Below are 115,343 nucleotides of genomic sequence, written 5' to 3'. Positions count from 1 at the left end.
ATCACGGCAATGCGCTTCTTGCCGTTGCGGTCATCTCCCGCGACGCGCTCGATCGAACTCAGATACGCCGACGAATGAATCACGTTATGCGGGCCGAGCGACGCGAACGGCTCCGGCACGCGCGCCGTGCCGCCGACGCCGATCGAAAGCGCGGTCGTCACGCGCCGCCATTCGCTGCCGTCTTCATCGCGCGAGACGACGCGCAGCGCGTTGACATCGCCGTTGCTATCGATCACCGGCTCGATCGCCGCGACGCTCTGCCCGTAATGCACGCGATCGTCGAATGCCTGCGCGACCCAGCTCAGATAGTCGTGAAACTCGACGCGCGTCGGATAGAAGTTCTTCAGGTTCACGAATTCGTTCAGCCGGCCGCGCTCGAACAGATAGTTGATGAACGTGAAGCGGCTCGTCGGATCGCGTTGCGTGACGAGATCCTTCAGAAAGGAAATCTGCATGCGGCAATCGTCGAGCAGCATGTCGCGATGCCAGCCGAACGCCGCCTGCCGTTCGATATAGCATTGCTTCAAATGCGATGACCCGCCCGCTTCGGCAAGCCGCACGGCCAGCGACAGATTCGACGGCCCGAAGCCGACGCCGATCAGATCGAATACGGTTTCTTTCTTCATTTCCCTGTGTCTCACGAATGTCATTGGTCGATGCTGAGCGACACGCGACGCGCGAGCGTCGCGGCAAGGCCCGCGCAATGCGGCGTGGCGAAAACGTCCTGAATGGCGATGTCGAAGCCCGCCCGGCGCGCCGCATCGACGAAGCGCACGACGGCGAACGAGGTCGCGCCTGCTGCGAACAGATCGTCGTGCGGCGTGACGGTCTGGCCGTCGAACAGTTCGCGCCAGATATCGGCGAGTGCGCGGGCTTCGCTCGTGTCCTCATCGCGTGCGATCGATACGGATGCGTGTCCGGCATGCGCGAACGCGACTTCGATTGCGCCGAATGCATCGTGCGGCGCGTGCGCGAATCGTTCGATGGTCGCGAGATAACGCTTCGCGAGAGCATCGACGAACGCGCCATCGACACGTTCGTTCGCGTATGAAAACGCGCAACTCACGCGGCCGTCCGGATACTCGGTGACGTCCAGTTCGAGATCGAACACCACGCGATGACGCACATCGTCGAAGCCTTCGATGGCAAGGCCCGCCCAATCGCGCGCGGCCATCGCGGCGGGGCGAAGGTAGTTGAACATCACCTGAAAGAGCGGATTGCCCGCGCCGGGCCGCTGCGCATTCGCCGCGGCGACGACCTCGGCGAATGGCACGTCGGCGTGCGCATAGGCGGCGAGCGCGGCGTCGCGCACGCTGGCAAGCAAGCTCGCGGGCGTTTCGCCGCCGGCGATGCGCGTGCGCACGACGACCGCGTTGATGAAGAGCCCGAGTGCGTCGCGCGCGGCGTCGCCGGTCGATTCGCGTGTCGATGCGAGCACGCCCACAGGCTGATCGGTCGCGCCCGTCAAACCGTGCAGCGCGGCGTTCAATGCCGCGTGCAGCAGCATCGGCAGCGTGGCGTGGCATTCCATCGCGAGCGCGCGGGCGCGGGCGACAAGCGCATCGTCGAGATCGAACGCGATACGGCTCGCGAACCATTGCGGATCGTCCACACGGCCCGCGGCGGGCGCGGGCAAGGCGATCGCGGGCAATTCGCGCAGCGCATCGCGCCAGAACGCGAGCCGCGCGCCCGTTGGGGACGACGGCAGCACGAGTGCATGCGAGGCCCGCTCCGACACCGACGCGCCCTTTTGCAAGGCCACGTAAGTCGCGCGGATATCGTCGAGCCACAGATCGATCGATGTCCCGTCCGACACGATGTGATGCACGACGAGCGACAACACGTGATCGTCGTCGGCAATGCGCAGCAAACGCGCGCGCCACAGTTGTTTCGCGGCGGCGAGATCGAACGGCGTGAGCGCGTCTTCATCCGTCATACGCTTCGCTTCGTCGATACGGCCCGCCAGATCGATCGCCGGCAACTCGAAGCGCCACATCGGTGCGATGCGCTGGCCGGGCAATGCGCCCTCGCGTTCCACCAGTTGCGTGCGCAACGCCGGATGACGCGCGGCGGCTTGGGCAAGCGCCTCGCGCAGCGCATCGGCATCGAGCGGGCCGCGCATGCGCACCGCGACCGGAATGTTGTAGGCGGCGCTTTGCGGCTGCGCGCGCCACAGGAACCACAGACCGAGTTGCGCCGCGGAGAGCGGCCATACGCCGTTTTCATCGGGCGCGAATGCGGTTTGCACGGCATCCGCCGCGCCTTCGCACACGCTCGCCTGCAACACGCGCTTCGCATACTGCGACAACACGGGCGTCTCGAACAACGCGCGCACCGGCACATCGCGCGCGAGCATCTCCGCAATGCGTGTCACGACGCGCACCGCCGCAAGCGAATGCCCGCCCAGTTCGAAGAAATGATCCGCGCGCCCGACGCGCTCGGCATTCAGCACCTCGCGCCATATCTTCGCGAGTGCGGCTTCCACGCCCGCCGCCGGCGCTTCATAGATGCGCTCCTTTTTCGGCGGCTCGGGCAACACAGCGCGATCGACCTTGCTGTTCGCGTTGCGCGGCAACGCATCGAGCACGACGATATGCGCCGGGACCATGTAATCGGGCAGCGTGCGGCGCAAGTGCGCGTCGAGTTCGGCGGCATCCGCGGCACGGCCCAGCGCGGCGCGTTCGCGCGCATCCGCTTTCAGTTCGACATAGGCGACGAGCGCCGCCTGCGCGCCCTTGCCCCGGACCACGGCGCATGCTTCGCGAACGTCGTCGTGCGCGGCGAGTTGCGCCTCGATCTCGCCGAGTTCGATCCGCAAGCCGCGCAGCTTCACCTGATGATCGACGCGGCCGATGAAATCGAACACGCCATCGGCGCGGCGGCGCACGAGATCGCCCGTGCGATAGAGCCGCGCGCCCGGTGCGCCGTAGGGGTCGGGCACGAAGCGTTCGGCGGTCAGCGCGGGCCGGTCCAGATAGCCGCGCGCGACACCCACGCCTTCGCCGCCGAGATACAGCTCGCCGATCACGCCGACCGGGAGCCGATGCAAACGCTCGTCGAGCACATGCGCCGTGCGTGCGCCGACGAGCGTGCCGATCGGCAAATACGCGCAATCCGCGAGCTTCGCGGGGTCGTCGCCGGGATTGAACATCCACAGCATCGGCGTGATGACGGTTTCCGTCGGACCATAACCATTGACGATGCGTGCATTCGGAAACGCGCGGCGCATCAGCGCGAAGGCTTCGCGAGAGGTCGCTTCGCCGCCGACCGTAATCGACTTCAACGTGGGCGGCGCACCGTGCACGAGCGCCCATTCCGCGAGCTGCGTCGCGCAGCCGGGCGGCACGTAGGTCATCGTCACGCCTTCCTTGTTCATCAGCTTGCAGGTGAGCGCGGGCGGCCACAGCGTATCGGCCGTGATCGCGACGGCCGCGCCGCAGATGTACTGCGAGAACCAGCCCTCGTGCGCGCCGTCGAAGTTGACGGACTGGAACAGCATGAAGGTGTCGTTCTGCGTCGCGCCGTAGCGTTCGGCGATGGCCACGCAGTGCCGCGCGAACGAACCGTGATCGACGATCACGCCCTTCGGCTTGCCCGTCGATCCCGATGTATAGATCGCATAGGCCGCCTGTTCGGGCGCGACCTCGGGCAACGCAATGCGCGACGTTTCATCGTCGGCGTAGAGGGCTTCGTCGTCGAGCAGCAGAATGCGCGCGTTCGCGGGAACGGGCAGCGCCTCCAGGCTCGCGCGTTCGGACACGATGTGCTCGATGTGCGCGTCGTCGAGAATCTGCGCGAGACGTTCGCGCGGATGGCTCGGATCGAGCGGCACGAACGCTCCTCCGGACTTCAGCGCGCCGATCAGGCCGACGAGCAGATCGACCGAGCGCCCGAGCGCGACGCCCACGCGCGTCTCCGCGCGCACGCCCGCATCGACGAGCCGTTGCGCGATACGTGCCGCGCGCGCATCGACTTCGCCGCGCGTGAAGGCGCGCGCCATGTCCGCGACGCCGCGCGCATCGGGCTTTGCATGCGCATGACGCGCAATGCGTTCCTGCACGGAGACGAACGCTTCCACGTTTGCGGGCGCGTTGCGATTCCACGCGTCGAGTTGCGCGCGTTCGTCGTGCGGCAGCCATTGCAGATCGCCGACGCGCGTGTCCGGCGCATCGAGCGCAGTGCGCAACAGTTCGACGAAGCGCCGCGCGAGCCGCTCGATGGCGTCGGCATCGAAGAGATCGAGCGCATAGATGAACGCGGCGGCCAGCGTGCCGTCCGCGCGCTCTTCGAAGTTCGCGGTGAGATCGAACTTGGCGAACGGCGCGCCCGAGGGCAGTTCGGTCGCGCGCACATCGGCGAAGGCGGGCAGCGCGCGCCGCGCACCGTAAGCGGCCATCACCTGAAACAGCGGATGATGACTCGCGCTGCGCGCGACGCCGAGCGCTTCCACGACCTGCTCGAAGGGCACGTCCTGATGCGATTGCGCATCGACGAGCGCGCCTTGCGCCGCATCGACGAGGGCCGCGAACGGCTGCGCCGGTTCGACACGCGCCGCGAGCGTCAGGGTGTTGACGAAAAAGCCGATGAGCCCCGCCGTCTCCGCGCGCTCGCGATTCGCGGCGGGCACGCCGATCTGGATATGCGCTTCGCCGGAGGCCCGCGCGAAAAGCGCATCGAGCGCCGCGAGCAGCACGGCGAACGGCGTTGCGCGGCGCGCGTTGGCGAACGAACGCAAGCGCGCGGCGAGCGCGGCATCGAGCGCGAAGACATGACGCGCGCCGCGTGCGCTGCGCTCGCCGGGACGCGCCGCCGCGCCGGGCAGCATCAACACGTCGCGCGACGGATCGAGCCGCGAGCGCCAGAAATCGAGCTGACGGTCGCGCTCGCCCGCGTCGAGCCAGCGGCGCTGCCAGAGCGCGTAATCGGCGTACTGGATCGGCAACGGCGCGACCGAGACCGCCTCGCCCCGCGCATAGGCGCGATAGAACGAGGCCAGCTCGGCCAGCGCGATATCGGCGGACCAGCCATCGGACACGATGTGATGCGTCGTCAGCGAGAGCCAGTGCGTGTTCGCGTCGAGCTTCACCAGATGCGCGCGCACGAGCGGCGCATGCGCGAGATCGAAGGGGCGCGATTCGTCGGCGAGCGCAAGCGCAGCGGCGCGCGTCTCACGTTGCTCGACAGGCACGTGCGTGAGATCCACCGCTTGCCACGGACAGCGCATCGGCGCATGCACCGTTTGCAGCACGCCGTCCGCGCTTTCGGCGAAGGTCGTGCGCAGCGCTTCGTGGCGCGCGATCAATGCATCGCACGAAAGACGCAGCGCGTTCGCATCGAGCGCGCCGTCGAGCCGCAGCCGCTCGGTGATGTGATAGGCGGCGGGCTCGTCGATCATGCGCGCGTGCAGCCACAGACGCGTCTGCGCGAACGATGCGGCCACGCTCGTTTCGCATGCGTCGCCTCGCGCGCGCGGCGGAATCGGCAGCATGCGAAAGTCGATGCCCGCGTCCGCGAGCCGCGCGACGAACACCTTGCGCTGCGCATCGGGCAACTGCGCGAAGCGCGTCGCGAGCGAAAGCAGATCGGGTTGGGTGATGCTCATTGGGTCTCCAGTTCACCGAGCAGGGCGTCGATGGCGCTCGCCGCGTCATGCGCGCCGCCTGCGGCGTTGCGTTGAGTCAGCGCCGCATCGATCGCGGCGGCGCAGCGCGCGAGCGTGCGTTCGTCGAAGAGCGTGCGCAGCGGCAGCGTGAGCGACCAGTGCAGATTGGCTTGCGCGTTCGCCTGCGTCGCGAGCAGCGAATGGCCGCCGAGCGCGAAGAAATCATCCTCGCGTCCGATGCTTTCCGTGCCTTCGATAGGCAGCACGCGCTGCCAGATCGCGGCCAGCTCGCGTTCGGTCTGCGTACGCAGCGGCTCGACAGTGCGCTGCGTGCGTGCGGGCGCGGGCAGCGCGTTGCGGTCGCACTTGCCGTTCGGCGTCACGGGCAGCGCATCGAGCGCGATCACATGGGCGGGCGTCATATACGCGGGCAGTTGCGCACGCAGCGAATTGAGCACCGCGGTCTCGTCGAACGATGCGGGCGTGGCGCACGCGACGTAGCCGATCAACTGCTCGTCGCGCACGATCACGACGGCATCGCGCACGTTCGGCTCGGCGCGCAGGAGCGCTTCGATTTCGCCCGGCTCGATGCGCTGTCCGCGCAGCTTCACTTGCGTATCGATGCGCCCGAGATAATCGAGCGCGCCGTCATCTCGCCGGCGCGCGAGATCGCCCGTGCGATAAAGACGCGCGCCCGCGACGAACGGATCGGGCACGAAGCGCTCGGCCGTCAGCGCCGCGCGTCCGAGATAGCCGCGCGCAAGGCCCGCGCCACCGAGATACAGCTCGCCGATTGCGCCTTCAGGAACCGCATGCATGGCCGCATCGAGCACATGCAATTGAAGGTTCGCGATCGGATGACCGATGGGCACCGAAGGCGCATCGATATCGCTTGCGCCGCACGTCCAGTGCGAGACGTCGATAGCCGCTTCGGTCGGACCATAGAGGTTATAGAGGCGCGCATTGGGCAAGAGCCTTGCGACGCGCGCGACGAGTTCCGGCGCCAGCGCCTCGCCGCTTGCGACGATGCGTTCGATGCTCGTGCAGCGCGCCGCTTCACCGAACTCGTCGAGATGCGCGACGAACGCCGCGAGCATCGACGGCACGAAATGCAGTGTGCTCACGCGATGCGCTTCGATAGCCGCGACAAGACGCGCCGGATCGCGATGATCGCCGGGCGCGGCGATGGCGAGCGTGGCGCCCGTCGCGAGCGGCCACACGAACTCCCACACGGACACATCGAAGCCGAACGGCGTCTTGTGAAGCACGACATCGTCATGCTTCAACCGATACGCGTCCTGCATCCACGCGATGCGGTTCGCGAGCGCGCCGTGCGTGTTGCCCGCGCCTTTCGGCTTGCCCGTCGAACCCGACGTATAGATGAGATACGCGAGATGCGTATCGGTGACGTCGATGGGCGATTCGAGCGACGCATCGTTCTGCATGAGCGCGCCGATATCGACGACGCGCGCGTGCGCCGCCGCTGCTTCGACCCGCTCGCGCAAGTGCGCTTGCGTCAGCACGACGGCGGGCTTCGCATCGTCGAGCAGGTAGGCGATGCGGTCCGCCGGATAATCCGGATCGATCGGCAGATACGCCGCGCCCGCCTTCAACACGCCGAAGAGCGCCACGACCATGTCGAACGAACGCTCGACGCACAACGCGACCGCCGTGTCCGGCGCGACGCCCGACGCGACGAGCGCCGCCGCGACGCGATCCGCGTGCGCGTTCAGTTCGGCATACGACATGCGATGCAACGCGCCATCGGCAGCGGCCATTTCGAGCGCGATCGCATCCGGCGCGCGCTCTGCCATGCGTTCGAATTGCCGATGCAGCGGCGCGCTTTGCGCATCGCTCCATGTCTGCGCCGTCGCATTGAACCGCGCGTGTTCGGCGGCGAGGGAGATCGCGCCGAGCGGTGCGTCCGCGTCGGCGGCGAACGTATCGAGGCAGGCCGACAACGCGCGATGCAAGGCGATCACACGCGATTCGTCGAGACGCGCGGCGTCGTAGCCGTAATCGATGACGATCGACTCGCCCGCCTCGATGACGAGCGTCAGCGCGAAATCGGTCGCTTCGATATTGCGCAGATCGCGCATCTTCAGCGCGCGCGCATCGCCCCCCGCCCAGGCTTCGTCGACGGGATAGTTCTCGAACACAACGAGCGTATCGAACAACGATCCGCCGCCCTGTCCCGCCCAGCGCTGAATCTCCGCGAGCGGCGTATGCGCGTGTTCGTGGGCCGCGGCGTTATCGGCCTGCAAGTCGCGCAGCCACGCATTCGCCGCACGGTGCGGCAGCGGCGCGGTGATGACCGGAACGGTGTTGATGAAGAGACCGAGCACGCTGTCGATATCGGTCAGCGCGTCGGGACGGCCCGCGACCGTCGCGCCGAACGCGACGCTCGTGCGATGCGTCATGCGCTGCAATGCGAGCGCCCACGCGCCTTGCACGAGCGTGTTGAGCGTCACGCGCAGACGGCGCGCGGTGTCGGCGTAGCGCGTGGCCGTCGCGGCATCGAACGTGCCGCGCCATGCGCGATGATCGTCGAGCGAGGGTGTAGCGCTGGCCTCGCGCTGCGCGATGCGTGTCGGTTCGTCCAGACGTGCGAGCCGTTCGAGCCAGAACGCTTCGTCCGCCTGCGCGTCGCGCGTGGAGAGCCACGCGATGAAGTCGCGATAGCGCGCCTTGACCGCATGCGTGGCGAACGGTTGCGCGCGCGGCGGTTCGATGTAATCGCGCAGCACGTCCGCGAACATGCGCGCGGTGCTCCAGCCATCGAGCAGCAGATGATGCCGCGTCCACACGATGCGCCATTCGTCGCCGCTCAGGCGAATCAGCGTGACGCGCATCAGCGGCGGCGAGGCGAGATCGAAGCCGCGCGCGCGGTCTTGCGCGAGCCATGTTTCGAACGACGACGCCGCGTCGGCGCGCTCGCGCCAGTCCAGTACGTCGAACGGCATGCGCGCCTGGCGTTGCACGATCTGCATCGGCGCGGCCTCGTCGTGCGTGAAGCCGGTACGCAGAATATCGTGACGCGGCTCCGCTGCCTCGAACGCCGCGCGCAGGCGTTGCACGTCGGGCGAGACGAGCGTTGCGACGAGCTGGTTCACGTAGGTCGATTGCTCGGGCGCGAGCAGCGAATGGAACAGAATGCCGTGCTGCATCGGCGACAGCGGATAGATATCGGTGACGCTGCGCAGATCGGCCGGCAGGCGATCGAGCGCCGCTTGCGTCAGGCCGCCGTCACGCGCGAGCGGGAAGTCGCCCGGCGTCGCGCCCGCGCCCCTTTGCGCGACGCGTTCAGCGCAAGCGGCGACGATATCGGCGAGCGCTTTTTCGAAGCGTTGCGCGAGGCCGTCGATCGTCGCACGCTCGAATTGCGTCGAGCCATACACCCAATGCAGCCTGAGCGTGCGCTCGCCGCGGTCGTCGATATACGCGTGAATCGCGAGCGCATTGCCAAGCGGCCCCGCCGGATCACGCTCGCAGCCCGCGCCGCCGAAACGCGGCGTGAAGGCCGCATCGCGCGCGTCGTGCGACTCGAACTGGCCGAGATAATTGAACGTCACGCACGGGCGCGGCAATGCTTCGAGCGCGGCGCGGGTCGCATCGTCGCCATAATGACGCAGCACGCCGAAGCCGAGGCCTTTATGCGGCACCGCGCGCAACGTATCCTTCGTTGCCGCAAGCGTGGCCACGGGCGATGCCTCGGCGCGCACGCATACCGGATAGTGGCTCGTCAGCCAGCCGAGCGTGCGGCTCGCGTCGATATCGTCGAAGAGCGCTTCGCGACCATGTCCTTCCAGCTCGATCCGGCACGTCTCGCCGATCGCATGCGCGAGCGCCGCGATCAACACCTCGACCGTCTGCGTGCGATACGCGATGTTCGCATCGGCGAGCGCGGCGCGGGTGAGCGTGGCATCGATCGTCTGTTCGATCACAACGGCGTCGGCATTCATCGCCTTCGCGTGCGGATGATCGACGCGCAAACCGTCGGGCAACGATGCCGTCGAAGCCCAGTACTTCGCCTCGCCGGCAAACGGCGAGTGCGGATCGCGCGCCGCCTTCGCAAGACGCGCGGCCCATTGCGCGGCTGTCGCGCCGGTGCGCGTGAGGCTCGCGATGCCGCGCGTTTGCGCCGCGCGATAGGCGCTTTGCAGATCGTCGAGCAGGATGCGCCACGACACGCCATCCACGATCAGATGATGGATCGCGAGGTAGAGCTTCGTGCGCCCGTCCGGCAGCGATGCCGCGAGCGCGCAGGCAAGCGGCCCGCGCGAAAGATCGAGCGTGCGCTGGATCGCGTCGAACTGCGCGAGCGCATCGGCATCGTCGTTCGCGGTGACGGCGGCGAGCGGCAACGCATCGAATGCCTTCGATGAAACCACCCTGCGCCCGTTCTCGAAGCGCTGCCTGAAGATCTCGTGATGCGTGAGCAGCGCATCGAACGCGCGCGCGAACGCGTCGAGATCGAACGAGGCATGCGCATCGAACTCGATCGACTGGTTCCAGTGGCCGCGCTGCGGAATGTCGAGCGCGAAGAAGCGCAGTTGCGCGGGCGTCAGCGTGTCCGCGGCTTCGTTGGTCGTCGGCGCGGGTGCCTTTGCATCGATCGGTTTGACCACCTGTGCGAGTTGCGCGACGGTCGCGTTATCGAAGATCTGCTTGGGCGTCGCACGCAAGCCGCGTTTGCGCAGACGCGCGATGACTTGCAGCACGAGAATGGAATCGCCGCCGAGTTCGAAGAAGTTATCGTCGCGGCCAATCTGCTTCGCCTTCAGGACGTCCATCCACACCGAAGCGATCGCCGCTTCGGTCTCGCCTTGCGGCGCATCGCCCGATGCAGTGGCTTCGGCCGGCTTCATCGCGATCTCGCGCAGCGCGGCGCGGTCGATCTTGCCGTTGGCCGTCACCGGAAGCGCGTCGAGCACGAGGATCGATGCGGGCATCATGTAGTCGGGCAAGCGCGCGGCGAGCGCATCGCGCAGCACGGCTTCGTCCTTGACGGAGCCTGTCGCGAACGTCGCGAGTTGCAGTCTGCCGTCACGCTCGACGGGCAATGTTTCCGCTTGCGTCACGCCTTCGATCGCACGCAGCGCCGCGCTCACTTCGCCCGGCTCGACGCGATAGCCGCGAATCTTCACCTGATCGTCGAGACGGCCGAGAAACGCGATGTGGCCATCCGCGAGAAGACGCACGCGGTCGCCGGTGCGATAAAGCCGCTCGCCATGTGCGAACGGATGCGGCACGAAGCGTTCCGCCGTCGCGGCCGCGCGTCCGAGATAGCCGCGCGCCACGCCCGGCCCGCCCAGATACAGCTCGCCGATGCCGCCCGGCGGCACACGCGCGCCAAGCGCATCGAATACGTAAGCGCATGCGTTCGGCAATGGACGTCCGATCGGCACGCCCTGCGCATGGCGCTCAACGCCCGCGAATGCGCTCGCCTCGCAGGCGATCGCGCCGACCGTCGCTTCCGTCGGCCCATAGTGATTGATCACGCGGCACGCGGGCTTCAGCGCCTTCACGCGATCGACGAGCCCCCACGGCAGCGTTTCGCCGCCCGTGACGAGCGCATGCGAAGGCAGCACGTCGGCGCTCTGTTGCGCTTCGAGCAAGGCATGCAGATGGCTCGGCACGATCTTCAGGACGCCCACTTCGCGCGCGCGCATTTCGGCGGCGAAAAGATCGGGGTCGAAAGCGCAGCGGGCGGGCAGCAGATGCAGGGTGCGGCCGGAGCACAATGCGCCGAAGAGCGTCGTGTGACCGAGATCGGCGGCGACGGTGGAGACCATTGCCATCGATGCGCCGGGCGCGAAAGCGAGTTCGTCGAGCATGCCCTGCACGTAGTCGGCCAGCGCGCGATGCGGCACGGCCACGCCCTTGGGCGCACCCGTCGAGCCGGATGTGAAGATGACGTAAGCCGTTTGCTCCGGCGCGGGCTGCACGCGTGGCATCGCCGCGTTGGCGAGCGATGTATCGTGCGCGAGCGTATCGGTATCGAGCAACAGCGCGTTGCCGAGCGATCGCGGCGCGTTGCCGTCCGCCGTTGCGACGAGCGCGAGACGCGCGCCGCATGCTTCGATAGCCGCATCGAGCCGCGCTTGCGGCATCGACGGATCGAGCGGCGCGGCATATGCGCCCGCTTTCATCGCGCCGATCAACGCGACGACGAAGCGCGCGGAACGCTCGATGCATACCGCGACCGCATGTTCCGCCCGCGCGCCACGGTGACGCAACGCAAGCGCGATGCGGTTCGATGCATCGTCGAGTTCGGCGAAGGTCATCTGCGTCGACGCGTCCGCGAGTGCGATGCGATGCGGCGTCGCGCTCGCATGCTGCGCGATCAGCGCGAGGATATCGCTGGCCTCGACGCTCAGCGCGCGGCCTTGCCGCTCCGCATCCGGCGTCGTGCAATCGAGCGATGCGATCGCACGCGACGGATCGCGCACCGCATCCACGACGAGCGCCGCGAAGCTCGCGAGCCAAGCCTGCGCGGTCGTTTCATCGATGCAGTCGAGCGCGTGCGCCGCGACGAGTTCGATGCCGCGCGCATCGTCGGTGAAGTCGAGCGCGAAATCGAAGCGCGCGGCGAGGTCGGGACCGGGCGTTGCGATCGCGGTCGCGTTCGGCAGCGTAGCGTTCAGTTGCGCATCGAACTGCTGCGCGAACTTCACGCGCAGCCATGCATCGCCTCGTGCGACAGGCGGTTTCACCGCGTCGAGCACGCGCTCGAAGGGCACGTCCTGATGCGCGAATGCGTCGAGCGCATGACGGCGCACGTCATCGATCAATGCGGAGAACGTGCGGCGCGAATCCACGCGCGCACGCAACGCCAGCGTATTCAGGCACAAGCCGATGAGGCCCGCCGTCTCCGGCCGCTGCCGATGCGCCACGGGCGCCGCGACGACGAAATCGTTTGCTCCGGTGAGCCGGTGAAGCCACGCGTGGAACGCGGCGAGCAGCACGACGAACGCCGACGTGTGCGTCTCCCGCGCGAGTTCACGCAACGCGTTCGATATATCCGCGGACAAACGCAGCGACACGCGTGCGCCGCGATGATCGCGCGTGGCGGGACGTGCGCGGTCGCAAGGCAGCGCGAGCGGTTCGGGCGCGGCATCGAGCGCTTTACGCCAGTACGAAAGCTGGCGCTCGCCCTCTTCACTCGCGACCACATCGCGCTGCCATTGCGCGTAATCCGCGTACTGAACCGGCAGCGCGGGCAATGCGGGTTCATCGCCTTGCACATAGGCGCTATACGCTTTTGCAAGCTCGTCGAAGACGATGCGCGAACTGTAGCCGTCGGTAATCGCGTGATGAGCCGTGAGCATCAGGCGATGCGAGTCCTCGTCGAACGTGACGAGCGTCGCGCGCAATAAGGGGCCGCTGGACAGATCGAACGCTTCGCTCGCATGCGCTTCGGCGGATATGTCGGGGCTTGCTTGTTCGATCGTCACCGGCAGCGACGCATGAATGCGCTGCATGACGATGCCGTCGTCATTCTCGACGAGCGTCGTGCGCCATGCCTCGTGGCGCTCGATCAGATGATCGAGCGCGCGTTGCAGTACACGGACGTCGAGCTTGCCGTTGATATTCCAGTGGCCCGCGATGTGATACGCCGAGCCCGCGTCTCTCGTCTGCGCAAGCGCCCAGAAGCGTTGCTGCGCGAACGAAGCGGGCCTGTCGATGAAACGCGCGTTCGCCGTGCGGGCGCCTCGCACGATCGGCACGCCGTCTGCTTCCCGCTCGCTCGCATCGATCGAAGCGGCAAGCCTCTCCAGCGTGGGATCGTCGAAAATCGCATCGAGCCGCAGATTCGCGCGCCATTCGATACGGATGGCGGCCTGCAACTGCATTGCCGCGAGCGAATCGCCGCCGCGCGCGAAAAAGCGATCGGCCCGGCCGACAGGCGCGGCATCGTCGAGAATGCGCTGCCAGATCTGCGCGAGACGGCGCTCGGTATCGGTCTCCGGCGCAACGATGTCGCGTGCAGTCGATGCTGACGCGGCCTGTGCCTTCAACGCATCGCGGTCGAGCTTGCCGTTGAGCGTATAAGGCAAGCGCGCGAGCCGCACGAATCGATGCGGCTGCCACGCCGCGGGCAAGTGTTCCGCGAGATAGCTTTTCAGCGCGGCATCGGTCGCACTTTCGTGAGCGAGCACGAAACACGCGGTGAGTTGCGTGCGGCCATTCGCCGATTCGGCGAGCACGGCGGCATCGCGAATCGATGGATGCGCGCGCAGGCATGCCGCGATTTCCGCGGGCTCCACGCGCACGCCGCGAACCTGCACCTGATCGTCGATGCGGCCAAGATAATCGTAGGCGCCGTCGGCACGTTGGCGCGCGAGATCGCCCGTGCGATAGATGCGCGCGCCCGGCGCGCCCGATGCGTCCGGCACGAAACGCTCGGCGGTCAGGGCGGCGCGGCCGTGATAGCCGCGCGCGATGCACGCGCCGCCGAGCAGCAATTCGCCTTCGTCGATGCGCGCGACACGCTCACCGATCACGCTTCCGATAGGCAGCGCCGCGTAAGCATCGGCATCGCCGAGATCGGGTGTGACATGCGGCTCGACCGGCCACAGCATCGGCGAAATCACGGCTTCGGTCGGACCATAGCCGTTGATGAGACGCTGCGCGGCAAAGACGCGCCGCACGCGAGCGAACGCTTCGCGCGACAGCGCCTCGCCGCCGAACGCGAGCACGCGCAGCGATGCGGGCACGCCCTTGCGTTCGGCGACGGCCGCGAATTCACGCAGATAGGCGGGCGGAAACGCGGCCACGTTCACGCGCTCGCGTTCGATCAGCGCGTGCGCCGCATCGGGCGCGAACGGCGGCGGCGCGGTGATGACGATGCGCGCGCCCACCGCGAGCGGCGCGAGCCAGCATTCGTGCGCGGCATCGAAATTGACCGATGCGAAGTGCAGCAGGCTATCGCCTTCGCCGATGCCGAGCGCCTGCGCGAGCGCATCGCAATGCGCCGCGAGCGGACCATGCTCGACCACGACGGCTTTCGGCGTGCCGGTCGATCCCGACGTATAGATCATGTACGCGGCCGCGCGTGGATGCACGGGCGTGTCAGCATCAAGCGCGGGGGCATCGGCGCGGTCGTCCTGCACGTCGAAGCAGCGGGCGAAACGCGCGCGCATCGCCTCGCCGGCGCGTTCATCGACGATACCGTGCACGAGGCCCGCGTCCTTCGCGATCCAGTCGAGACGCGCGGCGGGATGATGCGGATCGAGCGGCACGAACACGCCGCCCGCCTTCAGCACGGCGAGGAGCGCGACGAACAGTTCGCAGGAACGCTCGACGCACACGCCCACGCGCACTTCAGCGCTCACGCCCGACGCGCGCAGCCGCGCCGCGAGACGGGACGCGCGGGCATCGAGTTCGCCGCGCGAAAGACGCGCGTCGTCGTGGGCATTGAACGCGAGCGCGGGCGCATCGGGTTGAATGCGTGCGAGCGCTTGAATACGAAGATGAAGCGCGGTCGGGAAACTCGTCATCGGCATGAATTCCTTGGGTTCTGTCCGCATCGGCAATTGCTGCGGCATGAACGGGGCGCCGCTCAAAATGCGGCTTCACTCGGGATGACGAATCGCGCGAAAGAATTTTTACCGCGCTGTTTTTATGCGCTCCATCTGCTAAAGATTCGCCGCGCTGAAACGTCTCTATGTAGAGGCGCATTCCAGCGCCGCCTTTCTTACTTCAGCGATGCCTTGCCAATGACCGCCATACACGAGCCTTCAAGTTCTTCCGCGACGCAAAAGCCCGCCGCGCGCCTGATCCTCGCGCTGCTCAAGCGCTCGCGCGGCGCATTCGGGGTCGCGCTCGTCGCGTGCGTGCTGAACGGCATCGCGAGCGTGATGCTCGTCGCGACGCTCAATCGCGCGCTATCGACGACCGCATCCGCCGATGCCTCGCTCGCATGGCGCTTTGCGCTGTGCGCGGTGGTTGCGCTGATTACGCGCGTGATCTCGGGCGTGCTCTTCGCGCGGCTCTCGCAGGACACGATGGCGCAATTGCGCGAGCATGTCGCGCGGCGCGTCGCGGCAGCCGAATTGCGCGATGTCGAGCGCATCGGCGCGGCGCCCGTGCAATCCGTTCTGACCGACGACGCCACCAATGTATCGATGCTGTTCTTCGCGCTGCCGAACATCGTCATGCACGGCTCGATCGTGTTCGGGTGCCTCGGCTATCTCGCGTGGCTCTCGTGGCCGGTGTGCCTGCTCGCGCTCGCGGCGATCATCACGGGCTCGCTCGGCTATCACCTGGGCGACAGGCGCGCAATCGCGTCGCTCGAAGCCGCTGGGCAATCGCAGGACAAGCTCTTCGGCTATCTCGGTTCGCTCTTCGCGGGCGCGAAGGAACTGAAGCTGCATCGCGCGCGCTCGCAGCAGTTCGTCGACGGGCAACTCGGCGCGGCGATCGGTGAAGTGCGCGATCATCGCCGGCGCGCGTTCAGCGCGTATGCGGTCGGCGTCGGCTGGATCATCTTTCTGTTCTATGGCTTTCTTGGCGCGGCGGCGTTCTGGCCATCGCTCGGCGTGCGCGCCGATGCCGCCGCGACCGCGGGCTATGTCGTCGTGTTTCTCTTCATGCTCGTGCCGCTCGACGGCCTGCTCAACAACATTCCGACGCTGAACGCAGCGCGCGTGTCGCTCGGACGCATCGAGAAGGTAATGGCGGAATTCGGCAGCGTGCGCGTGCAGGCCGCGCCGGTTTCATCGGCGAACGACGCGGCCTTCGAAACGCTCAGCATGCGCGGCGTCACGCATTCGTATTTTCATGAGCGCGACGAGCGCATGTTCCGTATCGGCCCCGTGGATCTGACGTTCAGGCCGGGCGAGCTCGTGTTCATCGTCGGCGGCAACGGCAGCGGCAAGACCACGCTCGCCAAGGTGCTGACGGGCCTCTACGAGCCGGAGTCCGGCGTGATCGAAGTCGATGGCAAGCCGGTCGCCGAACACACGCGCGCGGCGTATCGCGAGCGCTTCACGGCGGTGTTCAACGATTTCCATCTGTTCGATGCGCTGCTCGGCATCGTCGATCCGAACGATGCGTCGCGCGCGGCGGCGGATGCGCGCGCCAATGCGCTCGTCGCCAGGCTCGCGCTGGATCACAAGGTGAAGGTGATCGACGGCGCGTTCTCGACGCGCTCGCTTTCCACAGGGCAGCGCAAGCGGCTGGCGCTCGTCGTCGCTTATCTGGAAGACCGCCCGCTTTACCTCTTCGACGAATGGGCGGCGGACCAGGACCCGGCGTTCAAGGCGGTGTTTTACGAGCAATTGCTGCCGGAGTTGCGCGCGCGCGGCAAGACGGTGATCGTCGTGACGCACGACGACCGGTACTTCCCGATCGCGGATCGCGTGCTCAAGCTGGAAAACGGCATGGTGGTGAACGAGACGCGCGGCGGCGGCGTGCGGGCCGCGGCCGTGGATGAGGTGCCACAAGGAAACGGCACGGAGGGTTAAGCGAACACGAAAAGGGCCGCGCGAAGCGGCCCTTCTTGCATGCGCGACGTCCAGCAGCGGATCAGGTCACCGGCGCCGGATTGAACAGCACGAGCGCGTTATGCAGCTTGAGCGCCTCGGCCTTCGTCTGCTTCCTGCCGCTCGCGACATCGAGCATCAGCCGGAACAGCTCCCAGCCCACATCGGCGATCGTCGCCTCGCCCGTCGCGATGGTGCCCGCGTTCACGTCCATGAGATCGTGCCAGCGGCGCGCCAGATCGGAGCGCGTCGCGACCTTGAGCACCGGCACTTCGGCGAGGCTGTACGGCGTGCCGCGCCCCGTCGTGAAGACATGCAGGTTGATGCCCGCCGCCAGTTGCAGCGTGCCGCAGATGAAATCGCTCGCGGGCGTCGACGCGTAGATCAGGCCCTTCTGCTTCACCTTCTCGCCCGGCGACAGCACGCCGGAAATCGCCGAACTGCCCGATTTGACGATGGAACCCATCGCCTTCTCGACGATGTTCGACAGCCCGCCCTTCTTGTTGCCCGGCGTCGTGTTGGCGCTGCGGTCCGCGCCGCCGCGCTTCAGATAGTCGTCGTACCACTGCATTTCGCGGATGATCGCCTGCGCCACTTCGCCGTTCGCCGCGCGCGCCGTCAGTTGCGCGACGCCATCGCGCACTTCGGTGACTTCCGAGAACATCACGGTCGCGCCCGCGCGCACCAGCAGATCGGTCGCAAAGCCGACGGCCGGATTCGCCGTCAGGCCGGAAAACGCATCGCTGCCGCCGCACTGCACGCCGACGACCAGATCCGCCGCCGGACACGTTTCGCGGCGGCGATTGTTCAGGCGCTTCAGATGCGTGTCGGCCATGCGCATGATCGACTCGATCATCGAGGCGAAGCCGACATGCGCCTCGTCCTGCAGCACGACCGTGCCGCCGTTGTCGTCGTGCGTGTTGTCGCCGATATCCGCGACGTCTTCGATTTGCGCCGACGCCGCCGCGATCGGAATCGTGCCCGGCGGCATCAGGCGCTCGGGCTGAAGCTTTTCGCAGCCAAGCGACACCATCATCACTTCGCCGCCGAAGTTCGGGTTCAGCGCGATGTTGCGCACGGTGCGGATCGGCACCATCGCATCGGGCGCGTCGATGGCGACGCCGCAGCCGTAGGTATGGCCGAGGCTCACGACATCGTCGACGTTCGGATACTGCGGCAGCAGTTCCGTCTTGATGCGCGTGACCGCGTGCTGCACGACGTCCGCGACGCACTGCACGGTCGTCGTGATCGCGAGGATGTTGCGCGTGCCGACGGAGCCGTCCGCGTTGCGATAGCCCTCGAACGTGAAGCCTTCCAGCGGCGATTCGTCCGGCGCCTTGATCGTCGCCATCGGCAGATCGTGCAGTTCGGGCGAAGCCGGCATGCGGGTGACATGCTCGTTGATCCAGCTTCCCTTCGGCAGCGCTTTCGTCGCATAGCCGATCACCACGTTGTAGCGCATCACCGCGTCGCCTTCCGCGAGATCCTTCAGCGCGACCTTGTGGCCCTGCGGCACGCGCTCGCGCAGCACGAGGCCGTCGGCGAACGTGGCGCCTTCGCCAAGACCGCCGTCGTTCACGACGATCGCGACGTTGTCGTCCGGATGGACACGGATATAGAGGGGAGACTGATTCATTCTGACGAATCCTTGAGCAAACACACCGCGCGGCTGCGGCTGGAGTTATGTCATCCTACAACATAGACGGTCACAATTGGTTAGTATTTACCCGGATTCATTGATTTCAAAGCGTTAAATAGGTTGTCCGACGACGGTCTATGTTGTACGATGACTTACGAGATCGGCCATCGCCGGTCGCCGAACATCGAGACTTCATCACCATGACGACACCGCAAGAACTGAAGCAAATCGTTTCCGAAGGCCTGCTTTCCTTCCCCGTGACGGATTTCGACAGCCAGGGCAACTTCCGCGCGGACACGTACGCCGAGCGCCTCGAATGGCTGGCTCCGTACGGTGCTTCAGCGCTGTTCGTCGCGGGCGGCACGGGCGAGTTCTTCTCGCTGACGCAACCCGAATATTCGCAGATCGTGAAGACGGCCACCGAAGTGTGCCGCGGCAAGGTGCCGATTCTCGCGGGCGCGGGCGGCCCGACGCGCACGGCGATCGCCTTCGCGCAGGAAGCCGAACGCCAGGGCGCGCAAGGCGTGCTGCTCATGCCGCATTATCTGACGGAAGCCTCGCAGGACGGCATCCGCAATCACGCGGAAGAAGTGTGCAAGGCCGTGCCGAACATGGGCGTCATCATCTATAACCGCGCGAACTCGAAGCTCAACGCCGACATGCTGGAACAGCTCGCGGAAAGCTGCCCGAACCTGATCGGCTTCAAGGACGGCGTCGGCGAAATCGAGAACATGGTGACGATCCGCCGCCGTCTCGGCGATCGCTTCTCGTACCTCGGCGGCCTGCCGACGGCGGAAGTCTATGCCGCCGCCTACAAGGCGCTGGGCGTGCCGGTGTATTCGTCGGCGGTGTTCAACTTCATTCCGAAGACGGCGATGGAGTTCTACCGCGCGATCGCCGCGGAAGATCACGCGACCACGGGCCGCCTGATCGACGAATTCTTCCTGCCGTACCTGAAGATCCGCAACCGCAAGGCCGGTTATGCCGTGTCGATCGTCAAGGCGGGCGCGAAGCTCGTCGGCCACGACGCGGGCCCGGTGCGCGCGCCGCTGACGGATCTGACCGGCGAAGAAATGGAACAGCTCGACGCGCTCATCAAGAAGCTCGGCGCGCAGTAAGCGTCACCAGCCGGAGACACGGGAAGCGCTTTGTGGCGCTTCCCGCACAAAGGGCCGCCACATGCGGCCCTTGATGTATCGAGAGTCAAGGAGAAAGGCCATGTCGATGAGCCGCGCCGCGAATCCCGCGGAGGTCATGAAGCGCACGCGCGTGCGCTATCTCATTCTGTTGCTGATCTTCGTGATCACGACGTTCAACTACGCGGACCGCGCGACCTTGTCCGTGACCGGCTCCGCAATGCGCGCCGAATTCGGTTTCGACGCGATCCGCATGGGTTACATCTTCTCGGCGTTCAGCTGGGCGTATGTGCTCTCGCAAGTGCCCGCGGGCTGGCTGCTCGACCGCTTCGGCGCGCGGCGCGTGTATGCGGCGAGCATTTTCCTGTGGTCGCTCTTCACGCTGCTGCAAAGCTCGATCGGCCTGCTCGGCAGCGCGGCGACCGCGGTGACGGCGCTCTTCGTGCTGCGTTTCGCGATGGGCGCGGCCGAAGCGCCGGCGTTTCCGGCCAACGCGAAAGTCGTCGCAAGCTGGTTCCCGACGCAGGAGCGCGGCACGGCATCGGCGATCTTCAACTCGGCGCAGTATTTCGCTGCGGTCGTCTTCACGCCGTTGATGGCGTGGCTCACACATGCGTTCGGCTGGCATCACGTGTATATCGTGATGGGCGTCGCGGGTCTCGCGCTCGCGCTCACGTGGCTTTCCGTGATGAAGAATCCGGTGGACCATCCGCGCGTGAACAAGCAGGAACTCGACCATATCGAGGAAGGCGGCGGCCTCGTGCGCGGGCATCAGCGCGCGGGAACGGGCGCGCGTGCGAAGTCGAACACGGTCGGCTGGCCGGTCGTGAAGCAACTGCTGACCAACCGCATGCTGCTCGGCGTGTATCTCGCGCAATACTGCATCAACGTGCTCACGTACTTCTTCCTGACGTGGTTCCCGATCTATCTCGTGCAGGCGCGTCACATGACGATCCTGCAGGCGGGATTCGTCGCGTCGCTGCCCGCGATCTGCGGCTTCACGGGCGGCGTGCTCGGCGGCGTGATTTCCGATGGCCTGATCCGCCGCGGCAAGTCGCTGACCTTCGCACGCAAGCTGCCGATCGTCGGCGGCATGCTGCTCTCGTCGTGCATCATCGGCTGCAACTATGTCGATACAGACTGGGTCGTGGTCGCGCTGATGTCGCTCGCGTTCTTCGGCAAAGGTATCGGCGCATTGGGCTGGGCCGTGGTCGCGGATACGTCGCCGAAGGAAGCCATCGGGCTGTCCGGCTCGATCTTCAACATGTTCGGCAACGTGGCGGGCATCGTGACGCCGATCGTGATCGGCTATCTCGTCGCGCAGTCGGGCTCGTTCAACGGCGCGCTGGCGTTCGTCGGCATCAACGCGCTGATCACGGTGTTCAGCTATCTCGTGATCGTGAAGGACATCAAGCGCGTGGAACTGCGGCCGGTCTGAGCGCCGCATTTTCTCTGATCGAAGAGGCAACCTTTGCGGGTTGCCTTTTTGTCTTTTTGGCTTTAGCTCGCGCGAATCACGTCGATGCGCAGCGTCTCGCCGCCATGGGCGATGTCGAGCAGGCGATCCACGTTCGGATGCGCGCCCGGCCGGTTGTGGGCATCGGCGGTATGTTCGGCGAACACGGCAAGACCATGCGCGGCGGCTTTGGCGTCGAGCGTGCCGAACGCCTGCTGCAGATATTGATAGACCGCGAGCGAGCCTTGCTTGCCCGGCTTGTTCTCGATGCTCGCGACGACTTCGCCTTTGCCATCGACCAAATCGATGCGCTCGATGCCGTCGATGGCAGGCATCTGGGCCAGGTTGTCCTTGAATACGTCGTTCGGCTGGATCACGGAAAGCTCCATGTTATGAGTGATGATTCGGCGCGCCGTATCTTAGCCGATAGCGGGAAGATCATTCGTCGAACGCTCATATCGATAGCGCTCGATATTATTTGGCGCGCCGCGCGCGGACCTCTAGCATCGGGGCTCTTTCCACTGCCGAAGTCCGCATCATGAAGCTCTCCACGCCAATCAAATCCGCCCTGCTTTCCATGCTGCTCGCATGCGGTGCCGCCAGCATGCTGCCCGCCAATGCCGCCGACAAGACGGTTCGGGTCGGCATCATGTCGGGCGAAGACGAAGACGTATGGCGCGCGGTCGCGGCGAACGCGGCGAAGCACGGCATCACGGTCAAGGTCACGACGTTCGCGGACTACACGCAGCCCAACGAAGCGCTCGCGCAACACGATCTCGACGCCAATTCGTTCCAGCACAAGCCCTATCTCGACGCGCAGATTCAGGCGCGCCATTACGACATCGTGCCTGTCGGCTACACGTATGTGCAGCCTATCGGCCTGTACTCGCGCAAGGTGAAATCCGTGGCGGATCTGCCGCAGAACGCGGCCATCGGCGTGCCGAACGATCCGAGCAACGAAGGCCGCGCGCTCCTGCTGCTTCAGGCGAACGGCATCATCAAGCTGCGCGACAACGTCGGCCTCTTGCCGACCGCGCGCGATATCGCGAGCAACCCGAAGCACGTGCAGATCAAGGAGCTCGATGCGGGTATCGTCGGGCGCGCGATCGGCGATCTCGACGCGGCCGTGGTCAACACCGACTGGGCGATCAAGGCGGGCATCAAGATTCCGCAGGAACGCATTGCGCAGGAGAAGGTGCCGGGCAATCCGTATCGCAATTTCATTGCCGTGAATGCGAAGGATGCGCAGGCGCCATGGGTGAAGACGCTGGTCGAAAGCTATCAGCAGGCGAATGTCGCCTCGGCGATTCTGACCGTTTATCACGGCGCGACATTGCCCGCATGGGAAGGCGCGCCGCAGATCGCTTCAGGCAAATAGGCTCGCTCAGCACGGCACGATCGCGTTCGCGAGCGCGATCGTGCCGCCTTCGACGACGCGCGCCGTGATGCCGCCGAAACCGCGCACCGCGTTATAGCCGCCCACGCCGAAGGTCTCTTCCATGCGCGAGCAGGGATGACACTCGCCGCTCGCTTCGAGCAGAGCATCGCCGATGCGAAAACGCCGGTCTTTCAGCGCGTTCAGATTGATGCCCGACGTGACGATATTGCGGCGCAGACCGCCGGGCGATACCTCGTCGAGCCCGAGATGGCTTGCGATCGCGCGCAGGCTTTCCGCCTGGATCAACGTGACCTGCCTGCTGCCGTCCTTGCGGCTGTAGTGATCGCCGTCGAGTCCCTCGCCCGCCAAAGCCAGCGCCGATTCGACCACTTGCAGCGGCGCGCGCCGCGACACGCGCAAGCCGATCCAGATGACACGGCCCGGCTTGACCGGCGCATTCATGAGGCGTGCAAGCGGAGAATCGGGATTGAGCGGCATGGCGTCTCAAAGGCTATGCAAGCTCGCCCGCGACGATGAGCAATTCGCGCTTCGAAGCCTGCAAAGCGAACTGCTTCGCTTCCTGATACGCGGGGTCTTCGTAACACGCGACCGCCGCTTCGTGAGACGGAAACTCGACGACGAGCACGCGCTGCGCTTCGCGTGCCTCTCTCAGCACGGAAGACGCATCGACGGTCTTGAGCTTCGCCTGATACTGTTGCGCAATCGGCGCCCATAACGCGCCGTATGTCTTCTGTGCCTCCTGATCCGTGACGCTGGTGCCGAGAATGATCCAATAGCCTTTCATGCGATGTGCTCCGGAAAGAGATCGTCGAGTCGCTTCGCGCAAGATAAAGGGTTCCGCGATGCATGGCAACTCGCCATCGACAATACAACGCCCGCCAATATCATCGATCACGAAACGTGATGAAGCGGGCCGATTCTTCGCGTCGGGCTAAGGTCGCTCGATGAAGCCTATCGGACGAGAAATCCATACGTCAGCGGATCGCGCTCGTCTACGATCCAGTTGGCGAAGCCGCACACATAGGCATTGCCTTCGACTTCGGGAATCACCGCCTCGAAGTCGCCGACCGTCGTCTCGCCGAGCACGCGTCCCTTGAACACCGTGCCGATGATCGATTCGTTCACGAGCGTCTCGCCCTTGCGCAGTTCGCCGCGCAAGTAAAGCTGCGCGACGCGCCCGCCGGTGCCCGAGCCGGTCGGCGAGCGATCCACTTCCCGGTCGGCGAACACGCAGCAGTTCGCCTGCGTGGACCCTTCATGCCGCGGCGCGCCGGCAATGATGGTGCCGTAGATGTGGTTGATCTCCGGAATGTCGGGATGCTCGACCGGATACGCCTTGTTGGCGGCTTCCTTGACCTCGGCGCCAAAACGAATGAGCGCTTCGACGGACGACTCGCGAATTTCCAGACCGTGCGGTGCGCCATCCGTATAGAAGTAAAACGCGCCGCCGAACGCAATGTCGCCTTTCACCGTGCCGAAGGAAGGCGTTTCGACGGCGACATCCCGCTTCCAGATGAACGACGGCACGTTGACGAAGCGCACGTTGCCCGCATGCTCGCCGTCCCATTGCACGAACGCTTCGATGAAGCCGCACGGCGCATCGATGCCGATGCGCGTCTCGGGAATCTGCCGCTGAACCCAGCCCAGTTCGACCGCGGCGGTGGACAGCGCGATCACGCCGTGGCCGCAGTGATCGCTATACCCTTCGTTGTGAAGGAAGATGATGCCGAAGTCCGCGCCCGGCGTGACCGGCTCGGTGAGATAGCCGCCGTACATATCGGCGTGGCCGCGCGGCTCGAACATCAACGCTTTGCGGATCTCGTCGGCGTTCTCCTTGAGCCATGCGCGGCGCTTCACGATCGTGTCGCCCGGCAAACGCGGAAGCCCGCTCGTCACGATGCGAAACGCCTCGCCTCCGGTATGGACTTCGACGGTCGAAATGGTGCGTGAAATTTTCATTGCGAATTCCGTGGTTGCGGGGCAGATAGCATCGACCCTAAACGAGCTGGCGCTATGAAGTCAATCGGCGATCGGTTCGAGCAGCCGCCCTTCTTCTTTCATGACGACGAGGTCCGCCACCGCGAGCCGCATCTTGGCCCAGTCCGACGCTTGATTCTTGGCTCTTCAGCCTGTGTCATGGCGCCGCTATCGTATGTGACATGCAACGCGGAGAACACGCATGGACACATCGATTACCTACCGGCATCTCGACACGCCCGACGACTGGACGCGCGCCTTCGACGTCATGAAGGAGCTGCGCCCGCACCTCACGGACGCGAACGCGTTCTGCGCGCAGATGCGCCGTCAACGCGAAGAAAGTTATCGTCTGCTCGCGGCCTGCGACGAAGACGGCGCGATTCTCGGCCTCGCCGGCTATCGCACGCAAACGAATACGCTGTACGGACGTTTCGTGTATGTCGACGATCTCGTCGTCACGTCGCGGCTGCAGCGCGGGGGGATCGGCGCGGGCCTGCTCGACCGCGTGCGCGAGATCGCGCGCCATTCGCGCTGCGCACATTTCGTGCTCGACACCGGCCTGCACATGGCGCTTGCGCAGCGCTTCTACTATCGCAACGGCCTGCTCGCGAAAGGCATGCATTTCGTCGAACCCCTCGCTCAGCACGGGGAGAACGCGTCATGAAAGTGCTCTTCGTCAACGCCAGCCCGCACGGCGAGAACAGCCACGGTTATCGGCTCGCGCGCGAGATGCTCGGTACTCTGAAGAAGAGCGCGCGCGCGGAAACCGTCGAACGCGATCTCGCCGCCATGCCGCTGCCGCCGCTCACGCAGGACTATGCGCGCGCGGTCATCTCGCGCGAACCGGATACGCGCGCGTTCGACGTATCCGAGCAATTGATCCGCGAGATCGAAACCACCGATGCGCTCATCATCAACACGCCGATGCATAACTTCACCGTGCCCGCCGCGTTGAAGCTATGGATCGACTACGTGCTGCGAATTCATCGCACGTTCGCGGCGACGCCCGAAGGCAAGGTCGGCCTGATGCGCGACCGGCCCACGTTCGTGATCGTCGGCTCGGGCGGTTTCCATTGCGGCGAGAACGCGCGCCAGCGGGATTTCCTCACGCCGTATCTGCGTTATGCGCTCGGTTCAATCGGCTTGCACAGCCTGCATTTTCTGCTGCTGCAAGGGCTGATTCGCGGCGACGATGCGGCGGCGGAAGCGCTGGAGGCCGCGCGCGGCGAGATCGCGCGTCACGCATTGTTCGCATCGGACGCCCTCGCGATCTAGCCGTCGTACGCGCGCCGGAGCATGCGCGAAAGACGCGCGGCTTCGTCGGCATCGGCGACGTTCGCGAAGCCGACGACGATGCCGCGCAACGTGTGCCGCGCGCGCGCATTCAGATACCACGCCGATAGCGCGAGCACCGCGAGTCCTGCTTCGCGTGCGCGCGCGGCCATCGCCATGTCGTCGACAGGCCCGTTGCGCCCCGCCCGGAAGATCGCGACGAGATGCATGCCGCCGGTCGGCAGGTCGATGCTCACTCTGTCGCCGAACGCCTTTCTGATTGCATCAGCGAGCAGCATGCGCCGCTCGGCATAGAGCGCGCGCATGCGCTTCAGATGCCGCGCGAAATGCCCTTGCGCGATGAAGTCCGCCACCGCCGCCTGATAGAGATGCGGGGAACCCGCGTTCATGTTCTTCGTGAGCTGATCGAAGCGCGTGGCGGCCCGCTCCGGCGCGACCACGTAGGAAAGCCGCAGGCCCGGAAACAGCACTTTGCTGAAGGTGCCGCAATAGATCACGCGATCGTCGCGGTCGAGGCTCTTCAGCGCGGGCAGCGGCCGGCCCACGTACCGGAACTCGCTGTCGTAATCGTCTTCGACGATCCAGCTTCCCGCGCGGCTTGCCCAGTCGAGCAGCTTCATGCGCCGCGCGAGCGACAGCGTGACGCCGAGCGGACTCTGATGCGAAGGCGTGACGAACGCGAAACGCGCGTCGTGGCAGAGCGCGATGCCCGCATCGACGTCGAGCCCTTCGTGATCGACAGGGACCGGCGCGAGGTGCATGGCCGCATCGGCGAGAAAGTTACGCGCGAGCAGATAGCCCGGCTCTTCGAACCACGCGCGATCCTCCGGCTTCGCGAGACTGCGCAAGATGAGTTCGAGCGACGCGCGATAGCCGTTCGTCACGAAGACCTGCTCCGGCACGCACTCGACGCCGCGCGACAGGCCGAGATACGTCGCGATGCGCTCCCTCAGCGGGCGATAGCCGGATGGATCGGGATACGTGAGCGTCGCGACGTCGCCGCTTTTCGCGCGGGCCGCAACCAGCCGGCTCCAGACCTTGCGCGGAAAGGCATCGAGCGCGGGCAATCCGGGCCGCAATGGCTTCGCATCGTTGCCGATATCGGCGGCGGGCGCGGTCCGCCTGATGCGCGGCGCATGCGTGCGCTCGCGGGTCTTGCGCGCCGCGCCCGCCGTGACCGCGCCCGGCAGCGACGACGACACGAACGTGCCCGCCGCGCCGCGCATCTGCAAATAACCCTCATCGACGAGAATGTTATAGGCCATTTCGACCGTGCCGCGCGCAGTATTCAGTTGCGTCGCGAGGCCGCGCAAGGCGGGCACCCGATCGCCCGGCTTCAGATGGCCGGCCGAGATCGCCGCTTTGAAGCGTTCGCATATCTGCAGATAGATGGGCGACGCCTCGTGCCGGTCGATCTCGATCGTCAGCGTGATTTCGGCTTTGGACATGGCGCGGTTCATGGACTAGTGCGATCGATGATTCTTGTCCCTTCTTGCTAAGCCATGATTCTCGCACAATGGCATCACTTTCACTTTTCTGAGCGAGGTGCATCATGAAGGTTGTCGTGATCGGCGGTTCGGGTTTGATCGGCGCTAAAGTCGTTGCGATTCTGCGTGAGAAGGGTCATGAGGCCATCGCCGCATCGCCGCGCAGCGGCGTAAATTCGGTGACGGGCGAAGGACTGGGCGAAGCGCTGCGCGGCGCGCAAGTGGTGGTCGATGTCGCGAACGCGCCTTCGTGGGCGCCGGACGACGTGCTGGCGTTCTTCCGCGCCTCGACCACGAATCTCGTGAAGGCCGAAGCCGAAGCGGGCGTCGCGCATCATGTCGCGCTGTCGATCGTCGGCACGGACCGCATGCCGGACAACGGCTACTTCGTCGCCAAAGTCGCGCAGGAAAAGCTCATCGAGACATCGGGCGTGCCGTATTCCATTGTCCGCGCGACGCAGTTCATGGAGTTTCTCGGCGGCATTGCCGATGCGGGCATGCAGGACGGCAAGGTGCATCTCTCGACAGGACAGTTCCAGCCGATCGCGGCGGACGATGTCGCGGCCATCGTGGCGGACGTCGCGCTCGAAGCGCCGTTGAACGGCATCGTCGATATCGCCGGGCCGGACCGTGCGCCGCTGCATCAGATCGTCGGCCGGTATCTGAAGGCGCAGGGCGATACGCGCGAGATCGTTCCCGATCCGAAGGCGACCTACTTCGGCGGCACGGTCGAGGAAGAGTCGCTCGTGCCGACCGGCATTGCGCGCCGTGGCAAGATCGCACTCGCCGACTGGCTCGGCCGCGCGAGTTCGTAAGTCGTGCCCTCTAACGCCTCGCCTCGCGCGAGGCGTTAAGCGTAGGCAGCGTTATCGCTCAGACGACCCTCGGCGTATCTTTGCCCTGACGCGTCGTCGAATGTTCATCGACGCATTCGTCGTGTTCCACCTGAACCGTGACATGCTGAATGTTGAACTGCACCGCCAGTCTCCGCTGAACCGAAAGCACCACTTCGCGCGCATTCGTGCCCGCTGCCGGATGAACGTGCAAGGTCACCATGTGCTGCTCTCCGGTGATCGACCACGCGTGGATGTGGTGAGCGTTTTCCACTTCGGGCACGTTGCTCTCCAGATCGGTCTTGATGTCGATCAGATTCACGCCTTCCGGCGTACCTTCAAGCAGAATGTGCGCGGACGATTTAACGATGCCCCACGCGCTCTTGAGAATGATCACGGCGACGAAGATGGACAGCAGCGGATCAATAGGCGTCCAGCCGGTCCACAGAATGACGACCGCCGCGACGATGGCCGCCACGGAGCCCAGCATATCGCCGAGCACATGAAGCCACGCGCCACGCAGATTCAGGTTCTCCCGGTTCCCGCCATGCAGCACGGCGAATGCCGCGATATTGGCGAGCAGCCCGGCTATCGCAACAATCAGCATCGTCTTGCCGATGACCGGCACGGGTGAAGCGAAACGCTGAGCGGCTTCGATCACGATCCACGCGGCAATCACGAACAGCGCGCAACCGTTGACGAACGCCGCGAGAATCTCGAGGCGTTTGTAGCCGAACGAAAGTTGTTCGGTCGCGGGCCGTTTCCCATAATGAATCGCGGTCCAGCTAAAACCCAGCGCCGCGGCGTCGCTCACCATGTGACCCGCATCCGCCAGCAGCGCCAGCGAACCGGAAATCACGCCGCCGGCAACCTCCACCAGCATGAATACCGCAATGATGACGAAGGCCCAGCCGATGCGCCGCTGGTCGCTCACGCCATGCAGATGGTTATGCCCGGCGTGACTATGACCATGACCGTGCTCATGGCCCTCGTGGCGATGGTCGTGTCCGTCCTCGTGCGTGTGTTGGGATGCCATTGGCGCGTTCCTTGAGCAAGCTCGAATCGATATTCTAGTTCGATCAGGAAGCGGCAACCGATCCGATTAAATCAATGCAGGCCGTTCTACTTCCGAAGCAATCGCAGCCCATTGGCGACGACCAGCAGACTCGCGCCGACATCGGCGAACACGGCCATCCACATGGTGCCCAAACCGGCGATGGTCAACGCGAGGAACACCGCCTTGATCCCCAGCGCCAGCGTGATGTTCTGCACGAGAATGCCGTGCGTCGCCCTCGACAGCCGGATGAACGTCGGTATCTTGCGAAGGTCGTCGTCCATTAGCGCGACGTCGGCGGTCTCGATGGCGGTATCCGTTCCCATCGCGCCCATCGCGAAGCCGATATCGGCTTGCGCAAGCGCCGGCGCATCGTTGATGCCGTCGCCGACCATGCCCACCATCGAGCCGCCGTTCGATAGCGTCTTCACGACGGCGAGCTTGTCCTCGGGAAGCTGATTGCCTTCCGCGCGATCGATGCCGACCTGCGCCGCGATCGCCGCCGCCGTGTGGGGATTGTCGCCGGTCAGCATCGCCGTGCGAACGCCGAGCGCGTGCAGACCGGCGATGGCGTCCTTGCTGCTGTCCTTCACGGTATCGGCCACCGCGAAGAGGCCGAGCACGCGTGTCTGGTCGATCAGCATCACGACCGTCTTGCCCTCGCGCTCAAGCGCATCCAGACGGGTTTCGAGCTCGGTCGAGCAACGGCCGGACTCTTCGACCAGCCGATGATTGCCGAGCGCGTAGCGCCGTCCCTTCACGACGCCCGCGACGCCCCGGCCCGCAATGGCCTCGAACGCATCGACTTCCAGTCGGGCCACGCCCTGCGCAGCCGCCGCCCGCGCGATTGCGGACGAAACCGGATGATCCGAGCGGCCCGCGAGGCTCGCCGCAATCGAGCGTACTGTCGCGCTGTCGATATCGGCGGCGCGCAGCTCGAACTCGGTCTGCACGGGCTTGCCGTGCGTGATGGTGCCGGTCTTGTCGAGCGCCAGCCAGGCGAGCTTGCGGCCCTGTTCGAGATACGTGCCGCCTTTCACCAGAATCCCGTGACGCGCCGCGGCGGCGAGGCCGCTGACAATGGTGACGGGCGTGGAAATCACCAGCGCGCACGGGCAGGCGATCACGAGCAGCACCAGCGCCTTGTAGATCCAGTCGAACCACGCGCCCGCGAAGAACAGCGGCGGAATGACGGCGACGCCCACCGCCAGCATGAAAACGATCGGCGTATAGACGCGCGCAAACCGGTCGACGAAGCGTTGCGTCGGCGCCTTCGCGCCCTGCGCTTCCTCGACCGCGTGGATGATGCGCGCGAGCGTCGTGTTGTTGGCCGCCGCCGTCACGCGGTATTCGAACGAACCCGCCTCGTTGATGGTGCCGGCGAACACGGCATCGCCCTCCGCCTTGTCGACGGGCAGGCTCTCGCCGGTGATCGGCGCCTGATTCACGGTCGAGCGGCCGCTCACGATCTCCCCGTCGAGCCCGATCCGCTCGCCCGGTTTGACGCGCACGAGCGCGCCGGGCGCGATCGTCGACGCTTCGACCTCGATCCACGCGCCATCGGCCTGTTTCACCGTGGCCTTTTCGGGGGCGAGGCGCATGAGTCCCTGAATGGCATTGCGCGCACGGTCCAGCGACTTCGCCTCGATGAGTTCGGCGATGGTGAAAAGCACCATCACCATCGCGGCCTCGGGCCATTGGCCGAGCAGCAGCGCGCCCGTCACGGCGATGCTCATCAGCGCATTGATGTTGAGGTTGCGGTTCCGAACGGCGATCCAGCCTTTCTTGTAGGTGCCGAGCCCCGAACAGGCGACGGCCGCGAGCGCGAGCGCCGCGACGGCCCAGACGGGCGCGCCCGCCCAACTGGCGGCCTCGGAACCGACGGCGGCCACGACTGCCACCGCGAGCGGCCACCAGGGCTTGCGCACTTCCGGCGCGGCCTGCGACGCGTCGCCGAGCTCCGGCTTGAACCCGAGCGTGCCGAGCGCCTTGACGATGGCATCCAGCCCGTCGGGCTGGTGCACCACCGTCAAGACCCGCTGCATCAGATTGAACTCAAGCTCGGCGACTTCCGGCATGCCGCCCAGCTTTTTGCGGATGAGCGCTTCCTCGGTCGGGCAGTCCATCTGCAGGATGCGCATCTGGGTGCGAACCGAAGCGCCGACGGCAACGGTTCCGGCAAGCGCCTCGAAGGCCGCTGGCGCCGCGCCGACGCACTTATCGTCGTGGCCGTGGTCGTGGCCGTGGCCATGCGAATCGTGCGAGTGATCGTGGCCGTGATGATCGTGCGCGCCGTGTTCGTGCCGTTCGGCCGCGCCGCAGCACGCGGTTTCGCCGCACGCGTCTTGCCGCATCGTCTTGTCTTCGTATGTCATGGCCGTATCCTTTTTCTGCTGTATGCTCGCAGTACACACCTTGAAGTTGCTTCAAGGTCAAGGACTTTTTAGGGAAGGACGCCAACCATGAGAATCGGGGAACTCGCGAAACTGGCGAACTGCACGACCGAGACCATCCGTTTCTACGAGAAGGAAGGGCTGCTGGCTCCGCCGGAGCGAAACGGCGCGAACTATCGCAGTTACACCGCAAGCCACGTCGACCGGCTTCGTTTCATCCGGAATTGCCGCGCGCTCGACATGACGCACGACGAAGTGCGGGCGCTGCTGGTCGCATCCGACGACCCGTCCGGCACTTGCGAGAGCGTGAACGCGCTCGTGGACGATCACATCGTGCACGTGGATGAGCGGATCGCCGAGCTCACGCATCTGCGCCAGCAATTGACGTCGCTCAGGCAGCGATGCGGCGGCGGCGCGGCCGTCGAACAGTGCGGCATCGTGCAAGGTCTGACATCGATGGAAACGATCGCGCCGAAACCGCGCACGACTCATCTGGGCTAACAGCGCCAAAAATCATACGAAAACCCGCGTAAGTGTTCCCTGTAAAGAAACATTTGCCGATGCCGATAACTCGGAAACAGAAGGGGCCGGACGATCGTCCGGGTCTTCATCGACATCCGGGAAAGCGTTTCGCGCCGCCCGGCGCGCGCCGGTCACAATCGACAGAGAGAGCAATGGTTTTCAGCTACAGGGACATGATGGTCACGCCCGCAGCGGTTCGTCACGGCGACAGCTTCGCCGCGACGGCGCGCATTCAGGATTTGAACGGAATGGAGCGGTCCGTGAGGCTGCCTGGCCACTTCCCGAACGTCGAGGAAGCGATCCGCTTTGCGATTGCCGCGGGCACCGAATTTATCGATTTCGAGCAGGGCTGCCGGGCTTTCGCATAGCGCGCCGGGCGCGTTTCGATCGGGTAAAAAGGCAACGCCGCGACCATCGTTCGCGGCGTTTCTTTTTTCAGCGACCATCGAGAAGCACGCATGGAGGCTGCATCGGCCAAGCGAGGCGCGATGCCTCGCTGCCGCTGCACCGCCTCGTCAGGCGAGCCTGATCGACGTCAAATCGGCCGTCAAATACCCCACCGCCGCGCCGAACCGATCCTTATAGTTCGCGCGGATGAGCGGATCGAGCGTCGCCTGCACCTTGCCATGCAGCGCAGCTTCCCAGTCGCCCGCGTGCTGGAAGTTGCTCATGATGTAGGTCCAGCCGTTGATCTCGTCGACCGCGTGCAGGCCCGTCGATTCCGCGCCCGACGGCGTCGACAGAATGCGCGTCAGCGACTTGGTATCGACGTTGTACGCCCACAGGAAGTTGTTGACGTGACGGCCGCTGTCCTCGCCGATAAAGAGCGTGCGCAGCTTCTCCGAGAACTTCAGGTTGTCGGGATTCGCGATGCGCTCCGGGTTCGACAGATTGCCGAGCGCATCGGCGGATGCGAGATCCTCGCCGACGAGCGCGGCGGGCGCGGCCATGTCCACCGGCACCCATTCGCTGTCGATCGCGGCGCCCGCGAGATCGCGCTGGCCGCCCTTCAGGTTGAGCGCATACACCGCGCCCGCGTTGATGGCCTTGTCGAGCGCGATGTCCACCGAATGCGCGTTGCCCTTGATCATCGACGAAACGATCTGCGACATCGCCGTGTAGACGACCTTGCTCTTCGCATCGACCGTCGTGCCTTCGAGCTTCGTGAAGCTCATGCTCGCGCCGCGCAGCGCGGCGTAGCGGTGCGTTTCCAGGAACGCGGCCGCCTTCTCCATGCCCGGCTTGATGCGAATCCAGTTGTACTTGCCGCTGAAGTGGATGCGCGTGTAGCTCGCATCCAGCGTCGCACCGACTTTCTCGTCGGTGACGACATCCATGATGTCGGCGATCGTCAGCGTGTTGGCGAGATTCTCGATCTCGTCGCTCGTCGCGTGACCGAGGTTCATCCACGTCAGCGTGGCCGAGCCCGCGCCCGCCGACGAGGTCTGCGCGCACTTCGCGACATAGAGCGTGCCCGCGGAAAGATCCGCTTGCCGGTCTGCGACGAACATGAAGACGCCGCCGTTGGTGGCGTCGTCGCCCATCATCACGGTGCGCTGGTCGGGCATCACCTGAATCAGTTCGTGCGAAATGCGCCCAAGACAATAGTGCTTCTTGATCGTGCCCGTGCCGTCCGGATGCACGGTGACTTCGGGCACATGGCCATAGTGATACGGACGCGCTTTGGTTTCGTCGCCATAGAGGTTCTTGCTGTAGGCCTTGAACTGGGCGTCGGTCGAGGCGAGCGCGGCGTCCGGCTCGTACTCTTCGCTCGAAAGATGCGTGTTCCACGGCGACAGGCTCGCGCCGCACGTGATCCACAGGCCATGCGCCTTCGACGTGTCGACGTTCGCGTAGCTCACGAGCGTGAGCTTGCCCGTCGACGGGTCCTGGTCGAGCGTGAGCACGGCGATCGGCGACGGCAGGCGGCCGTACATGCTGGCCGCGCTCTGGTCGCGCGTGGCGTATTCGAACTGCACGACCGCGAACACGGCGTTGCCCTTCACGCCTTTCACCGTCGCATTGTCGATCTTGATGAGCGATGTGCCGTCCGGGCAGTCCGAGAAGAACTGACGTTCCTTGCCCGCCGCCGAGCGGTCGATGATCGGCTGATTGGCGATATCGAAGTAGCCGCCCGCGACGATCGTGCCGCCCGCCGTGTTCGGCACGGTATCGCCCGTCATGAAGAACGGCTGATACGCGAGCTTGTACGCGCGGTTGCTGCCGTCGCTGAAGTTCACGGTCATCGTCGAGGCGACCGTGGTTTTCGCCATCGCGGCGGGATCGGCCAGCGACGGCGCCGCCATTCCGGTGAACGTGGCCGTGGTGAACGCGGCGTTCGACACGGGCGCGGGCGTGGCGGCGTTGCTGTCGCTGCCGCCGCACGCGGCCGTGAGCAGCGCCGCGGTGGCCGCGCCGCCGAGCGGCAGCATCGGCGCGCCGGCGAGAATCTTCAGGGCTTTGCGGCGGGAAAGGTCGAGTGACTGCGCCATGTGTGGTTTCATTTCCTTGATTGTGGTTTGTGTACCGGCGATGAACGTCTTTCTCTCGGGCCGTTGCGGTCCGACGTGCCGGTTGACGCGCTACTGTAGGAAATGAATGTGAAAATCGTTTGACAGGCTGACGTAATCGTTCTGTTTATGGCCTGAAAGGGCTGCGCGTTGGCTGCCCTGTCTTCAGTTCGCGAAGACGCGCAAGCCGAAGGCGAACAAAATCGCACTTCGGCTGAAGTTTCGGGCTGAGTTACATGCGGTCCGCGTCGATCACCGCATCGGCGAATGCCTTGGGCGCTTCTTGCGGCAGGTTGTGTCCGATCCCGCCCGCGACGTTCCGATGCGCGTACTTCCCGGTGAACTTCTTCGCATACGCCCCGGGATCGGGATGCGGCGCGCCGTTGGCGTCGCCTTCCATCGTGATCGTGGGCACGCCGATCGTCGGCGCGGTCGCGAGACGCTGCTCGAGCGCGTCGTATTGCGCCTCGCCCTGCGCGAGCCCGAGCCGCCAGCGATAGTTGTGGATCACCACCGCGACATGATCCGGATTCTCGAACGACTTCGCCGAGCGGTCATAGGTCGCGTCGTCGAAGTTCCATTTCGGCGAGGCGAGTTGCCAGATCAGCTTGTTGAAATCGTGGCGATTCGCTTCGTAACCCGCCTGGCCGCGTTCGGTCGCGAAGTAGAACTGATACCACCACGCGAACTCGGCCTTCGGCGGCAAGGGCGCGCGATTCGCCTGCTGGCTGCCGATCAGATAGCCGCTCACCGATACCATCGAACGGACGCGCTCCGGCCACAGCGCCGCGATGATGTTCGCCGTGCGCGCGCCCCAGTCGAACGCGCCGAACGCGGCCTTCTGGATCTTCAGCGCATCCATGAGCGCGATGATATCGACCGCGACCACCGCCTGCTGCCCGTTGCGCGGCGTGTCGGCGGAGAGAAAGCGCGTCGTGCCGTAGCCGCGCAGATACGGCACGATCACGCGATAACCCTGCGCCGCGAGCATCGGCGCGACTTCGGCGAAGCTGTAGATATCGTAGGGCCAGCCGTGCAGCAGGATCACCGCGGGACCGTTCGCCGGCCCGGCTTCCGCATAGCCGACGTTCAGCGTGCCCGCATCGATCTGGCGAAGCGGCGCGAAGTCCGCCTTCGCGGGCCGCGTGGTCTGCGCGCGCACGAGATCGCTGAAACCGAGCTGCATCGCGCCGACGCTCGCGATCGTCGTGCCGATGAAGCGTCGGCGCCACGCGTTGATCTGATCCGTCATATCGCATTGCTCCTTTTTGATGTTGTTCAGTTGGCGGGAAAGCACGTCACGTCACGTCACGTTATGCAGCCGATGCCCGCAGCGCCGCGAGCGTCGGCCCCATCGGACGCACGCGCATGCGCGCATCGAGATTGCGCCACGGCAGATCGGCCGGATCGGCGGCCATCGGGCCGGGCGCTTTCGCCACGAGAATGCGCTCGGCGATCGGCTCGAAGTCCGCGCGAAAATGCACCGAGCTCTTGTTGACGAGAATCTTCATGCGCTCGGGCTCGATGCCCGCAACGCGAAAGAGATTGCGGTCGAACACCTGCATCTTGATGCTGCTCACGGCGATGCGCACGCCGTCGATACGCAGGCATGCCGTCGGCCCGAGCTCGCCCGACATGCCGTTGAGCATCGGGCCGTCGAAGCGGAAGCGACCGTCGGAGAGATACTCGACTTCGAACTCGCCTTCGAGCGGTGAGTCGCCCGGCACGTTCGAGCCGCCGCCGAGCGCCAGCGCGATACGCGCGCCGACGCCCGCACGATGCGCCGCCCGCGCCGCCCGCTCGTCCCAGATCACGCCCACGGCCGCGTCGCGCGCGCCGTTGCGCAGGAGCGCGCGGACCATGCCCATGGTGTTCGAATCGCCGCCGACGCCGGGATTGTCCTGCGTGTCCGCGATGATCACGGGCTTCGTCGCGGCGCGGCTCGCCTCGATGGCTTCGCGCGCGGCTTCGTCGGGCGAGAGGAACGGCACGTCCCAGCGTGCTTCGTTGTCCACGAGTTGCGTGTACAGCGCGTCCACCGCACGTTCCGCCGCATCCTGATCGAGCGCGTAGCCCCAGAACACCGGGCCGCATTCATCGAAATCGGATGCCGGAAAACCCGGCGCGAACGAGAGCGACACCACGTCTTTTTCGAGCGCTTCGAGCGTCCCGTACATGCCGCGCGCCGGCTCGACGAGCGTGCACATGCCGTTCACCGGAATCAGGAAGGGAATGCGGCGCATCGCGCTCGCGAACCGCTTGCCATGCTCGATGCGCTGCGCCAGCAGATGCGCGGCGCGCAAGCCCGTCTCGGCCATATCCACATGCGGATACGTGCGATACGCGACGAGCGCATCGGCCAGTTCCACCATGCGCGCGGTGACGTTCGCGTGAAGATCGAGCGAGACGACGAGCGGCATGTCGTCGCCGACAATGCCGCGTACACGCGAGAGCAGCTCGCCCTCGCCGTCGTCGAGATGCTCGGCGACCATCGCGCCGTGCAGATCGAGATAGATCGCATCGAAGCCGCCCGCCCGCACACGTTCCACGATCGCGCCCGCGATGCGTTCATAGGCGTCTTCCGTCACATGCGCCGAGGCGCTCGCGCCCGCCCAGATCACCGGAATGAGTTCGTGACCTTGCGCTTCGGCCCATTGAATGAAGCCGCCGATCGGCACGTTCACGTCGCGCAGCTTGAGCACATCGTCGCCGTGCGCCATCGGCGGGAATCCTTCGCCCTGAATGAAGCTCTGATAGCTCGCCTTGGTCGGCGCAAAGGTGTTCGTCTCGTGCTGGAAACCTGCGATGAGGATCTTCATGGTGAGTGTCGTTTTCCGGTTCGATTGAATGATGTCAGGCCGTGCGGGTTTCCGCAGCAGCCCCCCTGTGCTTGTTCGCGAGGATCAGCACGCACGAGAGCGCGGCCATGCACGCCATCACGAGCAATCCGCCGTGCGTGCTGCCGGTCGCGGACTTGACCCAGCCGAACACGGCCGGACCCCAGAAGCCGCCCGACAGGCCGATCGTGTTGATGAGCGCAATGCCGCCCGCGGCAGCCGGACCGGAGATGGTCTCGGAGGGAATCGCCCAGAAGACCGTATAGGCCATCCACATGCAGGCGGTGGCGAGCGTGAGCAGCGTGAGCGTGGCGGCGAGATTGCCGGATGCGTACGGCGTCAGCGTCAGCAGCACGGCCGCGCCGAGCGCCGGCAGCGCGCTGTGATAGCGGCGCTCGCCGACGCGGTCGGAACGGCGGCCCGCGGCGTACATCGCGACGGCGGCGGCAACATACGGAATCGCGACATACCAGCCGAGGCGCAGCGTGTCGCTCACGCCCTGCTCCTTGACGAGCGTCGGCAGCCAGAAGCTGATCGCGTAGATCGGGAAGATGATGCAGAAGTACGCGAGCGCCAGCACATAGATACGCGGATTCTTCGCGATTTCCGCGAACGATTCGATGCGATGCGATGCGTTGCCATGACCCCCGACTTCCGCTTCGACGAGACGCTTCTCGTCCTGCGTGAGCCAGCGTGCATCGGCGGGACGGTTCGCCAGCTTGAACCACACGAGCGCGCCGAGCGCGAGGCACGGCAGCCCTTCGACGAGAAACATCCATTGCCAGCCGGCCAGCCCGCCGACGCCCGAGAGCGACGAAATCAGCCACGCCGAAAGCGGCCCGCCGACCACGCCGCCGAGCGGCCCCGCGACGAACACGAGCGCGATCGCGCGCGCCATGCGCTTCGGTCCGTACCAGTTCGAGAGGTAATAGATCATGCCCGGCGCGAAGCCCGCTTCGAACACGCCGAGCATGAAGCGCATCGCGTAGAACGCGGGCACGTTGTGCACGAAGAGCATGCACGCCGACGTGATGCCCCACAGCACGAGAATGCGGCTGAAGGTGAGACGCGCGCCGATCTTCGGCAGCATCAGATTGCTGGGAATCTCGAAGAGCACGTAACCGATGAAGAAAATGCCCGCGCCGACGCCGTACGCCGCGTCGGAGAAGCCGAGGTCGCTTTGCATCTGAAGCTTCGCGAAGCCCACGTTCACGCGGTCCAGATAAGCGAACATGTAACACGCGATCAGGAGCGGCAGGAGCCGCCAGTTGATTCTGCTGTAGAGCGCCGAAACGGCATCGCCGCCTCGCAGGGTCTGAATCGTCGACATCTGCGTCTCCTTGATTGTCTCCCCCGTTTTTCGGGTGAACCCATCTTGAACGCGTGCGAGTATGTGAGCAAGAGCAACTAAGTTCACGTATCGTTGCTCTGTGAGCAACACACGGGATGCATCGACCATGCGCGAAATCAATCAGCAACGCCTGCGTTACTTTCACGAAGTGCTGGCGCACGGCACGATCCGCGGCGCGGCGGATCATCTGAACACCTCGCCTTCCGTGATCGCGCGGCAAATCAGGCTGCTGGAAGACGAACTCGACACGACGCTCTTCGAGCGCGAGGCGCGCGGCGTGCGGCCGACCGAAGCGGCGTTTCATTTGCTGGAGTTCTGGCGAGGCTACCGGTCTCAGCAGGAAAAGCTCGAAGACCAGTTGCACGCGCTGAAGGGCTTGCAGCAGGGCGAGATTCGCCTCGCGGTGAGCGAAGGCTATGTCGATACGCTCGTCGATGACGTGCTCGCGCCCTTCTGCGCGCGTTATCCGCGTCTGGAGATCGACGTGCAGATGCTCGCCGTCGACGATCTGCTCGAAGAAGTCGCGCAAAGCCGCGCGCATATCGGGCTTGCGTACAATCCGCCGCCGCATGCGCGTGTCGAGGTGCGCGCGAGCTCGCCGCAGCCGGTCGTGCTGCTCGCGCGGCGCGATCATCCGTTGGCGACGCGCGGCGGCGTCGCGCGGATCGGCGATCTGCTCGACTATCCGCTCGCGCTGATGCCGCCTACGTTCGGCATCGGCCATGTCGTGAAGATGCTGGAAACCACCGACAACCTCGCGATCCGCCCGACGCTCACGACGAATTCGCTCGGCGCGCTGAAACGCTTCGTCGCGGCGGAGAACTTCATGACGCTGATCGGCGAATTCGCCGCGTATCGCGAGCTGGCGAGTGGCGAGCTGACCACGGTGCCGATCGCGCATCCGCTTTTCGAAAGCGCGCAGGCGAAGCTGCTCGTGAAGACGGGGCGTCCGCTCGCGGCCGGGCCGCAGGAATTGCTCGACTGGATTCTGAGCCGCATGCCGATGTTCGCGCGCGCGCCCGTCAAACCGCCGCGCAATCGGGCACACCGGCGAGGCGCGCCGCCGGCGACATCGCAATGATCCACGCCTGCACGGCGAACGCGAGCGCCGCCGCGACGAGGCACGGCCCCATGCCGAAGCGCGCGCTGATCGCCGCGCCCGCGAGCGCGCCGAGCGGCCGCGCGCCGTAGGTCGCCGTGCCGTTGAGCGCCGATACGCGGCCCAGCATGTGCGCGGGCGTGATGGCCTGGCGCAGCGTCGTCGAGCCGACGGTCCACAGGATCGGCCCCGCGCCGAGCAGAAAGAAGCTCGATGCGGCGAGCCAGAACGACGGCGCGGCGAGCGTCGCGACCATCACGAGCGATGCGGCCAGCCCGCAAAACGGCCCGACCAGCAGCATGCGGCCGAATGCCATGCGCCGCGCGACCGCGGGCGCGGCGAGCGCGCCGCACACCATGCCGGCGCCGTATGCGCCGAGCGTCACGCCGACCGCCGATGCGCTCAGGCCCAGGCGCTGCACCGCATACGGCACGTACATCGACTGCAAGGTAAAAAAGCCGATGTTGAAGAACACGGCGGTGGCGAGCATCGGGCGCAGCAGCGCATCGCCGGCGACGAAACGCGCGCCTTCGCGCAGTTCCGTCAGAAAATGCCGCGCGACGGCGGGACGGCGCGGCGGTTCGCGCAATCCCGCGAGCAGCATCGCCGCCGATGCCGACAGGCCCGCCGCGCAGCCATACGCCCAGCCCGCGCCGATCCATCCGACGATGAGCCCGCCCAAGGCCGGCCCCGCCGAATACGCGACGCTGCGCGCGAGCTCGATGCGCCCGTTCGCGGCGGGCAGCGCGGCACGTTCGACCAGCGCCGGGACGAGCGCGGGCGCGGCGACGTTGTAGGCGACGGTGCCGGTCGCGCCGATAAAGCCCAGCAGCGCGAGCAGCGGCAGCGTCAACGCGTGCGACAGCGCGAGCAGCAGCACGCAGGCCATGGCGAGCGCGCGGGCGCATTCGGCGGCGGTCATCAGCGCGCGGCGCGAGCGGCGATCGGCGAGCACGCCGAGGGGCATCGACAGCAACAGAAACGGCAGCGTCTGGGCGCTCTGCAGCAGGCCGATGTCGGCGGCAGACGCGCCGAGCGCGAACACGGCGGCGAGCGGCGCGGCGGCGAGGCCGATCTGCTCCGCCGATTGCGCGAGCAGGTTCGACCAGGCGAGGCGTTGGAAAGCGGCGGGAAAGCGCATCGGGCGTGCTCCGTGACGGGATCGGATGGCTTCATCGTCACGGATGCGCCGTGCGCCCGCACCCCAGTTCTTGCGCTGTGATTCGCGCGCGGGACGGCGCTTGCTGCCTTATGTGATGAGCCGCAAACCGTCAGATGCCGTGGAGCGCGAGCACATCGGAGGCTTGAGCGAAGCGGCGCGTCACTGCGCGCCGCTTTCCATTTTCGTCTTTTGCGCCGCGATTTCGTCCGCGATCGTGCTTGCGAGCGCATCGAGCGATGAAATGGCTTCGGTCTTGTGGATGACGAAACGCGCCGCCGCGCCGTAGGGCTTGGGCGCCGCCGCCGATTTCTGTCCTTTGAGCTGGCTGCTGGTATCGATTTGCGAAAGCGGCGCGTCGGGGCTCGCCGTGAGATTCGCGAGTTGCACGGTGACATGCGTGTTGGGCGATTTGTCCGACGAACCCATCGAGGGCAAGGCGCCGCCGAATCCCGACGACAGCGTTTCGTCGAACTCGCCGGTCACGAGCCAGCCCGATGCGGGCGGCGCGGACGATCCGGATTGCGCCGTCAGATGGCACGCGGCGATACCCTTCGCATTCAGCGCCCTGACGATGCCTTCGGCCAGCGCCGATGCGTTTTGTTCGATCTGCATCGTATTGCGCGCGGCGCGCAGCCGCGAGCCGGGAAAATGCGAGGTACTGCCCGAAGAGACCACGGTGAAGTCGCGCACCTGAACGGACGTGCTCGCGCCCGTACACGGCGGCGCGGATTGCGCGAGCGCGAGCGCGCTGACCATCAAGCCGGACAATCCGAGCGCAACACGCAACGATACGGTTTTCATCGCTTTTCTCCGTAATGCGGCGATGATAACGCCGCGCGCCTTCAGCGCGCGAGCGCGATGTCCTGCTCCTCGGCCTGCGTCATCAACCTGTCCAGCGGCACGGGACGGCTCAGCAGGAATCCCTGCACCTTGTCGCAACGCACCGCGCGCAGCGCGTCGAGCTGCTCGCGCGTCTCGACGCCCTCCGCGACCACCGTCACGCCGAGCTTGTGCGCGAGATCGATCACGCCTTCCACGACCGTGCGCGCCATCGTGTCGGTCGCGATGTTATCGACGAAAGTCTTGTCGAGCTTCAGCACGTCCGGCCGGAAGCGCGCCAGATAGCTGAGGCTCGAATACCCCGTGCCGAAATCGTCGATGGCGATACGCACGCCCATTGCGCGGACATTCGACAACACTTCCTGCGCGTCGTCGACGTTGTCGATCAGCGCCGACTCGGTGATCTCCAGCGTAATGCGGTGCGAAGCGATGGAGCCGCGCTTGATCGCCGCCTTGAGCACGGACACGAGACGCGGGTCGCGGAACTGCTTCGGCGACACGTTGACCGCGACCGAGCGCACCTCGGGCAGCGCGAGCGTGAGGCGCGCCGCCGCCAGCACGGCCTCGCGGATCACCCAATGCCCCGCCTCGACGATCAGCGTGCTCTCTTCCAGCACCGGCACGAACGCGCCGGGCGCAAGCAGCCCGAGCTGCGGATGATCCCAGCGCAGCAAGGCCTCCACGCCGACGAGCGCGCCCGACTCCACGACATATTGCGGCTGATAGTGCAGCACGAACTGATTCTCGCGAATCGCGCCGTGCAATTCCGCTTCGAGATGCGCGCGCGCGAGATCGTCCTTTTCGCGGTCGCCGAACACGCGGAAGGTGTTGCGGCCCGCGCGTTTCGCGGCGTACATCGCCATGTCGGCGCCGATGAAGAGCGCTTCGGGCGTGCGCCCGTGCTCCGGATACAGCGCGACGCCGATCGAGCAGGTCATCGTCAGGCTCTTGCAGTCGATGGCGATCGGACGATGACACGCGAGCGACAGCCTGCGGCACGCGCGCGCGATGCTCTCCTGCTCGAACGCGCCGGGCAGGATCACCGTGAACTCGTCGCCGCCCGGACGCGCGGCCACGGCGCCGTCGGGCAGCGTCTCCTGGATGCGCCGCGCGATGGTGCGCAACACGGCGTCGCCCGCGATATGCCCCGCCGTATCGTTGATGGACTTGAAGCGGTCGATATCGACGAACAGATACGCGAACGGCGTCTCCGATTCGCAGCGCTTCACGAGCGCGTCCATCATCGCGTTGCGGTTGGAGAGGCCCGTGAGGCTGTCGGTATTCGCGAGCCGATGCAATTCCTGAAGGCGCTGGCGCTCGTCGGTGGCGTCGACGCACACGCTCACGACCCGCGAGACCGCGCCGTCTTCGGTGACCGGATAGATGTCCGCGCGCACCCAGCGCGTGCGGTCATGCGGCAGGCACAGGCGGAAATAGCTCTGCCTCGCCGCGCCCGTGTTGACGGCCGTGCGCATTTCGTCGCGCAGGGCGGGCAGATCGTCGGCATGCACGCGCTGCGACCACGCGGTCTGATCGACTTCGAGCGCGGACACCGGCATTTCCCACATGCGCTCGAAGGCCGAGCTCACGTGCAGCAGTTCGCGGAAATCATGCGTCGCGGTCCAGAAGACGGCATCGACATGGTCTTCCATGTCCTTTTGCACGCGCGCGTTGCCGCGCAGTTCGTCGATGAGCTTCACTTCCGCGGTGATGTCGCGCGACTTGCACAGCACGGCCGTGACCTGGCCGTGCTCGCCATAGACCGGCGCGAAGTTCGACGTCCACCATTTCAGCTTGCCGTTCAGCGTGCGGCACGCGCCGGAAAACGAAGTCGATTCGCCCGCCTTCGCGCGCTCGAACGCATGCCGCGCGTCGGGGCCGTCCCAGAGCGCGAGCCAGTCGACGCCGACGAGATCGTCGGCGCAATCCGCTTCGATGAGACGCCGGCCGACCTCCGAAATGCACATGATGCGGCCTTCGAGCGAGATCAGCTTGAGGCAGTCCTCCGCGATGGACAGCAGCCCGTGCGCGACCTGACGCGCGACGAAGACGTCGCGTTTGGCCACCTGCATGCGATGCACGGCGAGCGCCATGCAGATGACGAGCGCGGCGAGCGCCACGTTCCACGGCAGCGGCACGAAAAAGGTGCCGCATGCGGCGATGAGCACGGCGAGCGACAACGGGCCGAGCGCATCGAAACGGCGCGCAAGTCCGATGGCTGGCAGGTTCCTGGCGACGTTCTCGCCAATGGTCCCGAGAAAATCGGTCGCTCTCGTCTGCACTGCTTTCGCCCTGTTCCGCTTGGTTCAATGCGTGTTTATCGGCGGAACGGGGAAAGTCTTTAGTAAGCTCAACCGCGCTTGGGCTTGCGCACGGCGCGCACTTTGCCGGTGCGTCCGCCGCCGCAGAAAAAGCGCTCGTGTCCGTCCGATTCGAGCCCCGACACGCCGACGCCTTCGGGCATGTCCAGCCGCTCGATGACCTCGCCCGATTGCGGATCGATATGCCGCAGCTCGCTTTCGTCGCCTTCCCAGGTGGCGTGCCACAGTTCGCCCTCGACCCACGTGACGCCCGTGACGAAGCGATTCGACTCGATGGTGCGCAGGATCGCGCCGTTCTCCGGATCGATCTGATGAATCTTGCGCTCGTTGTACTGGCCGACCCAGAGCGTGCCTTCGGCCCACGCGAGACCCGAATCGGCGCCGCCGCCCGGCGCGGGAATCGTCGACAGCACGCTGCCCGTTTTCGGATCGATCTTCTGGATGCGGTCCTCGGCGATCTGGAACAGATGCTCGCCGTCGAACGCCGTGCCCGCATGCGCGGGGACCTTCAGCGAGCGCGCCTGCTCGCCGCTCTCCGGATCGAACGCGTTGAGCGTGTCGCCGGCGGCGAACCACACGCGCTCTCCGTCGAACGTCACGCCATGCACGCCTTCGATATCCGCAAAAGGCCCGTATTCGCGGATGATTTCCGCCTTCGCGCGTTTCATGTTCCCGTCCTCCGTGGTTGACCGTGCCTTCATGCTAGTCGCCCGCGAACTCGACGGGGAGTAACAAGGCCGTCGTGAAACCCGGCATCGGCGGCGTGGTCCAGCGGCGCGCGCGGCCGCGCCCGAACGATTGCACCTTGCCGCTTTGGGCGAGCGCATCGAGCGAACGCTGCACGGTGCGCTGGCTCGCGCCGAGCGCGATCGCGAGCGCGGAGCTCGACCACGATTCGCCATCGGCGAGGCACGCGAGCAGCGGCGCGTATTCGTCCTCGACGGGCGGCGCGAGCACGGCGACCTCGCGCGCATGATGCGGCGCCAGCCTGAAGCCGCGCGGCGTCGCATCGATGTGTGCGTGGGCGCTCAACATCGTGCGCAACCGGCCGATTTCGACGCGCAACCGCGCCCGATGCGTCTCGTCCGCTTCCCGCAGGCGAAACGCGCGCAGGATCAGCGCATCGCGCGGCGCATCGCCGGGCCATGCCTGCGCGAGCAGGCGCGCGAGCGTAAAAAGCACGGGACGTGTGGCGAGCGCGATCGTCGCGCCGTTTTCACGCACGCACAGACGGCACGCATCCACGACGAACGCATGCGATGCGAGCAGCGCTTCCACTTCGTCGAGCAGAAGGGTGCGCTCGGCTCCATCCCCGATGAGACGCGCCGCGGGCGCGTGGAGGATGCGCCATGCGCTTTCTACTTCGGCGGCCAATGCGGGAATGCGCGCCTCGCGGGCGGCGTGAGTCGCGCGTTCGAGCGCGGCGTGCGCTGTCTTCGTGTGGAGACGCCGCATCGCGATGCCTGCCGACATGAGTTCGTGCGCGGTGCGCAGCGTGGCGGGCAGCGTGTCGGGATCGAGTTCGGCGAGCATGCGATCGGCGTCGTCGAGCCGTCCGATGAGGAGCGCGCGGCGCACGTCCAGATAGCGCGCATGCGCGGCGTTCACGCGATCACCATGCGCTTCGAGTGTGGCGCGCGCATGATCGAGCGCCTTGGCGGGCCAGGCGAGATCGCGCGACGCCAGCGCGATCTCCGCTTCCGCGACGATGCAGCGCGAGCGGGCCAGTGTGGCTTTCGCGCCGAACGCGCGCGTCGCGGCTTTGAGGAGCGCGCGGGCACGCGGGAAGTCGCCGAGCTGCGCCATCGCGATGCCGCGTAATGCGAGCGCGCTCGCGTCCTCGCGCAAGGCGATGCGGTTCAGCGCGCCGAGGGGATCGCCGGCGGCGAGGGCGTGGGCTGCGGCGGTGATCAGGGAGTCCATTGGTCTTGGAGCAGGGGAATCGCTTGCTTGCGTGTGCGCGGATATTGTGCGCGATTCGCAGCATGCTTGTGTGCGTTTGACCGCCCGAAGGACGGCGGGATGCTCGTCGTCAATGCTACGGACTTCCGGTTTATTGAGACACGGCGACAAACGCGGGGCTGCCGCTCGCTACGATTTGCACTCCTGCTAACTATGGAGGCGACATGGCGTTTCCCGAATGGGGCCGTTCGTTCAATGCGCTGTACGTGCCGCTGTCAGGCGGCTTCGGCTGGCAATGCACGCTGATGACTCGGCGTGAATTTCATCAGATCGACTGGTTTATGTGGCGGACTCACCCATATGGGGATCTGTCCTACGAAGAGCGCGGCATTAAGGAAAAGGAGCAGCAGAGGCAGATCGAGCAGGACCGGCGCGATTTCGACCGGCTGTTTCGGGCGCGTATCGATCCGCGCCGCGCATACCTGAGCACTGAGTTCCGGCGGTATGTCGATTTCATTCGTCACGAGTTGCGAGTATCGAGTTGGGATATACCCGTCGATGGTGACGGCATCACGCGTGTGCTGCGCCGCGCCGTTCAAGATGGTCGCCTCGTTCCCGCTATCAACCGCAAACGATACTGGTGGAGCGGGCAAGAGGTGTACAAGTGGTACGCGCCGCAATACTGGCCGAAGCCAGGCGGCGTGAGCTTCAAGGCCAAGAGCGACGAAGTGTTGGATTTGCGCGCTTTCGCATCCGGCGCGGGTGGCGCGATCAAAAGTGGCGGCGGTGGGAGCGGCTTTGATTGGCTTGGCGCCGCTGAAGCAGTTGCCGAGGCTGTGCTCGGCAGTGCGGGTCCGGACGACAGCAGCGGCGATCCAATGCTCAAGGGCCTCGGCGATACTGGCGACAGCGATTCATTGCTCAGTGATGCGCAGCCGTTCGAGTATCAGCCAGACGTACCGAGCGACGAAATGCAGACGGCATGGTTGCCAAGTACCGGCGGCCCTCCTAATAGCTGGCTTGAGAATCCTTCCGGCAAGAAGCAGTGGCGGTACTACGATGGAAACGGCGACGCCGCTTTCGATATCGACTTCGGCCACGATCACGGATTTGGCACGCCGCATTCTCACAATTGGGAGAACGGCAAGCGCGACCAAGGAAACCCCGTTTCTATCTTCTGAACGCTATGGATAATCTAAAGAACTTTGTTTATTTTCACGATTGGCAGATCGACTCGATTTCGACGCTCGAAGACAACGGGTTGGTCTTGAGTCTTGGCTTCCAGGGAAGAAGAGTTGAATTGACGTTTGCTGGCACGAGCCGTTGCGTCGTCGAACACTTTGGCATATTGAACATCGTCTACGATATTACGGTTCTTCAGCCCGGTGATTCCGAATACGAGCAGGCACTTTCGATCCTCGCCAAGTCGGACCGCTTTTCCAAGGTTCCCGGAAAGCGGATTGCGCTCGTAGCCGCCACCGCCGGCGCTGAAATAGTCGTTGAATTCAACGCCCTTGAAATAAACGAAAAGGCGGCGGCAAGCAACGGAAAAGCATAGGCATCGAGAGCGCGCCGCGCCCACGCTCCAAGGGCGCGGCAGGGTTCAGCATGAAATGGCTTCACGCGCCCGTCCCGCCCCCTCACCTCCCCACCCGCCCCGCCACCGCATGCATCCCCAACACGCACGCAATCCCGATCACCCCGCCCGCGAGCACATGCGTGAGCCGTTCGAACGCTTCGGCGACGGACTGATTCGCCAGCATGATCGCGAGCGCCACGAACAGGCAGCGGAAGAAATAGCCGACGACATAACGCTGAAACGCGACGAGCGTGAGGAACCCCGCGAGCGTCGCGAGCGTGACGGCCATGCCCGAATGCGGCAGAAGATATCGCCCGAGCACAATGCCGATCGGCACCCCCGCCATCACGCCGATCACGCGGTTCTGCAACTTGGCGCGCGCCGTATCCACCGCGCCGGTCACGATGCTGGCCGCGCCCCAGATCACCCATTGCGCATTCTCCATGCGCCAGTAGACGACCATCACCCCGGCGATGCCCACGCTCGCGAGCATCGCCGCGAGATCTTCGCCTAACGGCGTGCGCGCCCCGAAATCGTCGAGATTGGACCAGCGCGCCGCGGGCTTGCCGCGCGAGCGCAGATAAGCCGATATCACCCCAGGCATGAGCGCCACCAGCAGATAAGGCAGATATGCGGGCGTCGCGCGCAACAACGCCTCGACCGTGCGCCCGCCATGCAGTTCGTTCGCGAGAATGAGCACCGGAACGAAGGTCCAGGTGCCGAGCGTGCGCAATCGCTCGCCGCGCGACGCGAGCAGAATCACGCCCGCCGCCAGCAGCATGCACGCAATGATGAAAAACGCCGGCACCAGCTCGGCAAGCAGCAGCAAATACGTTCCCGCGATGATCGTGAGTCCGTGCGCCGCCACGCCCACCGGCCGCAACGCGAGCCGGTCTTCCGCGATGACGGTGGATATCGCCAGCAGCGACGCCTTCATCCACAGCGCATTGCCGGTCACGAGCGCGAGCACGACGAACGGCGACAGCGCCGCAAGCGCGCGCAAAAGCGGCCAGATCTTGATTTCGCTCGTCAGACGAAATTGCTGCGGCGCGTCAGCGGACATGCGCGGAAACCCTTTCTCGTGAGACGGATGAAGTGTAGGACGGTTTTTGGCAAGCGATTCCCAAGTTTTGGGCCGCCCCTAAAGGCCATCGCCGCACGGTCGTTATACAGGCCACCCGACGAGATTCGCCGGAGGCGCGCAGGCGGTGCATCGTCGCCGGCGCGCACGCGCACTTGCGATGCAGCCACCTTGAGAGAGCTATGTTTTCGACAATCAAAGGCCGACTGGCCTTGGCCATGACGCTGCTGAGCGCGCTTCTGATCGCCATCGGCCTGGTCGGACTGATCGGCATGAGCCGGTCCAACTCGGTCACTTACGACCTGTTTACGAATGAAATGCCGAGCGCGGTGTCGATCGGCAATGCGGAAATGTTCATGGCGCGCGAGCGTCTGAGCTTCGACCGCGCGGCGCTCAACGTGAGCACGCCGTCCGCCGCCGAAGACGCGATCGGCCGCGGCGCGCTGATGCGCAAAACCTCCGACGACGCCTGGACGAAGTACAACGCCCTGCCGCAAGGCCCCGGCGAAAAGCAGATCGCCGACAAGTTCAACGAGCAGCGTCTCGCCTTGCAAAAGCTGATTGATCAAGGCTATGCCGACGTGCGCGCGCAGGATCAGGCGAAGATCGTCGCCGATGCGGGCGCGATGCAGGCGGCCTTCAACGAGTTCGCGAAATCGGGCGCCGCGGTGCGCAAGCTGCAGTTCGAATCGGCGCAAACCGCCTATGACGAAGGTCAGGCGAGCTTCGCCCTGTTCCGCACCGGCAGCATCGTCGCGATCCTGGTCGGCGTGGTGGCCGCGTTCTACACGTGGATTTCGCTGCGCAGCCGTATCGCGCGCCCGCTCGATGCGGCGCTCGCCCAGTTCGACGCCATCGCGGCCGGCGATCTGCGCAGCAACGTGAAGGTCACGTCGAACGATGAAATGGGCCAATTGTTGCGCGGGCTGTCGACGATGCAGGCCAGCCTCATCGATACGGTGCGCACTGTTCGCAGCGGCAGCGAATCGATTGCCTCGGCGACCAAGCAGATCGCGGCGGGCAACGTGGATCTCTCGTCGCGCACGGAGCAGCAGGCGTCCGCTTTGCAGGAAACCGCGTCGAGCATGGATGAGCTCACGGGCACCGTCAAGCAGAACGCCGACAACGCGCGTCAGGCGAGCGTGCTCGCGGCCAATGCTTCGGAGATCGCGGGCAAGGGCAGCCAGGTCGTGTCGCAAGTCGTGACGACGATGGGCGAGATCAACCATAGCTCGTCGAAGATCGCCGACATCATCACGATCATCGAAGGCATTGCGTTCCAGACGAACATTCTCGCCTTGAATGCGGCGGTGGAAGCGGCGCGCGCCGGCGAGGAAGGCCGCGGCTTCGCGGTCGTGGCGGGCGAAGTGCGCTCGCTGGCACAGCGCTCGTCGGCGGCGGCGAAAGAAATCAAGGAACTGATCGACAACTCGGTGGAACGCGTGCAATCAGGCACGGCGCTCGTCGACGAAGCGGGCCGCACGATGACGGAGATCAGCACGGCGGTGCAGCGCGTGACCGACATCATGGGCGAGATCGCGGCGGCATCGGAAGAGCAGAGCAGCGGCATCGACCAGGTGGCGCGCGCCGTCACGCAGATGGACGAAGTCACGCAGCAGAACGCGGCGCTCGTCGAGGAAGCGGCGGCGGCGGCGCAATCGCTCGAAGATCAGGCGGGCGCGCTGCGCACGGCGGTCGAGACGTTCCGTCTTCATGACGAGGGCATGCGCGCGGTGGCGTAAAACCGAATGGTTGCAGGATGATGCGCGGCTCGCGTGCCTTCGGGACGCGAGCCGTTTTGCTTTCGAGACGGGCATCGGGTTCGCCTCGAATCGCGAATGCGCCGGCGGCGCTATCATGCGAGCGATAACCGCAGGAAATAGGGTGATGCAAATAATTCAATGGTCAGTTGCCGCGGAGTCTCGCACACTTCACGACGCGCGCCAGCGCTATCGCCTATAAACCGATCGAAGGAGACATACATCGATGGCTGCACCGACTTATCGCGGCGTATTTCCCGTTGCGCCGACCATCTTCGACGAGCAAGGCAAGCTCGATCTCGAAGGCCAGAAGCGCGCCATCGATTTCATGATCGATGCCGGTTCGAACGGCGTGTGCATACTCGCGAATTTCTCCGAGCAGTTCGCGCTATCCGACGCCGAGCGCGACACCGTTCAGCGCACCGTGCTGGAGCATGTCGCGGGCCGCGTGCCCGTGATCGTCACCACGACGCACTTCAGCTCGCGGGTCTGCGCCGAGCGCAGCCGTGCCGCGCAGGACGCGGGCGCGGCGATGGTCATGATCATGCCGCCCTATCACGGCGCGACCATTCGCGTCGGCGAGCGCGGCATTCACGAGTTCTATCGCGAAGTATCGGATGCAATCGACATCCCCATCATGATTCAGGACGCGCCCGTCGCGGGAACGCCGCTGTCCGCATCGTTTCTCGCGAAGCTCGCGCGCGATATCGAACACGTCTCGTACTTCAAGATCGAAACGGCGCAGGCGGCGTCGAAGCTGCGCGAACTGATTGAACTCGGCGGCGAGGCGATCGTCGGCCCGTGGGATGGCGAGGAAGCCATCACGCTGATTCCGGACTTCGATGCGGGCGCGAACGGCGCGATGACGGGCGGCGGTTATCCGGACGGCATCCGCAAGATCGTCGACGCGTATTTCGCCGGCGATACCGACCGAGCCGCGGACCTGTATCAGCAATGGCTTCCGCTCATCAACTACGAGAACCGTCAGTGCGGTCTCGCGGCGTGCAAGACGCTGATGAAGGAAGGCGGCGTGATTCGCTCGGACGCGGTGCGTCATCCGCTCGCGCCGATGTTGCCCGCCGTGCGCGAAGGGCTGTTGAAGGTCGCGCGCAAGCTCGATCCGCTCGTGCTGCGCTGGGGGCATTGACTAGCGTTTCGCCCTGACTGGCCGCTTCTTCTTCGCCTCGGCCTTGATGACGGGGGGAGCGCTCACACGTTCCCGCAGATACTCCACGGTCCGCGCGCAACGCGCGGGCAGCGGCCATTCCGCGCGGCGAATGAGCCACAGCGTATCGATCACGGGCACGCCGCATTCGACGACGCCGACCGCTTCCGGCTTGCCGAACGCGATGCGCGCATAGCGCGGAATCACCGTGAAACCGAGGCCACGCGCGACGAATTCCGGAATGAGGCTGATCTGGTTGCTGAAGCCCTGCCGCCGCAGGCTGCCCACGCCCGGATTGCCCGGAAAGCGCCGGCTCAGCAAACGGCTCGCGGTGACGTGCGCTTCCGGATAGTCGATGAAACCGAGCTTCTCCAGATCGCTCCAGTCATGCACGTCCGCGTTCGCGGGCACGACGAGTTCGAGCGGCTCTTCGATGAACTTGCTCGCGGCAAGACGCGGATCGTCGGGCTTCAGCGCAACGATGCCGAGATCGTAGCGGCTCTCCAGTACGGCTTCGAGCACTTCCGAATCCGGCGCGAAGCGATGACGCATCTTCCATTCGGGACGCTGCTGCTGCAGGTCGAGCAACAGCGGAAACAGCACGAGCCCGATGCTGCCCGGCGTGATCAATCCAATCTCTCCCGCTTCGTCTTCGCTGTCCGACAAACGCGAAGTGAGGCGCTTGCCGGCCAGCTCCATCTCTTCGCAATAGTCGATCAGCGCACGGCCCGCAGGCGTCAGTTCGATGCCGCGCGAACGGCGAATCACGAGCAGGCCGAGTTCGTCTTCGAGATGGCGCAGATGCTGGCTCACGGCGGCCTGCGTCAGATCGAGCCGCTCGGCCGCACGCGTGAAGTTGCCGAGATCGACGAGCGCGAGAAAGGTGCGCAGCCATTGCGGATTGAGTATCACAGAATTTTATCGAAACGATAACGGGCAGATAGTTTTCATTATGACACTGAACGGTTAATCTCGAAGCCTCAATTCAACAGAGATTCCCAGATGTCTGCACTCTTCACTCCGTTCAAACTGAAGGACGTCACGCTGCGCAACCGCATCGCCATTCCGCCGATGTGTCAGTACAGCGCGATCGATGGCTTCGTCAACGACTGGCACCTGAGCCATTACACGAGCCTTGCGCGCGGCGGCGCGGGCCTCGTGATCGTCGAGGCCACGGGCGTGTCGCCGGAAGGCCGCATCACGCCGGGCTGCACGGGCCTCTGGAACGATGCGCAGATCGAAGGCATGAAAAACATCGCCGCGGCGATCAAGGCGGCGGGCGCGGTGCCCGGTATCCAGATCGCGCATGCGGGGCGCAAGGCGAGCGCGAACCGTCCGTGGGAAGGCGACGACCACATCGCCGACGCCGACGCGCGCGGCTGGGACACGCTCGCGCCTTCGGCGGTCGCGTTCGGCGGCGGTCTGCCGAAAGTGCCCAAGGCCATGACGCTGGAAGAAATCGAGCGCGTGAAGGCGGACTTCGCGGCGGCTGCGCGCCGTGCGCTCGAAGCGGGCTTCGAATGGCTCGAACTGCACTTCGCGCACGGCTATCTCGCGCAGAGCTTTTTCTCGGTCGAGGCGAACCAGCGCGACGACCAATACGGCGGCGATCTCGCGGGGCGCAGCCGCTTCCTCGTCGAGACCTTCGATGCGGTGCGCGAAGTGTGGCCGCAGAACCTGCCGCTGACGGCGCGCTTCGGCGTCATCGAATACGATGGCCGCGATGAAGCCACGCTGAAGGAATCGATCGAACTCACGAAGACGCTGCGTCGCCGAGGCCTCGATTTGATGAGCGTGAGCGTCGGCTTTTCGACGCCCGATGCGCGCATTCCATGGGGGCCGGCGTTCCTCGGCCCGATCGCGGAACGCGTGCGCCGCGAAGCGGAGATTCCCGTTGCGTCGGCATGGGGATTCGATTCGCCGCCCAACGCGGAGCATGCGGTCCAGTCGGGGCAACTCGATCTCGTGATGGTCGGGCGCGCGCATCTGTCGAATCCGCATTGGCCGTATCAGGCGGCGAAGCAGTTGAAGGTCGAGCGGCCGTCGTGGGCGTTGCCCGCGCCGTATGCGCACTGGCTCGAACGGTACGCTGTGGCGGAGTGATGTTCTGATGCAGGAAAGCGCTCGTCAAGCGCTTTCCTTATCGTACCGATTCCATGCCGTGACGCGTTTTGGCGGCGTCCGCGTCCGATGAAGTTGCGAACTTCAAAAACTCGCGCGCAGGCGCCGCCGCGCTCGCCTTCGCGCATACCGCGCCTTCGAACACCGTCAGCGCTTGTATCGCGGACGGCAACATGCCGAGCACGTCGATGCCTGCAACGCCGGTCATCTCGCTCATCTGCTGAAAGCCCAACTCGACCTCGCCTTGCGCGATCAGCGTGCCCACCGCGACGCCCGGCGGCGCCTGCACGATGCGCGACGCAATGCGTGCTCCGATACCCCAGCGCTCGAACAGACGCATGAGATGCGCGCCGCTCGGCCCCGTCGAATAGCCGATGCTGCGTGCCGCGAGTACTGCTTCGCGCACGGCGGCTTCGTCGTCGATGGAAGCATGCGGCGCACCGCACGCCACCGCGATCGCGATACCCGAGCGCGCGATGCGCACGCGGCTATGCGCATCGACGCGCCCGCTTGCTGCGAGACGCGCGATCGCATCGGCGGCCAGCACGACGATATCGAACGCCTCGCCTTCCTCGACTCGCTTGAACGCCGCGACGCCGCCTGTCGATTCGAACGCGACGCGCTGCCCCGATCGCGCTTCGTAAGCGGAAGCGAGATCGTTGAGCACCTGGCGCGTGGCCATCGAGGAGATGCCGTTGATCTTCATTGGCATCAGTCGATATAGCGCAGGCCGGCCTTTTCGAGCGGCTCGCGCATCTTGTACATATCGAGGCCCAGCACGCCGCTCGCGAGCTTCGCGCGCTTCTCTTCTTCGAGCGCCTCGCGCGCGATCGCCTTGTCGAGCACTTGCCGCGCGGCTGCCGAAGGCACGACGACGACCCCATCGTCATCCGCGACGATCACATCGCCCGGCGTCACCCACGCGCCCGCGCACACGACGGGAATGTTCACCGAGCCGAGCGTGGCCTTCACCGTGCCTTTCGCGGAGATGGCCTTGCTCCAGACCGGGAAGTTCATCTCCGTCAGCACGCGCACGTCGCGCACGCCGCCATCGATGATGAGCGCCCGCGCGCCGCGTGCCTTGAAGCTTGTCGCGAGCAGGTCGCCGAAGAAGCCGTCGGTGTTGTCCGTCGTGCATGCGGCGACGACGATATCGCCTGGTCTGATCTGTTCGGCCGCGACGTGCAGCATCCAGTTGTCGCCCGGCTGCAGCAGCACCGTAACCGCGCTGCCGCTTGCCTGCGCACCGGTATAGATGGGCCGCATGTAGGTCTTCATCAGGCCGACACGGCCCATTGCTTCATGCACCGTGGCCGAGCCGAGCGCACCGAGCTTATCGGCGGCTTGCGCATCCGCGCGATCGATGTTGCGATATACCACTCCGAGTTCGTACATATCAGCGTCCCTTTGCCTTGAGCGCCGCATCCAGTCGCGGATACACGCGGCGCGCGTTGCCTTCATAAATCTTGTAGCGCGCTTCGGGCTCGATATTCGCCGCCTCGACATAGCGCTTCGTGTCGTCGAAATAGTGCCCCGTTTCAGGATCGATGCCGCGTACCGCGCCGATCATCTCGCTCGCGAACAGGATGTTGTCGACGGGAATCACGCGCGTCAGCAGATCGATGCCGGGCTGGTGATACACGCATGTATCGAAGAACATGTTCTGCAGCAAATGCTCCTTCAGCAAAGGCTTTTTCAGCTCCTGCGCGAGGCCGCGGAAACGTCCCCAGTGATACGGCACCGCGCCGCCGCCGTGTGGAATCACGAACTTGAGCGTCGGAAAATCGCGGAACAGATCGGACGTGAGGCATTGCATGAACGCGGTCGTGTCGGCGTTCAGGTAATGCGCACCCGTCGTATGAAAGCAGGCGTTGCAGCTCGTGCTGACGTGAATCATCGCGGGAATGTCGTACTCGACCATCTTCTCGTAGATCGGATACCAATAGCGGTCCGATAACGGCGGGCTCGTCCAGTGTCCGCCCGACGGGTCCGGGTTCAGGTTGATCGCGACATTGCCGTATTGCTCGACGCACTTTATGAGTTCTGGAATGCAGGTCGAGATATCTACGCCTGGGCTTTGCGGCAGCATCGCTGCTGGGACGAAGCTATCGGGAAACAACTGGCTCACGCGATAGCACAGCTCGTTGCAGATCGCGGCCCATGTGCTCGACACTTCGAAGTCGCCGATGTGATGCGCCATGAAACTCGCGCGTGGGCTGAAGATGGTGAGATCGAGGCCGCGGTCGCGCATGAGGCGAAGCTGATTGCTTTCGATCGATTCGCGGAGTTCATCGTCGGTGATTTTTAGCTCGGAGATCGCGGGTTTTTCCGAGGGGCTGTTGATGGCGGCGATTTGGCGGTTTCGCCAACCCTCTAGCGCCTTGGGGGCGGTCGTGTAGTGGCCGTGAATGTCGATGATCATGTTTTCTGTTTCCTCTGCTTTGCTTTTGCTTGCTTTGGCACTTCTATGGAATCCTGAGTTCATGTCGGTTTATTAGCACTGCCCCTCCCCGGGGCGGGGGTAACTTTCTTTGCTGCTGCAAAGAAAGTCACCAAAGAAAGCAGCTTTCTCACCGCCCGCGGTCACACGCACGTTGGCCATTCTTCTCCTCGGGGAACGGCCTCGCCTAAAGAGTGCCCCCAAAGGACCGACCGGGCTTGGATCGCGCACGGTCCGTCACATCGCGCCGCTTAACTAACGGGTACAGCCATTTCAAGTTCCAGCCCGCTTCGCGGCCGATGGGTTAATCGGGTATGCGAGTGCGTTCGTGTTCGCTGGTTTCCCTTGCATCCCCAGCGGCAGCGCGTAGCGCTGTGCCGAAGCTATTTCGTGCTGAACCAGCGCCCGCAAAGTAGTGGTTAGTCAGACCGTGCGCGATCCACGCCTGATTAGTCCTTCGAGGGCACTCTTTAGGCGAGGGCCGATCCCCGAGGAGAAAAGTGGCCAAACTACGTGTGACCGCGGGCGGTGACAAAGCTGCTTTCTTTGGTGACTTTCTTTGCAGCAGCAAAGAAAGTTACCCCCGCCCCGGGGAGGGGCAGTGCTAATAAACCAACAACAAAGCAAGTTCCACCACGAAAACCAAAAACCCAAAAAACCCTCAACCCGCAATACGAGCCCGCGCCTGGGCCTCATCATCCCCCTGCTTCCGCTGCGCAACGAGAATAGCAACCGCAGCCAACGTAGCAGGCACCGCAAGCATCGCGAGAATCGCGCCGAATTCCCATCCAAGCCCAAGCAACGCGCCACCGAATGCCGAACCGAAAATACTGCCAAAGCGCCCCATCCCGAGCATCCAGCTCACCCCAGTAGCACGCGCAACAGTCGGATACCGTCCCGGCGCAAAAGCATTGAGACCAGTCTGCGCCCCGCTCATGCAAAAACCAGCCGCAAACACAAGCACCGCCAGCGACGACGACAACGCGCCAATCCACGCGAGCCCGAGCACGCACACCGCCCCACCGAGATACGCCGCGCTGATAACCGGCGCGGGACGCTGCTTGTCCATCACCCAGCCGACGATGATCGCGCCGATCGTGCCGCCGATCTGGAACATCGCGGTGACGTTCGCCGCCGCGGTCACGGTGAGGCCCGCGTCCTTCATCAACGTCGGCAGCCAGCCCGTCAGCAGATAAATCACGAGCAGGCCCATGAAATACGTGACCCACAGCGCCGCCGTCATCAGGCCATAACCCTGCGAAAACAAGACGCCAATAGGCTTCTTGGTCGGCAGCGGCGGTTCGTTCGATACGAACGTATGCGTGCCGTCGAAGCGCGCGCCGCACACGCGGCCGAGCACCTTGCCGATGCGCGCCGGCGTCGCGCCGCGCACCGCCAGCAGACGCGCCGATTCGGGCAGCAGCCAGATTTGCAGCGGAATCAGCACGAGCGGCAATGCGCCGCCGAAAATCAGCACCGAACGCCAGCCATGCGCCGGAATCAGCCAGCCCGCGACGAAACCGATCAATGCCGAGCCGAGATTGAAGCCGGTGAACATAACCGTGATAAGCAGCGCGCGCTTGCGTTGCGGCGCGTATTCGGAAAGCAGCGTGGTCGTGTTCGGCATCGCCGCGCCGAGGCCGATGCCCGTCAGAAGACGCAGCGCCGCCATGCTTGCAGGCGAATTCGTGAACGCGGTCGCAATGGTGAACACGCCGAAGAGAAACACGGACGTGATCAGCACCCACTTGCGTCCAATGCGATCCGATGCCGGCCCCGCCGCGAGCGCGCCGATCACGAGACCGATAGGCGCCGCGCTCATCACGAGACCGAATGCGGGGCGCGAGATATGCCAGTCCGCAATGATCGATGGCGCGACGAAGCCCATGATCGCAACGTCCATGCCGTCGGCCATCACGATCAGAAAGCAGAGCGCCACCAGCAACCACTGGTAGGCGGAAATGGGCCGCTCGTCGATGAAGGCCTTGATATCGATGGTTTTACCGCTTTTCATATGTCGTCTCCTGTCCCCGTGCAATGTCTTGCGTTATTTCCTGCCTTCGTCCGCCTTGTCCCAGTCGAGCTTGCCGCCGCCCTTTCCGGCAACCGAATACAGTGCGCCGGGCGCGTTGCGCGTCTTCTGGAACGCTTCGAGCGTTTCGCCGCGCATCGCGGCATAGATATGCAGATTCGATACGCCCGTCACCGCGCCGAGCTTTTCGAGCATGAAAAAGATCACGCCGTAATGAAGCAGGCCGCGCCAGTCGCGCCGGCGAATGAGATCGCGCTCCAGCTCGGAGAGCCCGAAGGCTTCGTAGCTCGCCTCTTCATCGGCTTTGAAGGCTTCGCGATGCGCGGGCTCGACCATGCGATGCAGATAATCGTTGATGCGATACGCACGCACGGCCGTTTCGATCGAAAACGGATAGGTGCCTTCGAGCTTGTCGACATCGGCGAGCTGCACGGCCATCTTCTGACGATGCCGCTCGACGATCGCGGGCCTGGTCTCGCTGTCCTCGCCCTCGTAGATCGCGGTTGCGATACCCGCCATCGAGGGCAAGTAATAGCTGCGATGCTTGCACACGACATTGCTGGACAACGCGCCGCGCATCGTGAGCCACATGATCACTTCCGCACCTTCGTAACCGCCGAGCGCCGCATATTCGGCGATGGTCATGTCCGCGAGCTGCTCGGGATCGCGTTCGAAGAGATCGAGAAAGCGCGCATCCCATTCCGTGTTGTTGAAGCCCGAACGTTCGCCATGCACCTGATGCGAAAGACCGCCCGTCGCGAGAATCGCAACCTTGATATCTTCCGGATAACTTTCGATCGCGCGGCGCAGCGCCTGACCGAGCTTGTAGAAGCGGCGCGCGCTCGGCACGGGCAATTGCAGCACGCCCATCTGCAACGGCACGAGCCTGACCGGCCACTCGGGCTTGTGCGGGCAGAGCATGGAGAGCGGCGAAAAGCAGCCGTGATCCAGCGCCTTGTTCTGGAAGAACGACATGTCGAATTCATCGGTCATCAGCGACGTCCCGATGTGCGCGGCGAGGGCGGGATGACCTTTGATCGGCGGCAGATCGCGCGCGCCGCCGCCTTCGTCCGCGACACGCCATTCGGGACCGACGCCCAGCGCGAACGCGGAGTAATGATCGAAGAAGAACGACGTGACGTGGTCGTTGTAGATCGTGACGATTACGTCCGGCTGCTTTTCCGCGAGCCAGTTCGCGAGCGGCGCGAAGTTATCGAAGATCGGCGCCCAGACTGGATCGTCGCGCTTGTTCTTGTCGAATGCGAAACCGATAGTCGGCGTGTGCGATGCGGCGATTCCGCCGATGATCCGTGCCATGTGCGCTGCTCCTTGCTTCAGGGAAACTGAAGCCGAAGCGTAGGAGGAACGCGCTGTGCCGGGTACTACGCGTAAACCAGAGTTTTTGCTTTCTGAATGGGCTTCTGACTTGATGAAAGCCAGTTGGGAAAAGGCCGAGCGGGCACTAGCCGGCGCCCGCGCAGCCGATAGCCCGATAAACAAAACTGATGGCTCGTGAAACGGGACGCAAAATCGTCCGGTCCGGCCTCTTTGGGCAGCCGTACACTGCCTTCACGACTTCGACCGCGGGCCGCGCCTCGCGCGAGGCCGCTTATCGCAAAGCTATCGCAGACAAGGACAACATGAACACATCAGCGCTTTCGGATCTCTATCGTGCATACATCGCCTGCTTGAATGCGCGAGACTGGCAGAAGCTCGGCACGTTCGTACATGACGACCTGCAGTACAACGGACGTGCGCTCACAGTCGATGACTACCGGGCGATGCTGGAAAGAGATGTCCGCGAGATTCCCGATCTGTTCTTTGACATTCAACTGTTGATTGCACAGCCGCCGCTCATCGCGTGCCGATTGCAGTTCGAGTGCACGCCGAAGTCGCGCTTCCTCGGCCTCGATATCGACGGCAAGCGCGTGTCGTTTTGCGAGAACGTGTTTTATGAATTCCGCGATGGAAAGATAGAACGCGTATGGTCAGTCATCGATAAAGCAGCGATCGAGGCACAACTCTAGCGCGTGGCGTCTCTGCTCACGAGGCCAGTTTCGTGAACGTCGCGATCACCGCCTCGCCCTTGAACGGCTTGACGATCCATCCTTTCACGCCTGCTGCCTTGCCGCGTTCCTTCATCGCCGGGCTGCTTTCGGTCGTGAGCATGATTACATTGACCGTCTGATTCGCAAGCTCGCCGCGAATCTTCTCGACCATCGTCAGGCCGTCCATGTTCGGCATGTTCACATCGCTGACGATCAGGCGAATGCCCGCATCCGCGCGCAACTTCGCGAGGCCGTCCTTGCCGTCCACCGCCGTCGCCACGTCGAGTCCGTTGTTCTTCAGGAAGCCCGCGACTTCATCGCGAACCGTGCTGGAATCGTCCACTACCAAAACCTTGGCCATGAGTGCTTATCCTTGCGCCTCGGGGGCGCGTGTCATTTCGAATTGTGTTGCTTGATGTTGCTTGCGTCAGAACAGTTCGAGTTCGCCTTCGCCCTGCTCTTCCATCTCGCCCGACGAAAAGTCCATCGCCGCCTTCGCGCACACGCAAAGCGTGACGCCCAGGCGCGCCGATTCGCCCGGCCGCAGGTCATAGAACCAGACGTGATCGGGCCTCAGTTCGTCGATGAAGTCGATACAGCGGCTGCTCAACGCATACGGCGTGGACATGCCGAGATCGGGAAAATGCGCGATCAATTGCTGATTCATCGAACCGCAGCACAGGTTGACGCGTTCCATCAGGCTATCGGAGAGAGACCGGTTATCGTCCGTGCCGGGATAACATGCGCGCGTCGCGGCATCATCCGCGTAGTGCAGAACGAAAAGCATACGGAACGTGAACGACGAGATCGTCAGCACCAGCGCATTCGGTTGCAGCGTGTCGCGATGCCGCGCCGCGTCGACTTGTGTGATTTCCATGCGCGCCTGTTCTCGCGGACTCAGCCGCGAAACCGCGGCATGCTCGAATATCTGTTCGATACTGCGCTTCGCCTCGTCTGAAATCACGCGGCCGCCTTTTCGATCGTCGATTGAAACCGGCCCGCGAGCATCTCGACGCTACCGAGCGATGCAGTGATCATCTTCCCACCCGCCTGAATGTCCTGAAACGTCGCGGCAGTCGTCAGGTCGTTGCGCAGCAGACTGTCGCGATAGCTCTTCGACAACTCCTGCGAACGCGAGGCCAGCGCACGCACTTCGCTCGCCACGATGGAGAATCCGCGCCCCGCCGCGCCCGCGCGCGCCGCCTCGATGGATGCATTCAGCGACACGATCAGCACATGCTGCACGATCGACGAAAGCTCCTGATTCTTCGTGTGCATGTCGCGGTTCTGCGCCATCAGCGAGATCATCTGTTCGTGCCAGCGCTCGAAGGTGAGCGAGAGCGCCTTGAGCCGCGCGGCTTCATCGGCGATAGCGGACGCTTGCCGCAGCCATTCGTCCGCTTGCGCATGCGCCGCATCGAGTTTGAGCCGCAAGTCCTCGCGCTCCGCCTGCGCGCGATCAAGCCTGCTTTGCAGCGATGCGGCCAGGCCCGTCATGCCATCGGCGCGCTCGCCGCACGCTTTCAATTCGTCGCGATGCGCCGCATCGATCGCTTCGAGCCGCTGCCGCACCGCCTCTACTTGCGCAAGCTGCTCGCCAAGACGCCTGTTTCTGCCGTGTCGTGCCCAAACCAGAAACGCCACAACGATCAACGCGCCCACGCAGGCCGCCATCCACTTGTACTCCATTGCAATCACCTTCTTTATCCAGTCACGGCTTGCGTGTTTTCAACGGCCACATGCACGGGCAAAACGACTACGGTTTCGAACATGCGATACGCGGCGCCACATTCCTCGTCCGTAAAGCGCAACTCGATGCGCCCGCCCTCGCGCGCGACGAACTCGCGCACGGCGTCCATGCCGACGCCGCGTCCCGATACTTCGGTCACGCTTTGCGCCGTCGAGAATCCCGCGCGAAAAATGAACTCCGCGAGTGCTTCATCGGCAACGTGCGCGTGCGCGTCGATCCAGCCGCGTTCGATCGCTTTCGCGCGGATCTTGCCGAGCGCAAGTCCGCGGCCATCGTCGGCCAGCGCGATGCGCAATGCATCGTCCACGATCTGCGCTTCGATCCGGATGCTGCCCGCCGCCGTCTTGCCGAGCGCGACGCGTTCACTCGCCGTCTCGATGCCGTGGTCGATGCTGTTGCGCAGGAGATGCGTGAAGACGTTCGCGAGCGGTTCCGAAAACGCCTTGCCGATGCGGCAGCCGTTATCGTCGATGTCGACGCGCGGCGCTTCCTTGCCGAGTTCCCGCGCCAGCGAAGGCAACGATCGAAGCGGCGCATCGAGCGCGCTTTCGAGGCTCTCCGTCGAATCGCTCGCCGCATCGTCGCGCGCGCCCGCTGTCTTGCGGCCGAGACTGACCTCGTTGACGGTCGCATAACTTTGCAGCGCCGCTCTCACGCGGTCGAGATCGGCGATCATGTCCTCGCGGTTCCAGTGCGCATTGCCGTCCGGCTGGCGCAGCGCGTCGTAACGCTGCTCGGTATCGTGCACGACGCCCGTCAGATGCTGAAGGCTATAGGTGCGCGCATTGCCTTTCACGGTATGCATGTTGCGGAACAATTGCGCGATCGCTTCCTTGCTCGGAATGTCGTGCTCGCGAATGATGCGCTCGTTCTCGCCGACAAAACTCGTCGCGCTTTGCATGAAGCGCTCGAACTTCTCCTGGCTGATCGCGAGCACCTCGCCGATCATGTCGAGTCTGCGCCGCTGCTCGCCCGCTTCGGCCGCGAGCGCTTTCAGCTCGGTCACGTCGCGCACGCACAGCATGAGGCGCGCGATCACGCCTTCCTCGTTCGTGATCGCGGACCAGCTCAGATCGAGCACTTTGCTTCTGCCGTCGCCCATGTCCTTGACGACTTCATCGGCGAGCAGATGCCGGTTGAAATCGAAGTTCATGATGTCTTCGCCAAGGCATGAATCGATGGCCGCAGCCACTTGCGCCAACGCGTCGCTGCCTATGTCCGAGTTACGGAACACGACATCCATCACCGGGCGGCCCGCGAGATCGCGCGTTTCGAAAATGGCTTCGAGGAACGCGGAGTATTCCGGATGAATCGCCGCGCCCGGCACGATCGTGAGAATGCCCTGCGGCATGTTCTGCAACATCGCCTGAATGTCGGCGGTGCGCTGCTTCAACTGAAGCGAGCTTTCCTGAATCTTCGCGATCATGCCGTTGAACGCGACGATCGAGCAGCCGATCTCGTCCATGCGTTCCACCGGCACGCGGCGCGTGAAGTCCTGGCTCGATGCGATCTCGCTCATCATCGTCTGCATGCGCGAAAGCGGCAGCGAAATCTGCCGATAGAGCAACACGCTGATGCCGACGAGAATCGCGACCGCCACGCCCGTCGCCGCCGCGAGGGTCACGCTCGTCGTCGCGAGCGCGTCGTTCAGCGTGTCGATGGCGGCGTCCTTCTGACGGTCCTTCTCGATGCGCAAGGTCTCGACGATGCCCTGAAGCTCGTCCTTGTACTGCGCGACGTTCGCGAATAAAAAGGCCTGCGCCAATGCGCTCTTGCCGGCTTCCTGCATCTGCCCGGTCTGTTTGATCGCGTCGAAGTAATTCGCGAGACTTTCGCGGGCCTGCGCGACGAGGCCCTTTTGCGCGGGGCTGGCCGCGGCCTTTTCCTGAAGATCGAGCGCGCCCTTGAGCGTGCTTTCGCGCGTGGCGAGCAGCTCGCGCGCCTGCGCGGCGATCTGCGCATCGGGCGCGTAGACGAGCGTCATCGTCGCGATCTGCACGTCCTTGACCTGCGAGACGAGATCGGCCGAAGCGAGCGCGCTCGGCACGACGCCTTGCGTGACCTGATGCACTTCCTTTGAACTGTCGCGAGTCTGCTTGACGGCATAGCCGCCGATCGCAGCGAGCGCCGTCAGCATCAGGACGACGAGCAAGACTATGCGATGACGTATGGTCATGTGTGAATCCCCGGTTTCGTGGCGATACGTGTCGCGGTGAGCGACCGGCCCGTTGCTGTGTCATGCGGGTTCGGGCGCCGGGGATTATTCGATTCAGGCGTGACAGGTGCGTGACATGACGCGGGTTTACCCCGCAAATTCCTCTTTAGTGGTTTTCCTCTTCATTCTCATGCGCGGCGGCATCGCGGGACGCTAAAGAAAGCGCCGGCGATGCCGTTAACGATGCCGCTCCATCAGAGTCCCGGCATGATCGGATAAGGAATCGTGTGATCGACCACGCGCTTCACGCCCGGAATGCTTTCCGATGCGATCCGCATGGCGTCGAGCTGATCGCCCGACCATACCGTTCCCCACAGATGCACGATGCCGTCCTTCACGACGATATCGCGTCCGGGAAACGCCCAGCCGCGCCCCGCGAGATCGCCCATCAGCATTGCGCGAATTTCGGCGTCGCTGGCCCGCGCGTCGGGCGCGGACTCGACCACGAGCGCCGATGCCAGCGCCTGCACCAGATTCGACCGGCTGACGATGCCGACGAGCCGCCCCTCGCGCAACACCGGCACACGCTTGATGTGACGGCTTTCGAGCACCGCGGCGATCTCCGCGAGCGACGTGTCTTCACGCACGCACACCGGATCGCGGCTCATGATCTCGCCCACCGTGCGCGCATGCGACTTGATGTAGTCGGCCGCGCCGCCATCGGAGAGCATGTCCAGCCACCACGCGCGGCGGCGTACCTCTTTCTCGGTGCCGATCTCTTCGCGGCGTAGCAGATCGCCCTCGCTGATCACGCCGATCACATACCCGTTCTTGTCGACGACGGGCGCCGCGCTGATATGGTGCTGCACGAGCAGCTTCGCCAGTTCATGAATCGTCGTTTCGGGCGCCACGGAAACGACGCTGGAAGTCATTACGTCACGTGCTTGCATCACAGACTCCGGATGGTGGGAATGTCGGTCGAGCTTGTCTGCTCGGGACTTGCGGGAGCACGCAATCACTTTACGGACGCTCGCCCTTTTCACGCTTGACCTGAGTCAAACGCCGCGAATTCGCCGCAGTGTCCCGATGTCGCACCCGCGCGTGACGGATTTTTCCCGTGCGACTACACTGGGACGCAGATAAAGTGGCGGCGCTCCCCAGCCCGTGACAGAACCTTGCCACCGGAGATTCGCGATGCGCACGCCTGACGGTACGCCCGACAATCCCGCCGCCGCCTCGCCGCTGCAATCCGACGCGCATTTCCGCCTGCTGGTCGAATCCGTCGAGGATTACGCGATCTTCCTGCTGGACGCAGAGGGCCGCGTCGCGACCTGGAACAACGGCGCGAAACGCATCAAGGGCTATGACGCGCAGGACATCGTCGGCCGGCATTTTTCGGTCTTCTACCCGCCCGAAGATATCGCGGCCGGCAAGCCGCAAAAGGAACTGGCCGCCGCGGCGCACACGGGCCGTGTCGAGGACGAAGGCTGGCGCGTGCGCCGCGATTCGACGCGCTTCTGGGCCAATGTCGTCATCACCGCGCTGCGCGATGCGCAGGGCGCGCTGATCGGCTTCGCCAAGGTCACGCGCGACATGACCGACCGCCTGCGCCTGGCCGAACTGCAGCATGCGCGCGCGTTGTCGGCGCACGTTCAGACGGCGCTGGAGAACGAGCGCGCATCGATTGCGCGGGAGTTGCACGACGATCTCGGGCAACAGCTCGCCGCGCTCAAGATGCAGCTCGCCACGCTCGATGCGAACGCCGGCGCGGACGGCTTCGCGCGGCACGCGCTGACGCAAACGCGCGCGATGGAGACGCAGATCGACACGGTCATCGCCTCGGTCAGACGGATCGCGGCGGGGTTGCGCCCGCCGGTGCTCGACGACCTCGGCCTGTTCGCCGCCATCGACTGGCTCGTCAACGACTTTCGCCGCCGTTACGGGATTCGCATCGATCTGGACATCGGCGGCGAGGAAGCCGAATTCGACGCGGCGGCGTCCACGTCGATATTCCGGCTCGTGCAGGAAGCGCTCACCAATGTCGTGCGGCATGCGCAGGCGAGCGAAGTGCGCATCGTCATGACGTGTGCGACGGATCGCTGCACTTTGTCCGTCGAGGACGACGGGCGCGGTGCCGCGCTCGACCAGCCGCGCGCGGCCAGCGCTTTCGGGCTGCTCGGCATGGGCGAGCGCGTGCGGCAGCTTGGCGGCGTGATCGCGTTTCGCAGCGCGCCGGGCGAAGGCTTTCGCATCGATGTCGATATTCCGCTCGACGGGCTCGCCCCACGCGCGTCCGGTTGATCCAGATCAACGGCGTCCGAAGCGAATCGACGCATCGTCTTCGCATGCCGTCCACTCAGGGAGTTCGCCATGTACAGCCGCATACTCGCGCCGATCGACGGGAGCGCGACCTCCGCGCACGCGTTCGACGAGGCGATCAGGATCGCGCGCGCCGGCAACGCGGTGCTGCAGGCGCTCTATGTGGTCGATCTGCACCCGGTCGTCTATGACGCCACGGCCGCGTTCTATCCCGACATCCGCCGCACGCTGCTCGAAGAAGGCCATCGACTGACTTCGGAAGCGGTGCAGCGCATGGCGCGCGAGGGCGTGTCGGGCGCGCCGCGCATCGCCGAGCTTTCGCTGACGGGCGACGACATCGCCGCGTGCATCGCGCGGTGCGCCGAAGACTTCGGGGCCGAACTCGTGGTCATGGGCACGCACGGACGTCGCGGCTTGCGGCGGCTCGTGCTGGGCAGCGTCGCCGAGGGCTTCATGCGGGTGGCGCGCTGTCCAGTCCTGCTCGTGCCGGGACGCGAGGCGGAACAGGCCGCCGAGACGTCAACCGGATGAGCGCTGGCCGCGCATGACGCGCGAGGAAATCGGCAGCTATCCCGGACGGCCGCATGTTCTCCCGGCTGCAGAAGATGGGCGTGGTCGATGCGCGCGGCAAGGACGTGCGCATCGTCGCTCAGGTTTGCGACGCAGAGCGCATGAGCAGCACCGCGCACGTCGAGCGCCGCAGGAAAGCTTCGGCGACGCTGCCGAGCACGAGCCGCGTCAAGCCGCCGCGCCCGTGCGTGCCCATCACGACGAGATCGGCGTGCATGTGCTCCGCGCAGCGCTGCAGCGTGAGGGCGATGGAATCGTCCGGCGTGCGGGTTTCCTCCAGCTTCGAATCGCACGCGATGCCCGCTTCGCGCAGCCGTTCCTGCGCGGCGTTCAGCACGCGTTGCGCCGCGCCCTGCACTTGCCGCCTGTAGTGGACCGGATACGACGCCAGCGCCGACGTATCCGAGACGTGCACGAGGCGCACGCATGTGCCCGGCGACGCGCCGATGCGCAGCACTTCATCGAGCGCCCGCTGCGACGATTCGCTGCCGTCGAGCGCAACCAGGATATTCCGATACATGACGATTCCGGCTCGCGCGCGTTGCGCTCAAACCGCCCATTCGAGATTGTCGATGCGCGCGAGCTTGCGCCCGATGCGCTCCACGAAGGTATCCATGACGCGGCGCTGATCCTTCGCGCCGTGCGCGGCCGTGAGCGCGCAGCGCGCGACCGGCTGCTTCCCGGCGAGCTGCGCCATTTCCCTGAAAGCGCCGGCGTCGCCGCGCATGTGCTGCGTGCAGAGAAAGGCGACGTGCGGCAGCCTGCGCCGGTTGGCGGCAAGCCACGCGCGCACCGGCGCGCTCACTCGCCCCGCCCAGACCGGCGTGCCGATGACGACGATCTCGTAAGCAGCGACATCGCGCTGCAGCGGATTCAAGGCCACGTCGCGCGCGAAAAGCGTATCGAGCATCGCGCGCACGCAACCCGCCGCGCCGGAGCGATCGACCGGCTCGGTGATCGCTTCGAAGTCGGCGTGAAGGCGCACGGCCAGTTCCGTGGCCGCGGCGTGCGTCGTGCCGCCGCGCGAGTAGCACACCACCAGCACTTTCGACATGATTTGCTCTCCCCGTGGCGCGTCACGCCATCTCGATGATGACCTTCAGCGCGCCCGTCTCGGCCGCCTTGCCGAAGGTGTCGTAGGCATCGAGCACACGGTCCAGCGTGAAGCGATGCGTGATGAGCTGCTTCGGCTTCAGTCGGCCCGCGCGCACGGTTTTGAGAAGCATCGGCGTGCTGACCGTGTCGACGAGCCGCGTCGTGATGGCGATGTTGCGATCCCACAGCGTCTCCAGATGCAGGTCGGCCTTGACGCCGTGCACGCCCACGTTGGCGATGGTCCCGCCCGCCGCGACGATCGCCTGGCACAGCTCGAACGACGCCGGCACGCCGACCGCCTCCACGGCGCAGTCCACGCCCGCGCCATCGGTGAGGCGCAGCGTCTCGGCCGCCGGGTCCGTCTGCGCGATATCGATGCACGCGCTCGCGCCGAAAGTGCGCGCGACTTCGAGACGATGCTTGTCGCGATCGATCATGATGATCTGCGCCGGCGCGTAGAACTGCGCCGTGAGCAGCGCCGCGAGGCCGATCGGTCCCGCGCCGACGATCGCGACCGTGCTCCCCGGCTGAACGCGGCCGTTGAGCACGCCGCATTCGAAGCCCGTCGGCAGGATGTCCGAGAGCATGACGAGCGCTTCTTCCTCGACGCCGGGCGGCACGCGATAGAGGCTCGGCTCGTATCCGCATGCGGAATGCGCACGTATTCGGCCTGCGTGCCGTCGATCTTGTTGCCGAGAATCCAGCCGCCCGTCGCGCAGTGCGAATACATGCCGCGCCGGCACGCCTCGCATTTGCCGCACGACGAGATGCACGAGATCAGCACGCGATCGCCCGGCCCGAACGCGGACACCGCCGCGCCGACCTGCTCGACCACGCCCACGCCTTCGTGCCCCAGCACTCGGCCCGGCTCGCAGCTCGGCACGTCGCCTTTGAGGATATGCAGATCGGTGCCGCAGATGGTCGTGTGCGTCACGCGCACGATCGCGTCGGTGGCGGCGGCGAGCGTCGGCGCGGGGCGCTCGTCGAGCGATTTCTTTCCCGGACCGTGATAGACGAGTGCCTTCATCTTCGAGCTCCTCTCGCGTGGAATGCAGTGACTGGGACGGACCCACTCTATTCCCGCGAGCGCTCCGGCGATTGATCTGAGTCAAACGATGCGCGATGCCGCGCGCCGTTGATCTGAGTCAGATGCTTGGCGTAGCCGCGTTTTTTCGGTCAGCGCGCCGCATAGCGCTGCAAACCCGCGATGCTCTCCTCGAGCTCCGCCTGCAGCCGCGCCATCAGTTCGGCGGCGGGCAACTCGCGCACGAGCGCAGCGGCCTGTCCCGCCCATTGCGCGCCGTAACCGAACTCATCCTTCGCCTTGGCCGCCGCGTGCAGCGCTTTGCCCGCGTCGTACGTCACCGGATAGGCGGGAATCGCGGGCGCTTGCGGGTCGCGGCCCAGTTCCGTGAACCTGTTGACGAGACTGCGCGCCTTGCGCCCCGAGATCGCCGACGTGAACGTCGTGCGGTTGGCGGCCCCGCTCAGAATGGCGCGCCGGTATCCGGCATCGATCGATGTCTCCGTGCAGGGCACGAAGGCCGTGCCGAGCTGCGCCGCCTGCGCGCCGAGCGCGAGCGCCGCCGCAATGCCCGCACCGTCCATGATGCCGCCCGACGCAATCACTGGCACATCGAACCTACTGGCGAGCAGGCGCGTCAGCGCGAAGACGCCGAGGTTGTCGTCGTCGGCCTGCGGGTCGAAGATGCCGCGATGCCCGCCCGCTTCGATGCCCTGCGCGACGATCGCATCCATGCCCGCCGCCGCGACCTGCTCCGCCTCGCGAAGATTGGTCGCGGACGCGATCAACGTGATGCCCGCGCCCCGCAAGGCGTCGATATAGTCCTTCGACGGCAAGCCGAAATGAAAGCTCACGACCGCCGGCTTCTCTTCGACGAACACCTTCAGCATCGCTTCATCGACGACGAAGCTCGTATAGATCTCGTTCAGCTTGTCCGGCGGCGTCGCGCCGAATTGCGCGAAGACGGGCGCGAGCCACGCGTTCCATGCTTGTTCGACCGCGGCGTCGGCCTTCGCGGGTGCGTGACAGAACACGTTGACGTTGAACGGCTTGCCGGTCAGCGCGCGCGTCTCGCGGATCGCCTTGCGCGCGGCCTCGGCGTTCATCGCGCCGACGCCGAGCGAGCCGAGCCCGCCCGCGTTCGATACGGCCGCCGCGAGCGCGGGCGTGGTCACGCCGGCCATCGGCGCCTGAATGATCGGCGTATCGATGCCGAGTCGCGATAACAATGCGTTCTTGCTCATGACTGTGCGTCCTGTAATCGTTGCCTGCGTTGCTTGCGTTGCCTGCGTTGCATGAATCAGCGCGTGACGAGCTTCTCGACGATGAAATCCACGAAAGCCCGCACGCGCGACGATAAATGCCGGCCATGCGGATACAGCAGGATGAACGGCCGGCTGCATCCGCCGAAGTCGCGCAGCACTTCGGTGAGCGTGCCCGCGCGCAAATCGTCTTCGACGGTGAAGCGATAAATTTGGAAGAGGCCCGCGCCGCTGCGCGCGAGCGGAATGCCCGCGAGCGCATCGCCGGAGGTGCCGTAGCTCGCGTTCGTCGTCATGTCCACCGGCTCGCCGTTCTGCATGAAAAGCCACGGCACGGGGCGTCCCGTGCTCGGCATCTCGAACTGGATGCATTCGTGATCGATCAGATCTTCGATCGTCTTCGGCACGCCCGCGCGCTTCAGATAGGCGGGCGACGCCACCACGACGAGCTCCGCATCTTCCAGCTTGCGCGCGATGAGACCGGAATCGCGCGGCGCGCGTCCGCGTATCGCGAGATCGAAGCCTTCGTCCGCGAAGTCGATGTTGCGATTGCTCAGATGCGCTTCTACCGTGACATCCGGGTAACGCGCACGGAATTCCGCGAGCAGCGGCAGCACGCGATAGTGGCCGTAAGGCGTCGGCATGCTGATGCGCAGTACGCCCTTCGGGCTCGTCTGCTGCCCGGTGGCTTCGCGCTCGGCTTCCGCGAGACGATTGAGCGCGTCGCGGCATTGCTCGAAGTAGCGGCGGCCCGCATCGGTCAGGCGAATCTGGCGCGTCGTGCGCACGAAAAGCCGCACGTCGAGCCGCTTCTCCAGCCGCGCAACAGAGCGGCTCACCGCCGCGGGCGTCACGCTGGCCGCCGTGGCCGCGAGCGTGAAGCTGCCGAGCTCCGCCGCGAGGCAGAAAAGCTCGATGCTGCCGAGAAGGAGATCGTCGAATTGCCGCTGCATGTCGATTGGCTCCGCGTCGTTGTCGGTGCATCTTCCGCGCTTGGCGGCGCACGGTCAACCGACGCCATCGCACTTGAGTTGTGACGCGCAGGAACAGATGGGCCGCGCCGCGCCAAAAAAAATCGCCCGCTTCTTCCGGCGAGGAAAAAGCGGGCGAGTTCGCGTGAACGTATTCGACGCTTACTTGGCCGTCGGCATGGCGAACTCGGCGCCCTTCTCCGTGCTTTCGGGCCAGCGCTGCATGATCGACTTCTGCTTCGTATAGAAGCGCACGCCCTCTTCGCCGTACGCGTGCATGTCGCCGAACAGACTGCGCTTCCAGCCGCCGAAGCCGTGCCATGCCATCGGCACCGGAATCGGCACGTTGATGCCGACCATGCCCACTTCGATACGCCGTCCGAACTCGCGGGCGATATGACCGTCGCGCGTATAGCATGCGACGCCGTTGCCGAACTCGTGCTCGTTGACGAGATCGACCGCTTCGCTGAAGTCCTTCACGCGCACGCATGCAAGCACCGGCCCGAAGATCTCTTCCTTGTAGATGCGCATGTCCGGCGTGACGTGATCGAACAGCGTGCCGCCCGTGAAGAAGCCGTCTTCGTGGCCCGGCACCTTGTAGCCGCGTCCATCGACGACGAGTTGCGCGCCTTCTTCCACGCCCAGCGCGATATAGCCTTCGATACGCTCAAGCGCCTGGCGCGTGACGATCGGGCCCATTTCCGCATCGGACTCCATGCCGTTTCTGATCTTGAGCGCCTTTGCACGCTCGGCGAGTTTCGGCACGATCTTGTCGGCGACATCGCCCACCAGCAGCGCGACCGAAATCGCCATGCAGCGCTCGCCCGCCGAACCGTAGCCCGCGCCGATCAAGGCATCGACGGCCTGATCGAGATCCGCATCCGGCATCACGACCATATGATTCTTCGCGCCGCCGAGCGCCTGCACGCGCTTGCCGTGCTTCGCGCCCGTTTCGTAGATGTAGTTCGCGATCGGCGTGGAGCCGACGAAGCTGATCGCCTTCACTTGCGGGTGCGTGAGCAGCGCATCGACGACGACCTTGTCGCCCTGCACGACGTTGAAAATGCCGTCGGGCAAGCCGGCTTGCTTCAACAGACCGGCCATGAAAAGCGACGCCGACGGATCGCGTTCGCTCGGCTTCAGGATGAACGCATTGCCCGCCGCGATCGCGACCGGGAACATCCAGCACGGCACCATGCACGGGAAGTTGAACGGCGTGATGCCCGCGACGACGCCGAGCGGCTGACGCAGCGTCCAGTTGTCGATGCCGGTCGAAACCTGATCGGTGTAGTCGCCCTTCAGCAATTGCGGAATGCCGCACGCGAATTCGATCACGTCGATGCCGCGCGACACTTCGCCCTGCGCATCCGAAAACACCTTGCCGTGCTCGGCGGTGATGATCGCGGCGAGTTCGTCGCGATGCTTGTTCATCAGTTCCAGAAACTTCAGCATGACGCGCGCGCGGCGGATCGGCGGCGTGTCGCGCCAGGCCGGGAACGCGGACTTCGCGCTCGCCACGGCTGCATCGACATCGGCGGCTTCGCCGAGCACGAGCTTGCGCGGACGCTCGCCCGTCGCGGGGTTGAACACCGGCTGCGTGCGCGCGGACGAGCCGTGCACGCGCTCGCCGTGAATGTAGTGAACGACGTCGGCGGTGTCGTTGAACGCTGCGGTCATGCTCGTCTCCTGAAGAATGTTTGGGCGATGACTGCAGTGTATGAATCCGCGTGCGGCTTGCAAAGACGCTAAGATTGAACTCATTGTTCGCAACCACAAACAATCGGCCGATGGACGAGCAAAAGATCGAAGCGCTCTGGACCCACTTGCACTGGCTGACCGTGCTCGCGGAGCAAGGCAGCTACACGGCGGCGGCGGCGCGGCTGAACGTGTCGAAAGCGGCCATGAGCCAGCGCATCGCCGAACTGGAGCGCGCGGCGGGCGTGCCGCTCGTCACGCGCACGACGCGCAGCGTGCGCTTTACGGAGGCGGGCCGCAGGCTCGTCGACGACACCCGCGGGCAGTACGAGCGCATCGCATCGAGTTTTTTGAGCGTGAAGGAGATGGCGGGCGTCGCGCGCGGCCTGATCCGCGTCACCGCGCCCATGGCCTTTTCGCGGCAGCAGCTCGTGCCGCGCATGTCGGGGTTTCTGCATGCGCATCCGGAAGTGCGCGTGCAACTGGAAGCATCGGACAAATTGAGCTCGATCGCGAGCGAAGGCTTCGATCTCGCGGTGCGGCACAGCGCGCAGGTGCCGGATACGCACGTCGCGTGGAAACTGTGCGACACGCATTCGGTGATCGTCGCGACGCGCGCCTATCTGAAGCGGCGCGGCACGCCCGCGACGCCCAACGATCTCGTCACGCACGATTGCCTGGTCTATCCGCGTCCGCAAGCGTCGAGCATCTGGTCGTTCCAGAGGAAGGGCGGGCGCAAGAGTTCCGCCGGGCCTTACACGCTCGCCGTGAGCGGCCCTTTTGCGGCGAATAACAGCGAAGTGCTGCGCGATGCCGCGCTCGACGATCTGGGCATTGCGCTATTGCCGGATTTCACCGCGCAAGCCGCCGTGCAGGCCGGCAAGCTCGTGGTGCTGCTGCCGGAATGGCGCCCGGTCGGCGCATTCGCGGATCAGCTTTTCGTGGTGCGGCCTTATTCGCCGCATGTGCCGCGTGCGGTCGCGCTGTTCATCGGCTATTTGCGCGAGACCTTTGCGGGCGGATTTCCGCTCATGCCGTGAAATGCAAAACGCGCCCGATCGCTCGGGCGCGTTTCATTGCTTTCCGCGTTGCTTAGTGATGCGCGAACGTCGGGAAAACGTCGGCCTGAGCCGAGCGTACGCCGGATTGCGCCGAACCTTCGCTCACGCCGCCGAACGCGTTTTGCGCGGTGCCGTTTTGCGCGGCGATACGCGCTTCGGCAGCCTGAATGTCAGCGGGATACTTCGAGTCGCTGACCACGCCGGGGTTATAGCCCGCCTTTTCCAGTTGCACGATTTCAGCGCGGACTTGCGCGCGGGTCACGGGCTGATTCGATTGCGCGAACGATGCGACAGGAGCGGCAAAAGCCAGAGCGACCGCTGCAATACCGATGAGCTTGTTCATGATTCTTTCCTCCATCCATTGATTTATCGAGTTGTCGCTCACGTTGCCTTGCTTTGCTTTGCTCGTTTGCGACCGTTGAGCAAAGTTTAGATATCACACGCCCTAGGGTAAATACCTAAACGACGAAATCACTTTTGGCGAAATTCGTACTAATCCGGGCATGCGCAATGGAAAGCCAATCGACGCGCGCATCGCCTATAACCAAAGCAGCGGGCTGCTCCGCACGGTTCATGGCACGAACGATCGTTTATTCAGGAGAATGATCTTGAAACGAATCCTGGTGATCGGCGCGGGTTTCGCCGGTCTGTGGAGCGCGCTTTCGGCGGCGCGCAAGCTCGACGAATTGAACCGCACCGAAGAAGCCGAAGTCGTCATCGTCAATCCCGCGCCGTTTCATAGCGTGCGGGTGCGCAACTACGAGCAGCCGCTCGACCCAACGCTCGTGCAGCTCGACACCGTGCTCGGTCCGGCAGGCGTGAAGCTGATTCAGGCTAAAGCGACGCAGATCGACAGCGCGACTCGCCGCGTGGCGATCGAACGCGAGGGCACGGCGGAATCGCTCGACTACGACCGGCTGATTCTCGCGGCGGGCAGCGTGCTCGTGCGCCCGCCGATTCCCGGCCTCGACTGCCATTCCTTCGATGTCGATACGTACGCGGGCGCGTGCAAGCTGCAGGCGCATCTGCTGACCCTGCCCGCATTGCCGGACACGCCGGGCCGCTATACGGCGGTCGTGGTCGGCGCGGGGCTGACGGGCATCGAGCTCGCCGCGGAATTGCCGGCGCGGTTGCGCGAGATCGTCGCGGATGCGGATCGCGGCAAGGTGCGCGTGGTGCTCGCGGACCGTTCAGCGACGATCGCGCAATCGATGGGCGGCGCGCAGCCCGTCATCGAAGGCGCTCTGAAGACGCTGGATGTCGAGGTGCGCGCAGGCGTCACGCTCGAATCGCTCGATGAAGCGAGCGTCACGCTCAGCGACGGCGCCGCGAGCGAGCGTATCGAGGCCGCGACGGTCGTCTGGTGCGGCGGCATGCATGCGAACGCGCTCGCGAGTCAGTTGCCAGTCACGCTCGATCCGCTCGGGCGCGTGCCCGTCGATACGTTCCTGCGCGCGGAAGGCGTGCCGAGCGTGTTCGCGGCGGGCGACTGCGCGCGCATTCTGATCGACGGCACGCGGCCTTCGGTGATGTCGTGCCAGCATGGCCGGCCGATGGGACGTTACGCGGGCAACAACGCCGTCTGCGATCTGTTCGGACTGGAGATGCTGCCGCTGTCGATCGACTGGTACACGACCATCTGCGATCTCGGGCCGTGGGGCGCGGTGTACACGGAAGGATGGGACAGGAAGCTCGTCACGCAGGGCGAGACGGCGAAGGCGACGAAGCGCACGATCAATGGCGAGCGCATCTATCCGCCGAAGAGCGGCACGCGCGAGGACATTTTGCGGGCGGCGTCGCCCGTCGTGCAGACGCCGCCGCCTACCGAACGCGCCGGTTAGCGCGTATCGATGCCGATGCCAAGCGATCAGACCTTCTGGACGGACGCGTCGTAGATCTCGTCGATCGACGTTTCGAGCGTCTTGTCGAACTCGCTGTCGCTCATCGACTTCTTCAGCTCGTTGATGAGCGCGCGCGAGAAGCTCGCGATCATGCCGTGATTCTGCGCGAGCTTCTTGCACGCGTCGCTGCGCGTGTAACCGCCCGACAGCGCGACGACACGCACCACGCGCGGATGCTCGATCAGCGGACGATAGAAATCCGCTTCGTCGGGGATGGTCAGCTTGATCATCACCTGGCTCGATTCCGGCAGCGCGTTGAGGCCCTTGAGCAATTCGTCGCGCAGGAATTTTTCCGCGCCCTTCTTGTCCGGGCTCTTGATCGACACTTCGGGTTCGAGAATCGGCACGAGACCGTGCTTGATGATTTGCGCGCCCACTTCGAACTGCTGCGCGGCGACCGCGGCGATGCCCTTCTCGTTCGCCTGATGGATCACCGAGCGCATTTTCGTGCCGAAGATGCCGAGCTTCACGGCGCGCGCGAGCAAATCGTCGAGGCCGGGAATCGGCTTCATCACCTGCACGCCGTCCGCTTCGGCTTCGAGGCCTTTATCCACCTTCAGGAACGGCACGACGCCGCGGTCTTCCCACAGAAACGTGGGCACCGGCTTGCCTTCCGCTTCGCCGTCCATCGTGCGCTCGAACAGAATCGCGCCGATGACTTTCTTGCCCGAAAACGACGGCGCGGTCATGATGCGCACGCGCATTTCGTGCATCAGCTTGAACATGTCGGCGTCGCCGTTATAGGCGTCGTCGGGAATTCCGTATTGCCGCAGCGCGCCGGGCGTCGAGCCGCCGCTTTGATCCAGCGCGGCAATGAAACCATCCTTCTCAGCCATCTGCGCGAGCATTTTTTCGTTAGCCACGAACATTTCCTCCTCGAAGTTCAATCACCGGACAGGCACAGGTGCGCAAACCGGGCTTATGGTTCAGCTTCCACAAGTGTAATGGTTTTGCCGGGCGCAAAAGTCGTGCAAATCCGCCATTCGTGCGCAAATGGGGCGTGGAAATCATGCCGGCGCGGTGCGATCGTGCGGCAACGCACGGCCGGGCGAAAAGAAACGCTCAGGAAGCGGCGGAATTGAGATCGCCCGCATTGCCGGGCCGCCATACGACATTCAAGGCGCGGCGAAGCAGAGACGGCGCGCGCTGGAAGTCGACGGCGCCGGGCATTTGCGCATGATCGTTCGATGCGTCGATCGCAGCTTCCTGCACGACTTCCTGCACGACCAACTGCTCGACTTCCGGCTCGGGGAGCGGCGCGAGCTTCTCGCGCGCATCGGCGCAGCGCCGGTTGAGCACGCGGCGCATCTCGGGATCGTCGATGAGCGCCTGCGCGGTCGCCATGCCGCGCTCGAATTGCAGCGCGTAGGCGATATCGGTGAAGTCGTCGAAGCGGCCGCTATCGGCCAGCTCGAACGCCAGTTCCACTGTACGGCGGCGTTTCCATGCGTCGAGATCGTCGTGGCCGGTGTTCACGGATAGCCTCTTCCTGGCGATGAGGTGCGAACGATCTTAGCCTTCGCCAAACGTTTTGCCGTTGTCAGGTCACAACAAGCGCGTGAAAGTCGCTCGAGAAATCGTACAAAAAGCGCTTGCCTAAACGCCACGATTAAGGCTTCGATCTGGCGCCCGATTAGCGATAGTCCGTGCTTGACAAGGCACACGCATGCTCGTTAATTTCACTCAGCCGCTCCCTTAATAACGGCGTGCGGCCGCCGACGATTTCCTGTCTGCGCTGTGAAGCAGTCCCGACGTATTGGTGTTCGCTCCCATCGGAGCGTGATGTGCCTTTATCGGAGCCGCGTCATGAACCCGCTTTCAGGAAGTCCGGCACGTCCTGCCGCTCTTGCGCTTTGCTGCGCGCTCGCCGCATCCCTGTCCGCGTGCGGCGGCTCGGACTCCAACAACACTGCCGTGCCCGACTCCATCACCCAGGTGATGAAAAAGCCCATGTATCAGGGCTCGACGTGGGCGCTGCGCGTCGTCGATCTGAATTCGGGCGACGTGATCTACGACATGAATTCGAACGCGCAGTTGTATATCGCGTCGGTGCGCAAGGTCTTTTCCGTCGGCGCCGCGCTCGATCAGTACGGCGCGCAGCATCAGTTCCAGACGCCGGTGTATCGCCTCGGCACCGTCGATGCGAGCGGCACGCTGAACGGCAATCTCGTGCTCGTCGCGAGCGGCGATCTCGCGATGGGCGGCCGCACGAATCCCGACGGCACGCTCGCCTTCACCAACTTCGACCACAACGAAGCCAACAATCTCGGCAATGCGCAGATCACCGCGCCCGATCCGCTCGCGGGCTACGACTCGCTCGCGGCACAGGTCGCGGCGGCGGGCATCAAGCGAATCAACGGCGAAGTCGTGATCGACGACCGGCTGTTCGATCCGTTCGATTTTCGCGGCGAGTTCAATCTGCGGCCGATCTTCGTCAATGACGACGTGGTGGATACGATCATCGGCCAGGGCAGCGCGGGCTCGCTGTCGCCGGTGGATTACCGGCCGAAGTCGTCGGCGTTCACGGTGCAATCCACTTTGCTGACGGGCCCGGCGGGCACGGCCGCGAACATCACCGTGACGCCCGAGGAGCCGGCCTGCTTCGGCGCGCTGCCCTGCGGCGGCGTGCTGGGCGGCTCGATTCCCGCGGATTACGTGCCGCCGATCGTCCCGAGCTTTCCGGTGATCCGCACGTTCCGCATCACGCAGCCGTCGAACTACGCGCGCACGGTGCTGATCGAAGCGCTCGCGCGCGCGGGCGTGACCGTCACGGCGAACGCCGTCGAGAGCAACCCGGTGCAACTGCTGCCCGCGAAGAACGCGTATTCCGCCGATACGCGCGTCGCGCAGCTCACGTCGCAGCCGTGGGCGCAATACACGAAGTGGATTCTGAAGGTCAGCTACAACATCGGCGCGGACACGAGCCTCATGCTGTTCGGCGTCGCGAACAACGGCTCGACCACGCTCGCCACCGCGCTCGCGGCGGAAAACGCGACGCTATCGAGCGCGCCGTTCAACGTGCCGATGACGCAGACGCATTTCATCGACGGCAGCGGCGGCGGCGAAACCACGGCGACGCCGCTCGCGGTCATCGCCATGTTGCGCGCGATGAACGGCCGCCCGGCATTCCCGGCCTACGTGGACTCGATGCCCTTTCTCGGCGTCGACGGCTCGCTCGCGAGCACGACCGACTTCGAAAGCGATCCGACGCTCGCGGGCGCGAAGGGCAAGGTGTACGCGAAAACCGGCACTTACGTGGCGGGCACGGACGGCCCGAACGGGCAGCAGCAGATCACGCTGAAAGGACAGGCGCTCGCGGGTTATATCGATGCGAAAAGCGGCCGCAGGCTCGCGTTCGCGCTGGTCGTGAACAATGTGCCGATCAGCGACGTGCCCGACATCATCAACGTGTTCAACGACGAAGGCACGATCGCGGCCAACATCTGGAAGCTGCAATAACGCCTACCACGCCCCGGCAAACGCCTGAACCGCGCGATTGAACGCGCCGGGGCTCGCGGCATTCATGCCGTGCGATGCGCCCGCGATCGTCACGCGCTCCGCGAACTCGACCCATTCTTCGAGCTTCTCGACGTTGTTGCGGAACATGCGCGGGCTTTTCTGACCGTCGATCAGAAGCGTGCGGCACTTGATGTCGCGCGCCGCTTCGCGCGTGTAGGCGGGCAGCGGATCGCGGAACTGCTTGGGCAGCGTGAGCGCGTTGTCGAGCGCCATGCGGCGAAAGCTCTCCGTGCTCTTTTTCCAGAAGCCCGGCATGCTCACCGAATCCACGAACATTTCCAGGCCACGGTCGTACTCGCCCTGCTCGATCAGTTCGGCCACGCGCGCGCGCAAGGCGTTGGTCGCGGGCGGCAGCGTCGCGGGCGTGGACTGAGACACCAGTTCCAGCGGCCCGCCCGGATCGGCGAGCGTCAGCGTCTTGACGAGCCGCGGATATTCCCGCGCCAGATGAAACGCGATGCTGCCGCCGCGCGAATGCCCGATGAGGTGCACCGGCGCGAGATCGAGCGACTCGATGAACTCCGCCATTTCCGCGACGTGCGCTTCCACGCTGAATTCGCCGCGCACGAACGCATCGACGGCGGGCCAGTAATGCGACAGGCTCGGCGCGATGCAGCGGAAGTGCTTCGCGAGCGGCACGACCTGCGCACTCCAGTAGCGGTAATCGCACAGCGAGCCATGCACGAAGAGCATCGGTTCGCCCTCTCCGCACTCGATGAACGGCACGGAAACGCCCGACGCGGTCGTGGCGAACGACGGTTCGGGTAAGCCTTGCACGGCGGTGAGGACGGAAAGATCGGTTCGCGCGTTCATGGTTCGCTCCTTTGATGCGACTATGCGCCGCGCGGAAGCAAAAGAAAAACGCATAATTTTGATAGAATCGTTCAGATTATCTGATAGAAAACGGTCGTGCTCCATGAAGTTCGCCATGAAAGCGCTCGACCTCGACGTACTGTCGATGATCGTCGCGGTCGCGGATACGGGCAATATCAGCCGCGCCGCGGAACTCGTGCATCGCTCGCAATCGGCGGTGAGCATGCAGATCAAGACGCTGGAAACCGCGCTGGGCAAGGCGCTCTTCGTGCGCAAGCCGCGCAGCGTGGTGCCGACGCAAGACGGCGAGGTGCTGCTCACCTACGCGCGCCGCATGATCGCGCTGCGCGACGAGGCCTGGGCGGCAGTCGTGCGGCCGGACGTGACCGGGCGCGTGGTGATCGGCGTGCCGGACGATTACGCGTCGTCGCTTTTTCCGCCCATCCTCAAGAAATTTTCCGCGACGTACCCGAAGGTCGAGATTCAGGTCGTCGGCTTGCCGAGCCTCGCGCTCGCGCCGATGGTGAAGGACGGCACGGTCGATCTCGTCTGCGCCACGCGCGTCAAGGGCCTGTCGGGTGAATTTCTGCGCCATGAGCCGATGGTCTGGGCCGCCGCGCCCGGCACCGAAATCTGGAAGGAGCGGCCCTTGCCGATCGCCGTGTTCCTGCCGGGCAGCGTCGCGCGCGAGAACGCGATCCGCAGCCTGGAGCGCGCGCGCATCGGCTATCGCACGTCGTATGAGAGCCCGAGCCTGCTCGGTCTGTTGACGATGGCCGAAGCCGGCCTCGCCGTGACGCCGCTCGCAAAATGCGCCGTGCCCGCGCATTTCACGCTGCTCGGGCCGCCGCAAGGCTTGCCCGACATCGGCACGCTCGAAGTGGTGCTGGCGCGCAGCGCGGCATCGAAACGGCCGCCTTGCGACTTTCTGGCCGAGCGGATCATGGCCGAACTGCGGCGCTGAAACCGGCGCCGATTTCCGCTTCGATCGCGCGCATGCGGCGTGAAGTCCACGCGCGCAGCATGCCGTTCGATGCCACCATCGGCAACGACGCCGCCATGATGCGATACACGTCGTTGCGGCGAACCTTCGAGATGTGGCCGGGATCGAGCCATGCCTCATTGCGCGCGAGCAGCACGAGCGTGTCGAGCCCGATCATGATCGGCCACAGACATGCGAGACGCAGGCGAACTGCCGTCGCGGGAATCGCGAGCGTGTAATCGACGGCATCCTGAAAGAGCGCGATCGACGTGCGCAACAGGTCGAACAGCACGGGCCGCGCGCGCGCCGACGATTCCGGTTGCAGCAGATCGCGCGGCGCGATGCCATGACGCGCGAGCAGGGTTTCGGGCAGATAGCATCGGCCGATGCGCAGATCGCGCGCGCAATCGCGCAGCACGTTGGTCATTTGCAGCGCCTTGCCGAAGCGCACGCCGAGCGCCAGCATCGTCTCGGGCGCGGCCTTCAGCGTGCCGGGCATGTGCGCGTAGGTCATCTTGGTCCAGAATTCGCCGACGCAGCCCGCGACCAGATACGTATAACGATCCAGTTCGCCGAATTCCCGCAACGCGACGATATGGCCCGAGGTCTCGTCGGGAAACGTGCGCAGATCGAATTCCATTCCGGTCGTCAGCGTCGTGACGATGTCGCGGACGGCGGCCTGATCGTCGCGGCTCAGTTGCGGCAGGATCGCCAGCGCTTCGGCGAGGCGTTCGAGCAGCGCGCGCTCGTCCGGCTGCGTTTGCTGGCCCGCGACTTCGCCCGCGATACTGGCGAGCGCGCCGTCGTCGGGCGCGCCGTTGACTTGCCGGCGCAGCGAAAGCAGCCATTCCAGGCGGCGTTGCGGCGAAATCAGCGAGGTATCGGCGATGGTATCCGCCGCGCGCGCGAGCAGATAAGCGAGCCCGATGGGATCGCGCATCGCGGCCGGCAGAATGCGCAGCGTGAGATAAAACGACCGCGACACGCTCTTGAGAAGCGGGCCCAGAAGGAAGGCCCGGGACGAATTGTTCATGAGTTGGATCGGATAGCGTCGGCCAGAAGCGCGATGTTCGCGCGCCGCCGCATTGTATCCGTCCGCGTCGACCGCCGAATTACTCGCGCGGACCGTAATCCAGCTTCGGATACCAGTTCGTGCCTCGGCCCTCCGGCGTCATGTCCAGCACGGTCCACAGCGGCATCAGGTCCGGCGCGCCGCGCGGATCTTCGCCCGGATCGGCAGTGCCGAAATCCATCTCGCCGCTCCAGAAATGACGAATCACGCCATCGCGGCGCGTGAACACGTTGAGCGCGGGTTCATCGCCGCCTTCCTTCGAAATCGCGTGATAGTCGCGGCTGAAGTTGCCGTTCGTATCCGAAAACAGCCGCAGGTCGCGCCAGCCGCGTTCCTTTTTGAACGCGGCCAGCTTGTCGAGCGGCGAACGCGCGATCACCGCGAGCGCCACGCGCTGTTCGATATCGCGCGCCTCGCCTTCCCATGCCGAAAGCAACGACGTGCACATCGGACACGGACGCTCGCGTTGCGGCCCGAACATGTAGCTGTATGTGACGAGCGTGTCCTTGTCGCCGAACAGGCCGGCGAAATCGACCGGCCCGCGCTCGCCGTCGAACCGGTAATCGCCTGTCACTTCGCCGCCGGGCGGCAGCGCGCGACGCATCTGCGCCACCCGCTCGATATGCCGCCGCAGTTCGATTTCTTCCGCCAGCAATGCGGTACGCGCGCGCCGGTAGTCGGCGCTCTCGTTGGGGAAACGCATCGTCGCGCGTTGCGCGAGTTCGTTCGCGGAAACGTAGTTCATGGTCGATCTCCTTTGGCTGTGGGCGATTCAGTCGCGCTCCGGCGCGCCGAGCGGAAACAGCGGCCGATACGGCCGCGCCTCGTCGACCGCGCGCGCGAACGAAGGCCGCGCGAGCAGACGCTTGCGGTACGCGATCACGTTCGGATACGCGTCGCCGATGCGGTGCGTCCAGTCCGCGTAGAAGAGAAACGGTGCCGCGCCGCAGTCGGCGAGACTGAAGGCATCGCCCGCGGCCCATTCGCGCGTGGCCATCTTGCGCTCGAGAAACGCGTAGGACGTGTCGAGCATGGCGCGGGCATCGGCGACGCCGCGCGTATCGCGCTCTTTCGGATCGCGCATGGCGTCGAAGATGATTTTCTGCTGCGGCGTAGACACGTAATTGTCGAAGAAGCGATCCATCCAGCGCGTTTCGAGCGCGGCGCGCGGGTCGTCGGGCACGAGGCGCACCGGGCCGGGATGATGAAGTCCCAGATATTCGATGATCACGGTCGATTCGATCACCGGCGTGCCGTCGTCGACGAGCACCGGGAAACGCTTCATCGGCCAGATTTCGGTGAGTTCGTGCATGGACTGCGGCGTTTCTGGCGTGAGCGCGCGCCATTCGAAGGGCGTGCCGTTCTCGTATAACGCCACGAGCACTTTCTGGCAGTAAGATGAAAACGGGTGGGCATAGAGTTGCAAGCTCATCGGACAGCCTCCGGGTCGTCGAACGGGTTCAGGACGTGGCGCGCTTTTGCTTCGCTTTACAGCGCCTTTGCCGGAACGACGAACGGCGGACGCGCAAATCGACACGTAATCGATATATTTTGTTGTGCGGCGCAGCGAAATGCTGAGAAATGCAGCGATAAGGCAGCCGATTTGTTACCGTGCGCGATCCAGGGACAACGTGAGCGCGGTGAGCGTCGTTCACGACCCATGAAGGCAGACAAGAAGAATGATGCGCGAAAACAAGATCGAGATCATCGTGGCGGACGATCGCCCCGTGGTGCTCTACGGGCTGCAAAGCTGGTTCGAGTCGCACGAGCGAATTCGGATTACCGCGTGCGTGCGGAGCATGGATCAGTTGCTCGGGCGGCTGAAGACGGCGAGCTTCGACCTGATCGTGCTGAGCGGCGGCATCGAAGGATCGTGCGCCAACGGTTTCGCGCCGCTGCGCACGCTGGCGCAAACCTTTCCGGCGATGCCGGTTATCGCCTTCACCGAAGAAACCGACGCGCACGCGCTCGCCCGCATCCAGCTCGCCGGCGCGGCCGGCCTCGTAAGCACACGCGACGAAGCGCGCGCGTTCGAACGCGTGTGTGAGCGGACGCTGTCCGGCGCGAAGCGTGTCGTCTCGCCGCGCATCGCCAGTTATTGCGACGCGGTCACGCGCCCGAATGGCTTCGATGCGGCGGCCGATTATCGCGACGTGCGAGTGAGCGTGAGGAAATTCATCGGGCAGGTTTGATGGCGATGCTTTCCGCGGACGGTCCCTTGGCGAACTCGATCTGCGGCTTCAGCTTCGGAAGCGCCACGTCCCGGCCGTCTTCGAAACCTTTCGCGTAGGCGTGATGGTCGAGTGCCGTGAAAAGCGGCTCCAACTGATCCACTTGTACGCGCAGCAGTTCCATGAGCGGCTTCACGAGTTCGCCGCTCTGTTCAGTTAGCTTCGCATTGCTGACGACTTGCACCATGGCACGCAAGGTTTTTGCGCTCTGAAAGCAATAGTCGCTCAGAGGCATTGAATGGGTAACGACTGCCTGCCCTTTCTCATTGATCGATACGCTTGTTTTCGACTCCATCGTGCGACTCCCTTCCGGACAATTGAAGTTTGGACTTTAGAAGCGTCCGGACCTTCGCGGCCACTAGAGAAATCCGATTCACGCGCCGTGTGCCGGTAATCCATGCGCTCACGCAATTTTTCATACCAGCGACATGTTCGCGTGACATCGTTTCCGGTTTATCTGTTTCCGGGAATGGCTTTGCCACTGTCACGATGAGCGTCGATTTCGCCTTGCGTCTCTTCGCCGCGTTCGCCTGCGGCGTCGCGATCGGCCTCGAACGGCAGTTGCGCCAGCGCACGGCGGGTTTGCGCACGATCACGCTCGTCGCGAGCGGCGCATGCCTGTTCGTCACGCTCGGCATCCTGACGGGCAACGGCGTCGCGGGCGTCACGCAGATCGCGGCGTACGTCGTGTCGGGCGTCGGCTTCCTCGGCGGCGGCGTGATCATGCGCGACAAAGGCTCGATCCAGGGCATCAACACCGCGGCGACGCTCTGGTGCTCGGCGGCCGTCGGCGTGTTGTGCGGCGCCGGGCATTTCGGACCGGCGATCGCGGGCACGGTCGTCGTGCTCGCCACCAACACGGTCCTGCGCGAAGTGAGCCGCGCGATCAACGCGACGCCCGTGTCGAGCGCGGATATCGTGCGAGAGTATGTCCTGACCGTCATCGGGCGAGAGGAGGACGAGATTCATATCCGCACGCTGCTCTCCAACGCGATGGACGCGCAGCCGCTCTCGTTTCAGAGTCTCACGAGCGAAGATGTCGAAGGCGAGCCGCCGCGCATCAAGGTCACGGCGACCGTGCGCATGCATCCGAAGGATCAGGCGAGGCTCGAACGCATGGCGAGCCGCATGAGCATGGAGCGCGGCGTGTCGAGCATAAGCTGGTCGGCGAAGGATGTGGAAACGGCGCCGGAGTGATTACGGCGCGGGGCTTTGCCCCATGCGCTCGCGCATCGCGGCGCAATGCTTCACGAGATTGCCCTGCGCGGCGACGAAGCGTTTGAGCGGCGTATCGATATCGTAGAAATAGATGCTCGCGACAAAGCCATACAGCGCCGCATCGGTGCTCGCCGGCGCGTTGCCGAACAGGAACGGACCGTCGCCCAGCAGATTCGCTATTGCCTGAAGACTCGCGACGCCGCGCGCATAGGCGGCGTCCGGCTCGTAGCGCCCGATACCCTGATAACGATACCGCTCGAAATTGTATTTGCGCGCGCCTTCCAGCGCCTCTGCGCCAATATCCGGATGCTGCGCGAGCAGGGCATCGCGGAATTGCGGCCAGAAGCGATCGTCGCGCCAGCGCGAGTACGACATCACCCAATACAGATCGTCGAGCGTGCGCCGTATCAGCAGATCGAGATCGCGCTGCGGCGCGGCAAGCGCGTCGTCGAGCGTGAGCGTGTATTTGCGCTTCAGATGCGCGATGATCGCGTCGCTATCGCCGATGGTTTCGTCGTCATCGACGAGATACGGCAACTGGCCGCGCGGCGCGGCGCTCGTGTCGAGCACGTGGCGGTGCTCGAACGGCAGGCCGGACAGCTTCAGGAACGCGAATACCTTCAGGCCGAACGGATTGTTGTCTTCGAGACCGAACAACTGAGGATACGAGTAGAGCGTGATCATCGATGTCTCCGGGAAAAGCGCCGCCTGCAAGGACGCGCCATCTTCGCTACGATGCGTGATCGACCTTTCCGCCACATACGCAAAAATACTATGCCCACGCCGCCTCATGCCATCGGTTTTACGCTCGATCCGCTCGATCGCGTGTCGGAAAAGCGCGACGACGACGGCTTCGTCGCGGGTCTGAGCGCCGATCCGGCCACGCGTTTTCTGCTTTTCGTGAACAACGTGCCGCTCTTCAAGCGCGCGGGCGGCCACGATCCGCTTTTCAGCGCGCAGGAAGCGGCCACGCTCGGCGCGCCGCTGCAAACCGTGTTTCTCGGCCGCGACGCGCAAGCACGCGCGCTCTTCGCCCTGTCTTTCGATAGCGGCGCGCAGAGCCTGCCCGAAGAATCGGCGATCGAAGCGATCGAGTTGCGCCCGATCGCGATGCAAGGCCTCGTGCCGCCGCCGATGGTCAGCGCGCTCGGCGAGGCGCGTTCGATGCTCGACTGGCATCGTCGGCATCGCTTCTGCGCGAACTGCGGCCAGCCGACCGATTCGGGGGGCGCGGGCTGGCGGCGCATCTGCGCGAATTGCAAGGCGCAGCATTTTCCGCGCGTCGATCCGGTCGTCATCATGCTCGTCACCAATGGCGAGCGCTGTCTGCTGGGCCGTCAGCCGCAGTTTCTGCCGGGCATGTACTCGGCGCTCGCGGGTTTCGTCGAGCCGGGCGAGACGTTCGAGCATGCGGTGTATCGCGAAGTGCTGGAAGAAGCGGGCATCCGCTGCACGGACGTGCGCTATTACGCGTCGCAGCCGTGGCCGTTTCCGTCGTCGCTGATGATCGGCTGTTTCGCGCGCGCCGCGAGTACGGAGATTGTCGTCGACAAGAACGAGCTGGAAGATGCGCGCTGGTTTACGCGCAAGGAAGTCGGCGCGATGCTCGACGGCACGCACGAACACGGGCTCTCGGCGCCGAAGCCGTTCGCGATCGCGCATCATCTGTTGAAAGCGTTCGCGACGGGCGAACTCGACTAGGCTATCTTCAGACATCGGGTGAACGACATGAACACGAAAAGCGGTGTGCATATCTGGCTGATCCGGCATGGCGAAACCGAATGGAGCAAGTCTGGCCAGCACACCGGCACGACGGACATCTCCCTGACCGAGGCGGGCCGCACGCAGGCGCGCGCGCTGGCGCCGGTTCTGGCGGCGCAACGATTCGACCTCGTGCTGACGAGCCCGATGGCCCGCGCGATCGAAACATGCAAGCTCGCTGGACTCGGCGATGGCGCTCAAGTTGAGCCGGAGCTTCACGAATGGAATTACGGGATTTACGAAGGGCGGACCACGGCTGATATTCGGCAGGAAGTGCCGGACTGGTCCGTTTGGACATCGCCGATTCCGCAGGGCGAGAGTCTCGCGGATGTCGGCGCGCGCGCGCAGGCGTTGATCGATAAGCTGATTGCTACGCAGGCGCAGAATATCGCGCTCTTTTCGCATGCGCATTTTTCGCGGGTGCTTGGCGCGCAGTGGGCGACGGGGGCGGCTTCGTTTGGCGCGCATCTCGTGATGGATACTGCTGCGATGAGTGTGCTCGGGTTTGAGCGCGATGCGCGTGCTATTGTTAGGTGGAATTTGTTGCCTTAATCGTGTGGTGGATTGATTGGGGGTTTTTCTACTTCTATGGAATCCTGATTTCTTGTCGGTCTATTGGCGATGCCCCTCCCCGGGGCGGGGGTAACTTTCTTTGCTGCTGCAAAGAAAGTCACCAAAGAAAGCAGCTCTCTCACCGCCCGCGGTCACACGCAGTTTGGCCACTTTTCTCCTCCAAGGCGGCACTCGCCTAAGTGTCGCCCTCGAAGGACCCACCGGGCTTGGATCGCGCACGGTCCGTCACATCGCGCCACTTAATTCATTGGTACAGCCATTTCAAGTTCCAGCCCGCTTCGCGGCCGATGGGCTAATCGGGTATGCGGGTGCATTCGTGTTCGCTGGTTTCCCCTGCATACCGCACGGCAGCGCGTAGCGCTGTGCCGAAGCTATTTCGTGCTGAACCAGCGCGCTCGAAGTTATGGTTTGTCAGACCGTGCGCGATCCAAGCCCGGTTGGGCTTGTGAGGGCACTCTTTAGGCGAGGGCCTTTCCCCAAGGAGAAAAATGGCCAACGTGCGTGTGACCGCGGGCGGTGACAAAGCTGCTTTCTTTGGTGACTTTCTTTGCAGCAGCAAAGAAAGTTACCCCCGCCCCGGGGAGGGGCAGTGCTAATAAACCGACAACAAAACAGGATTCCACGAAAACCAAAAAACCAAACCCCGTTTCACCTACTCCAAAAAATCAAAATCACACCCCTTATCCGCCTGCATCACATGCAGCTGATGCATCACCCCAAACCCACGTTCAAACCGACGCTTCGGCGGCCTCCATTCAGCCCGACGCGCGGCAAGCGTCTCCTCACCGACATCGAGATGAAGACGCCGCCCAGGCACATCCAGTTCAACGATATCGCCATCCCTCACCAGCGCGAGCGGCCCCCCGACGAACGATTCCGGCGCCACATGCAGCACGCACGCGCCGTAACTCGTGCCACTCATGCGCGCATCGGAAATGCGCACCATGTCGCGCACGCCCTGCTTCAGCAATTTCTGCGGAATCGGCAATTGCCCCCACTCCGGCATGCCCGGCGCACCGACCGGCCCCGCATGCTGCAACACGATCACCGAATCGGCGCTGACGTCGAGCGATTCATCGTCGATGCGCGCGGCCATATCGGCGTAATCGCGGAACACAACCGCCGGCCCGCGATGCTTCAGCAAGCGCGCTTCCATCGCCGCGGGCTTGATGACGGCGCCATCCGGCGCGAGATTGCCGGTCAGCACGGCGAGTGCATCGTTCGGCACCAGTGGATTGCCGCGCCGGCGAATCACGTCGTCGTCGAAAATTTCGGCGCCCGCAATGTTCTCGCCGAGGGTTGCGCCATTGACAGTTAGTTGCGAGCCGTCGATCAAATCGCCGAGTTCGGCGAGCAGCGCACGCAGGCCGCCCGCATAGAAGAAATCCTCCATCAGATATTTGCCCGCCGGACGGATATCGGCGATCACCGGCGTCACGCGCGCCAACTCGTCGAAGCGCGCGGTCGTGAGGGGCACGCCCGCGCGCCGCGCCACCGCCACGAGATGCACGATCGCGTTGGTCGAGCCGGATAGCGCGAGCACGGTCGTCACCGCGTTGTCGAAAGACTTCGGCGTGAGAATGTCCGACGGCTTCAGATCGGTCCACACCATCTCGACGATGCGCCGCCCCGTCTGCGACGCGTACTGCGCGTGACGCGAATCCACCGCCGGAATCGAGGCGAAGCCGGGCAAGGTCATGCCGAGCGCTTCGGCGGCGCTCGTCATCGTCGATGCGGTGCCCATCGTCATGCAATGGCCGGCCGAGCGCGCGATGCCGCTTTCCAGGCCCTTCCATTCGGCCTCGGTGATCCTGCCCGCGCGCAGTTCGGCCCAATATTTCCATGTATCGGAACCGCTGCCGAGCGTGCGGCCGTTCCAGTCGCCGCGCAGCATCGGGCCGGCGGGCAGATAGATCGCGGGAAGATTCATGCTGATCGCGCCCATCAGCAGGCCGGGCGTGGTCTTGTCGCAACCGCCCATCAGCACGCAGCCGTCGAACGGATAAGAGCGCAGCACTTCCTCGACTTCCATCGCGAGGAAATTGCGGTAGAGCATGGTCGTCGGCTTCTGGAACGGCTCGGCGAGGCTCATCGCCGGCATCTCGACGGGAAAGCCGCCCGCCTGCCACACACCGCGCTTCACTTCCTCCACGCGCTGTTTGAAATGGGTATGGCAGGAGTTGATCTCGCTCCAGGTGTTGATCACCGCGATGACCGGCTTGCCCATGTAATCGGACGGGTGATAACCCATCTGCGCCGTGCGCGAGCGATGGCCGAACGCATGCAGATCGTTCGCGCCATACCAGCGGTGACTGCGCAGTTCTTCGGGCTTTTTGCGATTCGAAGTCAAGCAGCGTCTCCTCGATGGTAGCGATACCAGGAAAATCGCGAAAAATGGTAACGACGCCATCCGGGAGCGTCGCTTGGGGTTTCTACCGGATATCGAGTTTCACGGAAGCGAGCAGTTCCGACAGCCCGAGCCACAGAATCTGCACGCCGATACAGAAGATGACGAACGCGAAGAGGCGCATCGCCACTTGCGTGCCCACGGTGCCGAGCAGCCGTTCGAGATGCCCGGCGAAGCGCACGCACGCGTAGATGCTCACGCACAGCAGCACGAGGCCCACGCTCACGCCCGCGAGATGCACCGGCTGCAGCCCGTGACGCGGCGTGCCCGTGCCGAGCGCAATGGCCACCGCGATCGCGCCCGGCCCGACGGTGATCGGCAGCGTCAGCGGATAGAACGCCTTCGCGCGCAGCGTTGCGCCGGTGCGCGGCTTGGGCGCGGACTCGGCGGCGTCGTCGTCATCGGGCTTCTGGAGCAGGCTCCAGCCCGCCATCGCGACGACGATGCCGCCCGCCACGCGCAGCACCGGAATCGAGATGCCGAAAAAAGTCAGCACATACGCGCCGATGGACAGCGACGCCAGCAATATCGCGAAACTGTTGATGGAAATGCGCCGCGCCAGCTCCGTGCGCTCGGCGTCGCTCAGATGCGGCAGCATGCTCAGCACGACGAGCGCCGTCGCCGGCGGATTGATGATCGGAAACAGCCCGGCGACGATCACGAGTACCGTCTTGGCGAATTCGTTGAGCATGCGCGTCGTCGTCCCGTCGTCCGTGTGTCGTTGGCTGCGTTGTTTTCGCCCGGCAAGCCGGGACATTGTGCACGCTTAAGCCGCGCGACGACGAACAATCAGGCGAACGGGGCCGCGAGAATCAGCGCGCATTCGGTGACGAACGAGCCGAGCCCGACGCCGATCAGCACGCGCGCGACGATTGTCCAGACGCGCCGGTCGACGTTGGCCGAACATCGCCACGCCAGCATGCACCACAGCAGATAGACCGCCGAGCAGAGGGCGAACACGCCCAGCATGCCGGGCCAGAACCAGACGGTGATGAGCAGAAAGGTCTCGGGAACGACGCCGCTCGTCCAGAGGTCGAGATAGACGAACCACCATGCGAGATGGATCGGCACGCCCAACAGCCACCAGACTTTCCAGAAGCGTTCTTCTCCGCGCCAGGCCTTGCGAAACATGAGGTGCGATGCAGTGGAAGGAGGCACGCATTCTACTCCACGCATGCCTCGCGCCCGCACACCGACTCGGGCCAGCTCAGGCCGACAGGCTGCGGCGCTTCGCCTCCATCCGCGTGATGAGCCGTTGCAGCACGTTTTCCGCCGCGCCCGAAAGACGCACGAAGCGAAACCCGACGACATAGCGGACATCGCCGCGCGGCGTGTTCACGGTGCGCGGCGACACGAGTTCGAGATCGACGGGAAACGCCGCGCCCGGACCGAAATGCAGGACGACATCGCTGAACAGGGTGCCGAGTTCGGTTTCCGCGAGACGCGGCGACTCCATGCGCAGCGCGATGCCGCCGAGCGACACATCGTGCACTTCGTAGCGGAACGGTTCGCCGTCCGCGAAAGCGCCTTTCGCGTAGAACGGATCGAGCACCGGCGCGGGCACGCGGAAATACTCGCGGCGCTGGAACTGATAGAGCTTCTCGGGAAAGGAAACCTCGAACGCCTGCCGCCCCTCGTGCGTCACGGCGTGCGCGGCCTGCGTCGTGAATTCGACGCGCACGCCATCGGGCGCGCCCTTGAAGTACAACTGCCGGGCTTCGAGCAACGCGCGATTGTCCGATTCCACGCCGCCCCAGTCGAACACGATGCGCGCCTCGCGCACGTCGATTTCCAGCAGTTGCGTCACGATCTGCCCTTGCCCGCTCGTCACGGTGAGCATGTCGCGGCGCTGCACGAGACTGCGGAGCACGCTCGAGATTTCGGATGGCGTATGGCGCGCGAAACGCTCGTGATCGTCGGCGAATTTTTCGATGTCGGATGTATGCGGCAACGGTTCGGCGAGCATGGTGGTCCAATCTATTTATCAGTTTGGGACAGCGAACGGCGACAGCCTGTGACACACATCTTGCACGAAAAAAATCCGGCTCAGTACGCCAGTAACGACTAGATTTCCATGGCAATTCAGCGTTTTGCAGAGCAGCAAAGCGTGTTTCTTGCGTGTTTTTTACGAATCGCCTTCGAAAACGAAGAAGGCCGGACGCCTCCGTCCGGCCTTTCGGGCATCGCAAAAACGCAATCACGCAACGGCATCGGGCTCGCTTTCGAGCGCGAGGCGGCGCATGGGCGCGAGCGCCGCGCCGAGCCGTTCACCCTGCCGCTCGCTGATCACGCGCGAGAGGATTTCGCCGAACCGCGACTCGTCGACGCCGGAGATGATGTACTGCCAGCGGTACGCATCGACCAGCAGCGCGTGCACGCGCGCTTCTTCGTCGTCCGAGAGCGCGCGGTCGAGCATCGTGACGAAGTAATGCGCATCGGCGGCGGCCTGCGCCTGCATCATGCCGTCGATGGCCGCGACGAGGTCGATCAGGTCGCCGACCGCCGTGTCGCGCGCGGCGTCGTCGAGTTTCGCGTCCTCGCGCATCCATTCCAGTTCGTCGATGATCGCGTGCTGCGACTCTTCCTTCCAGTGAAACAGGAAGATGTCCTTGAAGAGCGGCGAGAGGCTGCTGTCGCTTTCCATGCTCTGCCGGTAATGCACCTGCGTGACGATCTCGACGCAGCAGGTCAGCGCGAGAATCGACCAGGTGGATTTGCCGAGCACGAACGCGGCGACTTCATCGGCCTGCGGAATGAAGCGATAGCCGGGTGGCAACGCGAGCGCCGCGAGCGCCTCGACGCGGCGGAATAGCTCCTGATGCTTCAGTTCCTCGTCGGTGAAACGGACGATCGCTTCGAGCGCGGTCTGGTCGCCGAGCGCGTGATCGCGGCCGACCTCCAGCATCTTCGCGCCGACGAACCGCTCGATCATGCCGAACATGTTGGCGTACGTGCGGCCCTGAACCTGCGACATCAGGCGGCGCTCGCGCGTGTCGAGAAACGGCAGGCGGTTCACCTGCGAAAGCCCGTCCGGCATGAACTTGTGGGCGGGATCGAAGTACCGGCCGCGCAACACATCGCGATCGATATCCCAGCGGATGCGCCGGGACACTTCAATGCACTTCGCATAACGTTGTTTCGGGCTGATTCGGGTGGACTCGTGCTGAACGGCTTGCATGTGCGAACTCCGTGCTGACTTTGCGTCGATGACTGCGATCAGAATGGGCGCCATCGTGAGGCGCGCCTCGTCGAACAGGTCGGCGTGAAAGTCGGGGGTCAGGCGTCGCGTCTCCGTTCTGCGTTGCATTCTCGGGACAGACGTGCGAGCGCACATGAGGCGTATGTCCCGGTCGTGATCGGGAATCCTTGCTTTTGGCGGCCAGGAAGGGGGACGCATGTCCCGAAGTCGTCGAAGCGAACTCAGACGGTGCAACCGATGAAGTGCTTCAGACGGCGGGCGCGTCGAAGCCCGCGCGGCGCGCGAGCACGATGGCCTGCGAGCGGTTTTCGACTTCGAGCTTCGCGAAGATGCTCGTGATGTGATTGCGCACGGTCTTCTCGCTCAGCGCGAGGCGCGCGGCGATCTGCGCGTTGTCGCGGCCGCCCGCCAGCAATTCGACGATATCGCGCTCGCGCCGCGTCAGCGCGGAGAATGCGGGATCGGTCAGATGCGCCGCCGACGGCAGAAACCCGCGCACTTCCTCGCGCCAGCGCTGCCATGCCGGTTCGCTTTCGAGCGTGAGATGGTTCTCGCTTTCGAGCGGCACGAAGCGCGCCCCCGCGATCTGCCCGGCGATCAGGCGGCTTTCGTCGAACGGCACGCGCGCGTCGCCGCTTGCGTGCAGCACCAGCGCCGGGCATTGCACCTGCGGCAGCAGATCGACCACGTCGATATTGTTGAACACGCGCATGATGCGCGCGGCGTTGCGCGGGGTCGTGGTCAGGCGCTCCAGTTCGTTGAACCAGTGATGCTGCTCGGGCGTCCCGCCGGGGATGAACTGCGTCGTAAAAAACTGCCGGAACGCCGGATTCTGCTTGCCCCAGCCGAGTTCGGCGAGCTTCACGAGCATTTCGGCTTCCTCGTGCAGCGCGGGATCGCACGTGCGCTTGAGCCGCCCGCGCGCGTAGCCGCCATGCAGCACGAGATGCGTGACGCGCTCCGGATGCGCCACCGCGTAGGCGACCGCGATCGATGCGCCCTGCGAAATCCCGAGCAGCGGAAAGCGTTCGAGCCCGCTCGCATCGACGACGGTTTCGAGATCGCGCAGCCAGGCATCGAAGGAAATATCGCCGACGTCGTGATCGGACAGCCCGCAACCGCGCTGATCGTAGCGAACGAGCGTGTACCGGCTGGACAGTTCGAGCATCAAGTGGCTCCACACCGGGCTCGTGAAATCCAGCTCCAGGTGGCTCAGCCAGTTCGCCGCCTTGATGAGCGGCGGCCCCGAGCCGCACGTCGCATACGCGATGCGCACGCCGTCGCTCGCCGTGCAAAGGCGGATTTGCTGCCGTGGTGTGGACGGGCGCGTCACCATCGGAATGATGTGTAAGTAGGGACTACGTACAAAGACGACGGCCGCGCGACAGCCCGCGCGATGGCTCATGCTCGCGCGTAAACGAATGGAAAGTCAAGGATACCGAGCGCTCAGGGACGCCGCGCCCCGCGCGTCTGGCTCGTCAGGTCGCCGTGATGCATGGCGAGCGCGCGCAACGACGGCCAGATATGCATGTAGTGCACCATGAAGCTGCCGGCGCTTTGCAACTGATACGGCGTGTTGATCGTGGTGCAGTCGAAAAGATCGCACTCTTCAGCCAGGCCGTGCTTCTCCAGCACCTTGATGAACACGTCCTGATCGCCGCCGCTCGCATACGTCGATGATTTGTCCGCGATCGCGCCGATACCCGCATCGATTTCAGCCAGCAAGTCGCGGTTTTGCTGCGTGTTGCGAAAGCCCATGATGCCCGAGTTGAAACGCCAGCTCACGTCCATCGCGATCACGCGGTCGCGGCCTTCCAGCAGCGAATCGAGCGGCTTGCCCTGATCCATGACGAGGACGTCGGCATCGATCCAGAACACCCAGTCGTGCTCGTGCAGATGACGGCAAAGGACCCACGGCTTCACCCAGTTGCCGCTTGCGCCCCCCGCTTCCGGCGGCACGTCGCGATAGAGGTACAGCGCGTAGCCGTGCCGCTCGCAATAGCGGCGCAGGTTGCGCTCGGCGATAGCGCCGTATTCGCGGATGTTCGGCGTGTAGAGCATCGCGAACGCGATGGGTGCGTGACGATTCAGCGCTTCATGGCTCGCGGCGTTTGGCGCCACGTCCGGCGGCGGCAGCGTGAGATACGGCAGCCCTTTCGACTGGCACGCGTTGATGTGATCCGCGAACAGATCGCGCAGATGCGTGAATACCGGCTGATTGCGCGGCGCGTCGGGCAGATCTTCGAGCGTGAGGGCGAACGCCGGCCAGTCGGCCCAGATCGGGGAGACGTGCAGCGCGGCGGGCACGACGGGCACGTAGCCTTCGATCGTCACGTTGAAGTGCGGCGGATCGAGCGCCCGCAGCAATTCGGATTCGCTCGCGAGCGCGCCGCCGAACTTCGCGCCGCGGCAGAGGCGCTCCACCTGCTCGCGCGCGGCCGCCGTGTTGCGCCAGAGCTGAAACGCCGCCATCACTTCGACGGATTCGCCCACGTAGGTAAACGCGACGATCCAGTCGCGGCTCGCGTCGCGCATGAAGGTTTCGCAGGGAATGTCGCGCAACAGCATGCTGTCCTGTGTCAGCAGCAACACGAGATCGCCCTCGGCGCGCTCGCGCAGCGCGCGCAACAGCACTTGATACTTCAGCAACATGCGCAGATGCGGCCAGCCTATCGCGCTGGCATCGACATATTCGTGCGGGTAGGCATGGCGCGCGCAATAGCGGCGATGATTGTCGAACGATGCGCGCGCGCTGTCGTCCGCGAAAAAACTGATGACGTGAGTGGTCATGGCAATGCTCCGTGATGCCGCGTGCCGCGATTACACGTTCCGGCCGACGGATTTTGTTCCGGCATTCCATGTGCCGGCAAGCGCGACGACAGTTTGTTTCATCATCGTGAGCGTGCGCCGCGATCGTTTCAGCGAACGATGCATGCGCATGGCGTCTCAGCGCTTATTGCGCACAGGCAGCGTTTCGATGAACTGATCGATTGCCGCGAAGAGCGTCGCTTTGCGCACGCCGTCCTGGGCCTGAATCGATAGCCCCGCGAACAGCGTCATGCACAGCGCGGCGAGCGCGGGCGCGTCGGCGCGGGCGTCGAGTTCGCCGTTTTCGATCGCGCGCGCGAGCCGCGCCGCGACGATCGTCGCCACCTTGCGCCGGTGCTTCTGCATCTCGGCGCGCAACTGCGCATGCTCGGCGCCGACAGACATCGCGCCAAGAAAGATCATGCAGCCGCGCGGATTCGGGGCACGCGTGAAGAGCTCGGTGCTCGCGCGCAACATCGCCCGCAAGCCGTCGCGCACGGAGTCGTGCGCCTGCAACTGCCGGAGCGCCGCGCCGCCCTCCGCGTCCACGTAAAGCCCGATCGCCTCGCGATACAACGCTTCCTTGCTGCCGAACGCGGCGTAGAGGCTGGGCGAGTTGATGCCCATCGCTTCGACGAGATCGGCCATCGAGCAGTTGTCGAACCCTTTGGTCCAGAACAGTTCCATCGCGTTTCGCAATGCCGCCTCGCGATCGAACGCGCGCGGCCGGCCGCGACCCTTGTGCTGCGTGCTCTCCAGTTCCGACGACATGCCTCGCTCCTCGCGCGCGCCCGCGATTGATGCGCGCACTGCAATTCAGAATTATGTGTCGATCGTAACAAAAAGACTGGACGTTGTCCCGGGCCGATGTTCCAATATGTGTATCGATCGCTACATAAATATCGGATAAGTCCTGTCCGGCATTGTGCGGCGAGCAAACAGGAGATTCGTTCATGAAAAAAGCTATTTCAGCTATTGCCGCCGCGCTGTTGCTGGCAACCCCGCTGGTGTCGTTCGCGCAGACGGCCGAGGCCGCATCGCCCGCGCCGTACTCGGTGTTCGTCGATCAGCCGACCGGCTTCACGTTCGTCAAGTTGCCGTCGGGATGGAAGTTCGTCGGGGCGGTATCGAAGGAAGAGGCGCGGCATGTGCCGGCGAGTGTGCTGACCTCGGTGTTGCCAGGCGAAGCGGGGCGCGCGGTGGAAACGGCATCGAAATAAGCGGCGAGCCGTGCTGCGTCGATGCTTCGCTCAACGCGGCGCGGCCGGACGGCGGTAAGCGTCCACCAAACCCTGCACCAGTTCCGGCGACACATAATGCGGCCCATCGAAGAGATAGGTCTTGTAACCGCGATACGCGTCGATCTGCGGCTTCAGTTCATCCACCGTCGCTGAGCGAAACCCGCCGCCCACTTGCGGCCGGAATGCCTCGGCGATGATTCTCACGCGCGAGTGCCCGAGCGTCGCGGCAAGCTGGTCCGCGTACTCGCGCGCGACGCGAGGCTCGCGCGCATACACGCCGCATCCGTCCTGCAGCAGCACGCCGACGTCGCCCGGCAGCCATTGATCGAGCCATTGCGCGAGCGCCGCGCCGCCGACGTTCGCGCGATCGTACACGCTGATCCACAAGGGCCGCGGCAACGCATCGAGCAGGGTGCGCAGCGCGCTCGCGTTCTGCCACGTCGGATCGATCTCGACGGGAAAGTAGTAGCCCGTCACGTGCACCGGCGGACGAATCTCGGCAAGCCGCATCGATTCGATGAACAACTGCGCCGCATTCGCGCGCGCGGCGGCTTCGTCGAAACGGCCCGCCAGTCCGACGATCACGTTGCGCGCCCACGGCTCCTGCCCGATGCGCTCCCAGTCCGGCATGCGCGGCGCGGCGCGCAATCCCGCGCCCGGCACGAACGAGATGCCGTCCACCGCGGTCCATTGCACGATCAGTTCATGCGCGCCGAGCCTGTCCCAGTCGCCGCGCGGATCGGCGTGTGCGTTGTCGGGCTGCCAGACGATGCCGTCGACAATCCGCATGCGCGGCGTCTGCGCATGGACGACGCCGCATGCGCACACGAGAAAGACAAGGAACGAGGAAAGGAGCGAACGCATCATCAGTACGAGAATACCGCGCCGAAGAACACGCCTCGCGCGCGCTCGTCGCCGGCGAGACGAAAGCGGTACTGCACCGACACATCGACGAACGAGCGCGGCGCGTCGTACGGGCCGCCGCGAAACCACCAGCGCGCCGCCACACCCGCGCCGATGCCGAGCGGCACGCTGTGATCGACCGCCGAATCGTAGTCCATGCCGATGACGGCGTGCGGAAACACCGTCAGGCGCGGGCTCAGCGCATCGACGCGCCAGGTGCGGCCCAGACGCGCGTTCGCCGTCGCGTAGGTCGAATCGTTCACGATGTAATGCCCCGCTTCGCCGTAGACCGTGCCGGTCCACCAGTCCGGCACGTCGAGGCGGCGCGTGTCGCCGAAACCGTTGGAATACGCGGCGCGCGCGAGCCAGTCCGAGCGCACGTCCGCGCCAATCGGCACGATTCGTTCGATGGCGAAAATCGCATTCGCCGAGGCGAACGGCTTTACGCGCGCGCCGATCGCCGCCTGCAAGGTCGATACGCCCGACGGGCCGCCGCCCGCCACGCCGAAATTCTCGTAGCCGCGCGCGTAGACCTCGAACATGCGGTCGCCAAGACTGCCGAACGGACGCCAGTACGCCTCCACGCCCGCCTGCCAGTTGTTCGACAGGCCAGGCGTCGGCGCGAACGCGAAACCCTGCTGCGCACCGTTGCCGCGATAGTTCACCGTCGCGCTGAAACCCCAGTTGCGCGTCGCTTCGGCGTGGGCCGCGCGTGCGTCGCTCAGGGCTTGCGGCGTCAGCGTGGCGTCGTCGTGATCGATCGCGTGTTCCAGATAGCGCGCGCCCTCGTCGTTGCGATGCAGACTCAGCGCGGCATAGCCCGCGTCGGCCTGGGCGGATGCGGGCAGCGTGCCGCCGCGTTCGGCGCGCGCGAAGTAATCGAGCGCGAGCGCATTGTCGCCCGCGCGGCGCGCGATGAACGCCGCCTGCGTGTCGCTCATCGAATCGAGCAGATTCGCGTCGATGAGCGCGCGCGCCTCGTTCGACGCCTCGCGCGTGCGGCCCGTCGCGGCGAGCGCATCGATGAGCGCGATGCGCGGCTGCGGATCGTCGGGCGCTTCCGTCACCGCCGTGCGCCAGTAGCCGATCGCCGCCGTGCGATCGCCGCGCCGCTCGGCAAGCCGCGCTTCGCGGGTCGCGGCGAGCGCGGGATCGTGCGCGTAGACATCGCACGATGCGCCGAACCGGTCTTCACGGCATTCGAACGTCGGCCGCGCTTGCGGATCGATTTGCGACGCTTGCGCCGCGCCCATGCGCAGCATCTTTTCCGCGCGATGACGCCGCAGGATGACGGCGGCGTCGGTATCGTCGGGCGTGGGCGTATCGACACGCGGCAGCGCATCGAGCGCGGCTTGCGGATTGCCCTGTGCGAGCCGCACGTCCGCGATGATGGTGCGCGCTACGCTTGCCGCACGTGCATCGCGGGCCGGCTGTGCAAGGTCGAGCGCGCGGGCAAAATCGGCATCCGGATCGGCGCCGCGCGCCGCGCGCGCATAGCCGTGCAGCGCGCGCGTGAGTGCGTCATCGGCATCGCGCGTCGCGTTTTCCACGCCCGCGAGATCGCCGCGCGCGAACAGGATCTCGATCCACTGCATGCGGAAATCCGCGCGTTCCGGCGCATACGCGACCGCCCGGCTCGCGAACCGCTGCGCCGCGTCCATGTCGCCGCGCGCGCGCGCCGCATACGCCGCTTTCGATTCCGCGGGCGCAAGCCGGTCGCCGATGAAGCGCCTGCGCTCGCGCAAGCCCTCGCTGTCGCCGAAACGCTGCTGCGCGTCGATGACGGCGTCGTACGCGGCGGCATCGTCGCCGGATGCGGCGAGGGAGTCGATCAGCAGCATGCGCAAGCGCGCGGCCTGCGGAGCGAGGCGCACCGCTTCGCGGCTTTCGGCGGCCGCCGCCGCGTAATCCTTTTTCGCATACGCGCGATACGCGGCGCGCGCGGCCGAAAGCGCGGGTTCGGGCACATCGCTGGGCACGCCGCCGCCCGCGCCGCCCGAGGCGATCAGCACGTCGAGCTGCCTGCGCCGCGCGGTCAGCGCCGGCAGCGGACCGAGTTGCGCGATGGCGTCGGCAAGCGCGCGGCTCGCGTCCTTCAGACGGCCGCGCGCGGCGAGCGAATTGGCGAGCAGCAGACGCAGATCGGCGACGTCCGGGCGCTGGCGAATCGCTTCGCGCGCGCCGGCGATGGCATCGGCATAACGGTGCGCGTCGTAGGCCGCGAACGCCTCGCGCGCGACGCGATACGCCGGGCCGCTCAACGGCAGCGGCAAGGTTTCGTCGGCGCGCGCGGCGAGGGTCGCGCACAGGCACAGCGCCGCGGCGGCGGCATGGCGCGGCGTCATCTGATTCCCGCTCGCGCGAGATAGCGGCGGCGCTGCTCCGCGATCGCGGCGGTCAGCGCGCCGGGCGTGATGATCCGCTCCGCCACCATGTAATCGCCGATGCGCCCATGCCGCTCCGGCCGATAGTGGCGCAACGCCGCCTCGAACGCGCCGCGCGTGACGAGCCCCATCTCGATCATGATGTCGCCGAGCAGCGGCACGCCGCGCGCGGCGTCGGCATCGTCGAGCGAGGGCGATTCATCGTCTGCCGCATCGCTCGTGAAGACCGCCATGCCGGCCGCGCGCAGCATGCGCAGCCCCGCCGCGATCTCGCTCTCGCGCACGATATGCAGCGCGACCGCGCGGCCCGACGCCTCGCGCAACTCGGCGAGCGATGCATCGTCGAGCAGGCTCGCGCAGATGAACACGGCGTGGCCGTTCGCATCGACGCCCTGCGGCAGCGCGCGCAGCCGCACGAGCGTGTCGGGCGTCGCGACGCTCGTCGCATCCATGCGCGCCGCGCCGAAGCGTCCGCGCGGCAAATCGGCCTGAAACGCGATGGCTTCCGCGAGCGTTTCCTCGTCGAGCCAGCCGCGGGTGATGAGCACGCGGCCGATCGGCGCTTCGCGCGCGTGATCGGTGCGGCGCGCTTCTTCGAGCCGCTCCGGATCGATCGCCTGCCACGAAACGAGCAGGTCGCCGAGTTCCTGCCGCGTGTCGCGCAGGCCGTCGTTGCTCGGGAAATCGTGCATCGTCTTGTCCCACGCGAGCCGCCGCCCCGTCGTCACATGCACGATGAAAAGCCGCCACGCGCGCGCCACCGCCATGAAATTGATGACGTTGCCGATCACCATGCGCGGCACCGACAACACGCCGTGCTCCCAGCCGTAGAGCCGCGTCGTGAAGACAATGCGCTGCGTGACGCGCAGCACGAGCGCGACCGAGTTTGCGACGAGCAGCGCCTGAAGCCATGCCGAATCGATGAACGGCGACGGAAAGAAGTCCTTCGCGAGTCCGAAATACGACGCCGTCGCGAACAGCATGAACTGCACGGCGAGCAGATACGCGAGCATGCCGACGAACGCCGTCACGACGCCCTTGCGGTCGCGCATCAAGAGATAGCGATTCGCCAGCGACCCGCTCCAGCCGGTGAGCGCCCAGCCCTGCAGGCCGATGCCGAGCGTCCAGCGCGCGCGCTGCCGGTAGGCGGTGCGAAAGGTATCGGGGAAAAATTCGCGCACGCAAAGCGGCATCGTCATGCGAATCTCGCGCTCGGGGCCGAGGCCGAACCAGCCCTTGCGGCGCGTCGTGAATTCGACGGGGAAGAGCGGAAAGATCGACTGCATGCCGAGCCTCGTGATGCGCGTGCCGATGTCGTAATCTTCCGTGAGACTTTCAGTGTTGAACGGCTGCTGCTGCGTCTCATCGACGAGCGCGAGGATCGCGCGGCGCGAGAAGCACGTACCCACGCCCGCCGACGGCACCGCGCCCGCGAGACTTTCGCGCACGACGAGATCCTTCGCATGCCATTCCGCGAACTCGTCCATGTAGGTGCCCGCGACGAGCTCGAACCAGTGCCGTTCGAGCGACGCCACCGGCAACTGGATCATGTCCTTGCGCGGCAGGAGATAGTTGAAGAACTTGAGTTCGACGGGGTGCAGCACGTCTTCGCTGTCGTGCATCACGATGCCCGCGAATTCGATGCCGGCTTCGAACTCGTAATGCAGGATCGCCTGCACGAGCCAGTTGAGGCAGTCGGCCTTGCAGGTCGGACCGTCGTGCGGCACTTCCACGCGATGCAGATGCTTGTAGCGATGCCGCATGCGCTCCACTTCGCGAATCGTCGCGGCATCGTTCTGATACGTGCCGACGAACACCGTGTATGCGCGATAGTCGAGCACGCGCACGAGGTCTTCGATCATCGCGGCGATCACGTCGTCCTCGCGCCACGCGGGCACCATGATCGCGATGGGCTGCTCGTCGCGCGCATAAAGCTGCTCGACGGTGAGCGGCGCGTAACGGCGCTCCACCGTCATGCGCCGCCAGCACTTGCGCGTCCAGTACCAGATGTCGATGAACAGATCGTCCAGGCTCGAAAGCAGGATGATGGCCGCGACCGTCGCGGCCACGTATTCCAGTCCCTGATAGTACTGGGCAAGCAGAATCTCGCCGTACCATCTGAGTGCTTCCGGCATCACCCGCGATCCTCGCCGCCTTCGCGCGCCTTGCGATGTCGTCGGCGCGCGTGTCCCGCGAGCGCGATCAGCGCGAGCAGCAGCACGACGAGCACCGCCGGAATGCCCCAGCGCGCCCAGTGCCGTGTGACCCAGTCGGTGCTCGTCGCGGGTTCGTCGGTCAGCGCTTGCGGATCGGCGGTATCGAACTGGCGCAGCACGCCGCTTTCGCCGACGACGGCGATGTTGCCGCGCGAAAGCTGCAGCTTGTCGGTCAGCACGGGCGCCGCCCCCGCCGACCGGTACACGACGCCGCTCTGCCCGCCCGCGCTCGCCACGCTCACGACCGCGACGCGCGAGAGGCCCGACATATCGAGCAGCGTATCGCCGTTCGGTGCGGTCAGCACGAGCCGCTCGGCCGAATAGGCGGCGGGGTTCTTTTCGTCGGCGAGCCTGACGTCGGCGGCGAGGAACGGGCCGTCGGGCTGCGCCGTGTCCTGCGCGCCCGTCACCGCGAATTTGGCCGAGACCGGCGCGATGCCCATCGCGCCCGTCAGCACGGCGAGGCGCGGGACGGCGTTCAGCGCGTCGTCGAGATAGGCGCGCGGCACGTACACCGTCGCCGACGACGCATAGCGCGCCGCCATGCCCGCGAACGTGTCGTCGGGCGTCGCGGTGCCGAGACGCAAATGGCTCGACGGCAGCACGGCGACCGGATACGTCTGACGCGCCTGACAGCCCGCATCGGCCTGGCGGCGGAAGGTCACGCGCAAGTCGTTGGTGCGCGCGAGCGCGTAGCGCGGAATCGGCGCGACGAGACGCTGGCGCGCGCCATCGACATTGATGAGCTTCGCGCCGATCATCACGTCGTTGAAATACACCGTGGCGGTCGCGCCGCCGTTGGAAAGCGTCGGCGACGCCGCGAGATCGAGCACGACCTGCTCCGGCAGCCGGCCGTTGCCCGACGCCGCCGCGAGATCGAAGCGCGCGCCCCACGACGCGGCGGTCTGCACGTCGATGCTGCGCGGATCGCCGCCGAGATCGGCCAGCGCGATGGTGTCGCCGCGCGCCGGCTGCGCAAGGTCGATGCGATGCACGATCACGCGGTTCGACACGTCGATGGGTCGAAAGCCCTGCGCGAGCGCGCCGATGCCGCGCGCATCGCCGACCACGATCAGCGCGCGCCCGCCGACATGCGCGACGCGCGTCTCGCCCGCCGCGAGCGGCTCGGTCAGTTGCGCCGCGCTGCGCTGGCGCCACGCGTCGAACGCGGGCAGCGCGTCGTTGGCCGCGTTCGCGATTTGCGCGCGCAGCGCGTCGAGCGCGCCATCGATGCGCCGCCGCATCGTCTCGTCGGCGACGATCACGTCCGGGCCGAACGCCGCGCGCGGCGCGAGCGCCAGCAGCGCGCCGAGCTCGGCGTCGTCGGCGATCGCGTGGCGGCCGCCGGCGGCGAGCGCCGCGAATGCCGGAATGGCGCGCAGCGGCGCGGGCACGTCCACGCCCGTCAGGTCCGCCGTCTCGCCGACCGCCGGCAGCGCCTGCATCACGGGCCGCTTGCCGTCGCGCTGCAGCAGCGCGTCGATGCGCCAGGCGGTGTCGAATGCGCCCGCCGAAAGCTTGCCGTCGGACACCGCCAGCACTGGCGCGTACGGCAACGCGCTCCACGCGGTGCGCAGGTCGCGCACGTCGGCGGGATTGAAGCGGAACGTGAGGCGTGTGGTCGGATCGACGCGCAGCACGTTGCCGATCGCCGTCTGATCGGCGCACTCCGTCTGGCTCACGACCGAGGCGAAGCCGAGGCCGAGCCGCACGAAGCCGTTCGGGCGCGGCGCGCCGTCCACGCCGAGATTCGCCGAGACGCCGCCCGCGTCCTGCGTGAACGCGCGCGCGAGCACGGGCGAGCCGTCGAGGGAAAGCAGCATCGTCTCGCGACCGCCGTCGCCACGCACGTAGCCGCCGTCGAACTGCAGCGTGGCATCGCTGATCGGCACGCCCGCGGGCACGGGCAGGAAGAATTCGCGGCGCGTATCGGGCGCGTTGAGCGTGACGCTTTCGAGCAGCCCGAGTTGGCGCAGCGTCACCGTGCGCGATTCCTGCGTGTCGAGCCCGAGCCGGGCGAACGCGCCGGGGATGCCGCTATCCGCGGACGACGCGCCGAAGACCGCGGCCGGCGAGCCGAAGAGCAGCACAGCGCACGCGGCGCATGAAGCGAGGACGGCACGCGGGCCGCGCCGCTCGAAGATGTCGTTGATCAAATTGGATGACTCGGAATATCGCATCGCGGCTGCGGGCCGCGATGCAGTCCGCCCGGCGGACGGATGAGACGCTTATGCGAACGCCTCGCGCCAGGCCCACGGCGCATCGTTCGCCGCGCGCAGGACGCCGGGCCTGAATTCCTCGAACGGCCGGCCCGCGAGCGCGGCGACGATGCGCGCCGAAGCCTGCCCGTCGCCGTACGGGTTGGCATTGCGGGAGAACGACGCGCAGGCGTCTTCGTCGTCGAGCAGCAGATTCACCGCGCAGACGATCGCGTCGCTATTCGTGCCGACGAGTTGCGCCGTGCCCGCGTCGATGGCTTCGGGGCGCTCGGTGACGTCGCGCATCACGAGCACGGGCTTGCCGAGCGCCGGCGCTTCTTCCTGCACGCCGCCGGAGTCGGTCAGGACGAGCGTCGCGCGCTCCAGCAGCCGCACGAAACCCATGTAGTCCTGCGGCTCGGTCAGGAACACGTTCGGCGCATCGCCGAGCGCGCCGACCACCGTCGCCTGCACGTTCGGATTCAGATGCACCGGATAGACGATCTGCACGTCACGGCGCTTGCCGATCTCCGCGAGCGCCGTGCAGATATTGCGCAGTCCCTCGCCGAAGCTCTCGCGCCGATGCCCGGTGACGAGCACGAGCTTTTTCGCCGGGTCGAGAAACGGCAAGCGCGCATCGAGCGATGCGCGCAAAAGGTGGTTCGAATCGATGCGCCTTTTTACGGCAAGCAGCGCGTCGATCACCGTGTTGCCGGTGACGAACGTTCGTCCGTGCACCCCTTCCTTCGCGAGGTTGTCTCGCGAGCGCGGCGTCGGCACGAACATGAGATCGCTAACGACATCGACGACGCGCCGGTTCATCTCCTCCGGCCACGGGCTGTGCATGTCGCCAGTGCGCAAGCCCGCCTCGACGTGGGCGACCGGCACGCGGCGATGAAACGCGGCGAGCGCGGCGGAGGTCGCCGTGGTCGTGTCGCCGTGCACGAGCACGCGGCAGGGCTCTTCCTTCTCGATGGCCTCGTCGATGGACGCGATCAGCCGCGAAGCCAGACCGTTCAGGCTCTGGTTTTCCGACATCACCGCGAGATCGTAATGAGGCTTGATGTCGAACAGGTCGAGGACCTGTTGCAGCATCGAACGGTGCTGGCCCGTCACGCAAACTACCGAGCGAACATTCGGCTCCGCCTCCAGAGCCTTCACGAGCGGCGCCATCTTGATGGCTTCCGGCCGCGTTCCGAATATGGAAAGGATCGTTTTTTTCTTTGTATGCATGGCCCGACTGGTACACAATCTTTAACAATCCCGATTGTATTCAGGCGCTTAGAACCACCAATCAACTAAAGTGTAAAAAAGTCTAACGAGAAGCTTTGCTGAGTTTTTGTCTATCCGGTTTCAGGAATTTTTACGTCATCGCGGCGAAATTGCCCAGAGTTTGAGGCGCCGGCAAGACTCCACCGGCGCATTTCACGCTCAGCTTTCCAGCGTCGCCATGTCGATCACGAAGCGGTACTTCACGTCGCTCTTCAACATGCGCTCGTAGGCGTGGTTGATTTCGTCCATGCGGATCATCTCGATGTCGGACGTGATGCCGTGCTTGCCGCAGAAATCGAGCATCTCCTGCGTTTCCGCAATCCCGCCGATGAGCGAGCCGGCCAGCGAGCGGCGCTTGAAGATCATGTTCATCACCGAAGGCGACGGATGCGGATGCTCCGGCGCGCCGACGAGCGTCATGGTGCCGTCACGCTTCAACAGCGCCATGAACTGATCGAGATCGTGCGACGCGGCGACCGTGTTCAGAATGAAATCGAAAGTATTGGCGTGCGCCGCCATCTGGTCCGCATCTTTCGAAATCACGACTTCATGCGCGCCGAGACGTTTGGCGTCGTCGATCTTGCCCGGCGACGTCGTGAAGAGCACGACATGCGCGCCCATCGCGGCGGCGATCTTCACGCCCATGTGCCCGAGTCCGCCCAGGCCGACGATGCCGACCTTCTGCCCTTTTTGCACGTTCCAGTGACGCAGCGGCGAATACGTCGTGATGCCCGCGCACAGCAACGGCGCGACCGCCGCCGGGTCGAGATTGCCGGGGATGCGCAGCGTGAACGCCTCATCGACGACGATGGCCGTCGAATAGCCGCCCGCCGTGAAACCGCCCGACTTCGCGTCCGGTGAGTTGTAGGTTTGCGTGAAGCTCGCGGGACCGTCGCAGAACTGTTCGAGTCCTTCCTGGCAGGACGCGCACACGCGGCACGAATCGACCATGCAGCCGACGCCCGCGAGATCGCCGGCCTTGAACTTCGTCACATCCGCGCCGACCTCGACGACACGCCCGACGATCTCATGGCCCGGCACGACCGGATAGTTCGAGCCGCCCCATTCGTTGCGCGCCATGTGCAGGTCGGAGTGGCACACGCCGCAGAACAGAATGTCGATGCGCACATCGTTCGGGCCGACATCGCGGCGCTGGATCTCGAGCGGACCGAGCGGCTTGTCGGCTGCCGATGCGGCATAGGAATACGCTTTCAGCATGGTTTGCTTCCTTTCTTTTGATTCGAATCGGTGTGAACAGGACCAGCGCTTGCTCCAAAGGAACAAGCGCGGTTGATGACACATGCAAGATGATTGGTTTGTGTGCGACAGCGAACACGCATTCACTGTCATTGCCCAGCGCGTTGCAAGCGACTTGCCGATCGCGCCGATACTTTGGCGGCGATGTGCAACGCCGCTACTGTATGCCTTTGAAGCGATCTCTGCCGAATCGACCGCGCGTTTATCGCGTTCTTGCAGAATTTGACAATCGTGCGCCCTACGTATGGCTCCCCGCTCAAGCGGGATTGTCCGACGATGGATGCGCGTCTTATGCTTGTAATGCGCGCGGAGACGACGACTCTTTTCGCGCGGCGCCGGGCGGCTCGCGCGCCCGGCGCCTGCTTGCGACTCATGCGACCTGGAGAGAGCTAGACAATGAAGGCGAAGGCAATCACGGTGAGCATCGATATGCCGGAGGGCGCGGTGAGCGCCGAATTCCATATCGATACGGGGCGCCTCAGAATTTCCGAGCGCGGACTTTTACGCGTTGAACTGTTTCCACCGCATTCGTGGTTCATGGTGGCGTCGGTGGCGGGCAACAGCCGCTGGGGCACGCGGCCGCGCGAAACGGATTTGCGTCTCGTGCTGGAGAATTTCATCCAGCAACGCTTCGGCATGAAGGCCTTGCAACACCAGACGCTTGCTTGATTAGCAAAGCGAAGCTTTTTTCCGGATCAGCAAACGCCACGCACCGGCGGCCGATAACCGGGAATCTGATGCAACGCATAGTCACACGCGGCCGAAAGCGCCGCCAGCCGCTCCATGTTCTCGCGCATGCCGGCCTGCGTTTGCGCAACCGTTTCGCGCAGCGCTTCGAGACGCGGCATCAGCCGGTCTGCGATCACATCGCATTCTTCCTTGCGCGTGAGTAGCGCCTCGGCGTCTTCGCGCGCCTCGCGAAGCTCCATCAGCGACACCGCGTTTTGCGCCTGAAAACGCGCATAGCTTTCGGCGAGTTCACCGAGGCCCATCGATTGCATGCGCTCGACGAAATCGCGCGTCGAATGCATGGCGAGTTCGCCGGCGTCGTAAGCCATGAACTGGACGTCGTCGATCGGCAGCGAGATACGTCCTTCGGGTGTTGAGAATTCGAGTCTGGTCGGCATGAGTCGTGGCGCGCGGTAGTGAAGGTGCACGCATTCTAGAAACGCAAGCCTCGAAGGAATTTCGGATCACGCCTAAAGCGCAGTGGAATAAACGAAACGCTGAATTACACGCGACATTCATTCGCTTCGGATTCGTTTCAAAAGACGAAACGATACGCGACGCATTCAATAAATCATTACGCGAGATGGGCGCGAGCATCGTCATATTTGACTTGAAAAGATGCATTCCATCTGCCAACAATGAATCGTCCTTCGTGCTGGCCATCCCACAATGCCAACCCGAGATCCGATGCGCCCAATGGATGAAAAAGACGAACTACGCAAGTCCGAAGAGTTGCGCAGCTTTTTGTTTCTGACCGTCGTCATGGTTCCCGTGCTCACGGTCATGATCATCGCTGGCTACGGATTCGCGGTCTGGTTTTATCAAATGCTGATTGGCGGCCCGCCACATCATTAACGAGCGTCGCGACTATTTCAATTAAATGGAGCCCATGCCCGTCGATAACAACGACCGCTACGGCGACAAGACGGACACGTCTTGCGAGTTTCACATCGCCGGGGTCGTTGTATACGCGCGTATAGAAGCACTGCAGCACGTCATGCATGCGCTCGCCGCGCTGCCAGGCGCTCAGGTGCACGGCGCCAGCGCCGACGGCAAGATCGTCCTTACGCTCGAAGGGGACCGCTCGTCCTACGTTGCGGAGCAATTGCACGCGGTTCAGGCGATTGCCGATGTCGTAAGCACCGCGCTCGTCTATCAGCATCACGAGCATGCCGATTCGTTGAACGAGGACATCGCCGATGAAACTGACTCGTCGCGCGTTCATTAAGCAGACGGCCGCGGCGACAGCGGCCGCCTCCGCGGGCATCACGCTGCCCGGCATGGAAGCCGTTGCGCAAAGCGACGACATCGCCTGGTCGAAGGCGCCCTGCCGCTTCTGCGGCACGGGATGCGGCGTGGTCGTCGGCGTGAAGGCCAATCGCGTCGTCGCGACGCAGGCGGACCCGCAGGCGGAAGTCAATCGCGGGCTGAACTGCGTAAAGGGCTATTTCCTCTCGAAGATCATGTACGGCCAGGACCGCCTGACCACGCCGCTCATGCGCATGAAGGGCGGCAAGTTCGACAAGAACGGCGAGTTCGCGCCGGTATCGTGGGACACCGCGTTCAACGTGATGGCCGAGCAGTTCAAGCGCGTGCTGAAGGAGAAAGGGCCGACCGCCGTCGGAATGTTCGGCTCGGGACAATGGACGGTGTGGGAAGGCTACGCCGGCGTCAAGCTCATGAAGGCGGGCTTTCGCAGCAACAACATCGATCCGAACGCGCGGCACTGCATGGCCTCCGCCGTGACCGGCTTCATGCGCACCTTCGGCATGGACGAGCCGATGGGTTGTTACGACGACATCGAGGAAACCGATGCCTTCGTGCTGTGGGGCTCGAACATGGCCGAGATGCATCCGGTGCTGTGGACGCGCGTCACGGGGCGGCGGCTCTCGGACCCGAACGTGCGCGTGGTTACGCTCTCCACGTTCGAGCACCGCTCGTTCGATCTCGCCGATGAAACCATCATCTTCACGCCGCAGACCGATCTCGCGATCATGAATTACATCGCGAACTACATCATCAAGAACGGCAAGGTGAACAAGGAGTTCGTCGAGAAGCACACGGTGTTCAAGAAGGGCAATACGGATATCGGTTATGGGCTGCGGCCCGATCATCCGCTGCAGAAGGCGGCGAAGAACGCGAACGACCCGAACGGCTCGCAGCCAATCACCTTCGACGATTTCGCGAAGTTCGTGTCGCGCTACGACGCGGCCTACGTGACGAAGCTCTCGGGCGTGCCCAAGGCAAAGCTCGATCAGTTGGCGGAGTTGTACGCGGACCCGAAGACGAGAGTCGTGTCTTTCTGGACGATGGGCTTCAATCAGCACACGCGCGGCACGTGGGCCAACAACATGGTCTACAACCTGCACCTCCTGACGGGCAAGATCTCGACGCCGGGCAACAGCCCCTTCTCGCTGACCGGACAACCCTCCGCGTGCGGCACGGCGCGCGAAGTGGGGACGTTCTCGCATCGCCTGCCCGCCGACATGGTCGTGACCAACCCCAAGCATCGCGAGGAAGCGGAACACATCTGGAAGCTGCCGGCGGGAACGATTCCCGACAAGCCGGGCTTTCACGCCGTGCTGCAAAACCGCATGCTGCACGACGGCAAGCTCAACGCCTACTGGGTGATGGTCAACAACAACATGCAGGCCGGCGCGAACATCAATAACGAAGGGCTGCCGGGGTATCGCAAGGAGTCGAATTTCGTTGTCGTCTCGGATGTGTATCCGACCGTCACGGCGGTCGCGGCCGACATGATCCTGCCCTCGGCGATGTGGGTCGAGAAGGAAGGCGCGTATGGCAACGCCGAGCGCCGCACGCAGTTCTGGCATCAACTCGTGAGCGCGCCCGGCGACGCGCGTTCGGACCTGTGGCAGATCGTCGAGTTCTCGAAGCGCTTCAAGGTCGAAGAGGTGTGGCCCGCCGAGCTTATCGCCAAGAAGCCGGAGTACAAGGGCAAGACGCTCTACGACGTGCTGTACCGCAACGGCCAGGTCGACAAGTTCCCGGCGTCGCAGGAAGACGTGAAGTATCGCAACGACGAAGCCAAGGCGTTCGGCTTCTACATCCAGAAAGGACTGTTCGAAGAGTACGCGAGCTTCGGCCGCGGACACGGCCACGATCTCGCCCCGTTCGACGACTATCACAAGGCGCGCGGGCTGCGCTGGCCCGTGGTGAACGGCAAGGAAACGCTCAGGCGCTATAAGGAAGGCTCCGATCCTTACGTGAAGGCGGGCACCGGCTGGCAGTTCTACGGCAATCCGGACGGCCGCGCGGTGATCTATGCGCTGCCTTACGAGCCGCCCGCCGAGTCGCCGGACAAGGAGTATCCGTTCTGGCTCGCGACCGGCCGCGTGCTGGAACACTGGCACTCCGGATCGATGACGCGGCGCGTGCCCGAGCTCTATCGCGCGTTTCCGAACGCGGTGTGCTTCATGCATCCCGACGACGCGAAAGCGCTCGGCATCCGGCGCGGCGTCGAAGTGCGCGTGATCTCGCGGCGCGGCGAGATGCGCACGCGCATCGAGACGCGCGGGCGCGACAAGCCGCCGCGCGGCCTCGTGTTCGTGCCGTGGTTCGATGCGAGCCAGCTCATCAACAAAGTGACGCTCGACGCCACCGATCCGATCTCGTTCCAGACCGACTTCAAGAAGTGCGCGGTCAAGATCGTCAGGGTCTAGGAGCACGCCATGCGCACGTTCTTCGCCCTCGTCATCGCCTCGCTCGCCGGGCTTGCCGCGCTCGCGATCGCGCAGCCCACGGTGCCGGACCTGCCGTTTCACGACTCGCTGCGCGGCACGACCCCGCTCAACGAGGAGCCGAAGGCGCCGCTCATCGCGCCGACCGAAAACAAGGATGTGATCCGCGGGCTCAACTACGCGCAGCAGCCGCCGACGATCCCGCACAAGATCGACAACTATCAGCTCGACAAGAACGCGAACCGCTGTCTCGCCTGTCACGCGCGCAGCCGCGCGGAAGAGAGCGGCGCGGTGCCGGTTGCGGTGTCGCATTACATCGATCGCGACGGCATGGTGTCGGGACATCTGTCGCCGCGCCGCTACTTCTGCACGCAATGTCACGTTCCGCAAGCGGATACCAAGTTGCTGATCGGCAATACGTTCGTCGCCGTCGAGGATATCAAGCAGCCGGCGTCCAAGAGCCAACCCAAGAAATAAAGAATCATCATGCGCGAACTGATCAAGCGCTACTGGACCACCATTCGAAGGCCGAGCCTGTATTACAGCCTCGGCTTTCTGACGCTGGGCGGCTTCGTCGCGGGCGTGATCTTCTGGGGCGCCTTCAACACGGCGATGGAGCTCACCAACACCGAAGTCTTCTGCACGGGCTGCCACGAGATGCGCGACAACACCTATGCCGAACTGAAGAACACGATTCACTTCAGCAACCGCACCGGCGTGCACGCGAAGTGCTCGGACTGTCACGTTCCGCATAACTGGACGGACAAGATCGCCCGCAAGATGCAGGCGTCGAAGGAAGTGTGGGCGAAAGTCTTCGGCACGGTGAACACGCGCGAAAAGTTTCTCGACAAGCGGCTCGAACTGGCCGAGCACGAATGGGCGCGCTTCAAGGCGAACGATTCGCTCGAATGCCGTAACTGCCATTCGTTCCAGTACATGGATTTCACGCGCCAGAGTCCGCGCGCGCAGGAAGCGCATCAGCGTTTTCTGGAGACGGGCGAGAAGACGTGCATCGACTGCCACAAGGGCATCGCGCATGAATTGCCGAACATGGTGAAAGCCGAGGAAATGGAGAAGTCCAAGCGCAAGTGAGCCACGCCCCCACGACGCTATCGACTGAGAGGAAACCTCGATGCTGAGCGCCCGGCAACTCGACGTGATGCGCGGCAGCCGCACCATCGTGGCCGGCGTGGATTTTTGCGTCGATGACGGCGCGGCGCTCCTGATCCACGGCGCGAACGGCAGCGGCAAGAGTTCGCTGATCGCCGCGCTCGCGGGCTTGCTGCCGCCCGCCGCGGGCAGTGTGTCGTGGCGCGGCGCGAACGTGCGCGACGATCCCGCGCGCTTTCGGCGCGAGCTCGCCTGGCTCGGCCATGCGGATGGCTTCAACGGCGAGCTGACGGTCGCGGAGAATCTCCGCTTTGCGGCTTGGCTCGGCGCGAACGGTGCGCATGCCGATGAACGCAACGTGCTCGACCGCGCCGGCGTGCTGCCGCTCATGCACGCGCGCCTGAACCGTTTGTCGCAAGGGCAAAGACGGCGCGTCGCGCTCGCGCGCCTCGTGCTCGCAAAGAAGCCGCTCTGGCTGCTCGACGAACCCACCGAAGCCATCGACGACGCGGGCGCGCTCTGGTTCGCCGCCTGCATCGACGATCATCTGCGCGAAGGCGGCATGCTCGTCGCGACGACGCATCGCCCGCTCGCAGTCGATGTCACGCGCGCGCGGCATCTGCACCTCGAACGGAGCGCGGCATGATCGTGCTTCAGGTGATCCGCCGCGAACTGATCCTCAACTGGCGCTCGCGCACGGTGACGCTCTCCGTGCTGCTGTTCTTCGTGCTGGCGTCGAGCCTGTTTCCGCTCGGCATCGGTCCCGATCCGAAGCTGCTGCACGCGATCGCGCCGGGCGTGCTGTGGGTTACGGCGCTATTCGCGGCGCTCCTGTCCGCGGGCCAGCTCTTCAGCAACGATTTCGCAAGCGGTGCGCTCGAACAGATGCTGCTGTCGCCGCAGCCGCTCGCGGGCATCGTGCTCGGAAAGATCGCCGCGCACTGGATCACGACGGGCCTCGCGCTCGTCGTGCTCGCGCCGGTCGTCGCGCTCGAATACGGGCTCGATGGACGCACCGTCGTCATGCTCATGGCGTCGCTTCTGATCGGCACGCCGCTCTTGTCGCTGATCGGCTCGATGGGCGCGGCGCTCACGCTCGGCGTGCGCGGCGGCCACGTCGTGCTCGCGCTGTTGATCCTGCCGCTCTACGTGCCGGTGCTCGTGTTCGGCGTCGGCGCGGCCGATCCCGCCGCGAGCGCCGCCTGGTCCAGCGCGAATTTCTCGCTGCTCGCGGCGGCGCTGTGCGTTGCGCTCTGGCTGTGCCCGTGGGCCAGCGCGGCCGCCTTGCGCATCTCGATGGAATAGCGCCCATGAACTGGTTCCGCTTCGCCTCCCCGCACCGTTTCGAACGCTTCGCCGCGCGCGCGACGCCGTGGTTCGCGCTCGCATCCGTGGCGTTCATCGTGGCGGGGCTGGTG

At 65.0% G+C, this 115,343-nt stretch carries 95 protein-coding genes and 2 pseudogenes (1 of these 97 running past the window's edge); 35 read left to right on the top strand and 62 right to left on the bottom strand.

The features are described from left to right. The 3 genes in view from AWB70_RS13165 to AWB70_RS13155 are tightly spaced (at most 20 nt apart) and all read right to left on the bottom strand, a layout consistent with a single transcriptional unit that may run on beyond the window. Window positions 1-626, bottom strand: the start of a protein-coding gene (locus AWB70_RS13165) for a lysine N(6)-hydroxylase/L-ornithine N(5)-oxygenase family protein (protein ID WP_053571607.1). 736 nt of this gene lie to the left of the window's left edge; 626 of the gene's 1,362 nt are visible here — the first part of the coding sequence; it begins with the start codon at window positions 624-626; the stop codon falls past the left edge of the window. 20 nt (window positions 627-646) lie between these two features. Next, window positions 647-5,602 carry a non-ribosomal peptide synthetase gene (locus AWB70_RS13160; RefSeq protein ID WP_053571608.1) on the bottom strand — a complete coding sequence of 1,652 codons (4,956 nt, stop codon included), beginning with the start codon at window positions 5,600-5,602 and terminating at the stop codon, window positions 647-649. Beyond that, a complete protein-coding gene (locus tag AWB70_RS13155) occupies window positions 5,599-15,105 on the bottom strand; it encodes a non-ribosomal peptide synthetase (protein ID WP_053572105.1) in 9,507 nt (3,168 codons plus the stop codon). Before AWB70_RS13155 ends, AWB70_RS13160 begins: the two co-directional genes overlap by 4 nt. Before the next feature lie 219 nt (window positions 15,106-15,324). On the opposite strand from AWB70_RS13155, the gene AWB70_RS13150 reads away from it, so the two are divergent. Further along, a complete protein-coding gene (locus AWB70_RS13150; protein WP_053571609.1) occupies window positions 15,325-17,073 on the top strand; it encodes a cyclic peptide export ABC transporter in 1,749 nt (582 codons plus the stop codon). Window positions 17,074-17,134: 61 nt separating this feature from the next. Here the strand turns inward: AWB70_RS13150 and garD are convergent, their stop codons facing one another. Continuing rightward, entirely contained in the window at window positions 17,135-18,727 is a 1,593-nt protein-coding gene (garD, locus tag AWB70_RS13145) for a galactarate dehydratase (protein WP_053571610.1), read from the bottom strand. Between the two features lie 203 nt (window positions 18,728-18,930). Here garD and kdgD point away from each other — a divergent pair, with 203 nt between their 5' ends. Both kdgD and AWB70_RS13135 read left to right on the top strand, forming a co-directional pair. Then, the gene (gene kdgD, locus AWB70_RS13140; protein ID WP_014252710.1) at window positions 18,931-19,848 is read left to right on the top strand and encodes a 5-dehydro-4-deoxyglucarate dehydratase; all 918 of its coding nucleotides are present in this window, start codon (window positions 18,931-18,933) and stop codon (window positions 19,846-19,848) included. 55 nt (window positions 19,849-19,903) lie between these two features. Beyond that, window positions 19,904-21,304 (top strand): annotated as a pseudogene (locus AWB70_RS13135) (MFS transporter); the annotation flags it as partial. A 62-nt stretch (window positions 21,305-21,366) separates the two neighbouring features. Here AWB70_RS13135 and AWB70_RS13130 read toward each other — a convergent pair. Then, a complete protein-coding gene (locus AWB70_RS13130; protein WP_053572106.1) occupies window positions 21,367-21,699 on the bottom strand; it encodes a DUF2322 family protein in 333 nt (110 codons plus the stop codon). A gap of 161 nt (window positions 21,700-21,860) precedes the next feature. Here AWB70_RS13130 and AWB70_RS13125 point away from each other — a divergent pair, with 161 nt between their 5' ends. Continuing rightward, window positions 21,861-22,700: a MetQ/NlpA family ABC transporter substrate-binding protein gene (locus tag AWB70_RS13125; protein ID WP_053571611.1), complete on the top strand. Its 840-nt coding sequence runs from the start codon at window positions 21,861-21,863 to the stop codon at window positions 22,698-22,700. 6 nt (window positions 22,701-22,706) lie between these two features. On the opposite strand, the gene AWB70_RS13120 is transcribed toward AWB70_RS13125, so the two are convergent. The 3 genes from AWB70_RS13120 to lhpH all read right to left on the bottom strand — a co-directional run bounded on the left by AWB70_RS13120 (window position 22,707) and on the right by lhpH (window position 24,680). Beyond that, a complete protein-coding gene (locus AWB70_RS13120) occupies window positions 22,707-23,198 on the bottom strand; it encodes an MOSC domain-containing protein (RefSeq protein ID WP_053571612.1) in 492 nt (163 codons plus the stop codon). 13 nt (window positions 23,199-23,211) lie between these two features. Beyond that, on the bottom strand, window positions 23,212-23,505 hold the full coding sequence (locus tag AWB70_RS13115; protein ID WP_053571613.1) for a DUF1330 domain-containing protein: 294 nt from the start codon (window positions 23,503-23,505) through the stop codon (window positions 23,212-23,214). A gap of 167 nt (window positions 23,506-23,672) precedes the next feature. Further along, entirely contained in the window at window positions 23,673-24,680 is a 1,008-nt protein-coding gene (gene lhpH, locus AWB70_RS13110) for a trans-3-hydroxy-L-proline dehydratase (protein WP_053571614.1), read from the bottom strand. A 220-nt stretch (window positions 24,681-24,900) separates the two neighbouring features. On the opposite strand from lhpH, the gene AWB70_RS13105 reads away from it, so the two are divergent. Together AWB70_RS13105 and AWB70_RS13100 are read left to right on the top strand one after the other, a co-directional pair. After that, window positions 24,901-25,362 carry a GNAT family N-acetyltransferase gene (locus AWB70_RS13105; RefSeq protein WP_053571615.1) on the top strand — a complete coding sequence of 154 codons (462 nt, stop codon included), beginning with the start codon at window positions 24,901-24,903 and terminating at the stop codon, window positions 25,360-25,362. Further along, a complete protein-coding gene (locus AWB70_RS13100) occupies window positions 25,359-25,973 on the top strand; it encodes an FMN-dependent NADH-azoreductase (RefSeq protein WP_053571616.1) in 615 nt (204 codons plus the stop codon). The genes AWB70_RS13105 and AWB70_RS13100 overlap by 4 nt, the downstream gene beginning before the upstream one ends. On the opposite strand, the gene pdxR is transcribed toward AWB70_RS13100, so the two are convergent. Then, window positions 25,970-27,439 carry a MocR-like pyridoxine biosynthesis transcription factor PdxR gene (pdxR, locus tag AWB70_RS13095; RefSeq protein ID WP_053572107.1) on the bottom strand — a complete coding sequence of 490 codons (1,470 nt, stop codon included), beginning with the start codon at window positions 27,437-27,439 and terminating at the stop codon, window positions 25,970-25,972. The genes AWB70_RS13100 and pdxR overlap by 4 nt on opposite strands. A gap of 104 nt (window positions 27,440-27,543) precedes the next feature. Here pdxR and AWB70_RS13090 point away from each other — a divergent pair, with 104 nt between their 5' ends. Next, window positions 27,544-28,293: an SDR family oxidoreductase gene (locus AWB70_RS13090; protein WP_053571617.1), complete on the top strand. Its 750-nt coding sequence runs from the start codon at window positions 27,544-27,546 to the stop codon at window positions 28,291-28,293. Window positions 28,294-28,351: 58 nt separating this feature from the next. On the opposite strand, the gene AWB70_RS13085 is transcribed toward AWB70_RS13090, so the two are convergent. Then, window positions 28,352-29,347, bottom strand: coding sequence for a cation diffusion facilitator family transporter (locus tag AWB70_RS13085; RefSeq protein WP_235024233.1), 996 nt, complete (start codon window positions 29,345-29,347; stop codon window positions 28,352-28,354). Window positions 29,348-29,433: 86 nt separating this feature from the next. After that, entirely contained in the window at window positions 29,434-31,740 is a 2,307-nt protein-coding gene (locus AWB70_RS13080) for a heavy metal translocating P-type ATPase (RefSeq protein WP_374730234.1), read from the bottom strand. A gap of 87 nt (window positions 31,741-31,827) precedes the next feature. On the opposite strand from AWB70_RS13080, the gene cadR reads away from it, so the two are divergent. Together cadR and AWB70_RS13070 are read left to right on the top strand one after the other, a co-directional pair. After that, window positions 31,828-32,259 carry a Cd(II)/Pb(II)-responsive transcriptional regulator gene (gene cadR / locus AWB70_RS13075; RefSeq protein WP_014252723.1) on the top strand — a complete coding sequence of 144 codons (432 nt, stop codon included), beginning with the start codon at window positions 31,828-31,830 and terminating at the stop codon, window positions 32,257-32,259. Window positions 32,260-32,453: 194 nt separating this feature from the next. Next, window positions 32,454-32,648, top strand: coding sequence for a hypothetical protein (locus tag AWB70_RS13070; RefSeq protein ID WP_081478328.1), 195 nt, complete (start codon window positions 32,454-32,456; stop codon window positions 32,646-32,648). A 147-nt stretch (window positions 32,649-32,795) separates the two neighbouring features. On the opposite strand, the gene AWB70_RS13065 is transcribed toward AWB70_RS13070, so the two are convergent. From AWB70_RS13065 to AWB70_RS13050, 4 genes are all read right to left on the bottom strand, one after another. Continuing rightward, the gene (locus tag AWB70_RS13065) at window positions 32,796-34,772 is read right to left on the bottom strand and encodes a PhoX family protein (protein ID WP_053571618.1); all 1,977 of its coding nucleotides are present in this window, start codon (window positions 34,770-34,772) and stop codon (window positions 32,796-32,798) included. Window positions 34,773-35,022: 250 nt separating this feature from the next. Continuing rightward, the gene (locus AWB70_RS13060; protein WP_053571619.1) at window positions 35,023-36,042 is read right to left on the bottom strand and encodes an alpha/beta fold hydrolase; all 1,020 of its coding nucleotides are present in this window, start codon (window positions 36,040-36,042) and stop codon (window positions 35,023-35,025) included. Between the two features lie 61 nt (window positions 36,043-36,103). After that, on the bottom strand, window positions 36,104-37,609 hold the full coding sequence (locus tag AWB70_RS13055; RefSeq protein ID WP_053571620.1) for a M81 family metallopeptidase: 1,506 nt from the start codon (window positions 37,607-37,609) through the stop codon (window positions 36,104-36,106). Window positions 37,610-37,643: 34 nt separating this feature from the next. Further along, window positions 37,644-38,957 carry an MFS transporter gene (locus tag AWB70_RS13050; RefSeq protein WP_053571621.1) on the bottom strand — a complete coding sequence of 438 codons (1,314 nt, stop codon included), beginning with the start codon at window positions 38,955-38,957 and terminating at the stop codon, window positions 37,644-37,646. 127 nt (window positions 38,958-39,084) lie between these two features. Between AWB70_RS13050 and AWB70_RS13045 the strand changes: the two genes are divergently transcribed. Further along, entirely contained in the window at window positions 39,085-40,059 is a 975-nt protein-coding gene (locus tag AWB70_RS13045; RefSeq protein ID WP_053571622.1) for a LysR family transcriptional regulator, read from the top strand. Here AWB70_RS13045 and AWB70_RS13040 read toward each other — a convergent pair. The 5 genes from AWB70_RS13040 to AWB70_RS13020 form a co-directional block, all read right to left on the bottom strand. Next, window positions 40,001-41,218: an MFS transporter gene (locus AWB70_RS13040; RefSeq protein WP_053571623.1), complete on the bottom strand. Its 1,218-nt coding sequence runs from the start codon at window positions 41,216-41,218 to the stop codon at window positions 40,001-40,003. The two genes, AWB70_RS13045 and AWB70_RS13040, sit on opposite strands and share 59 nt — an antisense overlap. Window positions 41,219-41,398: 180 nt before the next feature. Continuing rightward, window positions 41,399-42,040, bottom strand: a complete 642-nt coding sequence (locus AWB70_RS13035) for a hypothetical protein (protein WP_053571624.1) — start codon at window positions 42,038-42,040, stop codon at window positions 41,399-41,401. Window positions 42,041-42,081: 41 nt separating this feature from the next. Beyond that, window positions 42,082-44,361 (bottom strand): sensor domain-containing protein, encoded by a 2,280-nt coding sequence (locus AWB70_RS13030; RefSeq protein ID WP_053571625.1) that lies wholly within the window; start codon window positions 44,359-44,361, stop codon window positions 42,082-42,084. A 68-nt stretch (window positions 44,362-44,429) separates the two neighbouring features. After that, window positions 44,430-45,068 (bottom strand): Vgb family protein, encoded by a 639-nt coding sequence (locus tag AWB70_RS13025; protein ID WP_053571626.1) that lies wholly within the window; start codon window positions 45,066-45,068, stop codon window positions 44,430-44,432. A gap of 34 nt (window positions 45,069-45,102) precedes the next feature. After that, on the bottom strand, window positions 45,103-46,323 hold the full coding sequence (locus AWB70_RS13020) for a hypothetical protein (protein WP_053571627.1): 1,221 nt from the start codon (window positions 46,321-46,323) through the stop codon (window positions 45,103-45,105). A gap of 203 nt (window positions 46,324-46,526) precedes the next feature. On the opposite strand from AWB70_RS13020, the gene AWB70_RS13015 reads away from it, so the two are divergent. Continuing rightward, the gene (locus AWB70_RS13015) at window positions 46,527-47,483 is read left to right on the top strand and encodes a hypothetical protein (RefSeq protein ID WP_053571628.1); all 957 of its coding nucleotides are present in this window, start codon (window positions 46,527-46,529) and stop codon (window positions 47,481-47,483) included. Between the two features lie 5 nt (window positions 47,484-47,488). Continuing rightward, a complete protein-coding gene (locus AWB70_RS13010; protein WP_053571629.1) occupies window positions 47,489-47,860 on the top strand; it encodes a hypothetical protein in 372 nt (123 codons plus the stop codon). Window positions 47,861-47,942: 82 nt separating this feature from the next. Here AWB70_RS13010 and AWB70_RS13005 read toward each other — a convergent pair whose 3' ends face one another. After that, window positions 47,943-48,944: an FUSC family protein gene (locus AWB70_RS13005; RefSeq protein ID WP_053571630.1), complete on the bottom strand. Its 1,002-nt coding sequence runs from the start codon at window positions 48,942-48,944 to the stop codon at window positions 47,943-47,945. Window positions 48,945-49,180: 236 nt separating this feature from the next. Between AWB70_RS13005 and AWB70_RS13000 the strand changes: the two genes are divergently transcribed. Together AWB70_RS13000 and AWB70_RS12995 are read left to right on the top strand one after the other, a co-directional pair. Beyond that, on the top strand, window positions 49,181-50,704 hold the full coding sequence (locus tag AWB70_RS13000; RefSeq protein WP_235024232.1) for a methyl-accepting chemotaxis protein: 1,524 nt from the start codon (window positions 49,181-49,183) through the stop codon (window positions 50,702-50,704). Window positions 50,705-50,948: 244 nt separating this feature from the next. Further along, window positions 50,949-51,869 carry a dihydrodipicolinate synthase family protein gene (locus tag AWB70_RS12995; protein WP_045461528.1) on the top strand — a complete coding sequence of 307 codons (921 nt, stop codon included), beginning with the start codon at window positions 50,949-50,951 and terminating at the stop codon, window positions 51,867-51,869. Here the strand turns inward: AWB70_RS12995 and AWB70_RS12990 are convergent, their stop codons facing one another. Beyond that, window positions 51,870-52,796, bottom strand: a complete 927-nt coding sequence (locus AWB70_RS12990) for a LysR family transcriptional regulator (protein ID WP_014252739.1) — start codon at window positions 52,794-52,796, stop codon at window positions 51,870-51,872. A gap of 93 nt (window positions 52,797-52,889) precedes the next feature. Here AWB70_RS12990 and AWB70_RS12985 point away from each other — a divergent pair, with 93 nt between their 5' ends. Then, entirely contained in the window at window positions 52,890-53,990 is a 1,101-nt protein-coding gene (locus AWB70_RS12985) for an NADH:flavin oxidoreductase/NADH oxidase (RefSeq protein ID WP_045461531.1), read from the top strand. A gap of 37 nt (window positions 53,991-54,027) precedes the next feature. On the opposite strand, the gene AWB70_RS12980 is transcribed toward AWB70_RS12985, so the two are convergent. The 5 genes from AWB70_RS12980 to AWB70_RS12960 all read right to left on the bottom strand — a co-directional run bounded on the left by AWB70_RS12980 (window position 54,028) and on the right by AWB70_RS12960 (window position 59,797). Next, a complete protein-coding gene (locus AWB70_RS12980; protein ID WP_053571633.1) occupies window positions 54,028-54,720 on the bottom strand; it encodes a substrate-binding domain-containing protein in 693 nt (230 codons plus the stop codon). Beyond that, window positions 54,720-55,403, bottom strand: a complete 684-nt coding sequence (ligK, locus tag AWB70_RS12975) for a 4-carboxy-4-hydroxy-2-oxoadipate aldolase/oxaloacetate decarboxylase (RefSeq protein ID WP_053571634.1) — start codon at window positions 55,401-55,403, stop codon at window positions 54,720-54,722. The genes AWB70_RS12980 and ligK overlap by 1 nt, the downstream gene beginning before the upstream one ends. Window position 55,404: 1 nt before the next feature. Then, window positions 55,405-56,430 carry an amidohydrolase family protein gene (locus AWB70_RS12970; RefSeq protein WP_053571635.1) on the bottom strand — a complete coding sequence of 342 codons (1,026 nt, stop codon included), beginning with the start codon at window positions 56,428-56,430 and terminating at the stop codon, window positions 55,405-55,407. Window positions 56,431-57,109: 679 nt separating this feature from the next. Further along, window positions 57,110-58,462: an MFS transporter gene (locus AWB70_RS12965; protein ID WP_053571636.1), complete on the bottom strand. Its 1,353-nt coding sequence runs from the start codon at window positions 58,460-58,462 to the stop codon at window positions 57,110-57,112. A gap of 33 nt (window positions 58,463-58,495) precedes the next feature. Next, a complete protein-coding gene (locus AWB70_RS12960; protein WP_053571637.1) occupies window positions 58,496-59,797 on the bottom strand; it encodes a gallate dioxygenase in 1,302 nt (433 codons plus the stop codon). 323 nt (window positions 59,798-60,120) lie between these two features. Between AWB70_RS12960 and AWB70_RS12955 the strand changes: the two genes are divergently transcribed. Further along, on the top strand, window positions 60,121-60,507 hold the full coding sequence (locus AWB70_RS12955; RefSeq protein WP_053572110.1) for an ester cyclase: 387 nt from the start codon (window positions 60,121-60,123) through the stop codon (window positions 60,505-60,507). 16 nt (window positions 60,508-60,523) lie between these two features. Here AWB70_RS12955 and AWB70_RS12950 read toward each other — a convergent pair whose 3' ends face one another. From AWB70_RS12950 to AWB70_RS12930, 5 genes are all read right to left on the bottom strand, one after another. Then, window positions 60,524-60,889, bottom strand: coding sequence for a response regulator (locus AWB70_RS12950; RefSeq protein WP_053571638.1), 366 nt, complete (start codon window positions 60,887-60,889; stop codon window positions 60,524-60,526). A 66-nt stretch (window positions 60,890-60,955) separates the two neighbouring features. Next, window positions 60,956-61,405 carry a hypothetical protein gene (locus tag AWB70_RS12945; RefSeq protein WP_235024231.1) on the bottom strand — a complete coding sequence of 150 codons (450 nt, stop codon included), beginning with the start codon at window positions 61,403-61,405 and terminating at the stop codon, window positions 60,956-60,958. Window positions 61,406-61,488: 83 nt separating this feature from the next. Then, complete coding sequence (locus AWB70_RS12940) at window positions 61,489-62,217, bottom strand: methyl-accepting chemotaxis protein (RefSeq protein ID WP_053571640.1); 729 nt, start codon at window positions 62,215-62,217, stop codon at window positions 61,489-61,491. A gap of 14 nt (window positions 62,218-62,231) precedes the next feature. Further along, window positions 62,232-64,454 (bottom strand): ATP-binding protein, encoded by a 2,223-nt coding sequence (locus AWB70_RS12935; protein WP_053571641.1) that lies wholly within the window; start codon window positions 64,452-64,454, stop codon window positions 62,232-62,234. Between the two features lie 233 nt (window positions 64,455-64,687). Then, window positions 64,688-65,383, bottom strand: a complete 696-nt coding sequence (locus AWB70_RS12930) for a CBS domain-containing protein (RefSeq protein ID WP_053571642.1) — start codon at window positions 65,381-65,383, stop codon at window positions 64,688-64,690. 244 nt (window positions 65,384-65,627) lie between these two features. Here AWB70_RS12930 and AWB70_RS12925 point away from each other — a divergent pair, with 244 nt between their 5' ends. Together AWB70_RS12925 and AWB70_RS12920 are read left to right on the top strand one after the other, a co-directional pair. Beyond that, a complete protein-coding gene (locus AWB70_RS12925) occupies window positions 65,628-66,734 on the top strand; it encodes a PAS domain-containing sensor histidine kinase (protein WP_060854095.1) in 1,107 nt (368 codons plus the stop codon). A gap of 69 nt (window positions 66,735-66,803) precedes the next feature. After that, window positions 66,804-67,283 (top strand): universal stress protein, encoded by a 480-nt coding sequence (locus tag AWB70_RS12920; protein ID WP_053571643.1) that lies wholly within the window; start codon window positions 66,804-66,806, stop codon window positions 67,281-67,283. A 118-nt stretch (window positions 67,284-67,401) separates the two neighbouring features. Here the strand turns inward: AWB70_RS12920 and AWB70_RS12915 are convergent, their stop codons facing one another. From AWB70_RS12915 to AWB70_RS12890, 6 genes and pseudogenes are all read right to left on the bottom strand, one after another. Beyond that, a complete protein-coding gene (locus AWB70_RS12915; protein WP_053571644.1) occupies window positions 67,402-67,842 on the bottom strand; it encodes a universal stress protein in 441 nt (146 codons plus the stop codon). A gap of 27 nt (window positions 67,843-67,869) precedes the next feature. Continuing rightward, window positions 67,870-68,376, bottom strand: a complete 507-nt coding sequence (locus AWB70_RS12910) for a flavodoxin family protein (RefSeq protein ID WP_014252755.1) — start codon at window positions 68,374-68,376, stop codon at window positions 67,870-67,872. Window positions 68,377-68,398: 22 nt separating this feature from the next. Continuing rightward, window positions 68,399-69,444, bottom strand: a pseudogene (locus tag AWB70_RS12905) (zinc-dependent alcohol dehydrogenase family protein). A 149-nt stretch (window positions 69,445-69,593) separates the two neighbouring features. Next, window positions 69,594-70,685, bottom strand: a complete 1,092-nt coding sequence (locus tag AWB70_RS12900; protein WP_053571645.1) for an NAD(P)H-dependent flavin oxidoreductase — start codon at window positions 70,683-70,685, stop codon at window positions 69,594-69,596. 56 nt (window positions 70,686-70,741) lie between these two features. Then, window positions 70,742-71,656: a LysR family transcriptional regulator gene (locus tag AWB70_RS12895; RefSeq protein ID WP_053571646.1), complete on the bottom strand. Its 915-nt coding sequence runs from the start codon at window positions 71,654-71,656 to the stop codon at window positions 70,742-70,744. Between the two features lie 180 nt (window positions 71,657-71,836). Then, window positions 71,837-73,351, bottom strand: a complete 1,515-nt coding sequence (locus tag AWB70_RS12890; protein ID WP_053571647.1) for a CoA-acylating methylmalonate-semialdehyde dehydrogenase — start codon at window positions 73,349-73,351, stop codon at window positions 71,837-71,839. A 110-nt stretch (window positions 73,352-73,461) separates the two neighbouring features. On the opposite strand from AWB70_RS12890, the gene AWB70_RS12885 reads away from it, so the two are divergent. Next, window positions 73,462-74,409 carry a LysR family transcriptional regulator gene (locus AWB70_RS12885; RefSeq protein WP_014252760.1) on the top strand — a complete coding sequence of 316 codons (948 nt, stop codon included), beginning with the start codon at window positions 73,462-73,464 and terminating at the stop codon, window positions 74,407-74,409. A 52-nt stretch (window positions 74,410-74,461) separates the two neighbouring features. On the opposite strand, the gene AWB70_RS12880 is transcribed toward AWB70_RS12885, so the two are convergent. Then, on the bottom strand, window positions 74,462-74,773 hold the full coding sequence (locus tag AWB70_RS12880; RefSeq protein WP_053571648.1) for a DUF4148 domain-containing protein: 312 nt from the start codon (window positions 74,771-74,773) through the stop codon (window positions 74,462-74,464). A gap of 265 nt (window positions 74,774-75,038) precedes the next feature. Between AWB70_RS12880 and AWB70_RS12875 the strand changes: the two genes are divergently transcribed. Further along, entirely contained in the window at window positions 75,039-76,271 is a 1,233-nt protein-coding gene (locus AWB70_RS12875; protein ID WP_087086270.1) for an NAD(P)/FAD-dependent oxidoreductase, read from the top strand. Between the two features lie 26 nt (window positions 76,272-76,297). Here the strand turns inward: AWB70_RS12875 and AWB70_RS12870 are convergent, their stop codons facing one another. Next, complete coding sequence (locus AWB70_RS12870) at window positions 76,298-77,194, bottom strand: fructose bisphosphate aldolase (protein ID WP_053572112.1); 897 nt, start codon at window positions 77,192-77,194, stop codon at window positions 76,298-76,300. 199 nt (window positions 77,195-77,393) lie between these two features. Beyond that, the gene (locus AWB70_RS12865; RefSeq protein ID WP_053571649.1) at window positions 77,394-77,807 is read right to left on the bottom strand and encodes a hypothetical protein; all 414 of its coding nucleotides are present in this window, start codon (window positions 77,805-77,807) and stop codon (window positions 77,394-77,396) included. A gap of 330 nt (window positions 77,808-78,137) precedes the next feature. On the opposite strand from AWB70_RS12865, the gene AWB70_RS12860 reads away from it, so the two are divergent. Beyond that, the gene (locus AWB70_RS12860; RefSeq protein WP_053571650.1) at window positions 78,138-79,790 is read left to right on the top strand and encodes a D-alanyl-D-alanine carboxypeptidase/D-alanyl-D-alanine-endopeptidase; all 1,653 of its coding nucleotides are present in this window, start codon (window positions 78,138-78,140) and stop codon (window positions 79,788-79,790) included. A gap of 3 nt (window positions 79,791-79,793) precedes the next feature. Here AWB70_RS12860 and AWB70_RS12855 read toward each other — a convergent pair whose 3' ends face one another. Then, window positions 79,794-80,663 carry an alpha/beta fold hydrolase gene (locus AWB70_RS12855; RefSeq protein WP_053571651.1) on the bottom strand — a complete coding sequence of 290 codons (870 nt, stop codon included), beginning with the start codon at window positions 80,661-80,663 and terminating at the stop codon, window positions 79,794-79,796. Window positions 80,664-80,778: 115 nt separating this feature from the next. On the opposite strand from AWB70_RS12855, the gene AWB70_RS12850 reads away from it, so the two are divergent. Further along, window positions 80,779-81,627: a LysR substrate-binding domain-containing protein gene (locus tag AWB70_RS12850; RefSeq protein WP_200826412.1), complete on the top strand. Its 849-nt coding sequence runs from the start codon at window positions 80,779-80,781 to the stop codon at window positions 81,625-81,627. Here the strand turns inward: AWB70_RS12850 and AWB70_RS12845 are convergent. The 3 genes from AWB70_RS12845 to AWB70_RS12835 all read right to left on the bottom strand — a co-directional run bounded on the left by AWB70_RS12845 (window position 81,605) and on the right by AWB70_RS12835 (window position 84,149). Then, on the bottom strand, window positions 81,605-82,678 hold the full coding sequence (locus tag AWB70_RS12845) for a phytoene/squalene synthase family protein (RefSeq protein ID WP_053571653.1): 1,074 nt from the start codon (window positions 82,676-82,678) through the stop codon (window positions 81,605-81,607). The two genes, AWB70_RS12850 and AWB70_RS12845, sit on opposite strands and share 23 nt — an antisense overlap. Window positions 82,679-82,757: 79 nt before the next feature. Then, window positions 82,758-83,462: a DUF899 family protein gene (locus AWB70_RS12840; RefSeq protein ID WP_053571654.1), complete on the bottom strand. Its 705-nt coding sequence runs from the start codon at window positions 83,460-83,462 to the stop codon at window positions 82,758-82,760. A 27-nt stretch (window positions 83,463-83,489) separates the two neighbouring features. After that, window positions 83,490-84,149 carry a glutathione S-transferase family protein gene (locus AWB70_RS12835; RefSeq protein ID WP_053571655.1) on the bottom strand — a complete coding sequence of 220 codons (660 nt, stop codon included), beginning with the start codon at window positions 84,147-84,149 and terminating at the stop codon, window positions 83,490-83,492. A gap of 250 nt (window positions 84,150-84,399) precedes the next feature. Here AWB70_RS12835 and AWB70_RS12830 point away from each other — a divergent pair, with 250 nt between their 5' ends. Next, complete coding sequence (locus tag AWB70_RS12830; RefSeq protein ID WP_053572113.1) at window positions 84,400-84,909, top strand: response regulator; 510 nt, start codon at window positions 84,400-84,402, stop codon at window positions 84,907-84,909. Here the strand turns inward: AWB70_RS12830 and AWB70_RS12825 are convergent. Further along, window positions 84,893-85,243 carry a hypothetical protein gene (locus AWB70_RS12825; RefSeq protein WP_143281636.1) on the bottom strand — a complete coding sequence of 117 codons (351 nt, stop codon included), beginning with the start codon at window positions 85,241-85,243 and terminating at the stop codon, window positions 84,893-84,895. The genes AWB70_RS12830 and AWB70_RS12825 overlap by 17 nt on opposite strands. Before the next feature lie 194 nt (window positions 85,244-85,437). Here AWB70_RS12825 and AWB70_RS12820 point away from each other — a divergent pair, with 194 nt between their 5' ends. Next, entirely contained in the window at window positions 85,438-86,145 is a 708-nt protein-coding gene (locus AWB70_RS12820; protein ID WP_045461616.1) for an MgtC/SapB family protein, read from the top strand. Here the strand turns inward: AWB70_RS12820 and AWB70_RS12815 are convergent, their stop codons facing one another. After that, window positions 86,146-86,850: a glutathione S-transferase C-terminal domain-containing protein gene (locus tag AWB70_RS12815; protein WP_053571657.1), complete on the bottom strand. Its 705-nt coding sequence runs from the start codon at window positions 86,848-86,850 to the stop codon at window positions 86,146-86,148. 90 nt (window positions 86,851-86,940) lie between these two features. Here AWB70_RS12815 and nudC point away from each other — a divergent pair, with 90 nt between their 5' ends. Beyond that, a complete protein-coding gene (gene nudC, locus AWB70_RS12810) occupies window positions 86,941-87,867 on the top strand; it encodes an NAD(+) diphosphatase (RefSeq protein ID WP_053571658.1) in 927 nt (308 codons plus the stop codon). A gap of 27 nt (window positions 87,868-87,894) precedes the next feature. Then, window positions 87,895-88,479 (top strand): histidine phosphatase family protein, encoded by a 585-nt coding sequence (locus AWB70_RS12805; RefSeq protein ID WP_053571659.1) that lies wholly within the window; start codon window positions 87,895-87,897, stop codon window positions 88,477-88,479. A gap of 673 nt (window positions 88,480-89,152) precedes the next feature. Here AWB70_RS12805 and araD read toward each other — a convergent pair. The 8 genes from araD to AWB70_RS12765 all read right to left on the bottom strand — a co-directional run bounded on the left by araD (window position 89,153) and on the right by AWB70_RS12765 (window position 97,685). Then, entirely contained in the window at window positions 89,153-90,850 is a 1,698-nt protein-coding gene (gene araD / locus AWB70_RS12800; protein WP_053571660.1) for an L-arabinonate dehydratase, read from the bottom strand. 82 nt (window positions 90,851-90,932) lie between these two features. After that, window positions 90,933-91,598 (bottom strand): MarC family protein, encoded by a 666-nt coding sequence (locus AWB70_RS12795; RefSeq protein WP_053571661.1) that lies wholly within the window; start codon window positions 91,596-91,598, stop codon window positions 90,933-90,935. A gap of 98 nt (window positions 91,599-91,696) precedes the next feature. Next, window positions 91,697-92,065 carry a hypothetical protein gene (locus AWB70_RS12790; protein ID WP_231927976.1) on the bottom strand — a complete coding sequence of 123 codons (369 nt, stop codon included), beginning with the start codon at window positions 92,063-92,065 and terminating at the stop codon, window positions 91,697-91,699. Between the two features lie 49 nt (window positions 92,066-92,114). Continuing rightward, a complete protein-coding gene (locus AWB70_RS12785; RefSeq protein ID WP_053571662.1) occupies window positions 92,115-92,873 on the bottom strand; it encodes a flagellar brake protein in 759 nt (252 codons plus the stop codon). A 231-nt stretch (window positions 92,874-93,104) separates the two neighbouring features. Continuing rightward, window positions 93,105-94,085: a hypothetical protein gene (locus tag AWB70_RS12780; RefSeq protein WP_053572114.1), complete on the bottom strand. Its 981-nt coding sequence runs from the start codon at window positions 94,083-94,085 to the stop codon at window positions 93,105-93,107. Window positions 94,086-94,353: 268 nt separating this feature from the next. Further along, on the bottom strand, window positions 94,354-95,442 hold the full coding sequence (locus AWB70_RS39265; RefSeq protein WP_014252781.1) for an alpha/beta fold hydrolase: 1,089 nt from the start codon (window positions 95,440-95,442) through the stop codon (window positions 94,354-94,356). A gap of 110 nt (window positions 95,443-95,552) precedes the next feature. Continuing rightward, window positions 95,553-96,896 carry a glycosyltransferase family protein gene (locus AWB70_RS12770; protein WP_053571663.1) on the bottom strand — a complete coding sequence of 448 codons (1,344 nt, stop codon included), beginning with the start codon at window positions 96,894-96,896 and terminating at the stop codon, window positions 95,553-95,555. Window positions 96,897-97,052: 156 nt separating this feature from the next. Next, window positions 97,053-97,685: a TetR/AcrR family transcriptional regulator gene (locus AWB70_RS12765; protein WP_045461637.1), complete on the bottom strand. Its 633-nt coding sequence runs from the start codon at window positions 97,683-97,685 to the stop codon at window positions 97,053-97,055. A gap of 182 nt (window positions 97,686-97,867) precedes the next feature. On the opposite strand from AWB70_RS12765, the gene AWB70_RS12760 reads away from it, so the two are divergent. Continuing rightward, window positions 97,868-98,134: a hypothetical protein gene (locus AWB70_RS12760; RefSeq protein ID WP_053571664.1), complete on the top strand. Its 267-nt coding sequence runs from the start codon at window positions 97,868-97,870 to the stop codon at window positions 98,132-98,134. A 30-nt stretch (window positions 98,135-98,164) separates the two neighbouring features. On the opposite strand, the gene AWB70_RS12755 is transcribed toward AWB70_RS12760, so the two are convergent. The 6 genes from AWB70_RS12755 to AWB70_RS12730 all read right to left on the bottom strand — a co-directional run bounded on the left by AWB70_RS12755 (window position 98,165) and on the right by AWB70_RS12730 (window position 108,346). Continuing rightward, entirely contained in the window at window positions 98,165-98,944 is a 780-nt protein-coding gene (locus AWB70_RS12755) for an alpha-amylase family protein (RefSeq protein WP_235024230.1), read from the bottom strand. Window positions 98,945-99,021: 77 nt separating this feature from the next. Further along, entirely contained in the window at window positions 99,022-101,403 is a 2,382-nt protein-coding gene (locus tag AWB70_RS12750; protein ID WP_053571666.1) for an NfrA family protein, read from the bottom strand. Continuing rightward, window positions 101,400-103,577 (bottom strand): glycosyl transferase family protein, encoded by a 2,178-nt coding sequence (locus tag AWB70_RS12745; protein ID WP_053571667.1) that lies wholly within the window; start codon window positions 103,575-103,577, stop codon window positions 101,400-101,402. Before AWB70_RS12745 ends, AWB70_RS12750 begins: the two co-directional genes overlap by 4 nt. Further along, window positions 103,577-105,814: a cellulose biosynthesis cyclic di-GMP-binding regulatory protein BcsB gene (locus AWB70_RS12740; RefSeq protein ID WP_053571668.1), complete on the bottom strand. Its 2,238-nt coding sequence runs from the start codon at window positions 105,812-105,814 to the stop codon at window positions 103,577-103,579. The genes AWB70_RS12745 and AWB70_RS12740 overlap by 1 nt, the downstream gene beginning before the upstream one ends. 72 nt (window positions 105,815-105,886) lie before the next feature. Then, window positions 105,887-107,089 carry a non-hydrolyzing UDP-N-acetylglucosamine 2-epimerase gene (wecB, locus tag AWB70_RS12735; RefSeq protein WP_053571669.1) on the bottom strand — a complete coding sequence of 401 codons (1,203 nt, stop codon included), beginning with the start codon at window positions 107,087-107,089 and terminating at the stop codon, window positions 105,887-105,889. Between the two features lie 198 nt (window positions 107,090-107,287). Continuing rightward, window positions 107,288-108,346, bottom strand: coding sequence for an NAD(P)-dependent alcohol dehydrogenase (locus AWB70_RS12730; protein WP_053571670.1), 1,059 nt, complete (start codon window positions 108,344-108,346; stop codon window positions 107,288-107,290). A 435-nt stretch (window positions 108,347-108,781) separates the two neighbouring features. On the opposite strand from AWB70_RS12730, the gene AWB70_RS12725 reads away from it, so the two are divergent. Continuing rightward, a complete protein-coding gene (locus AWB70_RS12725) occupies window positions 108,782-109,054 on the top strand; it encodes a hypothetical protein (protein WP_045461657.1) in 273 nt (90 codons plus the stop codon). A 26-nt stretch (window positions 109,055-109,080) separates the two neighbouring features. On the opposite strand, the gene AWB70_RS12720 is transcribed toward AWB70_RS12725, so the two are convergent. Beyond that, entirely contained in the window at window positions 109,081-109,512 is a 432-nt protein-coding gene (locus AWB70_RS12720) for a hypothetical protein (RefSeq protein WP_053571671.1), read from the bottom strand. A 298-nt stretch (window positions 109,513-109,810) separates the two neighbouring features. On the opposite strand from AWB70_RS12720, the gene napE reads away from it, so the two are divergent. The 7 genes from napE to ccmB are packed head-to-tail and all read left to right on the top strand — an operon-like array spanning window position 109,811 to window position 115,230. Next, window positions 109,811-109,969: a periplasmic nitrate reductase, NapE protein gene (gene napE / locus AWB70_RS12715; protein ID WP_053571672.1), complete on the top strand. Its 159-nt coding sequence runs from the start codon at window positions 109,811-109,813 to the stop codon at window positions 109,967-109,969. A 34-nt stretch (window positions 109,970-110,003) separates the two neighbouring features. Further along, window positions 110,004-110,342, top strand: coding sequence for a chaperone NapD (locus tag AWB70_RS12710; protein WP_063786750.1), 339 nt, complete (start codon window positions 110,004-110,006; stop codon window positions 110,340-110,342). Continuing rightward, a complete protein-coding gene (gene napA, locus AWB70_RS12705) occupies window positions 110,314-112,797 on the top strand; it encodes a periplasmic nitrate reductase subunit alpha (protein WP_053571674.1) in 2,484 nt (827 codons plus the stop codon). The genes AWB70_RS12710 and napA overlap by 29 nt, the downstream gene beginning before the upstream one ends. A gap of 9 nt (window positions 112,798-112,806) precedes the next feature. After that, window positions 112,807-113,292 carry a nitrate reductase cytochrome c-type subunit gene (locus AWB70_RS12700; protein ID WP_045461673.1) on the top strand — a complete coding sequence of 162 codons (486 nt, stop codon included), beginning with the start codon at window positions 112,807-112,809 and terminating at the stop codon, window positions 113,290-113,292. Between the two features lie 9 nt (window positions 113,293-113,301). After that, window positions 113,302-113,907 carry a NapC/NirT family cytochrome c gene (locus AWB70_RS12695; RefSeq protein ID WP_014252797.1) on the top strand — a complete coding sequence of 202 codons (606 nt, stop codon included), beginning with the start codon at window positions 113,302-113,304 and terminating at the stop codon, window positions 113,905-113,907. Between the two features lie 40 nt (window positions 113,908-113,947). Then, window positions 113,948-114,571: a cytochrome c biogenesis heme-transporting ATPase CcmA gene (gene ccmA / locus AWB70_RS12690; protein ID WP_053571675.1), complete on the top strand. Its 624-nt coding sequence runs from the start codon at window positions 113,948-113,950 to the stop codon at window positions 114,569-114,571. Next, complete coding sequence (ccmB, locus tag AWB70_RS12685; RefSeq protein ID WP_014252799.1) at window positions 114,568-115,230, top strand: heme exporter protein CcmB; 663 nt, start codon at window positions 114,568-114,570, stop codon at window positions 115,228-115,230. Before ccmA ends, ccmB begins: the two co-directional genes overlap by 4 nt. Window positions 115,231-115,343 lie beyond the last annotated feature (113 nt).

Origin of the sequence: Caballeronia cordobensis, from assembly GCF_001544575.2 — a bacterium.
GTDB lineage: Bacteria > Pseudomonadota > Gammaproteobacteria > Burkholderiales > Burkholderiaceae > Caballeronia > Caballeronia cordobensis.
The sequence above is the reverse complement of the archived record's forward strand: the minus strand, read 5'-3'. Positions and strand labels throughout refer to the sequence as shown.

Coding starts and splice junctions, on each gene's coding strand:
- AWB70_RS13160 (WP_053571608.1), bottom strand. CDS start 5,602: ATGAGCATCACCCAACCCGATCTGCTTTCGCTCGCGACGCGCTTCGCG.
- AWB70_RS13155 (WP_053572105.1), bottom strand. CDS start 15,105: ATGACGAGTTTCCCGACCGCGCTTCATCTTCGTATTCAAGCGCTCGCA.
- AWB70_RS13150 (WP_053571609.1), top strand. CDS start 15,325: ATGACCGCCATACACGAGCCTTCAAGTTCTTCCGCGACGCAAAAGCCC.
- garD (WP_053571610.1), bottom strand. CDS start 18,727: ATGAATCAGTCTCCCCTCTATATCCGTGTCCATCCGGACGACAACGTC.
- kdgD (WP_014252710.1), top strand. CDS start 18,931: ATGACGACACCGCAAGAACTGAAGCAAATCGTTTCCGAAGGCCTGCTT.
- AWB70_RS13125 (WP_053571611.1), top strand. CDS start 21,861: ATGAAGCTCTCCACGCCAATCAAATCCGCCCTGCTTTCCATGCTGCTC.
- AWB70_RS13120 (WP_053571612.1), bottom strand. CDS start 23,198: ATGCCGCTCAATCCCGATTCTCCGCTTGCACGCCTCATGAATGCGCCG.
- AWB70_RS13115 (WP_053571613.1), bottom strand. CDS start 23,505: ATGAAAGGCTATTGGATCATTCTCGGCACCAGCGTCACGGATCAGGAG.
- lhpH (WP_053571614.1), bottom strand. CDS start 24,680: ATGAAAATTTCACGCACCATTTCGACCGTCGAAGTCCATACCGGAGGC.
- AWB70_RS13105 (WP_053571615.1), top strand. CDS start 24,901: ATGGACACATCGATTACCTACCGGCATCTCGACACGCCCGACGACTGG.
- AWB70_RS13100 (WP_053571616.1), top strand. CDS start 25,359: ATGAAAGTGCTCTTCGTCAACGCCAGCCCGCACGGCGAGAACAGCCAC.
- pdxR (WP_053572107.1), bottom strand. CDS start 27,439: ATGTCCAAAGCCGAAATCACGCTGACGATCGAGATCGACCGGCACGAG.
- AWB70_RS13090 (WP_053571617.1), top strand. CDS start 27,544: ATGAAGGTTGTCGTGATCGGCGGTTCGGGTTTGATCGGCGCTAAAGTC.
- AWB70_RS13085 (WP_235024233.1), bottom strand. CDS start 29,347: ATGGCATCCCAACACACGCACGAGGACGGACACGACCATCGCCACGAG.
- AWB70_RS13080 (WP_374730234.1), bottom strand. CDS start 31,740: ATGACATACGAAGACAAGACGATGCGGCAAGACGCGTGCGGCGAAACC.
- cadR (WP_014252723.1), top strand. CDS start 31,828: ATGAGAATCGGGGAACTCGCGAAACTGGCGAACTGCACGACCGAGACC.
- AWB70_RS13070 (WP_081478328.1), top strand. CDS start 32,454: ATGATGGTCACGCCCGCAGCGGTTCGTCACGGCGACAGCTTCGCCGCG.
- AWB70_RS13065 (WP_053571618.1), bottom strand. CDS start 34,772: ATGGCGCAGTCACTCGACCTTTCCCGCCGCAAAGCCCTGAAGATTCTC.
- AWB70_RS13060 (WP_053571619.1), bottom strand. CDS start 36,042: ATGACGGATCAGATCAACGCGTGGCGCCGACGCTTCATCGGCACGACG.
- AWB70_RS13055 (WP_053571620.1), bottom strand. CDS start 37,609: ATGAAGATCCTCATCGCAGGTTTCCAGCACGAGACGAACACCTTTGCG.
- AWB70_RS13050 (WP_053571621.1), bottom strand. CDS start 38,957: ATGTCGACGATTCAGACCCTGCGAGGCGGCGATGCCGTTTCGGCGCTC.
- AWB70_RS13045 (WP_053571622.1), top strand. CDS start 39,085: ATGCGCGAAATCAATCAGCAACGCCTGCGTTACTTTCACGAAGTGCTG.
- AWB70_RS13040 (WP_053571623.1), bottom strand. CDS start 41,218: ATGCGCTTTCCCGCCGCTTTCCAACGCCTCGCCTGGTCGAACCTGCTC.
- AWB70_RS13035 (WP_053571624.1), bottom strand. CDS start 42,040: ATGAAAACCGTATCGTTGCGTGTTGCGCTCGGATTGTCCGGCTTGATG.
- AWB70_RS13025 (WP_053571626.1), bottom strand. CDS start 45,068: ATGAAACGCGCGAAGGCGGAAATCATCCGCGAATACGGGCCTTTTGCG.
- AWB70_RS13020 (WP_053571627.1), bottom strand. CDS start 46,323: ATGGACTCCCTGATCACCGCCGCAGCCCACGCCCTCGCCGCCGGCGAT.
- AWB70_RS13015 (WP_053571628.1), top strand. CDS start 46,527: ATGGCGTTTCCCGAATGGGGCCGTTCGTTCAATGCGCTGTACGTGCCG.
- AWB70_RS13010 (WP_053571629.1), top strand. CDS start 47,489: ATGGATAATCTAAAGAACTTTGTTTATTTTCACGATTGGCAGATCGAC.
- AWB70_RS13005 (WP_053571630.1), bottom strand. CDS start 48,944: ATGTCCGCTGACGCGCCGCAGCAATTTCGTCTGACGAGCGAAATCAAG.
- AWB70_RS13000 (WP_235024232.1), top strand. CDS start 49,181: ATGACGCTGCTGAGCGCGCTTCTGATCGCCATCGGCCTGGTCGGACTG.
- AWB70_RS12995 (WP_045461528.1), top strand. CDS start 50,949: ATGGCTGCACCGACTTATCGCGGCGTATTTCCCGTTGCGCCGACCATC.
- AWB70_RS12985 (WP_045461531.1), top strand. CDS start 52,890: ATGTCTGCACTCTTCACTCCGTTCAAACTGAAGGACGTCACGCTGCGC.
- AWB70_RS12980 (WP_053571633.1), bottom strand. CDS start 54,720: ATGCCAATGAAGATCAACGGCATCTCCTCGATGGCCACGCGCCAGGTG.
- ligK (WP_053571634.1), bottom strand. CDS start 55,403: ATGTACGAACTCGGAGTGGTATATCGCAACATCGATCGCGCGGATGCG.
- AWB70_RS12970 (WP_053571635.1), bottom strand. CDS start 56,430: ATGATCATCGACATTCACGGCCACTACACGACCGCCCCCAAGGCGCTA.
- AWB70_RS12965 (WP_053571636.1), bottom strand. CDS start 58,462: ATGAAAAGCGGTAAAACCATCGATATCAAGGCCTTCATCGACGAGCGG.
- AWB70_RS12960 (WP_053571637.1), bottom strand. CDS start 59,797: ATGGCACGGATCATCGGCGGAATCGCCGCATCGCACACGCCGACTATC.
- AWB70_RS12955 (WP_053572110.1), top strand. CDS start 60,121: ATGAACACATCAGCGCTTTCGGATCTCTATCGTGCATACATCGCCTGC.
- AWB70_RS12950 (WP_053571638.1), bottom strand. CDS start 60,889: ATGGCCAAGGTTTTGGTAGTGGACGATTCCAGCACGGTTCGCGATGAA.
- AWB70_RS12945 (WP_235024231.1), bottom strand. CDS start 61,405: ATGGAAATCACACAAGTCGACGCGGCGCGGCATCGCGACACGCTGCAA.
- AWB70_RS12940 (WP_053571640.1), bottom strand. CDS start 62,217: ATGGAGTACAAGTGGATGGCGGCCTGCGTGGGCGCGTTGATCGTTGTG.
- AWB70_RS12935 (WP_053571641.1), bottom strand. CDS start 64,454: ATGACCATACGTCATCGCATAGTCTTGCTCGTCGTCCTGATGCTGACG.
- AWB70_RS12930 (WP_053571642.1), bottom strand. CDS start 65,383: ATGCAAGCACGTGACGTAATGACTTCCAGCGTCGTTTCCGTGGCGCCC.
- AWB70_RS12925 (WP_060854095.1), top strand. CDS start 65,628: ATGCGCACGCCTGACGGTACGCCCGACAATCCCGCCGCCGCCTCGCCG.
- AWB70_RS12920 (WP_053571643.1), top strand. CDS start 66,804: ATGTACAGCCGCATACTCGCGCCGATCGACGGGAGCGCGACCTCCGCG.
- AWB70_RS12915 (WP_053571644.1), bottom strand. CDS start 67,842: ATGTATCGGAATATCCTGGTTGCGCTCGACGGCAGCGAATCGTCGCAG.
- AWB70_RS12910 (WP_014252755.1), bottom strand. CDS start 68,376: ATGTCGAAAGTGCTGGTGGTGTGCTACTCGCGCGGCGGCACGACGCAC.
- AWB70_RS12900 (WP_053571645.1), bottom strand. CDS start 70,685: ATGAGCAAGAACGCATTGTTATCGCGACTCGGCATCGATACGCCGATC.
- AWB70_RS12895 (WP_053571646.1), bottom strand. CDS start 71,656: ATGCAGCGGCAATTCGACGATCTCCTTCTCGGCAGCATCGAGCTTTTC.
- AWB70_RS12890 (WP_053571647.1), bottom strand. CDS start 73,351: ATGACCGCAGCGTTCAACGACACCGCCGACGTCGTTCACTACATTCAC.
- AWB70_RS12885 (WP_014252760.1), top strand. CDS start 73,462: ATGGACGAGCAAAAGATCGAAGCGCTCTGGACCCACTTGCACTGGCTG.
- AWB70_RS12880 (WP_053571648.1), bottom strand. CDS start 74,773: ATGAACAAGCTCATCGGTATTGCAGCGGTCGCTCTGGCTTTTGCCGCT.
- AWB70_RS12860 (WP_053571650.1), top strand. CDS start 78,138: ATGAACCCGCTTTCAGGAAGTCCGGCACGTCCTGCCGCTCTTGCGCTT.
- AWB70_RS12855 (WP_053571651.1), bottom strand. CDS start 80,663: ATGAACGCGCGAACCGATCTTTCCGTCCTCACCGCCGTGCAAGGCTTA.
- AWB70_RS12850 (WP_200826412.1), top strand. CDS start 80,779: ATGAAAGCGCTCGACCTCGACGTACTGTCGATGATCGTCGCGGTCGCG.
- AWB70_RS12845 (WP_053571653.1), bottom strand. CDS start 82,678: ATGAACAATTCGTCCCGGGCCTTCCTTCTGGGCCCGCTTCTCAAGAGC.
- AWB70_RS12840 (WP_053571654.1), bottom strand. CDS start 83,462: ATGAACTACGTTTCCGCGAACGAACTCGCGCAACGCGCGACGATGCGT.
- AWB70_RS12835 (WP_053571655.1), bottom strand. CDS start 84,149: ATGAGCTTGCAACTCTATGCCCACCCGTTTTCATCTTACTGCCAGAAA.
- AWB70_RS12830 (WP_053572113.1), top strand. CDS start 84,400: ATGCGCGAAAACAAGATCGAGATCATCGTGGCGGACGATCGCCCCGTG.
- AWB70_RS12825 (WP_143281636.1), bottom strand. CDS start 85,243: ATGGAGTCGAAAACAAGCGTATCGATCAATGAGAAAGGGCAGGCAGTC.
- AWB70_RS12820 (WP_045461616.1), top strand. CDS start 85,438: ATGAGCGTCGATTTCGCCTTGCGTCTCTTCGCCGCGTTCGCCTGCGGC.
- AWB70_RS12815 (WP_053571657.1), bottom strand. CDS start 86,850: ATGATCACGCTCTACTCGTATCCTCAGTTGTTCGGTCTCGAAGACAAC.
- nudC (WP_053571658.1), top strand. CDS start 86,941: ATGCCCACGCCGCCTCATGCCATCGGTTTTACGCTCGATCCGCTCGAT.
- AWB70_RS12805 (WP_053571659.1), top strand. CDS start 87,895: ATGAACACGAAAAGCGGTGTGCATATCTGGCTGATCCGGCATGGCGAA.
- AWB70_RS12795 (WP_053571661.1), bottom strand. CDS start 91,598: ATGCTCAACGAATTCGCCAAGACGGTACTCGTGATCGTCGCCGGGCTG.
- AWB70_RS12785 (WP_053571662.1), bottom strand. CDS start 92,873: ATGCTCGCCGAACCGTTGCCGCATACATCCGACATCGAAAAATTCGCC.
- AWB70_RS12780 (WP_053572114.1), bottom strand. CDS start 94,085: ATGCAAGCCGTTCAGCACGAGTCCACCCGAATCAGCCCGAAACAACGT.
- AWB70_RS39265 (WP_014252781.1), bottom strand. CDS start 95,442: ATGGTGACGCGCCCGTCCACACCACGGCAGCAAATCCGCCTTTGCACG.
- AWB70_RS12770 (WP_053571663.1), bottom strand. CDS start 96,896: ATGACCACTCACGTCATCAGTTTTTTCGCGGACGACAGCGCGCGCGCA.
- AWB70_RS12765 (WP_045461637.1), bottom strand. CDS start 97,685: ATGTCGTCGGAACTGGAGAGCACGCAGCACAAGGGTCGCGGCCGGCCG.
- AWB70_RS12760 (WP_053571664.1), top strand. CDS start 97,868: ATGAAAAAAGCTATTTCAGCTATTGCCGCCGCGCTGTTGCTGGCAACC.
- AWB70_RS12755 (WP_235024230.1), bottom strand. CDS start 98,944: ATGCGGATTGTCGACGGCATCGTCTGGCAGCCCGACAACGCACACGCC.
- AWB70_RS12750 (WP_053571666.1), bottom strand. CDS start 101,403: ATGACGCCGCGCCATGCCGCCGCCGCGGCGCTGTGCCTGTGCGCGACC.
- AWB70_RS12745 (WP_053571667.1), bottom strand. CDS start 103,577: ATGCCGGAAGCACTCAGATGGTACGGCGAGATTCTGCTTGCCCAGTAC.
- wecB (WP_053571669.1), bottom strand. CDS start 107,089: ATGCATACAAAGAAAAAAACGATCCTTTCCATATTCGGAACGCGGCCG.
- AWB70_RS12730 (WP_053571670.1), bottom strand. CDS start 108,346: ATGCTGAAAGCGTATTCCTATGCCGCATCGGCAGCCGACAAGCCGCTC.
- AWB70_RS12725 (WP_045461657.1), top strand. CDS start 108,782: ATGAAGGCGAAGGCAATCACGGTGAGCATCGATATGCCGGAGGGCGCG.
- AWB70_RS12720 (WP_053571671.1), bottom strand. CDS start 109,512: ATGCCGACCAGACTCGAATTCTCAACACCCGAAGGACGTATCTCGCTG.
- napE (WP_053571672.1), top strand. CDS start 109,811: ATGGATGAAAAAGACGAACTACGCAAGTCCGAAGAGTTGCGCAGCTTT.
- AWB70_RS12710 (WP_063786750.1), top strand. CDS start 110,004: ATGCCCGTCGATAACAACGACCGCTACGGCGACAAGACGGACACGTCT.
- napA (WP_053571674.1), top strand. CDS start 110,314: ATGAAACTGACTCGTCGCGCGTTCATTAAGCAGACGGCCGCGGCGACA.
- AWB70_RS12700 (WP_045461673.1), top strand. CDS start 112,807: ATGCGCACGTTCTTCGCCCTCGTCATCGCCTCGCTCGCCGGGCTTGCC.
- AWB70_RS12695 (WP_014252797.1), top strand. CDS start 113,302: ATGCGCGAACTGATCAAGCGCTACTGGACCACCATTCGAAGGCCGAGC.
- ccmA (WP_053571675.1), top strand. CDS start 113,948: ATGCTGAGCGCCCGGCAACTCGACGTGATGCGCGGCAGCCGCACCATC.
- ccmB (WP_014252799.1), top strand. CDS start 114,568: ATGATCGTGCTTCAGGTGATCCGCCGCGAACTGATCCTCAACTGGCGC.